We start from the raw sequence: 97,821 nt of genomic DNA, 5'->3' as shown, positions 1-97,821 counted from the left end.
AAATTGTCCCCTTCCTTGACCATCTTATATATGATGGTCTTATTTTTTTGTCTTTCTATCTTTTATTTAAAACTCCCCCTCTCTTTCACCCTATGTTCACATGAGAGTCACACCTACCTTTTATAGTATATGTATCGAAGTTGTTCCTCCCTAATTTATAAGACATTCCCCAGTGTCTTAAAGCAACTTCCATCCCTAATCAAATTGAGATAAATTGTCCCCTTCCCTTGACCATCCTATGTGATGGTCTATTTTATTTTCCAAACACAAAATCAATCTATCTGTACTTAAATAAAAACCTAAAAATTCAGAAAATATTGTCAAATTAGGTATTTTTTCGGTATAATTACTTTAGGAAGGAATTTCGCAAAAACAAAAGGGGGGATTTTATTGAAACAAACAAAAGCAATCTTAATCGCATTATTTCTAGGTCTAGTTGTTGGACTCACTCTAAATTTAGCCGCTCCATCTATCTTTGAGCCACTAAATCAATATGTGTTCAACCCAATTGGTCAATTGTTTATTCGACTTATTAAAATGCTAGTTGTTCCTGTTGTGTTCATTTCTATCGTACTTGGTGCTGCCGGCCTTGGAGATCCGAAACAACTTGGAAGAATCGGTTTAAAATCAATTTCATTCTTTCTCGTAACAACTGCGGTTGCCATCTCTATAGCGGTTACATTTGCACTTATTATAAAACCAGGAGCTGGCGGTAATTTTAAAACAGAAGGTCTTAAGTATGAAGGTGCAAAAACTGAAACATCTTTCGTCGACACATTGCTAAATATCGTACCAGATAACCCAGCAAAAGCGATGGCTGACGGAAACATGTTACAAATCATTGCCTTTGCCGTATTGATTGGACTCGGTATAGCTATTTTAGGAAAACGAGTTCAAGGTATCCATTCATTACTTGAACAGGGCAACGAATTAATGATGTATCTCGTTAATCTCGTTATGAAATTAGCCCCAATTGGAACATTCGGTTTGCTCGCTTCATCCGTTGGTAAAATGGGGCTTGCAGGCGTCGCTGCGATGTTCAAGTATATGATTGTCGTTATGTTAGTACTCATTATTCACGGGGTCTTTGTATATGGTGGCTTATTAAAGGTATTAGCAAAAGAAAGTATTGTTCGTTTCTTTAAACATTTCGGACCAGTAATGGCAATTGGATTTAGTACATCTAGCTCTAATGCATCGCTTCCATTTGCAATGAAAACAGCACAAGATAAGCTTGGCGTTCCAAAAGCGATAAGCTCATTTGTACAACCACTAGGGGCAACTATTAATATGGATGGTACTGCCATTATGCAAGGAGTAGCAACTGTATTTATCGCTCAAGTATACGGAGTTGAACTTACATTACCGCAATTAGCTATGGTCGTATTAACCGCTGTACTAGCTAGTATCGGTACTGCTGGTGTACCAGGTGTTGGACTTGTAATGCTTACAATGGTTTTAAATCAAGTAAATCTACCAGTAGAAGGTATCGCTTTAATTATCGGTATTGACCGTATTCTAGATATGTCTAGAACAGCTGTAAACATTTCTGGGGATGCAATTTGCGCAATGATTGTCGCAAAATCAGAAGAAAAATATAATACTGATCAATCGGCAGCATCGTAAATCAAAAAAGGAGTGAATATATTCACTCCTTTTTTGATTTACTCCCTTTTTTAGAACGATATTCTTTCCCTTTATTATCATTACCAGTTTCAAATTCAGTGCTAAATTCCTGATTAAACTGGCCGGACTTTGGTGATCCTTGATTACCGCTCCCTTTACTACCGTTACGATTCGTCATATTTCTCCCTCCCTTCCTTGTATTAGTAGTATGGCGCTCTATCTTTTTTCATACACATTTTATTTTTTAACATCTATTACACATGAAAGAAGACCTTCCATATATAAGGAAGATCTTCTCTTTCATCACGTAAGCGTTTTCTTGTTTATAATCACTTAAATAAGTTTTTTGGAAATCGAAATCATTACATTCATTTCATCTTCTGAAAGTGTAGAGAATCTTTCTTGTAAATATTGTTTTTTCGCATCTTCCATTTTCGCAACTAAATCTTTCCCTTGTTCTGTAATCTCTAAATACACAACTCGGCGATCTGATGTAGAACGTGAACGAGTTACAAAACCTTTATTAATTAATTTTTCTGTAACAGCTGTAATATGACTATTCGACACATTTAATTCATTTGCTACACGCGATACCATTTCTTTATTCGTACGATTTAATATTCTCAGGACGATGAATTCATTCCACGGTATGTAACCACCGAATATTTTTCCGATATCATTACGCAATGTGCGAAACATAGCAAACACATTTGTCGATAGTTCTTCCATTAATTGCTCTCGATTTTGAGACAACTTTGACAGCTCCTTTTATTTCATTTAGTTAAATAAAAACCTTATTAATAATTTTACATGAAATCTTACTTTTTGTCACCTTATTTTCCCATAATTCGTAGTTTTTTAATATGTATTTCATGATAAAATGAAGTTAACTTCCAGAAAAAGGGGGTATTTTAATGCATGAGGAGGAGAAATTCTCAAATCTCAGCCTAAAAGATAAAACGATTATCATTAGTATTATTGCTCTTTTTCTCATTATAATTTTTGCATTTATATTTTTTGTATATGTAGGAATCTTTCAAATTACAGGTATCGAGTATAGTTCACGTACTGCGTTACTTCTCTTTTTTTTATTAATCACTTTCTTAGACAGTATTACATTTTTCATCTTCAGTTTCTTCAAAGCGCTGCTATATCCACTGACACAAAACATGCCAAATTGGATTTCTATTACTCTTTTCTCATTCATTGAAATTACACTAGATTGGTTCGTCATTCATACTGCTGATGATTGGATAGAAAGCGTACAAATGTCCAACATAGCTGAATTATGTGTCGTACTATTCTTTTTCCTCTTAAATAAATTATTAAGTGACGAGAAAGAGTAAGAATACAAGCTTTTCTATATAAAAATTGGTACAATGAAAGCAAATCTTACTAAAGAGGTGTTAATTATGAACTTACAACAATGGGCTGATAAAGGTATGTCCTTTGATACATATGTGAATGAAATGCAAGTAAACCAATACGAGCTACTACACATTTACAATAACTTTTTAATTCCAAATGAATTACTTCCTGTATTAGAAGAACGTCAAAATGACGGCTGGCGTGTTATCGTATTAACTGCTGATTGGTGTGGCGATGCTCTTTTATGCGTACCTGTTATGAAACGAATTTCTGAAGTTGCAAATATTGAAATGAGTTTATTAATTCGCGACGAAAACTTAGAATTAATGGATCAATATTTAACAAATGGAACAGCACGTGCGATTCCAATCTTTATTTTCATTGATAAAGATGGAAATGAACAAGCCGTCTTTGGACCACGCGCTCCAAAAGTACAAGAATTAGTAACTTCAATGCGCGCTACATTACCTGAAAAAGAAGATCCAACATTCGAAGAAAAACAAAAAGAAATGTATGCTAATTTCCGTGCTACATTAGCTGATGATACTTCTCTTTGGGAGCATGTAATGGAAAATATGGTGGAAAAAATAGTAAAATAAAAAACCTGCCGAGCTCGGCAGGTTTTTTTATTACATAATGAAGAAATAGAATACCGCAGCTAAAATGAAACGATAATAAGCGAACGGTGTTAGTTTTACACGAGATAATAATTTCAAGAATGAAACAATTGCAAGCATCGCAACAACGAATGCAGTTACAAATCCTGTTACAAATAGCGTTATATCTGCTGAGCTTAATACATCCCAGCTTTTAATTAAATCTAATCCACTTGCAGCTACCATCATCGGTACCGCTAAAATGAACGTATATTCAGCTGCCGCTGTATGCGACACGCGAGCTAATAAACCACCACTGATTGTAGAACCAGAACGAGAAAATCCTGGCCAAAGAGCTAAACATTGAAACATTCCAATTGTAAATGCCTGTTTATATGTGATTTCATCTAACGTTCTTGCTGTACTTGGTTTTGAAAACTTCTCAGCAACAATCATTAAAATACCACCGGCTACTAAGCTAATAACAACTGGTCCTGGACCAAATAAAACCTCTTTAATAGTGCTATGGAATAATACGCCAAGTATCCCGGCAGGAATCATCCCGATAATAATATGTAATAAATTTAACGATGGTCCGTCTGTTACTTTACCTATTCCAACTAACGACCATAGACGCTTCCAAAATATAACAACAACTGCTAAAATCGATCCCAATTGGATAACAACTTCAAAAACTTTCGCTCTCTCATCGTCAAATCCAATTAAATGTCCTGTTAAAATCATATGTCCTGTTGATGATACTGGTAGAAACTCTGTTAACCCTTCAACAGCACCCATGATTAAACCAATTAACCAATCAGCCACAAGTAGTGCCTCCTTAATAACAAATAATATGTAATTTTTTCACACCTTATCATAATACCTTATCCCTTTTCAAAGTGCATCCTTTTTTTATTGGTTTCATATGTTGTAGGCGCGTATTTCTTTTCTAATCTTTGATTAAATTGTATGATAGTAAGAGTTTGTTTTTTTATATGGAAAGGGGATTTTATGAAAGAAACTACTTCATTTTCACAAAAGTTAAAGCAATTTGTATTACTATTTTTTCCGATTTTCGTAACGCAAATGTCATTATTTGCGATGAGTTTTTTTGATACAACAATGTCAGGACATGCAAGTCCAACTGATTTAGCAGGTGTTGCAATTGGAACAAGTATATGGCTTCCAGTTAGTACGGGATTAACAGGAATTTTAATGGCTACTACTCCCATTGTTGCACAACTCGTCGGATCCAAGAAAAAAAAGGACGTTCCCCACGTTGTCATACAAGCAGTTTATTTAGCAATTTGTGCTAGCTTCGTTGTTATCCTCATCGGTTTCTTCGTCGTTTCACCTATTTTAAACGGCATGCGCTTAGAAGAACCTGTGGAACGAATTGCAGCTCAATTTTTAAGTATTATCGCAATAGGAATTATACCTTTATTCACTTACACTGTTTTACGTGGATTTATTGATGCATTAGGAAAAACTCGAACAACGATGATTATTACATTACTATCATTACCAATTAACGTAATATTAAATTACCTATTAATTTTTGGTAACTTCGGTTTCCCAAAGCTTGGTGGTGTCGGAGCAGCAATTGCTTCCACTGCAACATATTGGTGCATTTTAATTATTACAGTCATTATTATTCAGACGAAAGAGCCTTTTGCCTCTTTCAACATTTTCAAACAATTATATCGCCCTTCTCTTTCTAGTTGGACAGCATTCTTAAAGCTTGGCGTTCCTATCGGATTTGCTATCTTTTTTGAAACGAGTATTTTCGCTGCGGTAACGCTCATGATGAGTAATTTTAGTACGACAACTATTGCAGCTCACCAAGCAGCTATGAACTTTGCTTCCTTGTTATATATGACTCCGCTCAGTTTAGCAATGGCAATGACTATTGCAGTCGGATTCGAAGTTGGAGCAAAACGTTACGATAATGCAAAACAATACGGACTGATTGGAATTGGATTAGCCCTTGCCTTTGCTTTATTATATTCAATTCTTCTCTACTTCTTTGATAATCAAATTGCTTCTATTTATACGACAGATGCAAAAGTTCATCATTTAGCAAAAGAATTTCTTATTTTTGCGATTTTATTTCAAATTTCAGATGCAATTGCAACCCCTGTACAAGGAGCTCTGCGTGGTTATAAAGATGTAAATGTTGCTCTAATTATGACTTTAATTGCTTATTGGATAATAGGTCTACCACTAGGTTACATATTAGCAACATATACAGAATGGGCCGCAAAAGGTTATTGGATCGGTCTTATTATCGGTCTAGCATTTGGCGCTGCCTTCCTCCTTATCCGTCTCTTTCAAGTACAACGAAAATATACAACACAAAACAGCCGCTAATAATAAAGCGGCTGTTTTCTTTATGCATATTTTTTCTTGTAACGTATAATATAATGAAAAAGAAAGGTGGGTACATATGGACGACAAAGAAAAAAAGCAATCATTCGATGAAGAATTTGCCCCTGAAATTTCACCTGGATATCGGCAAGATGTACATAAGCCACCTAAATATAAAAACACTTCGTTTTTAATGGGCATTACCATTTTCGCTGCTGTATTACTCATACTTATCATTTTCGTTTATTTTTGATGAAAGGTGGCCTATTATATGAAGAAACAAAATTCCAATCGTTCCAAAAGAACTGTTAAAACACAAAAAGGATATGCAGGCGATTCTGTTCATACACTTAAACAAGTGGAGCAAGGAAATTTATATATTGCTCAAAAAGAACTTGGTCAACAAAATGAAAATCTTTAAAGGTCCTTGATTCCTTGAGGGCCTTTTTATTCCGCATTAAGTAGTACACCCCCAAATGATCTATTGAGCAATGAATTTCCTTTATTGTACGCGCTGCTTTTGTTCTAGCACCATAAATATATTATTAACCTTTACAATTTTCACTTCATAATTCAATTTCATTTCGCTTCTCTTACCATTTTCAGTACCCGCAACGTACGCTACAGCTTGATAGAGAAAACTCTCATCTTTCTCTTCACGTATCTCCTCGTTTGTAAATTTATACTCTAACTCTTGAAAACGATTTGGATAATAATTTCCCATTAATTGTTCATACCCTCTATTTAAAAATATTTCTTCACCTTTTCGTTTCACATCTTCTTTATTATTAAACTCAAACACTGATAGTTGTTCAGTCACAAAATGCTCTCCTACCTTTTTCATTTCATTATGAGTTAAATTTTCTATACTTTTATTCTTTAACTCCTTATTTAATCCGTACTGATCAATCGGTTTAAAGGTAGCAAAAACCTCCTCTTTATATGACCAAAACAATACAAAAGCGATACATAGAGAAATGATTAACAGTCTTTTTTTCGTAATACTCCCGCCCTTCTTCATAATGATAGCTATATTTTAACATATAGAAAGAAAATTCTGATATTATAAAGTAGAATAACTTAACTCAGAAACGAGGAACAATTATGGACTCTTACAAACATTATATAAAAGAAGCTTTGCCTAATCTTTCTATACATTCATATAAACAAAATGAAGAAGGTTGGGATAATGTAGCAATTATAGTAAATGATGAGCTACTGTTTCGTTTCCCGCGAAAACAGGAATATGCAATGCGAATTCCGTTAGAAAAAGAACTATGCACACTTCTCTCTTGTTCACTACATGAAATTAAAGTTCCAAAGTATCACCTATTCTATAAAAAGGAGACTGATGCTATTCCGCTTTGTAGTTACTATACTCTCATTCATGGTGAACCTTTAAAAACAGAAATAGTTACTACACTAGAAAAACAAGAACGAAAAGCACTTATTACACAATTAGCAACTTTCCTTGCTGCTCTACATAGTATTCCTCTAAAAAGTGTTACAGCGTTAGGATTCCCTATTGAAAAAACACTTACCTACTGGAAAGAGCTACAAACTAAATTAAATCAGTATGTTACTAACAATCTTACTTCGTTCCAGAAATCAGCCTTAAATCGTTTATTCGAGAATTTCTTTGCCTGTCTAGCTACATCTAAATTTCAAAATACAATCATTCACGCTGATTTTACACATCATCACATTTTATTTAACAAGCAGAACAAACGCATTTCAGGTGTTATCGATTTTGGTGATGCGCAAATTGGCGATCCTGCTTTTGATTTTGCAGGACTATATTATGATTTCGGACATGAGTTTACTACATCTGTATATGAACAGTACAGTACACTTATTTCTCATCATGATCCATTACTCATTCACCGCATTACTACCTTTTATCAATATAGTCCTTTACTACATAATATTATTTATAACTTTGAATCAGAGAATGAACTCGAATTCATTACAAGTACAGAACAACTAAAAACGATATTACAGGGATGAGATTACATTCTCTCCCTATATACTCTCTCCTCATACATCATTAACTTTTTATCCATTTCAACAATAACTTTATACAATTGAAATGCCTGTAAAATTTGCAGTTGAATTTCAAAAGGAGCATTTTGTTCTTTTAACCATTGAAATACTTTCGTTTCATCTTTCATTGATTATTCCTCCCTTTATCCCGCTATTTGCGGGTAGCCTGATTGACCCCCACTGATTAAAGTTTCACTTTATTAAAATCTGCTACAAATATACCGTAAATGATGAAAAGCTTTTCATGTCAATAACAAAAAAGGATGCAAAGTTGCATCCTTTAATGAACTATATTTTTCTTCTGTTTCGCTTCTTTCTTTACTTCTTCCCCTTGGCATTCACTACGAAACGCACAACTTATACACTCAGAACGAAAATGACGCTCTGTATAATGCTCAGGTTGCTGTAACATTTCTTTCATTCTAGATAACTCAGCCATTCCAGTTATAATATCTTCCTGTTTCGGAATGTACTCATACTTAGTTCCTTCTATTAAATTAATAACTTCAATTTTTCCTGGAAGAACGCCGAAAGCTTTATAACTAAATACTGTCATTAGCTTCTGACAAAGAGCAAGCATTTCCTCATCCGCATCGACAACATACTTTTTAATTACAAACGACTCAGCATTCCACTCACCAACTTCAAATGTCAATGACATGTGGACACCTAACTCTTCCATATATGTTTGAAACTTCTCGTATAAAAACAATGGTGGTGTCTGACTATCATCCCTTTCAACAAACTGTAATAAGTGATCCGTTAGCTTCGCTAATACAATATAGTACTCCGTCTTCGAAGCAAACATATTAATCCTTACTTTTTTCCAATACTTTTCTATTAATATTAAAAGTACAATTTTCGTTTGTTGACCCGCAGGTAGCGTGTAATACTCGTTAATAATTTGATTCACAATCATTTGCACTATTTGTTGCCATTCAAATGAAGAAGGTTCTCTTCTTTTTATATGACGAAAATAAAATTTATGCGGACACCGCATAAAATCATACAAATGATAATCTGTCATCGTTTTGATTGAGATTTTCTCATGCACTTGCTCTTCAGCTCCCTTCTGCCATTAAGAAAGGTGTTTTACAAATTCAGCTCCAAACTGTAAACATTTTTCTACATCTTCATCTTCTGGCGTTAATTCTACTTTTAGTCCTTCTAACACAACTGCTGCCCCGCGCTCTTGTAGCTTTTCTATTAAAATGTCAACCGCCACTCCGTATTTCGGATAAGCCGAATCACATGATCCGAATACTGCCGCTTTTTTCCCAGTTAAATCAATAGAATCCATTGCATCATAAAAATCTAAGAAATCATCAGGAAGATCACCATCTCCCCATGTGTATGCACCTAAAATAATTCCATCATACTGTTCCAATATAGAAGCTTCTGGTGAATCCATAATATCAATAACTTCAATTTCATTTTCTGTTTCACGAATTACGCCGGCAATATGGTCAGCCATTTCCTCTGTATTTCCACTCATACTTGCAAAAATCATTACTAACTTACTCAACTGAACCTCTCCCTTTACTTTGTATCTCTTTTTCTGTTTGAATGCTCTTCTTCTCATCTACATATTCAGACCGAATTACATTTCGTTGCCATTCCATATGCTGATCAACATCTTTATTTTTATCTTTTAATCCCCTCCGTAGAAGGTGAAATTTTTTTCTCATTAACATGTCGCATCCACCCTATTGATAATAATTATCAATTTCAACTATATTTAGATTAATTGACATTGATTATCAATGTCAACAACTATTTTTAAAAAAATGATTAAAATGTACAAGCTTGTCCGTTAGCTATTCATATACTATAAATGAGCATAGTTCTTTCTCAGCCCTCTCTGACGGAAAGAAATAAAAGCAACTGCGATAGAGCGCAGTTGCCTTTTTTTGTTTTTCTATGATTTTAGTAATCTTATAGTCGTCTCTAAAAATAGCTCCACTCCACAAATTAATGCTGATTCATCCACGTCAAATTTCGGATGGTGATGTGGATAACAAGTATATATATTTTCATTACCTGTTCCTAATTTAATGAAACAACCGGGTGCTTTTCTTAAATATGCTGAAAAATCTTCCCCACCCATAGAAGGTTCAAGCTTCACAACACGCTCATTCCCAAACAAATGTAGTGCACTTTCTTCTACTATTTTCGTAATATATTCATCATTAATAACCGGATCATATCCATATCGATACGTATATGTATACGATCCTCCATGTGCTTCTGTAATTCCTTTCACAATTTTTTCGATTTTCCCTTCTGCTTCCACCCTCAATGCTTGATTAAATGAACGAACAGTTCCCATTAAAGTTGCTGTACTAGGAATACTATTGTCAGCCACTCCCCCATGAAACTGCGTAACTGAAACGACTCTTTGCATGAAAGCACTTGTATTTCTAGATACGATATGTTGTAGATTTGTAATAATCTGCGCTCCGATAGCGATAGGATCAATCGTTTCTTCTGGCCGCGCCGCATGCCCTCCTTTGCCTTGGATCTCAACTGTAAATACGTCTGGTGCTGCCATCATCGGTCCATATACAATTCCTACATTCCCACTTTCCAAGCCAGACATAACATGTAAACCTATTACATAATCAACACCGTCCATAACACCCGCCTCAACCATTTCTTGTCCACCACCAGGGTATACTTCTTCTGCATGCTGAAAGAATAGACGAATTTCTCCTACAAACTCTTCCTTCATATTATTAAGCACCTCTGCAGTACTTAATAATATAGCTGCGTGAGCATCGTGCCCACATGCATGCATCATTCCTTTATTCACAGATGTATAAGATTTACTTGTCTCCTCTTGAATTGGCAAAGCATCTATATCAGCTCGAATCGCAATTACTTTCCCTTGCTTCACACCCCTTTTGATTGCTAGTACACTATACTTCGTCGGTCTCGTTACTTCAAAAGAAGAAAATGAGCATAATGTATCATATATAAATTGCGAAGTTTCTTTTTCATGAAATGATAATTCCGGATACTTATGAAAATGCCTTCTCCATTTCACGATATTTTCTTCCGAAATTAGACTCTTCCACACTCTATTCATGATAATTTCCTCCTTTTCAAAAGAACTAGAAATTTAAAATTTTACTCCGTCTTAAATGATTAATAAAAACAAATACTGCATTTTTACGTATTCTTATAGTCCACTTTTATGTATTCACACAATCCACTTTCTATTTACATGTCAAACCCATTACAAATTCATGCTGAATGTAATATAATTGCTAAGTTAGGGATTTTCTTTTTTAGTATTTAGTGCTAATATCAGAAAAGAGCCTTTTGACTTATTTTTACCTAAAATGTGGGATTTTGTTTTTTTCACAATAATGTAGGACATGATACCTACAAAGAGCTATTATTTCATTAAGAGAGGGAAAGACATGGAAAGATTAAAAGAGATATGGTCTCGACCACTCACACAATGGGTTGCAAAGACGGTTTATTATCTTGCAATTTTATTTGCATTACTTTGGTTGTATGGATTCCATGATACAAACACAAGTACATTTATTTACAATGAATTCTAGGGTGGGAACGTTATGAAGTTATTAGAACAAATTGAAAAGTGGGCTGCAGAAACGCCTGATCAAACCGCTTTTGTTTGGCGAGATGCGAAAATTACGTACAAACAATTAAAGGAAGATTCTGATGCGTTAGCACATTGGATTTCTTCTGAGTATCCAGACGATCGTTCACCAATTATGGTGTATGGCCATATGCAACCTGAAATGATTATTAACTTTTTAGGATGTGTAAAAGCTGGACATGCTTACATTCCTGTAGATTTATCTATCCCAGCTGATCGTGTACAACGTATTGCTGAAAATTCTGGTGCGAAATTACTTTTATCGGCAACAGCAGTAACTGTAACTGATTTACCAGTTCGCATCGTAAGTGAAGACAACTTAAAAGATATTTTCTTTACTCATAAAGGGAACACTCCAAATCCTGAACATGCGGTAAAAGGTGATGAGAACTTCTACATTATTTACACATCAGGAAGCACAGGTAATCCGAAAGGGGTTCAGATTACTTATAACTGCCTTGTTAGCTTTACAAAATGGGCTGTAGAAGATTTCAACTTACAAACAGGGCAAGTATTCTTAAACCAAGCACCTTTCTCATTCGATTTATCTGTAATGGATATTTACCCATCATTAGTAACAGGTGGTACACTTTGGGCAATCGATAAAGATATGATTGCGCGTCCAAAAGACTTGTTTGCTTCTTTAGAGCAATCGGATATTCAAGTATGGACTTCCACACCTTCTTTCGCTGAAATGTGTTTAATGGAAGCATCTTTCTCTGAGAATATGCTACCGAACATGAAAACATTCTTATTCTGCGGTGAAGTGTTACCAAATGAAGTAGCTAGAAAATTAATTGAGCGTTTCCCGAAAGCAACAATTATGAATACGTATGGTCCAACAGAAGCTACTGTCGCTGTAACAGGTATTCACGTGACAGAAGAAGTGCTTGATCAATACAAATCACTTCCAGTTGGCTATTGTAAATCAGACTGTCGCCTTCTTATTATGAAAGAAGATGGCACGATTGCACCTGATGGTGAAAAAGGTGAAATCGTAATTGTCGGTCCAAGCGTAAGCGTTGGATATTTAGGAAGCCCTGAATTAACAGAAAAAGCATTTACTATGATTGACGGTGAGCGTGCCTATAAAACAGGCGATGCTGGCTATGTTGAAAATGGTCTTCTATTCTATAATGGTCGTCTTGATTTCCAAATTAAGCTGCATGGTTATCGAATGGAATTAGAAGAAATTGAGCATCACCTTCGTGCGTGTTCTTACGTAGAAGGAGCAGTTATCGTTCCAATTAAAAAAGGTGAGAAATACGATTATTTATTAGCGGTTGTTGTTCCTGGGGAGCATTCGTTTGAAAAAGAATTCAAATTAACATCTGCAATCAAAAAAGAACTCAATGAGCGATTACCAAACTACATGATTCCACGTAAATTCATGTATCAATCTTCTATTCCAATGACACCAAATGGAAAGGTAGATCGCAAAAAATTATTGAGTGAGGTTACAGCATGACCGCATATGGATCATTTTATTTTTTCGCTATAGTGGGCATTTTATTAATACCTACTATCATAGCTGGATTAAAAGGTAAAATGTTGCGTAAATATAATGCCGTTTTAACATTAGTCATGATTGCTATTATCTTCTCGGATAAACCGAAGCAAGCAATGATGTTAGCTGCATTTATTATTTGGCAATATGTCCTTATTAAAGGCTATTTAATTTTAAGAAAACAAAATAATAGTACATTCACATTTTGCATAGCTGTTATTTTATCGATTTTGCCTCTTATTTTGGCAAAAATCGCACCATTTGCATCGTTATTACCTGAGTTAAAACTTGTTGTTTTTCTAGGTATATCTTACGTAACATTCAGAGCAGTTCAAATGGTATTTGAAGTTCGCGATGGTTTAATTAAAGAGCTTTCTTTCTTTAACTTCTGGGAATTCGTTTTATTCTTCCCTGCGATTTCAACAGGACCTATCGATCGTTACCGAAGATTCCAAAAAGATATTCAAAAGCCACCTAGCGCTGAAGAATATCAAAATTTACTATATACAGGACTAAATCGTATTTTCCAAGGTTTCTTGTATAAATTTATTATTGCTTACTTAATAAAGCAATATTGTATGGATCCAGCATTCGCTCAACACGATACAATCTTTTCAAATATGATTTACATGTATAGCTATAGCTTATATCTATTCTTTGATTTTGCTGGTTATAGCTCTTTTGTAATTGGTGTAAGTTATATGATGGGAATTAAAACGCCAGAAAACTTTAATAAGCCATTCCTTAGTCGTAATATTAAAGACTTCTGGAACCGCTGGCACATGAGTTTATCATTCTGGTTCCGTGATTTTATTTACATGCGTTTCGTCTTTTTTGCAACGAAGAAAAAGTTAATTAAGAACCGTTACACAATTTCGTATATCGGTGCATTTTTAAACTTTTTCATTATGGGAATTTGGCATATCCAAGGAAGCGCTGTTGCGCAGTATGTTATTTATGGTCTATATCATGCCGCACTGTTTATTTTATTCGATATTTTCGAACGAAAAAACAAGAAGCATAAGTTTTGGCCAAACACTAAATTTACACGCATCCTTGCGATTGTAATTACGTTCCACGTTGTATGTTTCGGTTTCCTAATTTTCTCTGGACACCTTAACAGATACTTTTAATGCACCCTTCTTATTCCATTAAGAAGTTGCACATATAATATATTTCGGATATAAAGGAGATTTTAAAAATGGCAGAATTCAAAGAGCAAGTATTAGATATTTTAGAAGAAGTATGTGAAAACGATATTGTGAAAGAAAACTTAGATGTTCAATTATTTGAAGAAGGTATCCTTGATTCTTTCGCTGTAGTATCTTTATTAGTTGAATTCCAAGAGCGTTTAGATATTGAAGTTTCTATTTCTGATTTTGACCGTGACGAGTGGGCTACACCAAACATGGTTATTAAAAAGTTGGAAGAAATCCGATGAACAAAGCAAAATTTGGTCCGATGCTTTTAGCATTGGCCCTTTTTGCTGTATTCTTACTTATTCCAACGCGCTTCCTACTTCCACTTTTAAGTGATGAAAAAGTAGAACAAGCTGCTACTTCTTTAAAAGAAGAAAAAATTCAAAGTATGATTTTACAGCAAAAGATGTTAGCAGATCCAAAATATCTTCCGATGTACGGTTCATCGGAATTCGCACGTATGGATGCTTTCCATCCATCTAATTATTTTAAAGTAAAGCCTGAAGGATTTACGCCATTCCTTCTTGGACGCGGCGGAACACAAGACCTTGTACATGTGTTAAACTTCGCATCTACAATGGATCAATTGAAAGATAAGAAAATGGTATTCGTTCTTTCTCCGCAATGGTTTGTACCACAAGGTATTGATGAAACGCACTTTGCACCTAACTTTTCAAAGCAACAAGGTTACCATTTCATTTTCAACAATGATTTAAAACCTGAAATGAAAAAACAAATTGCAAAGCGTTTATTAAACTTTGAGATTGTAAAAAAAGAAACTTTATTAAAAATTTCGCTTGAAGGCATTGCTTATGATGATACGAAGTATAAAGTAAAAGCACTTGCTGCTAAACCTTTCGCTTATATTTATCGTAACATTTTAGATCGTAAAGATTTATTTACAGCTATGTTTAATATTAAACCGCACAAAGAAAAGCTTGATCCTTCATTAAAACAAATGAACTGGGAAGAGGCTCGTAAACATGCGGATCAAACAGGTGCAGTAGAATCTGGATCTAATGAATACGGTATTGAAGATGATTATTTCAATAGCAAAATTAAGAAAAAATTAAAGCAACGTGAAGGTTACTTAAAAAATGATGCTTATGACCAATCGCCAGAATATGAAGATTTACAAATTGTACTTGATTTATTAAAACAATCTGGTGCAAAACCACTCTTCATTTCTGTTCCTGTCAAAGGTCCTTGGTACGACTACGCTGGATTCCCGAAAGAACGCCGCGAAGCATACTATAAGAAAGTTCATGAGCAAATCGAAAAAGCTGGTTATCCAATTGCCGACTTCTCAAATCATGAATACGATAAATACTTCTTAAAAGATCATATGCACTTAGGTTGGAAAGGCTGGGTTTACATCGACGAAGCCATCCAACAATTTTATAAAGCAAACTAATGAAAAGACCGCTTGAATTACTCAAGTGGTCTTTTTGTATATATTTTGTAATTGCTCGATTGCATTCTCCGCTTCTTTCATAACTCGCTCCACTACATGCTGAGCTGATTCGATTCGTGCCAACGATGCTGCCTGTCCTGCCCAAAGTGACATATATTCTTCCTTATTTTGCTTCGCTGCCTCTTGGCGTATTTTAGAAGTTAATACGTTTTGCACTGGATACATCGGAAGCCCTTCTTCTTTTCCTTCATGTCTCTCTATAAATTCATTCCGGATACCCCGTGCATATTTCCCGGAAAACGCACGAGTTACCGTTGTGCTCGTATCTGTACTATGTAAAACCGCTTCTTTATACACATCGTGCGTAATACTCTCTTCACTTGTTAAAAAGGCCGATCCCATTTGAACACCTTCTGCTCCTAGTGCCAATGCCGCAACAAGCCCTTGTCCGTTCATTACACCACCTGCTGCGACAATTGGGATATGCGGAACAGCCCCTACTAACTGAGGTATTAACGCAAAAGTACCAATCATAGCATCTTGTTCTTTCCCGACAAATGTTCCTCTATGCCCCCCTGCCTCGCTGCCTTGACCGACAATTATATCTACCCCTAATTCTGCAAGTACTTTTGCTTCTGTCACATGGGTAGCTGTTCCGATAACCTTTATTCCACTTCTTTTTAAGTCATCTATTTCTTCTTTTTCTAACGTTTGAAATGCAAAGCTAACGACCGGTACTTTTTCTTCTAATAACACTTGTAATTGTTCCTTATAGCTTTTTGGAAGCTTTAACGTTCCTTCTACTTCTATACCTAATTCTCTATTCACTCCGCTTAGTAATATTTTCGCCTCATTTACCTTCTCTTCTTCTATTTGTATCTCTTTCGTTACAAGTAAATTAACACCGAAAGGCTTATCTGTTAGTTCTCTTATTCTATAAATCGCTTCACCAATTTGTTCTGGGCTCATATAGCCCGCCCCAAGCGTCCCTAATCCTCCGCTATTACTTACTGCTGCAACGAGTTCTGGCGTCGTAATCGCGCCTGCCATACCGGCTTGAACAACAGGATACTCAATTTTTAATATGTCTGTTACTCGACTTGTAAACATCATTTTCCCTCCTATTTCCCTTATATCTTCTTTATTTGATAAGCTTTCCCCTGCTTTTGCAAGGGTTGAACTTCATATGAAGCGAATATATTGAAAGAGAAGGAGGCTGAGCTTAATGATTTATCCAAATGCATTAAAACAAGGTGATACAGTAATGATTATTGCACCATCTGGTCCACCTACAATCGAAAATGTATTAAAAGGTGTGAATGTATTACAAGAGATGGGGTTATCCGTAATAATCGGGAAGAGTGTTTACGAGAAATATGGATTTTTAGCCGGAAGTGATCAAGTTCGGCTTGACGATATACATGAAGCATTTACAAATAATGAAGTGAAGGCAATTTTTTGTGCACGAGGTGGTTATGGAAGTGCTCGTCTTCTTCCTCACATTCAATATGAAGTTATTAGGCAGAATCCAAAAATCTTTTGGGGATATAGCGATATTACAGCTTTACATACTGCTGTTTCACGTTATGCAAAGCTTATAACATTTCATGGTCCGATGATTGAAGAACTAGGAAAAGGTATTGATTCCCTATCTTTATCCTCTTTTAATCAGCTATTCCATCCGTATTCAACCATTTTATCTGCATCAGAATGTATCGTACCTAGCTCCCACAGTACAGTTACAAGTACGTTAGTTGGAGGAAATTTAGCTGTGTTAGCAAGTATAATTGGCTCGCCCTACGAGATAAATACGGACAATACACTTTTATTACTTGAAGACATTGGTGAAGAACCGTACCGCATTGACCGTATGTTAAATCAGCTACTTTTATCTGGAAAGTTTAATGAATGCAGGGGCGTTATTTTCACAAGTTGTCACGACTGCACTCCTTCAAAGCCATCTCAATCATTGCAAACAATATTATATGAATATTTCGCGCCATATCATATACCTGTCCTATTCGATTTACCAATTGGACATATAAGTCCAAACATCGGTATTCCACTTGGAGCTACAGCGACAATAAACACGAATAATAAAACAGTCTCTATTTCTTCTGGTATAGCCACTTCATATTCAAATTAAAAAGTAAAAGGAAAAGCGATTACGCTTTTCCTTTTACTTTTACTTATAATAATTAAAAATTCGTCCAGATGCGATATCTGCAATTTCTTCTGGAATAAATGTTTTACTTATATCAGTGCCAACATTTAATACAGCTGTAGCATCTTTCTCAATGCTACCAAATAACTCTTTCCCACGTATCGTAATAAGGGGCGTTCCTTCTGGCAACACATCTTTTACAAATTCCATTTGTGTAAAGAACGGAACGATCCATCTACCTTCTCCTTGGAAATGACGCAAACGAAGTATTCCTTCTGTTGCCCCGTCCTCTGCTTCTAGTGAACCAGCAACATAAAACTCAGTAGATAAGAGCAATTCATAAAATTCCTTTTGCTTCTGTTTATCATCCCCTGCTACAACAAGTACCTCTTCTAATTTCTTTACTGAAATTTGCTCCATATGATGCCACCCCTATTTTCAAAATGATTGTACTTAGATTATACGAAATATTCTTATTTTTTTCTACATAATTCGCAATTATTTTCTTAAAATAATTTTAACACTTCTTTTGTCGTCACAATCGTAGCAAACTCTTCATGTAAATTTACAAGTGTCATATTGTGAATATCTTCTGCACTATACTCTTTACCATCTAAACCTATACGGTTAAAAGTAGCCGTTGCATCACTCACTAAATATGTTGTAAATCCTAAATTCCCTGCCATTCGTGTCGTAGTTTCCACGCAATGATTTGTCGTTAATCCTACAACCACTACTGCATTACATTTGTTCTTTCTTAATTGCTCTTCTAAATTTGTCCCAATGAACGCGCTGTTAACGAATTTCTGAATAACCACTTCACCAAGTAGTGGTTGCACTTCTTCTTTAAAGTTTACCGTTTCCGCTCTCTCATAAAACATTGACTGAGCATTTTCTTTATTTACATGTTGAATATGAAAAACTGGTCGTTCCCTTTTTCTCCATTCTTCTAACAAAATTCTCATGTTTTCTTCAGCAAAAATATTATTTCTCTCGCCCCAATCTGGTAATTGAAATGCCTTTTGTACATCGATTATGATAAGTGCTATTTGATTTGTCATCATTTCCCCCTTAATTTGGCTGTAATTGAAATAGAAAACCAAGTTGTTGTGAAGCAGTAATAAAGCAAACATAGGCGCAAAGCTCTACAATTTCTTTTTCTGTCCAATATTGTTTTAATACGTGAAACATAGTATCATCTATTGCTTTTCGGTTATGAACAAATGTATGCGCAAAAGTAACGGCTACACCAATCTCCTCTGCCTTTTGCACATCATCAGGTCTTCCCTTTGCCATACAGTACGGACATTCATTCCCATACGCTAATGTTCTTCTCACTTGCTCCTTCAACTCTGCTGAAAGAGTTCCTTTATTGTACAGTGTATCTTCTAACTTACTCCACGAGTGTAATATATCCGAATTATGCCCTAATAACTTTTGAAACTTTGTATCTCCTACATTTGATAATGAAATTCTCTCCATCATTTTCCCTCCTATTTCCTTCTGTTTTATTGTAAAATAAATAACGTTCACTTTACATTTCATATGAATCTTAATTTATATTTTTCCTTTACAAAAATCATTATTTTACTGGAGGTATATTTACAAATGCAACTAGACCGTGTTGATCGAAAAATTTTAAATGAATTATATAATGATAGTCGCCTTTCTATGCGTGAATTGGCGAAACGAGTAAACTTATCTGCTCCGTCTACTGCAGAACGTGTTCGTAAACTTGAAAGTGAAGGCGTTATTCAAAAATATACAATCGATATCGACTATAAAAAAGCAGGACTAGTTTTAGATTGTATTTTAGAAATCACTTTAAAAAATGGTGATACAACACGTATGCAACAGTTTATTCAGTCTTATCCATCTGCAAGTTTTTGTTACCGAGTGACAGGAAGCTTATGCTACATTGTAAAAATTTCTGTTCCTTCACTCGTTGAACTTGAAGAATTTATCAATGATGTTTCTTCATATGCAACGACAGTTTCTCATATCGTATTATCAGAAGTATCTCTTACTCCTGATATAGAACATATCTTCCCAGAAGATTAATTTATTTTTATTCATAAATTATAAAAAAACCCCTTACAATAAGAATAAAAATAATATATTATGTATTAAAATACATAAAATTCGAGAAAGGGGCTTTACATTGAAAATCTGGTTTTATGAAAAAACGGCACAATTAGATGACTTGCTTGGTATTTGGGACAATGTTCCGACCATCCCGCGAATTGGTGAAAAAGTGGAGATTTTAAAGACAGTCCGCACTGTTACAGATATTAAATATGTAAAGAATGGTAATAATTTTCGTGTAGAAATTATTACAAATTAAAAAGTAGCTCCTAAGAGCTACTTTTTAATTATCTATTATGTGCTTTCTTTATAACGATTTTATCTTCTTCTACAGCTACTGTTACATAATCATTTTCTTCTAACCGAAGCTTATTTACAGCCTCATCTGGTAACTCTATGGCCATCAATCTATCGGTTACAATCACTTGACTATACACTTCATTTTCTTGTGATGAATTCACTACTTTTTGCTCATTTATAAAACGTACTGGTGGCACGCCAACTTCTTTTACTGTACGCCATTGTTTCCAAACATACGGAATTAACCATAGTAATCCAACAACTGTAAGACCGATACCAATCCATAAATTACTTTGCGCTTGTAATTCAGTAATTGAGATTGTACCACTTTCTTCTCCACCGAAAAATTGCATACTTGTTGCAATCAAATTATTTAGAGCGTGCACAGCTATATTCGTCCATATATTTTTTGTCTTTATGTATAAAAGACACATAACGACACCAAACATGAACGCACCAATAACATCAAAATGTCCTAGGCCAAAAATAATTGAAGATATAATTACAGCTTTTTTAATTCCCCATTTATGAGCCATCCGCTGTAAGAAAAATCCCCTAAAAATAACCTCTTCCATAATAGGTGCTAACACACATGCTGAAATGAAAGTAAATATCGTCATATATACGTTACTCGTATTAATAACATTTCCGTCTTCTAGCATAGTAACTAAGAAATTCGGTAACGTATGTGCTAATATGTAAAATTGAATCTGAGATATGCCAACTGAAAAAATCATCCCCATTATCGTTGCTAATACAATTAATCCCCAAGATAAACGCCCTGGCTTATCAAAAAAACTGTTAAATACAATATTATTTTTATTTGTTTTTACGTATAGCCAAAGTAACGGAAATACAAAAAATACAGTTATTTGTGAAATAACCTCCATCGTATTCTCAGAAACATTTGCTAGACCTAATGGTATCATTATAAGGAACACCCCTATAATCATCCATCCAAAAAAGCTACGTAGCCTTATACGTGAAAATGCATAGTGCATATAGAACACCCCCAAAGATAGTAAAAATAAAATAAAACTTTAATCAGTACTTTATAGGCAATCCTTTCCCTATAAATAGCAGGATAACTAAATTATAATATGAATATAGTTGAAATCCTTCCTATTTTTCTCAAATCATTTCAAACAGCATAGCTCTTAAAATACCATATCGCTGTTCTTCAAGTTGCAATCCAAGTGAAATTTATGTAATAAAAATCCCCGTTTTTACAAGCGGGGATTTCTTTTATTATAATACGTCACGTTTTTGGAATAATGCGCTTGATGCTACAAGTAACACAACAAAGTATGCAGCTACAAGTAATAATGAAGTTGTAAACGTAAATTCTGTAAATGTTGGTTCCATTCCACCATTGATTAATTTATTACTATCGTAAGCTCTTAAATCCAAATGGTTGAATACTACAAACTTCGCTACACCTTTTGCAAACATTATTAATACCATGTTAATTGCACCTTGTAAGAAGAATAGGAACATCGTAATAATTAATGGTAATACAGACTTTCTAAAGACATTTGCTAGGAAAAATGCAAGTGTTGCAAAAAAGAATGGTGAAAGTAGTTGATATAAAGTGGACTTCATTACGATTCCTAACGTTAATTCTGTTTTACTACCATCCATTACAATACCGCCAATAATCATTGCAATTAGCATACCAGCTAATACGATAAATAACATTGCTAATAACACTGTAATATATTTAGAAAATAAAACTGCAAGTCTTTTTCTTGGACGGATTAACAATTGTTTAATTGTACCTTTTTGGAACTCATCAGTAAGAGTACGGGCAGCAAGTGTAATCCCAAAAATCGTTGTAAATAAAACAATTAAGCCAATCTCTGAGTTTGCATAATCTAAATATGATCCCTTAAACTCATCACCTTTTCCCCACTTCAACATTGCTAAAGTACCTAAAATTTCGAGTGCCGCAATGACACCAATTAAAATATACATACCTTTTTTCGCATGCAACTTTAAAAATTCATTTTGAATTAATTTAAACATTACGCTTTCACTCCCCCAGTAATCGCTAAGAACTCATCCTCTAACGTTTTATTTTGAACAGTAACTCCGTATACAAGCACATCAGCATGAACAAGTTTTTTTACAAGTTGCGGAATGTTGTCTTTTGTTACAGATGCTACAATTACATTCCCTTTTGCTTTACCTTTAATGATTTCATTTGCTTTCTGAACTTCATCTACTTCAAACGCTACAACGACTGCCTCATCATGTTTCACTTTTTCATGTAAGTTGTACTCTTGTACAAACTCACCTTGTTTAATAATAACAACGCGATCACACATTAATTCAATTTCACTCAATAAGTGACTTGATACGATTACAGCAATATTCTCTTCTTTCGCTAAACGTTGTAAATAATCACGAATTTGGCGAATACCAGCTGGATCTAATCCATTTGTCGGCTCATCTAAAATTAAGATTTTCGGCTGATGAAGTAATGCTTGTGCAATTCCTAAACGTTGTTTCATACCAAGTGAATATGTTTTCACCTTTTTATGAATCGCATGCTCTAATTCAACAAGCTTTACAATCTCAGCAATGCGCTCTTTACTAATTGGAGTAATGGCCATGTTCGCAAAATGCTTTAAGTTTTGCATTCCTGTCATATAATCATATAGTTCAGGATTTTCTACAATCGCTCCAATTTGCTCTAGTGCCTTTTCACGCTCCGAGCGAATACTATGTCCACAAATTGTAATATCGCCCTCTGTCATTGAAATAAGACCTGTCATCATACGGATCGTCGTCGTCTTACCGCTACCGTTCGGCCCAAGGAATCCGTATACTTCTCCTTCACGAACCTCAAATGATAAACCACGAATAATTTCCGTTCCACCAATCCTTTTTCGAACATTCTCTAACTTTACTACTACGTTTCCCAATGCTGATTCCTCCTTTAGACTTCTAGTTTTTTATCGATAATATAAGCAATTACATATATTATTAGAGCACTAACCATTACCATGAAACTTATATTAAAAATGTTAAATCCATTTTCTTGAAACATATTAATAAACAGACTCTTGCTTTCACTATGATATTCTACTCTTCGCAATACTTGGAAAGCTGGAGCTAATTTTCCTAGCAAGGTTGTCGCTAAAGTAATCGCTATATTTATTACTAGAAAAATAATAACGATTAGTATATTTTGCGCCTTTTTCTTTTTCGTAAGTAACTTAACTAGAGTAATTACTAATATGATTTGTAACACACTAAACAAAAACTCAAATAAATCGCTTATCGTATATATTAAATTATTAATTATGCCTACTTGCATAATCTCTTTTGCCTCTACATATACAGAAGCCGTAGGAAAAGCTAATATATAACTTACGTAGAAAAGAATTCCACATATCCCATACCATATAGCCATTGCGATAAATGAGAAAATAAGCATAGAAATTACATATTGTTTCCCAGATATTGCTGTAAGTCGTAACATTGGATTAGTTAGTAAGCGTGAATATGATTTCATTGTTTGTATAAACATATAAACAATATAAAAGAAAAATATAATCATAATGATTCCAAATATACCCTCTTGTCTACTGATAGCTGCATCACTTTTTCTTACAATCATTTGTGAAAATAACACAGCTTCAATTAGCACAAAGAATAAAAAAGTAACAATATATCTTTTCTTATTTACATTCCATAAATAGGAAAGTACTGACTTCACTTACTAAACACCTCCTTAAACAATTCATGAACTGCTTTTCCTCTCTGAAAACGAATTTCTTCTACATTTTCATATAGAACCATTTCTCCATCTTTTAAAAAGATCACTTCATCAAAAATATTTTCAATTTCATTTATTAAGTGAGTGGAAATTAATATCGTACAATCTTCTCTATAGAACTGTAGAATTAGATCCAATACATGTTCTCTAGAAAGAGGATCTATCCCGCCCAATGGCTCATCCAGTACGTATAGCTTCGCTTTTCGAGAAAATGTTAAAATGATTTGCAGCTTCTCTATCATACCTTTTGACAATGCTGTAATTTTTTCTTCTAACGGTATTTTAAATTCTGCAATCGTATCTACCGCTTTTTGAATATCGAAGTCTTTATAAAAATCCCGGTAGAAAAATAAAGCGTCTTTTACAGTCATCCAATCATCAAAGACTGGCTTATCGGACATGAATGAAACGATTTCTTTCGTCTGTAATCCTACCTTTTTACCGTCTATTGTGATACTACCTTCAGAAGGGTGTTGCAAGCCTGCAATCATTTTCAATAACGTCGTTTTCCCGCTCCCGTTATCTCCAACAAGCCCAACGATTTTCCCTTCCGTAATCTCTATGTTTAATTCACGGATCACTGCTTTTAATCCGTATCTCTTCCATAAGTTTTCTATTTTTAATAGCTCTGTCATTGGCTCTCCTCCCTCTTATCATGTAATGAAGAACGAAGAATTGTAAGAATTTCTTCTTCTGAAAAACCTAAATTGTCCATTCCATCTATAAAAGAATGAAGTAATTCTTTCGCCATCTCTTTTCGCAGCTCCATAATTTTCTCCCCTTCATTCGTTACATACCGTCCCATTCCTCTACGTGTTACAACAACTCCATCCCGTTCTAGCTCTTGAAATGTACGCTGAATCGTATTTGGATTCACTTGTAATTCACTCGCTAATTCACGGACAGAGGGAATTTTATCACCAGGCAATAAATGTCCTGTTACGATCTCTTTTTTTATGTATTCCATTACCTGAATGTAAATTGGTATATTTGGAGAAAACTCTATTTTCATTTCTTCCCTCCTTTTGTATTGGTGTACTAGTTAAATAATACACTGATACAAAAAGTTTGTAAATACCCATTTAATTACAAAAAGTTCTATCCGTTAACCGAATAGAACTTTCCAAACATAAATCTCTATATAGAAATAATAGTGTTATGTAAACAAAATTATAAAGAAAAGCTGTCTTATCAATGAATAAGACAGCTTTTCTTTATAATCCTATATTAAAAGTTAAACACGAAGTCATCGTCAGCTAACTTTTCAACGTTCGTTGCTTTTACGTAACCATTTCCTTTTACAGAGAAGAAATCATGGTTTTTCGTATCTGTACGTAAACCATTTAAAACGATTGGGTTAATTTCTTCTTCTTCAAACTTCGGCTCAAGTCCTAAGTTCATAAGCCCTTTATTCGCATTGTAACGAACGAAACGATTTACATCTTCTACAAGACCGATAGAAGTGTAAATTTCTTCTGTATAGGCCATTTCAATTTCATATAGTTCCATTAATAACTCTTGTGTTTCTTTTTGCACTTCTTGTTGCTCTTCTGCAGAAAGTTCTGCGAAGATTTGTTGTGCTAAAATACCGACGAATACGCCGTGAATTGACTCATCACGAATTATCAAGTTAATAATCTCACCACTTGCTGTTAGTTTTCCTTGACCAGCTAAGTAAAGCGGATAGAAGAATCCACTATAGAATAAATAACTTTCTAAGAACACACTTGCTACCATTGCCATGTATAACTCTTTTTTCGTTACTTCAGGCTTTAACAAACGACGATAGTAACCAGTAATAATACCAGCCTTTTTCTCAAGTAATGGATGAGTATCTACCCATTCAAAAATATCATCAATTTCTTCTTCAGTAGCTAACGTCGTAAAGATATGACTGTAACTCTTCGCATGTACTTCTTCCATAGCTCCCATGAAAGCTAATACACTTTTTGCTTGTAAATTTTCAAGATGAACAAGTACAAGTGGCATCCCTTCGCCGCCTTGTTTCGTATCTAACAGTGTTAAACCACCTAATACACGCTTATAAGCAACCTGCTCTTCTTTTGATAATTGTGCCCAAGTATTTTTGTCAGAAGATACCGCGATTTCTTCTTCTGTCCAAAACTGAGCGATATTTTGCTTCCAAAACATTAAACTAAAATCATCTTCTTTTTTGTTCCAGTTTACCGCACGCATTAAATCGCCCCTTCTCTAAATATGATAACTAAGCATGAGCAGGGTTCAGAAAACCCTGCTCATCATGTCTCACTTTTTATATTAAACGGTACAAGCCACACACTCTTCTACGCTTAATTTACGTGTTCTCGTATAATACAGACTCTTTAAGCCTTTTTTATGTGCATAGATGTAGTAACGTGCTAATTCACGTGTTGAAATATCACTATTAACGTAAAGAATTGTACTAATTCCTTGGTCAATATGTTCTTGAATTTCTGCGATTAAATCAATTAATTTAAACTGATTTATATCGTAAGAAGATTTATAGTACCAGAACGTATCTTTTGATAAATACGGCATTGGATAATATGTTGTCGCGTTCGCATATGTTCTTGATTCGATTTGACTTACGATCGGCATTACGCTTGAAGTTGCATTTTGAACGTAACTGATTGATTGTGTTGGAGCGATAGCAAGACGATATGAGTTGTATAAACCATTCTTCTGCACTTGCTCTTTTAAACTTGTCCAATCTTCTTTTGTTGGAATATGAATTCCTTCAAATAGTTGCTGAACTTTTTCAGTTACTGGGCTGTAATCTGTTGTTTCATACTTTTCGAAGTATGTGCCATTCGCATAATCAGATTTATCGAAGTCTTTAAATGTCTCGCCTTTTTCTGTAGCGATTTCCATACTTTTCTCAATAGAATAGTAATTTAACATCATAAAGAATGTACGAGCGAATTCTTTCGCTTCTGCACTTTCATAAGCGATTTTATTTTTTGCTAAATATCCGTGTAAGTTCATTGCTCCAAGTCCAACTGAATGAAGCTCGTCATTTGCTTTTTTCACAGTTGGTGCATTCGGAATAATCGTCATATCAGAAACAGCTGTTAAAGCTTCCATTCCCGCATGAACTGCTTCACGAATTTCTTTATTTTCCATTACGTTTACGATATTTAACGATCCTAAGTTACAGTTAATATCACGACGGATAATGTCATCTGTACCGTAATCATTTATTTCTGAAGTTTCTTGAAGCTGGAAGATTTCTGTACATAAGTTCGACATCTTCACAGTTCCAATATCCTTCAATGGATGTTGATTATTTGCATTTGATTTAAACATTAAGTATGGGTAACCAGACTCAAGCTGAATCATAGCGATTTTAATAAGCATATCACGTGCACTAATATCTAGTGGCTTCTTCTTCACTTTCGGATTGCTCATTAATTCATCGTACATTTCATCAATGTCAATATCATCTAAATGCTTGCCATATTCTTTATAAACCGTATAAGGCGCGAAAACATGGAAAGGTTCGTTTTTCTCAGCAAGCTCAAAGAACTTACTTGGAACGATAATTCCGATTGATAGAGACTGAATACGGCTCTTCTCATCGGCATTTATTTTTTTTGTATCAAGGAATTCAATAATATCCCAATGGAAAATGTTTAAATATACTGCACCGGCACCTTTTCGTTGACCAAGCTGATTCGCATATGAAAACGAATCTTCAAGCAACTTCATAACAGGTACTACGCCACTTGCAGCGTTGTCAATACCTTTAATTTGCTCACCGCGTGCGCGTAGCTTAGATAAGTTTAAAGCTACTCCCCCGCCGATTTTCGATAATTGCATCGCAGTATTAATGTTAAAGCCGATTGAATTTAAGCTATCGTCCATCTCTAACAAGAAACAAGACACCATTTCTCCTCTTCTGCTTCTTCCCGCATTTAAAAAGGTTGGTGTCGCTGGTTGGTAGTTTTGTTTTACAATCATGCTTGCGAATTGTCTTGCCTTCGAAACATCACCGCGTCCTAAGTATAATGAAACAATTGCTACACGATCTTCATAGCTTTCTAAGTATTGTTTTTGATCATTCGTTTTTAACGCATAATCTTTGTAGAACTTAGATGCTGCCATATAAGATTGGAACTCGAAGTTTTCACCATAAGCGATGTTATATACTTCCTCTACTTCCTCCAAGCTATACTCGTCCAGAACGTTGTAATAGTAATCATGTTCTTTCATATACTCCATTCGCTCTGCCACGCTATTAAAAGGAACGGTATTCTCTCTAGCTTCTTCCATAAAGACTTCTAATGCCTCTTTATCTTTATGAAGCTGATAAAAACCGTCCTGCATTTGCGTGATTTCATTATTCAGTTCAATGTGTCGCAATCTCCCGCACCCTTTCCTTAAAATATTCTACATCGTTATTTGTTCCAGATAACTCAAATTTTGATACAATAGGCACTTCATATTTAGTAGAAATCTTGTCAGCACTTGCACCGAACATGTCTCCCCAGTTACGATTGCCGCTTGCAGATACGCCTTTTAATTTTTCATTATTGCGCTCTAAAAAGTCTAAAACACGTTCTGGTACATTGCCAAAACCTGTTGTATACGTAATAAGAATAAAGTCTTCATCTATTACTAGATCTTCATCAATTTGAACGGCCGGCATATTTAATTTGTGAATGAAACGCTTCACGTTTCCTGTCATAGAATCATATGCAACTAACATTTCCGACCCTCCCTCTCAAATCTATATTCTCTATATGTTGTTCTTGATTTCTCTATATATTGTATTACGTTTCAAAATAAGACACAAGATATATGTATAAATTCTTTCTTTTTTTAACTTTTACTTTTCGACATGATAGCCGTTTTTTTTCAATACAATGACTATGAAACAACATTCTAAAACTCATGTCAATAAAGTGCTTTTCAAAAAAGTTGTCAACGAATTTAACCTTATTTTTAAAAAAGTTAACAATATATTTTGTCATAAAACGGTAGATGCTGAAGAAATATATTTCTCCAGCATCACGCAAAAAAGAACAGATATAAAACGATAATCTGCTCTAAAAAACGATTACATTTATCAAATTTACCTTATTAAATATATTATACATATACTTTCGGCTCTCGTTACATACTAAAAGATAACTATTATAGAAAAAGATTATTATTATGGAACTTCAATTTATTTATGAAAAGTTTATTCAGAGTGCTCAATACGCAAAATATCTTTTACAAATATGTGATGTGGATTTTCATCTTTATCAAGCATTGTACATACAGGAGCCTCTTCATCAAAGTATACAATCATTCCTTCTACATACTGATATGTATGTTGAACTTGTACAGTTACTTTAATTTCTATCGCTTCTTCATATGCTCTTTTTATTTTCTGAAGCATTTTTGCTGAACATTTTCGTTTCTCTGGATACATAACCATTCCCATAAATCTATTGCCGGCTCTATCTTTCCACATATAATCCCAATGTGGTAAAATGCCTTGTTTAAAATCGCCCATAATTCCCCTCTCCTTTATCTTTTATTTATCCCACATTAAACGTCCAGTTGGTGAAGGTTACTAATCAGTGAGGGATGCCCTGCTGATCAAAATTCCCCTTTATGAACGTGGCGTTTCTGAATATGTATAAATCACTTGCCCGCCTCGCTGTGCGTTACCAATGAAATGCTTAAAGTCTTCTCTATTTACAACAACTTCTCTGAACGTATAAAATACATCTTTCGTAACAACATACTCCGTTATTTCACCATTTTTCAGCTGATCTAAAATTGTATTTGCTAATTCTTTATCCATGTATTTCACCTCTCTGCAATATTTTATTCTATCGTATATTCTATAGGTCAACAACTGTAAAATTATCCCGCTATTTGCGGGTAGTCCGATTGGTGTTGACTACTAATCAGTCGTGGAATGAACAAAAAATCTTACTGATTAACATTTCACTTTATCTTGTTGTTATGCCATGATTTTATTTTCGTTATTTCGCAAACAATATCGTTTTACTATATGTCCACTAAATATCATATACTAACATAGCTACTTCTCTATATCAAACATTTCGGCATTCAATTATGCAAAGTTCCATACCACTATGCTACAATATACAAATAGAACTAGGAGGGATACTATGATTCGGAAAGCAAAAAAGACAGATGCAATGGCAATAGCTCCTTTATTGTATAATGCTCTGCATGAAATTGCTGAAAAAATCACAGGTAGCACAGTTGAAGCAGAAGTATTACTAGGACTTGAGACATGGTTCTCAAAAGAAAATAACCGTCTGAGCTACGAAAACTGTTTTATTTATGAACAAGACGAGAGTGCAGTTGGAATTATTGTCGCTTATCACGGTAGTGAAGCAACACAGCTTGACGCACCAATTGTACATCACTTAAGAGAATTACATAAAGATGAATCGATTACGTTAGAAAAAGAAGCTGAGCTTGATGAGTATTACATTGATACATTATCAGTTTCAAGTGCACACGGTGGAAAAGGTATTGGTTCTAAATTAATTGAAGCTGCCGAAATCTATGCAACTGAAAAAGGGCATGAAAAAATCGCTTTACTTGTTAATTTAGAAAACACACGCGCCTATTCACTATACGAAAAGTTAGGTTATAAAAAAGATGAAATTGTTATGCTAGTAGGCGAACCTTATGCTCATCTCGTAAAACCATTAAACGTCAAAATTTCTATATCTTAAAAAGAAAGCACACGATTTATATAAATCGTGTGCTTTTATGTTAAATTCGTATTTAATATATTTCCATCCATCGCCTCGTGAAACGTATATGTTGTACATCCCCATGGCTTTCTATGCAAAATAGGAGAACCAGACCATCCCATTGCCCTCAGCTCCGTTCCAATCATCGAATTAAAATAATTATGACCTACAAGAGCAATACTTCCATGTACGAGAGCATAACGATGTAACAGGTAAGCCGCTTGCCTTGCCCTCTCTCTTACTTCCTTATAAGACTCAACATCTTTATGGTAGCCAAGTATCCATAATGTGCGCCCAATGAACATCCATACCTTAATTGTGCATTTCAACCACTTCGGAGCAAAAAAGTATGAAGGAACTTCAGCTTCTCTAAAAAGAGAGTTTTGCATAAAAGATAAAGAATCCGTTAATTCAGCTGCTGATTGTACAGCACGCCTTTGATCACTTGTTAAGACAAATTTTGCTGCTTCAATTGCCTCTATTGTTTCTATCGGCATTTTAGCTTTTTGTATCATTGACTCGGAATCATACTGTTTCATCCATTCGTGAAATGAATTAATTGTCATCGGTTCTCTTATACGACCTAAACAACCATGACGAATAAAAGAAATCTTCATTCTTTTCACTTTTCACTCTCCATTCATCACTTACGAACTCTATTATGCACTAGTTCTAAACATCATACCACGCAAGAAAAGAAAGTCATATACCTTTACATCTCCCCACCACTATCATGCGTTATCGAAGCATGGATACCATCCATCCCATCAAAATATGTACTCGTATCATATTGACGAATCTTTTTTAAATGCATATAAGAAAATAAAAATAAAATTAAAGCTATAACACTCCCCACAAATTCAAACATCATTTTACCGCCTCTAATTTCTCCCACTTCAGCAGGTTATTCTACTTTTTCATTATACCTCGATATAAAGATTCCCGCATTTTTGCTATTTTTTTCAAATAACATGGATTTTCTACATATTTTCTTACAAAAAGTGAATATTTTTCGAATTTTTACTTTGGAAACATTTACAAAGTAGGAAATATGGTTCAAAATAGGAGGAAATAAAAAAAACCCAAATTTATTCTTTTTTTGGGAAAACTGTAACAAGGAGAGTTGCTTATGCAGATCGCAGAAACTGGAGATATCATCGAATTTAAAGGTGGAATGCAAGGCCGTGTTCAAAAAGTAAATCAAAACTCTGTTATTGTTGATATAACAATTATGAAGAATTTTAGAGAACTAGATATGGAACCTCTTACAGTTGTAAGTCATAAAAACTATACTGTCATTAATCAAAATGCATAATATAATAGAAAGAAAGGGCCTGTATAGTATACAGGCCCTTTCTTTCTATTAACGATTATCAATTGTTTCCGGATATAGATCGTGGTTCATCATGCGGTAGTCAGCCATTTGTTCATACTTCGTCCCTGGGCGACCGTAGTTGCAGTATGGATCAATTGAAATGCCACCACGTGGTGTGAATTTCCCCCATACCTCAATGTAACGTGGATCCATTAATTTAATTAAATCGTTCATAATAACGTTCATGCAATCTTCGTGGAAATCACCATGATTGCGGAAACTAAATAAATACAACTTTAAAGATTTACTCTCTACCATTTTTTGCTCTGGAATATAGCTAATATAAATTGTTGCAAAATCTGGTTGTCCTGTTTTCGGACATAAACTTGTAAATTCAGGACAATTGAATTTTACAAAATAATCACGGTTTGGATGATTATTATCAAATACCTCTAATATTTCTGGGCTATATTCAAATAAATATTTTGTATTTTGATTTCCTAATAATGTTACATCTTTTAAATCTTCATCTAATCTTCCAGTCATTTTAAACATCCCTTCTCGTTATACGCCGCGTTTATTTCCCCATACTAACGCATGAAGCTGAGGCAATACTTTTGCATCATTCATCTCTTTACAATTTACAGCTTTATCAATCAGCCACTCATACTTATCTAATAATTTTTTAATAAGCATCGCATCATCCACTGTTTTTGTATCATCGTTTCCTACTTGCAGGAAAAATGGTACACCTGGATAACGTTCGTGCATCTTAACTGCATATTCAAAATCATGATCATCGAATACTACTACTTTTAAACTAATATCTTTTCCTGCTAGTTTCTGAATAATAGCATCTAACTTCTGAAAATCTGTTTTCATCGTCGAACTTGGTGGTTTTGGAGAAATTGTTACCTCATCAATTTGAAGTAACCAATCTTGCCATTTACTCCCTTGCGTTTCAATTGCCGTTCGCATTCCATTTTCTTTTAATATTGAAAGAAGAAACTCAATATTTTTCAGTAATGCCGGATTTCCACCTGAAATCGTAACATGAGAAAAATTTTCTCCTCCAATTGCAACAAGCTCATCCCAAATATCTTCTGGTGTCATCTGTCTAATTTGATCTTTAGCTGATCCATCCCACGTAAAAGCAGAATCACACCAAGCACAGCTATAATCACAACCAGCTGTACGGATAAACATTGTCTTTTGCCCTACAACCATTCCTTCACCTTGAATAGTCGGACCGAATATTTCTAAGACAGGGATTTTACTCATCAAGCATCCACTCCCGTCTTACTTCCGCATAACTAGTCGGCGTCTCAAATAGACGAACAAATTCAACGCGAGCTCCTTTATATTCGTTCACTCGATTCTCTTTTGTTAGTGCTTCTGCCATCTTTTCATAAATCCAAACGACCATATTTTCAGCAGTCGTATTCATTGCAGGTAACGTTTCGTTTAAATAACGATGATCTAAATAAATTTCGATTTCATTCTTCCAAATTTCTTTTATATCTCCAAAGTCAATTGCAAGACCTATTTCATTTACATATCCACTAATTCCAAATACAACTTTATATGTGTGACCATGTAAGTTTTTACATTTCCCTTCATAACAGTGTAAATGGTGTGCTGCATCAAATGTAAATTCCTTGCTGACCATTACTCTTTTATTATGGTATTTGAGTTGTTTACGCTGAATATCCTTGTCCATTTTTTGCAAATTCTCTACGATGCGAAATCCAAAAAAGTTATCCATTAGTTGTTCGCTCCTTCGCGTTCCTGTAGGTACGTATCTAATCCTGCTTTACGAAGTTGACATGCTGGACATTCACCGCAACCATCACCAATGATTCCGTTATAACATGTTAATGTTTTTTCCCGAACAAACTCAAATGCTCCAAGTTCATCTGATAATTTCCATGTTTCAGCTTTATCAATCCACATAAGTGGCGTGTGAATGACAAACGGGTAATCCATAGATAAATTTAAAGTAACGTTTAACGATTTCACAAACACGTCACGGCAGTCTGGATAACCACTGAAATCAGTTTCACATACACCTGTTACAATATGACGTGCTCCAACTTGTTTTGCTAATACAGCAGCAAATGATAGGAAGAGTAAATTTCGTCCATCTACAAATGTCGATGGCAATTCACCTTCTTCATGTGTAATCTCCATATCCGTTCTCGTTAACGCATTTGGAGCAAGTTGATTTAATAGACTCATATCTAGTACCGTATGCTTTATTCCTAGCTCTTTTGCAATTTCCGCTGCACAATCAATTTCTAGCTTATGACGTTGATTGTAATTAAATGTTACAGCTTCTACCTCTGCAAACTGCTCTATTGCCCAAAATAAACATGTCGTACTATCTTGTCCTCCACTAAAAACAACAACTGCTTTTTCTTTTTTCATTTCACTCATTCTCCTTCTCTACTATAAATAAGAAGAAAGAACGTTCTTGAACTGTCACAATAAAAAAACAAAACAATACCTAAGGATATTGTTGTTTCCATAGTTTTTTATAGAGGGAGTTCGCGAACCTCTCCCGCGCGGTGCACGGAATTTCTTCTTTCATTGACACAGCTTATTGTAACATATTGTATACTAGCGTAAAAATTTCTGATTTTTCCGCTATTTATCATTTCATTTCTTTCATTTTATAGTATGATTAATTTAATATAAGAAGAGAGGAGGCATCCCACTGAAATCCTTTATTATTTATCTCTTTTTAAATATATTATTCATCCTGATTACAATGCTCGTATATCATTTATTTTGGAATCAAAAAGGGAAACGCTCTCCTAAATTAAATTCAGCTATATTCATTGTACTCTGTTGCCTCGCTACCGTACTCTGTATTACATTTGCAGCAAAAACAAATAATGGTTTTCAATTTGATATGCGCCATATTGTATTAATTGTCGGTACATTAACGGGAGGGCCTATTGCTGGTGGTTCTATCTTAGTTGTATTAAACATATATCGCTTATTATTAGGTGGGATCGGTGTTTTCCCATCTCTTATCGGTTCTGTTCTTCTATTTATTGTTCTACTATTAACATATAAATTTTTCAATCGAACTTCTAATCGTATAAAAATAACACTTGCTATTATCTACAGTCTCACATACGGATTTAGTTGGATACCCTTCTTCCTTTCAAAGGTTACAAATAAGACTGATTATATACCGCATATTATTGTGTATGAGTTATGTTCAATGCTTGGTACGATTCTAATTTTATATTTACTACACATATTACAAACTCAAGTTCGTCTCCAAAACGAACTTATAAATGCTGAAAAATTTCATTTAATTGGTGAAATGGCAGCGTCTATCTCTCATGAAATTCGCAATCCATTAACTTCAACAAAAGGGTTTTTACAACTGTTACAATCAGATACATGCACTGAGCAGGAACGAAAATTATATATCGACATTGCCATTAACGGCATTGAACAAGCAAATCATGTTCTTACAGATTATTTAACCTTTGCTAAACCAAGCATTGAAAAAGAACAAACATTACAGTTAGAAGAAGAATTACTACATGCATTGTCGTTAATTACACCGCTTGCTAATTTAACAAATGTACGTACTCATTATATAAAGCAAAGCACTTCTTTTTTTATCGCTGGAGAAAAGCAAAAACTAAATCAATGTTTATTAAATATTTTAAAAAATTGCATTGAGGCTATGCCAAAAGGCGGTGATCTTTATTTCACATTAGTTCCTGATCATAAGCATATTCAGTTATATATAAAAGATACAGGAGTCGGTATGGATTCAGAACAAGTAAAACGTCTTGGCTCGCCTTTCTATTCAACGAAAGAAAAAGGCACTGGACTTGGAATGATGGTCGTATTCAGTGTTGTTCAAGCTATGAATGGAAAAATTGATATTATAAGTGAAAAAGGAATCGGTACAACCTTTTTATTAACTTTTCCACTCATACAAAAAACGTGATGAAATAATCATCACGTTTTTTCTGTTCCTTCAACTAATTCAGCAAAAGCTTTCACTTTTCCGTGCGGTTGTTGATTTTCTTTACGCGCTTTCCAGGCGCGCTCTTCTTCTCGCTTCTTCTTAGACATATTTTTTCAACTCCTTCTTTTCTTTCTCCATGTAGTATTCCAAAATAAGAAAGAAAACTATGCACGTATCAAAAAAAGAAGTGGTTTCCCACTTCTTCCACTTTAGCGCTGCAAAATTGCATGTTTCGCCTCTTTTAATTGCGTAAGATGTCTTTGTTCATGCAAATCAAGAAATTGAACCCATTGATACAAATTCAGATCATTAAAAACAGGATGCTTTAATCCATTTTCAAATAGATCTTTTTCATCTATAACACTATGAAGCGCATGTAATAGTTCTTGTCGTGAATGTTCTAGTAATTGAATTCCTTGCTGTTTTTTCATTAAAGTTTCTGTTGGTTGCATTTGCTGAGGAGCTTCTCGTTTATGTGTGCGATCAAGCGTAAGTTGGAGGTCTTTAAATGGAGTCATGTTTCTTTCATTTTTTTGTAAAGCATATACAAGGGCAGACGTGACAGATTGTTCAACTAAATGCAAGTGGTGTAAAATTTGAATAATACTCCATTTATCACGGCGTGGCTTTACATTCACTTCTGTATCATTTAACATTTCAATTTCTGATAATAGCGTGCTTCGAGTAGACTGTAATGAGCTTACTAAACTTTCTAAACTCACATCCATATTAGATTGAAGCATACTTCTTTCCCCCCTTTTTGTTGGTGAAAAGAGGTGCTCCTTATTAGAAACACCTCTTTAGTATTCTGAATTTTCTTTTATTATCTCATCATTTTCCCATTATGTCGATGTTAAACATGTGAAAAAAAGCGCATGTTTTTTACAATTTTGTGTCGTCAATCGCATGTAACCATGCTTCAATTTCTGTAATAACACTTTTCACACAGCCTTCAGCAAATGGTGATGTTAAATTTGCAATTTCTACTAATTCTAAGAACGATTTACTTCCACCTTGTTGGCACAGATTCACATAATCTTCCCATGCCTCTTGTCTATTATCTCTTGCACGTTTCCAAAATTGTAGCGCACAAATTTGAGCAAGCGTGTAATCAATATAATAGAAAGGTGAGCTATAAATATGCCCTTGACGTTGCCAAAAACCACCGCGCTCTAAATAATCATTATCCTCATAATCACGATGCGGTAAATATTTCTTCTCTATGTTACGCCATGCTGTCTTACGCTCTTCAGGTGATGCTTCAGGATTTTCATATACATAATGTTGATATTCATCAACAGATACACCATAAGGTAAAAACAGAAGTGCTGAACTTAAGTGAGAGAAGTAGTATTTATCTGCATCTTCTTCAAAGAATAGCTTCATCCATGGCCATGTAAAGAATTCCATACTCATAGAGTGGATTTCACATGCCTCATATGTTGGCCAATTATATTCTGGAATTTCAAATTTACGACTTTCATATACTTGGAAAGCATGACCTGCTTCATGTGTTAATACATCAATGTCACCAGATGTTCCATTGAAGTTTGAGAAAATAAATGGCGCTTTATAATTCTCAATATATGTACAATATCCGCCACCAGCTTTTCCTTTTTTCGCAACTAAATCTAATAAATCGTTATCTAGCATGAAATTGAAAAATTCATCTGTTTCAGCCGATAACTCTTTATACATGGTCTTTCCATGATCAACAATCCAATCCGCATCTCCTTTTGGAGTTGGGTTACCTGTAGCAAACTCAAAGTTTTCGTCGTAATAAGCTAACTTCTCTACACCGATACGTGCTTGTTGTCGCTTTCTTAATTCCGTTGTAACGGGAACGATATAATCCAGCACTTGCTGACGGTAATTAGCCACCATCTCCGCATTATAATCTGTACGGTACATTCTTGCATATCCAAGTTCAACAAAGGTTTTAAAACCTAAAGATTTTGCGATTTTCGTTCTCACTTTAACAAGCTCATCATAAATACGATCTAGTTCTTCCTCATTTCCAGCTAAAAATCCGTAGTATGCTTCACTTGCTGCTTTACGTTCGCTTCTTTCTTTTCCTTGCATAAACGGAATCAATTGCGATAACGTTCTTTCTTCTCCAGCAAAGTCAATTTTTGCGGATGCTAATAACTGTGTATATTGCGACGATAATTTATTTTCTAATTGTAAATCTTTCACGACTTCATCTGAATATGTTTTTAAATCACATTCTGCTAGAGCAAATAATTGTTTTCCATAATACGCCTCTAATTCTTCACGAAATGGAGAATTAATAAGTGCCTTATAATATTTTGTACCATATCCTTGTACAACTGGAGAGAATTCATCAAAGAAATCCTGCTCCTCCTTATAAAAAGTATCCGTCGTATCAACAGAATGGCGAATGTAACAAAGGTTTCCCATTGTACCAAAATCGTTGCGAATTTCATTAATTGAATGAATGACTTGTTTTTGTTCTTCTACAGTTTTTGCGTTATCAAACTTCTCTAAAGCAACAGTAAATTTCTCTTTTAACTCTTCAATATTTGGGCGTTTATATTCATAGTCTTTAAATGACATGAACGAGCCTCCTCTCCATTACATACCTTTATTATAATTCAATACGTATTCTCGAATTCCCTCTTAATTTTCAACAAAATTCGGCAGTGACTACTCTAAGTTCATTGCAAATAAAAAAGCCCTGGATTTATTTATCCAAAGCTCCTTTGGAACATATTATTATTTTTCATACTTCCCAATTTTTTTTAATAGATCAAGTAATTCATCTTTTTCATCTTTCGTTAACATTTCAAAAGACTGATGTATAACTTTCTCATGCCCCGGAAAAATAGAAGCAATAAAGTTCTCGCCAGACTCAGTTAATTGCGCGTAAATAACACGTCTGTCATTCGGACATGGGATTCTCTTTACTAATCCCTTTTTCTCCAGCTTATCTACAACATATGTAATGCTGCCACTGGCTATTAAAATGCGCTCACCAATTTGCTGGAGTGGTTGACCGCCTTTATGATATAGCAGTTCTAATACAGCAAATTCAGTTGGATTTAACCCGTTACTTTGTATAGATTTATTTGTAGTATCCATAACAGAACGATGTACACGAGATAATGCAATAAATACTTTTAAAGATTGAGAAATATCTTCTCGTTCATTATTTGATGTCATACAACTTTCAACCCTTCACTTAAATTCTCACCAATAAAAAGAAAATGCCACTTCATACTTCATGTGAATTCCGAATGAGCATTCACTCATCCATTTCCTCTCCCCTAATATATTAAGAATCATTCTTGAATAAAAACATGACAATTTTAACATAGTTTATATATAATGATAATAAAAAAAGAAGGAGTACCACATTTGAAAGTCAAATTCCAAAGCATAATTATATATATATTGCTTGTTATCCTACCGACAATAGGGATTGGTGCTACATTTTATTCGTATCATACATATAAAATGAAACAGGAAAATAAATTATCCGCTCATACAGTTCTCTTTTTATATAGAGATTATTTAGATCATCATCTTGGTGAAGCAATTTCTGCTTTAGACATGCTTGCAAAAGTTGTAGGCACCGAGACTGGTAATATAAACGGCATTAAACAAATTGTACATGATACAGATGGGAACGATGCACGCTTTTCTGGTTTATATTACGCTACACCAGAAGGGGTCATTACAATCGCATCTGAAGATGAATCAAAGCCTATAGATGTTTCAGACCGTAAATATATTCAAGACGTGCTACAAACTAAAAAAACCACTGTATCATCAGTCATTACTGATCGCGTTCTTGGACATAAAGCTATTATGATTGCTACCCCCATATTCAATAAACAGAAAGAGCTCTCAGGATTATTATTAGCTAGTTTACGCTTTGATTACATTTCATCTTCTTTAAATGCCATTAAACCACAATACCATTTTGAGGTAACTGATAAACATGATGTAGTTTTTCTAACCGATGATAATAACGACACAAGTGATACGCATTCTAATATGCTTACTACCCCACTCCAAAGATTAAATTGGAAGGTCTCTGTTTCTCCATTACCTATTCATCAGAAAACCTTATACCAGTGGGTTGCAATAGAGTGTATCGCTACTTTATTTTTAATGTCTGTTTTATTTTTACTTGCTCAATATATGTTGTTAAAACGTCAAACAAAACTTGAAAGACAACAAAACGAACTACAGAAAATAGAATTAGTTGGAACTTTTGCAGCAAGTACAGCACACGAAATCCGTAATCCTCTTACTGGAATTAAAGGACTCGTCGCTCTATTAAAAGAGAAATATAAAGATGAACAAGATCAGTTCTACTTTTCCGTAATTGAACAAGAAATAGAGCGAATCAATGAAATTGTAAGTGAATTTCTTATTCTCGGAAAGCCAACCGCCATCATCGAACAAACATATGATGTAAGAACAATTCTAAATGAGGTAGCATTAATTATTCAATCTGAGGCGAATTTACATAACATTGTATTCCATTTACATTTGCCAGACCATCCTGTTCATATCCGTTGTTCGAAAGACCATATGAAACAAGTGGTTTTAAACATTACAAAAAATGCAATTGAGGCTATGACTTCTAGTGATACACTAACCATTGTAGTAAAAAACAATGAAACACACGCACAATTGCAGATTATAGATACTGGGAAAGGGATTCCACAACATATTCAAAAACACCTCTTTCATCCGTTCTTTACTAATAAAGATACTGGAACAGGTCTTGGACTTGTCATATGTAAACGAATTGTAGAGATGTATAATGGGCATATTTTTATTGACAGTACAGAAAACGAAGGAACGACAGTTCATATCGAAATTCCGTTACACATAGTATAATTATCCTTATCCTATAAGGGTAATTATACTTATTTCATAAAACCAGCGACAAGCATTCGCCAAAAATTATTTGATTTTCCTTCATACCCGATTTGGAAAATAGGTATTTTTATAATTGAAAACCATTTCGGTGTTTGTTTTTCTTTATAACACTGATATTGTAAAATAAGCTTGTCCAATTCTTGACTAACTTGAATTGTCTCCTTACTATTTAGCCCACTTGTTAATCCTAGTTGAATCATTTCTTCACGTTTCATATGAATATCACGTGAAAGCTTTTCTAATGTGTACTTCCTTTTTACAGTAAACATCCATATCCCCCTTATTATACTTCCATGCTCTCAAGTTCACTTCTCCATTGACTTTTTTAACTACTTAATCATATGCAAATTTGAAGAATCAGAAAATTTAACATTTTCTCCCTGTAATTTACAAATCTTTACCCTCACTTTGAGAATTATTACAAATTATTCTATCTTTGTAAATACATTCGCAATAATAGACATTTTTTTCATCTTCTTTTTTTACAAATTCTACGTAAACCGGGGATTCTTAATTTTCCACCTACTTTTCTTCGACATTTTTTGTTTAATTTATATAAAAAAGCAAAACATAATGATGATTGATAAAGTGAAACTTTCATCAGTGTTTTTTGTTCAGCCCCACTGATTATTAGCATTCACCAATCGGGCGTTTATTGGCAGTGAATCTCCCACCTATCCAGCCCAATGTTGAGGTGGGAGTCTTACTACCCACAAATAGCGGGATAACAAGAGAAAGGAAATATTTATATGCGAAAATATACGATTGCATTATTCATCATTGTTTTGTTTTTACCGTCCTTCTTATTTCCTATTCAAGCAACTGCTCATACGAATAAAGTTGCTATTGTCATTGATGATTTCGGCAATAATATGAAGGGGACTAATCAAATGTTGTCACTTCCAATTCCACTAACTGTTGCTGTTATGCCTTTTCTTCCTTCCACAAAAGAAGATGCAATAGCTGCCCATAAGAAAGGCCATGAAGTTATTATACATATGCCAATGGAACCTATTAAAGGTAAAAAAGAATGGCTTGGGCCGAAAGCCATTACAACCGATTTAAGCGATGAAGAAATAAACAACCGACTTGAACAAGCGATTCAAGAAGTTCCGCATGCAATTGGAATGAACAATCATATGGGGTCAAAAGTAACAGCGGATGAAAGAATTGTTCGCCTTATACTTGCTGCTTGTAAAAAACACGGTTTATTTTACTTAGATAGTAAAACGAATCCTAAGAGTGTCGTCCCAAAAATCGGAAAAGAATTAGGAGTTCCTATTATTGAAAACCAACTATTTTTTGATGATGTGTATACAGCAGGACATATTTCAAAACAAGCCCAATTACTCATCAAAAAAATTCAAGAAAAACCCATTATGGTAGCTATCGGGCATGTGGGCCCCCCAGGTGAAATTACATCACGCGTTATTGAAACTTCTATCCCTAAAATTCGTGAGCATGCAGACTTTATTTTTTTATCTGATCTAGCATTATCCCCGCCTCCTGTTTCAAAATAAAGTTCATTACTCACATATAACCAGCCCTCACCAATCGGGCTTTTACGGGAAGCCCCCATTGCTTTCACTGAATTTTGAGGTGGGGATCTTACCGCCCACAAATAACGGGACAAAAAAGTACCTATCTGTATATAACAGATAGGTACTTTTCTTTTTAACTTAAATATAATCTACATGACTCACTCTGAATCCTTTTTTCTCTATTTTTCCGATTAATTGCTTTAATCTTGTTTCATCTAACTCATCTGATATATTTACAATAACCCGACGGATATATTGATCACCGTTATCGAGTGTAAACAAACCACCGATATTATATGCTTTTAACAATGTCCCAAGCTCTTTAATCGTCCCCTTACAATCTTGTGTTGCAATTGTTAATATATAACCACCTGTTCGCATACCAAATGAATCTTCAATAACATCAAATATATTCGAATGCGTTAACATACCGACAAATTCATTATAATCATTTAGCACGGCTAAAAACGGAAGCCGACGAATTACATAAAAGGCTCTGAAGAAGGAATCCTTTTCAAAAATAAATGCATTGGAATTGTCAAGCATATCTCCTGCACTTACATGATCTAATCCGCTATTGCATTTTTTTTCTAATAAATCTACTTTATAAATAATCCCCATGAATTTCTTCTCATCTTCTGCTAATACCGGGATGGCTCGAAATCCCGTTTCGTTCATCATTTGCAGTGCCTCTTCACCAGAATCATTTATTTTGCAAAATGTTACTTGCTGCTTTGGCAGAAAATGATATTTAACTCGCAAAATATGTTCCTCCTTACATGTCAACATGTAATCTATATATAATAAGGAGACCTATATTTTATGAGTGAAATTATTTTTAAAACGCTTTCATTTATTTATTAACTTGTATCCATATCACATACATTTTTATATAACAGAGCTCCTTGCGCCCTTAATCATTAATAACTTTACATGATAGTTCATTAAATATTCTATACCCTCTAGCCATTTTTTCGATTCTTCTGGCGTTTTCCCCCACACAATCATGCCGTAATTATGAACAAGAACTACTCCTCCACCTTCAATGAAATTCGGAACATTACTTTCTAATAAATCAGCGAATTTTTTTTCATCTTCTACAATTGGAATTGTCATTTCTGTTATACCTTCTTTTCCGAAAACACGCTCCACACTGCGTTTATCGAACGTTACTTCTCCTTCTTCTCCATATAACTCTGATATTAAATGACTATCTACAGTCTGCACTTGTAAAATACATCCTGCACTACTTTTTTTATAAATATCTGCATGCATAAATGACTCTGCAGCTGGTTTTTCTTCATTTTCAAATACTGACTCGCACATGCAATTTACGACAATAAAATCTTCTTCCGAAAATAGCCCTTTATCTCTTCCCTCAACATTTACTAAGAATGTTAACGGCTCTTTTGACGTACATAGCGATAAACTAATTTTGGTGCCATAAAACCAATCACGAAGTGCCAATTCAGATTTCACATCTTTTAATTCATTCCATCTCTTCAGAAAAAATAACATTTCGTCACCCCCGGCATAATATTCATATAAGGTTCGAATCCTTTCTATGTAAAAGGAATTTTTTTGATTATTCTAAAAATTTAATTGAATTATCACATGAGAACGCTTTTTTGTCAATATAGTTTCGTGGTTCTTCTTTAAAATAGGCTATTCATATGTCTATACTCCTATCTATTTCCTATTTCATTTTGCACATAAAAAAATACGCTATTCTTTAATTAAAGAATAGCGTATTTTCCTCATTTTTTATCCCGCTATTTACCGGGCAGTAAGACCCCCACTGATTAAAGTTTCACTTTATTTCTTTATTGCATTATATAAAAACTGTGCGTATTGTTCACGTGTTACGAAATTATCTCCTAAAAAGTTCCCTTCCCCGTCACCTTTTGATATTTTATTATCTACTAAAGCTTTCACATATCCTTTCGCCCAATGGCCATTTGGTATATCTTTAAAGTTCTCTGCACTATTTTCATTTTCTTTTAACTGAAATACTCTTTGTAGTACTACTGACATTTCATATCGAGTTAATACTCCATCTGGACGGAATGTATCATTTCCATACCCTGTCATAATCCCAGCTTGAACTACTGCATCAATAGCCGTTTCATACATATTTCCTTTCGTATCTGTAAAGGTCGTTTTTGGTTTTAGATTATTTTCTAATTTTAAGTACCTTTGTATTAGAAGTGCTACTTGTCCACGAGTAATGTTATCCCCAAATCCAAATTCACCATTTCCATAGCCTATAAATAACTTTTCTTTCGCTAAGTAATTAATTGCTTCTTCTGACCAATGTCCTTTTGGCACATCTTTAAACTCTACCACTTCTGTTTTCTCATCTTCTTTAGATGTATTACCGTCTTTACTTTCTACTACATTTTGAATAACAGATCCTGTAAAGAAGATTCCTGTATCCGCGAATGGATCTTTCACACCAAATTCATATACTTTCTCACCTGGTGTACTCCATTTCACTACACCATTACTATACGTACCGTTATCGCTCTTCAGACGGATTTTCGTAGAAACCTCACCATCTTTTTCATATATAGGTACTTTTACTTCTTTATTTACTTCTGTTTCCTCTAAAAATACTTTTTGATTTTGGACATTAATATAAGCCGTCTTACTTAGTTCTATAACTGGTCGGACATCACGGATTTCATTTGCAACAAAACTTAGAAATACTAATTTTTTCAAATTGCTCACTGGTGATAAGTCTGAAATATAATTCGCTTCTAAATCAAGCTTTTGTAAGTTTACTAGACTTGATAATGGCGTAATATCCTTTAACTCATTGTTAGGTAAGTGTAATTGTTTTAACTGTGTCATCTTACTTAGAGGAGTAACATCTTTTATTTCATTTTTCCCGATCCACAATTCTTCTAATTGCTTCATTTGCTCAATGCCGGATAAATCTTTAACTTTATTACGTGTTAATACTAAATCTGTTAAAGGTAATGAATATAACGCTTTAATATCTTCAATTTGATTACCTGCTAAAGTTAAGTATGTTACATTTTTCAAAGCGCTTAATGGAGCAACGTTCGTAATTTTATTATTTGCTAAATTCAAGTAATCTAGTTGTTCCATTTTCGCTAATGCTGTTACATCTTCTATTTGGTTGCCTGATAGATATAAACTTTTTACATTTTTCATTTCAGTTAGTGGTGCAACGTTTGTAATTTTATTATTACTTAAATCAAGAGATTCTAAATTATCCATCTTAACAAGTGGCGTTACATCTGCAAATTCATTACCACGCAAAGCTAAATGATTTAATTGCTTTAAGTTCGCAAAGAACGACGGGTCTTTTATCTTCGCATTCGCAACTGTTAAAGATTTTAAATTTGGCATATATTTTAATGCACTATAATCAAGTATCTCATTTGTATTTAAAAATAAATCCTTTACTTGTAATAACTCTTCTTTCGTAATTGGTGTATTTAAATCTTTTCTATTAAATACTTTTTTATTCACAAGTTCTCTTAATTTGTTATCTGTTATCATATTTTGATTATCAACTGGAGTATCCGTTTCCGTATTGCCTGAATTAGAGTTATCATCTGGTTTCTCTGTTTCTTTGTTACCTACAGTTGGATCTTTAATTTCAAATTGAACTTGATATTTGTGATCATATCCAATAGCTGGAATAAGTATATGCATTTGCATATTGTGCTTCTTCTCAAACTCGCCAATTTCAAATTGGACTACTTTCGTTCCGTTCTTCCTCTTATCTTCTGATAAAACCTTCACATCATGAAATACACCAGGCTGGTTTCTATCTTCTATTCTAAGATATTGAAAATAATCGCTATCTTGCATTGTTACAGTGACAATTTTTTTGCCAGTTGCAATCGTTACTTTAGGATCTTTTATATATTGAGAAACCATAGATGGCTCGTCTTTTTGGTCCTTATATATTTTAATTTCAGTATCATACGTGCGATCACTCGCTGCTGCTACCGATTGATTTGCTTCAACTTTTAATGCCGCTAATGCTGGAGTAGAATACGTAGCAAATGGAATCGCTAATGTTGTCGCTACTACTAGCGCCTTCATATAATTTTTTTTCAAAATAATATCCCCTATCATATATAATTTTTATAATTGATAACCCTTATCAATTACCCACAAATAAATGATAATGAATCTCATTATCATTGTCAATGAGAATATTACATTAAATTTATATTTTTAAAGATAAAAAATAAAAAGCCCTTTATTCAAAGGGCTTTTTTACCTATCGTATGAAGAATTTCACTTTTTTCCTTCTCATTGATGATACCAATTTTTTGCAAAATATTCGCGTACAATACAAGTTTATTATATATTCGTTCTGACATGTTCTCCCTTCTTTCCTTCGACCAACTTTTTTTGTATTGGTAAATTATATGAAAGAGATGAGAAAATGTGTCCACTTTTTGCATAAATGCAAATCTTTTATTTTACGATTTGCAGACAATAAAACTCCCTCCTAAAAATTAGGCGGGAGTTTAGGTACTTTCACATTATTTAACAAACTGTCCACTGAATATTATGCTTCATAAATTCTTCTTCAAAACTATATGGCATTTTTTTATCACAAATTACATGTTGAATACGTGAAAATGCTGCTATACGATAATTCCCTTTCACGCCTACCTTCGTATGATCACATAAAATATATGTCTTCTCAGCTAATTTCATCATCGCCTCTGACAATTTCGCTTTCTCTAATTCAAAGCTGGAAACTCCAAAACTAGGTAATAACCCATCAATCGAAACGAACGCTTTATGAAAATGGAATTGCTGTATTACTTGCTGAGAAATAGACCCTGATACACGCGAATGCTTTGGAGATACTTTTCCACCTATAAATAAAACTTCACCGTGAAACATCTTTTTATTAATAGAAGAAATTAATTGTGTTGCGACTGGAAATGAACTTGTTACAATCGTTAAGTTTTTACGATGAACAAGGTATGGAACCATTTGAAGCGGTGTACTTCCATCATCAATTGCAATGACATCACCATCTTCTACAAATGTCGCTGCTTTATAACCAATTCTTTTCTTCTCTTCTATATGTAACATTTCTCTTTCTAACATCGGTGCCTCTACCCCAGCGCCTGGAAGTTGAACAGCTCCACCATACACTTTTTTCAGCTTCTTTTCACGATCTAATTCTTCTAAATAACGACGAATCGTTTCTGTTGATACAGCAAATTCTCTCGCTAATTCTGAAACCTTTACTTTCCCTTTAAATTCTACCTTTTCAAGAATGGTTCGCTTTCTTTCTTCTCCTACTACAGACATAGCTTCACCTCATTTATATCTCCCTCATAAACTTCCTTACTTATACAAAGTTATAATTTTCTTTGTAAGTAGAAACTTCTTCATGAATATGAATACCGCGCTTTGCTAGCTCATCAAAAATTAATTGTGGATTTTCAAAAGCTTCTTCAGGCGTAACAACACCCACCCTATTTACATTTCCATTTGCAATTAACTCTGCGGCAATCCCAAATGGAATACCGACGTTTCTCGTATACGCTCTTAATTTTTCCCATCCTACAACAGAACCATCAGATAACGGATGTGTATGATATAACACATGTCTTTGCTTCTCATTATTTTTCATACCTATTACTTCTACATGAAGTGCATAACCATAAAGCTCTGTTTCTTGTCCTTCTTTCGATTGCAATAAATACTGCGAAATACAATCCATAATGCCTATTTCTTTCCCGTTTATTTCAATCTGATCATTACGCAATATGCCGTAATCATATAAAGCACGTACAAGTTGCATATTTTGCTTTGGCCAAGTTCCTCTCGTCTCTATCAGTTTGACACCTTTATTTTCTAGTGCCTTTGCTAACGTAATCGTTTCAGAATGCGGAATGATATACTGCGTTTCCTTACCATAAGGCGCTGGCAATTCTATTTCTCTCGGACGCGCAAACGGAAGTACTTGTTTAAATTCACCATCTTCATACACTGTACGCGATGGTAAATGTGGATCATATTCATATGTCGTTGTCTCTGTAATTGAAGCAGAAAAAGCAATCGGACGATACGAACCGTGACTTACGCGGACAGACTCTACAGTATCCAGTTGATTTGCTGCATGCATTGCCATCATTTGCGTTACACCTGGCGTCATGCCAAACCCAGGCAAACATGTTTTTTCATTTTGAACAAATATAGCATGCGATTCATTTTCTTCACCAAATCCATTTAAGTTCACACCGTGGCAGCCTGCTTCTGCAATACAGCGAGTCGACAATCCGTTTAGCTTTATCGTCGTACCGTCCAATACAATGTCATAACCTTTCATTTTTGCAACCGTATCCTCGTGATTCGTTACATCTACTTTTACAAAATCAACACGAGAATCGTTGAGCCATTCTACTACTTTACGGCCTTCTTCCTCGTTAAAATCGGCTACAGTAATCGTCTCAAAAGATGAAAATTGAACTAAATCCAAAATAGCTTCACGACAAATTTTACCTGCTCCCCCTAAACAAAATACTTTCACCCAATAACAGCTCCTTTAGCAATACTATCAACTAAGCGATTAATATCTTCTTCATGTACATCACCTATATTTCCAATCCGGAACGTATCTACTTTCGAAATTTTCCCAGGGTAAATAACAAATCCATAGCATTTTAATTCGTTATATAACTGTTGAAACTCGAACTCCCCTTTTGGATAAATGAAAGATGTAATAATAGGAGATTGATATTTCTCATCTACTAGTGGCTTAAATCCGATTTCTCCCATTCTATTCACTAGTAGTTTTTGATTGTTGTAATATCGATTGTAACGCGCTCTTACTCCACCCTCTTTTTCTAGTTCAAGTAGTGCTTGATAAAAAGCATGTACAACATGTGTAGGTGAAGTAAAACGCCATTTCCCATTTTGTTTTTCCATCGTTTCCCATTGATCATATAAATCAAGAGATAAAGATCGTCCTTGCCCTTTACACTTCAATAATTCATCACGTTTTGCGATTACAAATCCGAATCCAGGAACCCCTTGAATACACTTATTCGCACTACTAATTAAAAAATCAATTTGTAAATCAGCAATGTCTATTTCAATCCCGCCGAAACTACTCATCGCATCAACAATTGTAACCTTTCCATACTGCTTTCCTAATCTACATACATCTACAATTGGATTTATAATGCCTGTCGTTGTTTCACAATGAACAACTGCAATATGCGTAATCTCTTTATCTTCTTGCAATAACTTTTCTACTTCTACAATATTAGTAGGTTCCCACTCTTCTGTTTGGCTGACCACTACATCAATCTGTAACATCTCTGCCATTTGTACAATGCGCTTACCGTACGCACCATTTGTACAAACGAGAAGCTTCCCATTTCCCGGAATAACAGAACCAATTACTGCTTCAACTGAAAACGTACCGCTTCCTTGCATTAACACTGTTGTATATTTCTCTTCTTCCTTCGTCGCTAACGATACAAGTTTAGCTCTTACTTCTTGCACCATCGTATTATATTCAACATCCCACGTACACCAATCGTATAGCATAACTTCTTTTACGGATTTTGTTGTCGTTAATGGTCCTGGTGTTAATAATAAGTAGTGATTTTCATTCATGATCCCGTACCCCTTTTATGAAATAATAAGTTCTTGTTTCTCGATATGTTCCATTACGTTTTCGAGCTCCTGCATCGTTTCAATCGTAAAATGAGCCCCATTTTCAACAAACCGATTACGAACTATTTCTATTTTTTCACGAAGCTCTACCGAATCCATACTCTCCACTTCCGCTTCCGTTAAACCGAGCTCACTACTTCCAAGAATTACACCAACTGTCCACATTCCAGCATTTCTACCTTCTTTCATATCTGATACTGTGTCCCCTACTTTTATCATATGGTTCATCGGATACACACCAAGTTCCATAGCATTTTTATAGCACATCCATGGGTATGGGCGGCCTGCTGGAACATCATCTGGCGTAACAAGAAAATCAGGTTTATATCCTTGTAACGCTGCTTCCTTTGCTACAATATCCATCATTTCTCTCGTATAACCAGTTGTTGAACCGATTTTAATGCCCCTCTCACGTAAAGAAGCGATTACTTCTTTTACCCCATCAATCGGCTTAGCATAACTTGGCAAAATAGAAAAGAGAATTTCTTCAAACTCTTCATACATCTCATGAATGTCTGCTTCTGTTGGTAAGTGACCAAAGACACGCTTCCACTCATCCGCAATACGAGGCATTTCTGTTAGTGCCCTTACATGATCTATTTTTAATAATCCCATTGGCTTACGTGCTTCTTCTGCTGTAATTTCAACGCCGCGTTTATGAAAAATCTTCATGAATACTTCTAGTGGTGCAAAACATCCGTAATCAACCGTCGTGCCTGCCCAATCAAAAATAACTGCTTCAATTTTCATTCTGTCCATCACCCTTCTTACTTATCTTTTTTGCCATTGTGAAGTTCGGTTACGAAGTGCTTTCGTTCCCCATTCATATACAACTCTCACTACAATATTTGTAACAACAATAAGTACACTCATTGCAGCTGCTGGCGCTACATTTCCTGCATCATCCATATTTACGATTGATACGGCAGCTAGTTTAAAATCAGCTGCATATAGGAACACAACTGCCGATACAGTTACCATTGAATTTACGAAGTAGTACATTACCATTTCTAAAATTGCTGGTAAACACATTGGTACTGTTACTCGGAAGAATGTTTTATAAAACGGAATACCCATCGACTGCGAAACAAGCTCAAACTCTCGGTCTAATTTCTTTAAGGCAGTCGTTGCCGTGACAAATGTTACAGAATAAAAATGAATGATATTTACTAGTACTAATACAGCGATTGTTCCGTATAAAGAATGAAACGGATTCGTTACTGATAGTCCAAGAATTTGAATCGTTGGTTGACTAAAGAAAAAGACATATCCTAATCCGAGTACTAAACCTGGTATCGCTAACGGCACTATAGAGAAAAAGTAACCTGTTTTTCTAAAAAATTGTAGCTGGTCTATTTTCTCAATTGCATATGCGAATACAAATGTTAAGATCGCCCCAATAACTGCTGTAACTGCTGAAACAATTACGCTATTTTTAAATGCTTCAAGTCCATCTCCTGTTAAACTTGAAAAATTAAAATGCTCAAATGTAAAACTCATATTATATGGCCATACTTTCACACTTGCAGCAATACCAACTGCAACAAATAATAGAATGATCATAAGGGTAATCACACTACAATATATGAATGAGATTACATCTCTTTTCTTATTAGCTATTATTCTGTATGGTACTGCTTTTGAAGATAAGAAATTCGCCTGCTTTCTTTGCGTAATACGATCAACTACAAATGCGAATATAGCTGGGATTAATAAAATCATTCCGACAGTTGCACCCATCGGCATATTTTGCTGTCCAATTACTTGTTTGTATACGTCAGTAGCAAGCACATTATATTGCCCACCAACAATTTTTGGTGCCCCAAAATCAGTAAAACTAAGTGTAAACACAACAAACATTGCACTAATTAATCCGTACTTTACACTAGGTAAAGTAACCGTGAAAAATTGCTTTGTTTTACTGGCTCCTAACATATTAGAAGCTTCATATAAACGATAATCAGATCCTTGAAAGGCAATTAGCAATATGAGAAAGGCTTGCGGAAATGTATACATAACTTCAGCTATTACAATTCCTACTGGTCCATATAAAGGGATTTGTATACCTTCAAATAAACCAAACATTCCTTTCGTTACTAGCCCTTGATTACCAAATAAATATGTAAGTGCTATACCGTGCATCATCGTTGGTGCAAACAATGGTAATAACGCTACATACTGAAATACGCGCTTTCCAAAAACATTCGTACGGGCAATTGCATATGCGTAAACGAATGCGATTGCAACTGAAATAATTGTTGTTGCGCCCGAAATCCATACTGTATTTTGTAAAGACTGAACTAAAGTTGGTGTTGTGAAATATTTACTGAAATTCGCTAAACCAATGAAAACTCCATCTTTATTATAAAAAGCTTGTGTAAATAGTTGTAATAGCGGTAATACAAGTATGATAAGGAAGGAAAGAATCATACCGATAATTACGAGCCTTTGGATCCATTCCTCTTTCCCTATACTTCTCTTAATCTTTTTTTTCGTACTTTCTACCTTATAGTTTTCTAACATCTCCATCTATACAATGACCTTCTTTCCATATGACAACATATGATTTTCTGAGAAAGAGATTTGAATCGGCTTTCCTTTTCTAATAGCCGTTGCTTCTACTTCTGATGCTAATATATCCACTACAATTTTCTCATTATAAAGGTGTGTGTTTTCTTCTACGACTCGCACTTCCGTCCGATATACAGATCCGCGAAATTCCATACTTTCCACAACTGTTTTAATACCGTCCTTTTGTACAATTGTTACATGTTCAGGACGAATTGCATGTTCTTCGTTATTTTTCGAAAAGAAATTAATAGAACCAATAAAATCTGCCACAAACGGATTGGCTGGTCTTTGATAAATCTCCTCTGGTGTTCCAATCTGCATAATTTCCGCATGATTCATTACAACAATTTTATCAGCCATCGTTAATGCCTCTTCTTGATCATGCGTTACCATAATCGTCGTTATTCCTATTTTCTCTTGCAAATCACGCATTTCCCTACGTAATTTTTCACGCACTTTTGCATCTAAAGCTGATAACGGCTCATCGAGTAACAAAATATCTGGAGACAGAGCGAGCGCACGTGCAAGTGCTACTCGCTGCTGTTGTCCACCAGACATTTGAGCAGGATATTTATCTTTTACATTCAGCAAATCTACAAGTTTTAACGCATCTAGCGCTTTCTCTTTCACTTCTGCTTTCCCATATTTTTTTGTCTTTAAGCCGTATTCAATATTTTCAAGTGCTGTTAAATTCGGAAATAAAGCATACGATTGGAAAACCATTCCGAAGTTTCTCTTCCCAGGAGGCAATGCTGTAATATCTTTTCCATTCACAGCTATACTGCCAGTCGTTGGTTCCTCTAGTCCCGCTAAAATGCGAAGCAACGTCGTTTTCCCACAGCCACTCGGGCCTAATAAACAAACAAACTCATTTTTGTTCACAGTAAAAGAAATATCTTTTAACGCTGTAAATGCATCAAACTGTTTTTGAATGTGTTGAATTGATAAATATTCGCTCATTTTTCTCTCTCCCACTCACTTACTTTTTCGGTTCTGCTTTTTGGCCAAACTCTTTTTCCCATTTTTCTAAAATTTTGTCACGATTTTCTGCTGCCCATTTAAAGTCATTCTTTTTATATAATTTTTCAGTAACATCTTTCGGGAATCCCTCTGGAAGTTTATAATCATTTTTAATTGTCGCAAATCCATTTTTCTCAAAGTATAACTTCATTACATCATCAGTAATTGCCCAATCTAAAAATGCTTGTGCTAATTTATCATTTTTCGCATTATCTTTCTTAATAAGTGCGTTCGCTTCTACTTCCCACCCTAATCCTTCTTTCGGCAGTACAACTTCAACTGGTGCACCTTTTTGTTTCTCTTTTAAAGCACTATAAACCATTGATACACCGACTGGATATTCACCTGCTCCTGCTAATTTCGCTGGTTTTGATCCTGAATGCGTATAACTTGCCATATTATCATGAAGTTTCTTCATGTAATCCCAGCCTTTATCTTCACCCATGATTTGTAGCCATGCAGAAACTGTTAAAAATCCTGTTCCAGATGATGCTGGATGTGGCATAACAAGTGTTCCTTTATACTCTGGTTTCGTTAAATCTTCATATGATTCTGGCATCGGTAAATTTTTCTTCTTTAACTCTTCTTTATTTACAGCAATCCCCGTCATAAATGCAGTATTTCCTACCCATTTTTCAGGTTGCTTATCATCTTTAAATTGTGGAAGAACACGATCTGCTCCTTTTGGAGAGTATCCTTTTAACATATCTTTTTTATCTAAAGCTAATAGACTTGATGCCGCAGTTCCCCATACAACATCTGCTTGTGTATTTTTCCCTTCAGCTAGCAATTTCGCAGTAATAACTCCTGTTGAATCACGTACAATGTTCAATTTCACATCAGGATATTTCTTTTTAAAGGAATCAAGATAAATTGGTACAAGCTCTTCTTCAATTGCTGTGTAAACAGTTAATGATCCAGATAATTTGTCATCTTTCACTTTCGCTCCAGCACTTTCTTCCTTCTTTGCACCACACCCCATTAATAACGAAAATACCATTCCAGTCGCTACAGCTTTAAAGATTGTTTTTTTCACTGTTTCTCTCTCCTTTTACAAATCTTATGTACAACTCAAATATAAACAACTAGTGTAAAAGCAGTATTAAACCAACATTAATCTTTTGTTTGTTGTTTGTTTTTGTGTAATACGTTGCTACTTCTATGTTTTTTCGCATTTTTCTGCTAATAGAAAACACTAAATTTACAAACAATTAAACAAACCTTTATAATCCCACAAAAAAATGAGGCGTTTGTAAAAAACGCCTCATTTTTGTTTCCCTTTTTTTGAATTACGATTAGCATACTTTGCGCTATTTTCTCCTTCATACTCTAATGCAAATTCTGCATCTGGTAAGCTTTCTTTCGGAGTTTTATTATTATTGATTGCCGCATTTTGTTTCACTTTTCTTTTTACCAATACATTCACCTGCTCTCAAGAAATCACTTTCTACTCTAGTTTGAAACAACTTAAAATAATTATTACTGGCAAGTGTTAACAAGTACATAAGGGGCGTTAGATGGAAATACTACATATGAAGAAATCATTATAAAAAGGAGCGATAATTTTGAAGAAAAAAGAAAAGATTCAATCACCAATTTTAGACGAAACGCTCCCGCATCAAATGAATTTTCCATCTTTTAAAGGAACAGGAAAAACGATGCAACAACCTTTTGTGAATCAATATAATGTTGTAATTGGAGACAGTAAATATAATTCCGAGAACAGTCCGCTTAACAATTGGAGTGATGAAGTAAATCCTGCCATTATGGCTGGCGATGAGTGGATCCATCCGACAAATGATATTGGGTGGATTTCAGAAGAAAATCAAGAGTTACTAAAAAACGAAGTGGATAATAAAAATGAAGCTTTTATGCATCCACAATTTGGCATTAACGACTAAAAAACCATTCTACCTAACGTAGGTAGAATGGTTTCATACTATCCAATAATAATCCGCTCTTTCGGGTATTTATAGCGAGGTGGTTGTTCCCTTCCACCACTAGCTAAAATAAATGTTAAAATACCAACGCGTCCGATAAACATAAGCACAATGAGTACAAGTTTCCCAACAGTTGTTAAATCAGGCGTAACACCTGTTGATAGTCCCGTCGTTCCGAAAGCAGAACAAACTTCAACAATTAAGCTCATAAGCGGTACATTTTCCGTAATAGATAAAATGAATAGCGCAGTAGCACATAACAAAATCCCCATCGTCATAACGACAGATGCTTTTAGTACATCCTCTTCATGTAGCTGACGTTTGAAGACTCTAACTGTTCTACCGCCCCTTGCAAAGGTGTATAGTGACAATATACTAACAGCAAATGTAGTTGTACGTATTCCGCCCCCAACCGAACTGGGAGATGCCCCTATAAACATTAATATACTCATAAATAAAAGCGTCGGTTGTGACAATTCACGTATATCCATCGTAGCAAGTCCACCACTTCGCGTCGTCACAGATTGGAATAATGTATAAAATACCGTTTCATGCCATGACTTTCCTACTAAAAAGTGATTTCTCTCCAGTAAAAAAATCATAATTGTACCAACAACAACGAGTGCAAAAAATGTTGTTGTCGTCAATTTTGTAAATAATGAAAAACGAAATAATTGTTGTCCTCTTTTACTAAGGAATTGTTTCACTTCCATTAGCACAGGGAAACCAATCGCTCCTAAAATAATTAGTAACATATGAATCATTTGAACAATATAATCTTTTTTATACGGAATTAACGATTGTCCTGTTAAATCAAATCCACCGTTCGTAGTCGCACTAACTGCTGCAAAGAAACCGTGAAAATAAGCTTCTTGCCAAGTCGGAAAGTAAAGTAAAAATCTTGTACCTAATAGGATTGCTCCAATAAGTTCTATCGAAATAATTACAATTAAAATAGAACGCATCAATTCTACAAGACCCGATAAATTTCCTTGATTATGGTCTGCCATAATTAATCTTCTTCTTTGCAAACCAATCTTTTTCCCCGTAATGATCCAAACAAATGTACCAAGCGCCATAATTCCTAAGCCGCCTAATTGTAAAATAAGGGCTAAAACAATAATTCCTGCTGTAGTAAACGTATCTGAAATCGTAATAACAGACAGCCCCGTAACACTTACCGCACTAACCGATGTAAAAAGGGCATCTATAAATGTCCATTTCACACCAGGTTTCGTAACAAACGGTAAACTAAGCAAGATTACCGATACAACTACTGCTAATAAATAAAATAAAACAATGAGTTGTACTGGACGTAATTTTTGTAAAAACTTTTTTATATCTCTCATTCCATCACTTCGCTACCTTTTTTCTATCGATTAAATAAAGAAAAATCTTCCCTTTCTTTATTTGTAAATAACTGTTCAAATAATTTGGCAAAGACCATTCCATATACAGTTCCATTACCTCCATACGGCAATGCGTAAAATAAATTATGTATCTTTTCGTCTTCTTTTAAAATGGGGAGACCATCATGAGTACCACCAAATGCGGCTGCCCAATAGTAGTCTGCCTGTATATTTTTATACTGCGGGAACATCTCTTTTACAATATTAATAAGGATATCACGCTTATGCAATAATTTCGTATCACCGATTGTTTGAATTTGCATCGCTTCATCTAATCCGCCTACAATAATGCGGTTTCGATACGTTCGAAAATATAAGTAAGGCCGTTCCGTTTCCCAAATTAACGATCGCTCATGCCAGCCTTCAAACTGATCTATTTCATTTGTTACAATTGCATAAGAAGTTTCTACTGTTGTATTTTTTTCTTTCTTTCCAAAAAGCGCTTCATAACCTGTCGCCATAATAATATTCTTTGCTACAATTTGATTTCCTGTTTTCGTGTAACAAATTAAATCATTTTGGCGTTTTTTTATATGTATTGCCTCTGTATGTTCATATATATTAGCTCCTATTTGGTTTGCTTTATGCAAAAAACTATGCGCTAATAAATACGGATTCACCTCAGCATCACCTTGCGTATATAACGCTGCTTGTTTTGCAAAAGAATAACGTTTCTTAATATCAGCTTCTGTAAAATATTCAACTGGAAATCCATAATTCTGTAACGTATTATATTCCTCTTGTAAAAATGAGACATCCTCACTTTTACTTGCATAATATAAACTATTTCGCGGAATAAAATGGGGATCAATATCAAGAGTCGGTATAACCTCTTCCATTGTTCTTAGCGCTTCATAACAAAGCTTATATGCTCGTACCCCTTTTTCTTTACCAAATGTATGGATAAGGGAGGTTAACGATTTATCATGAAGGAATTGTAGTAAACCTGTATTAGCAGCTGTGCTACCACACCCAATTGCTCTTTTTTCAATAAGCGTAACACTCATGCCAATTTTCGCTAACGAATGCGCTATATGAGCACCAGCTTCGCCGCTTCCGACTACGAGCACATCACATATCATATCATTTTCTAACAGTGGATAACAAGGTACAGAAACTCCTGTATTCCAAAACAACTTACCGTTCATAAGTTTCATAATTATACTCCTAAAATATAAGTTTCTCCTTTCTATGTTTTGTTATTTTCCATAAAAAAATCCAACTAACATAGGCTAGTTGGATTTTTTATTTTTAATTAGAACGCTCTTCAAGCCAATTTCCAATCGTCGGATATGTTTGTTTTACAGCTGTTCCACCGTAAACGATAGACATATGCCCTGTCGGTAAACATACATATTGTTTATCTGTGCTAGAAATATGGTCTAGTAATGCTTCTACTTGACATGGCAAAGCGATATGATCACGTTTCCCGGAAATATTTAAGACATTCGCCTTAATATTTGCAAGGTCTACCTTTTGTCCGCGAATAACGAGTTCACCCTTAACCAGTTTATTATTTTGATAAAAATCACGAATCCACTGTCTGTATGATTCACCTGGGAACGGAATACCATCACCAACCCACTTTTGAACCAATCTCCAGCTTTCGACGAAGCGCTCATTCTCTGAACGATCTACTAAAGCAACATATGGACCGACAAAGTTCGTAATTGGTTTTAACATTTTGTTTCCGAAATCAATCATTTCTGGCGGAATATTTCCAAATGTATCAACCGCTTTATCTAAATTGAAGTATTTCTCATCTAACAAAGGACCATACAATCCTGTTTCAGAGAAATCAAAAGGACTTGTCATGAAAATTAAATTACGAATTGGCATGTGCGGATGAAGTGCTGCATAAATAGAAGTTAGCGTTCCACCCATGCAATAACCAAGTAAAGAAATCTCGTCCGATTTTGCAGTTCGCATTACTTTTTTTACTGCTTTTGCAATATAATCAAACACGAAATCATCAAATTTCAAATGACTATCTTCTAAACCAAATGTGCCCCAATCAAGCATATACACATCAAAACCACGATCCACTAGATATTCCACTAAACTATTTCCAGGAGTTAAATCCATAATATATGGTTTATTAATAAGAGCATATATTAACAGAATTGGAACTCTTTGTGTTTTTTCTTGTTTTGGAATGTAGCGATAAAGCTTCGTCTTATTCTTCGTCCAAATAACCTCTTTCGGCGTTAATCCTACTTGCGGCTCTGGTTCACGTAATAAAATTTCACTCGCCCTTTTCACTCGGCGGTATGCTTTTCGGTACTCTTCTGGGTATAGCTCTAATTGCTTTTCCCATTCTGTTGCGAATGTAGTCATTTTTTTATCTCCTTTTTGGTCGATTTCCTTCTTAAAAAAAGAAGTGCATTCCTGCTATGGATATGCACTTTTTTCTTACTTCATTACATATATAATCCGCCGTTAATGTTTAATTGCTGACCTGTGATATACGCACCGTCACGGCATAGGTATACTACACCTTTTGCAATTTCATCAGCTTGACCAAAACGTTTTTTCGGGATTTTTGCAACGATTTTTTGACGTACTTCTTCTGGCACTTCTGCTACCATTTCAGTATCAATAAATCCTGGGCAAATTGCATTTACAGTGACATTTGTTTTTGCAAGTTCTAACGCTAATGATTTTGTAAATCCTAACATACCCGCTTTTGCTGCTGAGTAGTTTGTTTGGCCAAATCCACCTGCTTGACCAATAATAGAAGAAATGCTAATAATTCTTCCTTCTTCCGCTTCCGTTATGTATGGAAGAACCGCGCTTGTCGTATTAAATACGCTACTTAAATTCACGTCAATTACGCGCTCCCAATCTTCACGATTTAACTTTTTGAATGTACGATCTCTTGTAATACCAGCATTATTAACAAGAATATCAACTTTACCAAAATGATTCACAGCTTCTTCTACAAGTCGGTTTGCATCTTCTACTTTTGAAACATCCGCTTGCACTGCATAAACGTCATGTCCGTCTTTTCCTAGTTCATTTACTAAGTTTTCAGCTGCTTCTTTACTGCTATTATAGTTAATAACAACTTTAGCGCCCTCTTGTGCTAAAGCTACTGTAATTGCTTTTCCAATCCCTTTTGCTCCACCTGTTACGATTGCTACTTTGCCATTTAATTGAACCATTTCTTTTCCCCCTTAAATGAATTTGTGAACGATTGTTATGAATCATTTTGGTACTCATACTGTAGAGTCCCTATATAATTATGTTTCGCCGTTTACATGTGAAAAGAGATTCTCCCTCTCTCTTTTTCCTGTTATAAACAAGCGCTTTTATCATTTTTTATTTTCCGGCTTATTCGCAGGCTTTATCTCTTCTTTTACAGGTACTTGTAGTTTAGCTAGTACTGCATTTTGCTTTTCTAGCAATTCTAAAATTTGATCTACTTTTGTTTCAAGCGTACGAATATCTTGTTTCACTTTTGTCACATCACGCTTTAATGTAGGAGCTTGTCCTAAAGAATCTACTTTCTCCTCTAGAAACTCCTCAATGTTATCTACTTTATTTTCTAAGTTAATAACAAGCGTAGCCACTCTTGCGATATCCTCTTTCGTCGGCACATTTACTTGTTCTAAATAGTTTTTTGTCGTATCATTTAATGCTTTTTGATAAAACAAATTCAAATCTAGAACGCTGCCCATCCAAGCAGAATATTCTTCTGTTTTAATTGTTTCATTGAGCGCTTTTCCCCAAAATGTTTCGGTTTGTTCATAAGCATTTTTCCATGCTTGTAGTGGATCGAATTTTTGATCAATCACTTTACCTACACTCCCTTTTTCTTTTTTGAAACAATTCAACCTATTCACTATTTTCTAATATTCTGAATAAAACTTCAAGTCTATATTTTATTTTTTTCTATTTTCTAACAAATGTGTTGACTTTAAAAACAGATAGGTGTAAATTGCACTTATAAGCAAAAAATTCCATCTAACTGATTCATGAGGTGATGCACAATCATGCTACAAAATGAACCAGAACAACGCGAAAGTTTGGAGAACAACCAAGCGAAACAACCAAACTCCATGCCAAAAAACTTCTTAGTTCCCTTCTTACTTCTCTGTCTAAAAGACTGGAGTCTTCATGGTTACAAACTTATTCAAATGCTAATGGATATCGGCTTTTCTTCTGTTGACCAAGGTAATGTTTATAGAACACTACGCAAATTAGAAAAAGAAAACCTTATTTCTTCTACTTGGGATACAAGCGATGGAGGGCCGGCAAAAAGAATTTATTCTTTAACTGAATATGGAGAGCAATATTTAACAACATGTGCGACTTCTTTTGAACATTATCAAAATATGTTGCGGACGTTTTTCACGTTATACACCAATGCATTCTTTCCATTTTCTACTTCTCCAGAAAAGGATGAAAAGGATTCTTCATCTTCACCTGGTGGTACAGCAGAGTAATCTGCGTTCACAATATGCAAAAAAACATTTGGGGGTCAAACAATGGAAACTAAACCATACGAATTAGTCGATGCATTTTGGAAAAACTGGTCTCAATCACTTTCCCTTTTTTCTTCAGCTGGGAAACAATTAGAGCAACTTACTTTAGAAACATTAAAACAACAACAAGACGCTTTGCATAAATTAACATCAGGAGTAGATGAACTAGAAAAAGAACTACAACAAATCACTGCTCAGTTCAATAACCAATATACAGATTACGTGAAACAATTAACTGGTAACTCCTTAAATGATCAAATTAACGAGTGGCAAGACAAGTGGAAAGAACTTTCTGCTCATATGCAGCAGCTGACTGTTTCTCCTACAAAAACATCTTTGTCAATTCTTACACAAACAAGCGGTCAATTTGAAGAAACAACAAAACAATTTATTGAGCAACAACAATTACAACGTGAAGAGGCTCAAAAACAGTTAGAGGGTTTTTTGGAAGAGTTCAAGTCAAAACAGTTGGAACTCGCAAAAAAGTTCGAGGAAAACTCAAAAAATCTATTTACTTCCATCAAGTAAGAAAAATGTGGGAGCTAACTGCAGCACAAACAAAACTCTTTCTTCCTCCTACTACATCAAGATGGCTAACATTTTTCGATATGGAAAAGAAGGAGGACAAAATGAATCCATTTCAAGAAGCACAAACTGTTCCGGAGCTTCGTTATGATGAGATTCAAGTCGGTGATCAAGCATCCCTTACAAAAACAATTACAGATGAAGATGTTATTAATTTTGCAAAATTGACTGGAGATGTGAATCCTATTCACATTTTAGATTCTTTTGCAAAAACGACAATGTTTAAAGAACGTATTGCTCACGGTATGCTCGTTTCGAGTTTTATTTCTACTATCCTTGGAACGAAACTCCCAGGCAAAAATACGATTTATTTATCCCAAAATGTTTCATTCCGTGCCCCTGTCAAAATCGGTGATACACTTCGCGTTGTGGCAGAGGTTATTAAGAAGCGTGACGATAAAAAAATCATTACGTTGCAAACAAACATATATAATCAATCAGATGATATTGTCGTGGAAGGAACAGCGACAATACTAAAAAAAGAGTAGCAAAGTTGCTACTCTTTTTTTCTATCCAAGAACTTCTAATCGCACCGATTACTTCCGCGTATGAGTATGTCATTTCCACATAAAATAACGTTACCAGTTTAGATAAGAACTTAGCTGAACTGGACTACTCATAAGGATGTGTATCAACATGGTAAAAACAAACAAATTATTAGTTCCAGGTGCAGAACAAGCGCTTGAACAATTTAAATATGAAATTGCACAAGAATTTGGTGTAAGCTTAGGTTCTAATACAGCATCTCGTTCTAACGGTTCAGTTGGCGGTGAAGTAACAAAACGTCTTGTTGCTTTAGCTCAACAACAATTACGTGGATAATTATATAACATATGGCTTAGAGGCAGATATTATCTGCCTCTTTCTATTTTCAACATACATAATAGTGCTTTTTCACATACTAATCAAAGCAAAACGAAAGGAGCAATATGTGACATGAAACGGATTAATATTAGCATGAGCCCTCCCCGCGTTCTTACTTTATCTTTTATTGTATTATCAGTTGTCGGCACATGCTTATTAAAACTGCCAATTGCTACGACAACGTCCATTTCATGGCTCGATGCCTTATTTACAACCGTTTCCGCTTGTACTGTTACTGGGCTTGGTGTTGTGGATACTGGAAAAGTGTTTACTTTATTTGGACAATGTGTCATTTTAACGCTTATACAAGTTGGCGGGCTTGGCATTATGAGCTTTGCGGTCTTAATTGCTATTATGCTCGGAAGAAAAATCGGTCTTCAAAACCGTATTTTATTACAACAAGCATTAAATCAAACGAATATCGGCGGCGTTATCCGTCTTGCCAAAGCATTATTTTTATTCTCTTTTACAGTCGAATGTATCGCTACTTTAATTCTTTCTTTTGAATGGGTACCCAAATATGGGGTTGCCAAAGGGATCTATTATAGTTTTTTCCATTCAATCTCAGCCTTTAACAATGCTGGTTTTTCTGTGTGGAGCGATAATTTAATGTCCCATTCTCATAGCATTCTTGTCAATTTCGTCATTTCCTCTCTCATCATTTTAGGTGGAATTGGTTTTACAGTAATTGTAGACATAAAAAGAAAGAAAAACTTTAAAAACCTTACACTACATTCAAAACTTATGCTCACTTCTACTCTAATCGTCAACATTATTGCTACCCTTTTTATTTTTATATTCGAGTTCCATAACTCCCTTTCTATGAGAGGTTTTACCCCATTTGAAGAAGGAATGGCCTCTTATTTTCAAGCAATTTCAACACGAACTGCCGGGTTTAATACTGTTGATATTTCTACATTGTCAAAACCTTCCCTCCTATTAATGATGCTCCTTATGTTTATTGGTGCTGGTAGTGCTTCAACGGGTGGTGGGATTAAGTTAACAACATTTTTAATCATATTTTTTGGCGTATTTAAATTTTTACAAGAACAAGAGGATATTGTCGTATTTAAAAAATCCATTAAAGATACTCTCATTGTCAAATCATTAACCATTACTATTATTTCCATTTCATTTATCTTTTTTGCTATTTTAATTTTGAGTATTACTGAGCGAGTTCCTCTATTGATGAGTGCTTTCGAAGTATTTTCAGCATTCGGGACTGTTGGCCTCAGTATGAACTTAACGCCCCACTTAACTATAATCGGAAAAGCTATTATTATCTTTATGATGTTTTTTGGGAAAACGGGGCCTTTAACATTGGCTTTTTCATTTGCTCGTAAAAAGAACCGGAAAATAAAATATCCTAATGAAGATATTTTAACAGGTTGACAACCGTATCAATTATCCATATAATGAGAATACAATAACATATCTCCAAAGGGGAGTAGCGTCCAAGAATATTTCTTGGAAACAAAGTCGTCATTACGTAGAACTTAGTTCTTCCGGCTTTGTTGGCATTTTTATTACATATGTCTAGCAAGACCTTTGCCTATTAACGGCAGAGGTCTTTTTTGTATTCATTTCCAAATTCTTCCAAAGTTAATAGGCAGGAGTATGGGGAATCTAAATAGTGGGGAAATTCTTCACTTATTTAGAACTTATAGAGATGAGAGGAGAATGTACATGGATGTATCATTATTATTGGAGTATGGTTGGGTATTACTCATCCTAATTGCACTTGAAGGGATTTTAGCGGCTGATAACGCTCTTGTTCTTGCAATTATGGTAAAACATTTACCAGAAGAAAAACGAAAGAAAGCACTATTTTACGGATTAGCGGGGGCATTTGTTTTCCGATTTGGATCGTTATTTATGATTTCGTTCTTAGTCGATGTATGGCAAGTGCAAGCAATCGGTGCCATCTACCTTATGTTTATCGCTGGTAATCACTTATTTAAAACATATGTTAAAAAGAATACAGATGAAGAAACAGAAGAAAAAGAAGCAAAGAAAAAACAAGAGAACTTCTGGTGGACTGTATTTAAAGTTGAAGTTGCTGATATCGCCTTCGCAGTTGATTCAATTTTAGCTGCGGTTGCACTAGCAATGACTTTACCAAAAACAGGATTAGGTACAATTGGTAGTCTAGATACTGGGCAATTCGTTGTTATCTTTGTAGGTGGACTTATCGGATTAATCATTATGCGATTTGCAGCAACTGCATTCGTGCAAATCTTAAAACGTAAACCAGGACTTGAAACTGCAGCATTCTTAATTGTAGGTTGGGTTGGTGTGAAGCTAGCAGTTTATACATTAGCACACCCTGCATTAAATGTAATTCCACATTCATTCCCAGAATCCACTCCGTGGAAGCTTACATTCTGGATTGTATTAGTCGGAATCGCAGTTGGTGGTTGGTTCTTCTCAAAAGAAGTAGAAGTAAAAGTAGAAAAGAATTTAGACGAAAAAGCGCTGTAATTACAGCGCTTTTTCTTTTTCCTTTCTTCCTCTCAATGTCCAGAAAAAATTCCATTATACTACCTTTTGTAAACGTTTTCTTAACGTATGTATGTCCTTTTTGTGAAACATTGCACAAACTTATTGAAAGTGAGAACAATTCCATGTACTTTATTCATATAAGGAGTATTTATAGAAGATTTACTAAAGGAGCGTATTACTCATGCTAGAACAAGGACTAGATTATGTTGTCAAACTGGCTAAAAGCAAAATGAAAATGCTAGATACAAACCCAATGCAATATTTCATTCGTGCTGCACTTGCGGGTATTTATATCGGTTTTATTATTGTACTATGTTTTAAATTAGGTAACTTTTTTCACATTGCAGATTCACCAGCAACTTATTTAGCTGCTTCTATGTTTTTCGGGATTGCTCTCGTACTTATTATATATGGCGGTGCTGAATTGTTTACTGGAAACACAATGTACTTTACTGTAGCAACTTTAAGAAAAGAAACAACGATTTCTGATACACTTCGTAACTGGGTTGCTTGTTATGCAGGTAACTTAGCCGGCGCGTTATTCTTTGCCTTACTATTTTACGCAACTGGAATTTTTGAAGCAATTGATCACGGTCACCTAATGAATAAAGTCGTTGAAGGAAAGATGAACACACCTACAATGCAGTTATTCTTTAAAGGCATTTTATGTAACTGGCTCGTATGTCTTGCTTGCTTCTTACCATCTCAGGTTAAAGGCGACACGGCAAAAATAATGGTCATGATGCTACTTGTTTTCACATTCTTCTTATCTGGTTACGAACATAGTATTGCAAACTTGTCACTCTTTGCTTTATCTTTAGTTTCACCACATCCTGAGACAATTTCTTTTTCAGGTGCTATTCATAACTTAATTCCTGTTACAATCGGTAACATTATTGGCGGATCAGTATTTGTCGGTATGGTATACCACTACTTAACAAAAAAAACACCTGAAGTTCAACAGGAAGAAACTGAAATCGCAGCAGCTCAACAAGAAGAGATTATTCCTTTACAAGCACATATGAAACATTAAAAACTCCAAAGTTTTACTTTGGAGTTTTTAGCTTCCCACGTATTTAACAACAAGGTGAGGATTAATTTCTCCTTCTTCCTTTCCCTTATCCATTCTCTGTTTCATCTTGTGCATACCGATGACATCATTCGTATGAAGGTGAATTTCATTTACATATAACCCATCTGTACAAAAAGCTTCTACAAAATCCAGTCCATTTTTTGCTCCCCACCCCATATTAAAATCAAGGGAAAGAATATTCACATCATAATCCCGAACCATTTGCAAAGCACATTCTACTGTAGTTGCGGGCACATACCCGAACGGGCAACTTCTTTGATCATCCATATATACGTTCATTTTCTATTCCCTCTCTAATTTGAATATGCGGCCAATACATAACATATTGCCCCAAGACTAATAAAAGGACCAAATGGAATTGGTTTTCGTACTTCTATACGTTTTAATACGATACCCACCCCAAAGAAACAAAGACTGAAACAAGATGCTAAAAATAAAATGATAAAAACGCCTTTCACTCCTACTATAAACCCAAGTAATGAAAGTAGTTTTATATCACCTCCGCCAAGCCCTTCTGGATATATCTTTTGCATGCAATATAACAAAATGAATATAACACCACTACCAACTATACTATCTGTCCAAGTAACTAATTGTACAAAAACACTTTCAAGAATGAGTAAAACGGCAAACGAAATTAAAATACAATCAGGAATTAACATATATAAGTAATCTGTAACTGAAATAATAAGAAGTAGCGAAAAAAGGGATAAAATGATAATAAGCTCTCGTTCTATTCCAATCATATACACGGTAAGAAGAAATATACTTCCTGTTATACATTCAAATGCTACATACATAATTGGAATTTTCCTCTTACAATTCGTACAACAGCCTCTTTGTATATAAAATGAAATGATGGGGATTAGTTCTTTTGGCCTTAGCACATATTTGCAATAATAACAATGTGAACGCGGGGTAATAATAGACGCACCTAATGGAACCCTCATCGCAACTAGCATAAAAAAAGAACCAAACACCATCCCTGCTAACAGTGCATATAAATAAGTGAACATCCCTTCCTCTCCTTTCCCAAAAAACATAGCAAAAAAAGGAGAGAACTTCTACTTCATATTATCCTTTATTCTACTAAAAAGCAGGCCATTTTCTGGCCTGCTTTCCCCTCTTTTATACGATAAAATATACTGCTTTTAATGGTCCATGTACTCCGACAACAAGATTCATCTCAATGTCAGCCGAGTTACTTGGCCCTGTAATAAAGTTAATACAAGATGCCGCTGTCTCCCCATTTTCTACGCGTAAGTTCATATCCTGAACTGCTTGTGTAATACGAGGCACAAGTGTTTCACGTGGAATAATAGCAAAATATACAGTCGGTAAAAAGTGTAAAGAACGTCCTTGCCCTTTATGACTTTGTACAACAATTGTACCAGATTCAGCTAATGTATAATCACTAAATGCAATACCAATATTCGCTTTTTCAGCTAAACGCATATTTTCGTCTTTTCTCTCTGGATCCCATACGTTTACTTCAACGTCTCGCTTTGGAAGTTCTTCTTTAAATAAAGATGTTAAACCATATGCATCAAAACGCTCATCTGCTGATAATAAAATAGGTCCACCGCCGTTTTCCATGATTACTTTTTGAAGGTCTTCACCTAATCGGTCATTTGTCGTTTCTACTACAGTTGTATGAATGTTTGTACATTGCTTTTTAAACACTTCTAGTAATTCTTCTTGTGAACAATCTTTTAACGTTTCTATATTCACATTACTTTTCCATACTGGTCGCTCTACACCTTCTGTTTTACGCGCGCGCCCAAGTTCTTTTGCAATGTTATCTAGAAAGGCATCACGGTTTTGAATTAATCCTGTCATTATTTATCCCCGCCTTTCTTATGATCTTTATACCAATCACGGAATCGCTCTTTACTTGGAGCTGGGAATTCCCGAATATCCGTCCAGTTTTTAAGTGGTCCAACACCTTTTGATACACGATTACCAGATGTAAATGGACTCATTGCCGCTGGTGCCATTTTTGATCCCATTTTATATAAAGCAGCTGAAGAAGCACCCATACTAAACATTTTCATCGCTAGTTTTTCTGCAAGTGGTGCACGACCTTCTTGCTCAACAATAACTTGACGATGTTTTAATAATAAATCATGCAATGGAATTTTTACTGGACAAGCTTCTGTACATGCTCCGCATAAACTAGATGCATAAGGAAGCTCTTTGTAATCATCATATCCACCTAGAAGCGGTGTTAATACCGCACCGATTGGTCCTGAGTAAATCGATCCATATGAATGTCCACCAACGTGACGATATACAGGACATACATTAACACAAGCAGCGCAACGAATACATTGTAATACTGAACGGAATTCAGATCCCAGAATTTGAGAGCGACCATTATCAACAACAACTAAATGGAATTCTTCAGGTCCATCAACTTCCTCTTCTTGAATTGGTCCTGCTACTGTTACATAACTTGTTAATTTTTGACCTACTGCACTACGACATAGTAAACCAACTAAAACATCTAATTCTTCCATTGTCGGAACCATACGTTCCATACCCATTACCGCAATTTGTGTTTTCGGAATTGACATAACAAGATCTGCATTACCTTCATTCGTTACTAAACAAAGAGAGCCAGTATTTGCAACAGCAAAATTACAACCAGTTACACCAATTTCTGCATCCATAAATTTCTCACGAAGTTGTTTACGAACAAACTTTGTCATTTCATACGGGTCATCAGAATTTTCATAGCCTAGCTTTTCTTTAAATACATCGCGAATTTGCGTTCTATTTTTATGAAGTGCAGGTGCAATAATATGTGAAGGTGGATCGTTATCTACTTGCAAGATATACTCTCCTAAGTCACTCTCTAACACTTCACAGCCAATCTCTTCAAGCGCATGATTCATACTGATTTCTTCTGTTACCATCGACTTTGATTTTACTACTTTTTTCGCTTGTTTCTTTTTGGCAACGTCTTGAATATACTTTGCTGCTTCCTCTTTCGTCTTCGCAAAGTACACGTGTCCGCCTCTTTTTGATACATTTTCACTTAACTGCATTAAATAATAATCAAGATTTTCTAACGTATGTTGACGAATTTGTTCACCTAGTTCTCGCCACTCTTCCCAGTTTCCTAATTCATCTGCGGCTTTTAAGCGATTCGTATATAAACGCGTTTGTGCAGAAGAAACTGCTCCGCGCATAAACGAATCTTGAATTCCATCACCAACGCGATCATTAAATTTTTTCTCACTGATTTTCATAGACATAGCTTATGTTCCCCCTTCATGAGCGACTATTCAGTACCTCAGCAATATGCATTACTTTTACTTCTTTTCCTAAACGCTCAATACGTCCGCCAATGTTTAACAAACACCCACAATCTGCACCGATTAAATAATCTGCACCTGTTTCCATTACACTATCTACTTTTTCGTCTACCATTTGCTCAGAAATTGGAGTCATCTTAACTGAAAACGTTCCCCCAAACCCGCAACAATTTTGCACGTTTGGTAAATCTCTCACAGTTAATCCTTTTACATTTGATAATAAAATTCCTGGTGCTTCTTTTATTCCGAGCATACGTGTCATATGACATGATTTATGAATAGTAGCTATCCCTGGTAAACTTGCACCAACATCTGTAACTTTTAAAACATCTACAATAAACTGTGTAAATTCATAGGTTTTATCAGCAACTTTTTGTGCACGTTTAGCCCACTTTGGATCATCTTTGAAAACATGCGGATACTCATGAAACATTGTCGCACACGAACCAGATGGCGTAACGATATATTCTGCATCTTCGAAAGTTTCAATCATATGTTTCATCGCTTCTTTTGCTGCTTCTACATGGCCACTATTATAAGCAGGCTGGCCACAACAAACTTGTGCTTCTGGAAATTCAATTTCACAACCTAAACGCTCCAACACTTCAACTGTTGCTTTGCCGACATTTGTTTCGAACATATCGACTAAACAAGTAACAAATAAAGTAACTTTCATAACTATTACTCCCCCTTTTTACAACTTCGCCAACAAACATATGGTCATCAGATGACTGAGTAGAGAAGAAATAGGCTCAACCATGGCCTATCCTCTCCCTCTTCTAAAGAAAACGCTTACTTAATCTTTCTCTATTTTATCAGAAAATTAAATTTTTAAAAGATTAAATTACGAATTTATATCGTTTTTACCTGTGACAATATGTTCTACATTTGTTAAATGATCTAGCATTGCTTGCTGCGCTAATTCTACATCTTGTTTTAACACCGCATCATATATAACTTGATGCTCTTCTATAAGTCGTTCTGATGTCGTTTGTTCACCATATAAAATAATGCGTCTTGATTCACCAATCGTTTCAGCAATCATCTCTGAAACATGATTCATGAGTTCAAGCAAAATGTTATTATGCGAAGACTCTGCAATTCCCATATGGAATTGAAAATCGGCTTTTTCGCCAGCCTTTTCATCTCCAATGCTCTTTGCCATTTCATCTAACCAATGTTTCATATTTTGTAAATTATCTTCCGTACGTTTTGCCGCCGCTACTCGAACTGCCCCCACTTCAAGCACCTTTCGTACTTCTAATAAATTCAAAATATCTTCTTTCTTCATTAATAATCTATTGTTTAATGATTTCGTTAATGAAGAAGAATCGAAGTTCTTCACATATGTACCTTCTCCTTGTTTCATCTCAATTAAGCCCATCGCTCTTAGCGCACTTAGCGCTTCACGAACAGCAGATCTACCAACTTGAAACTGCTCAGCTAATTGATGCACAGGGAGTAGTTTGTCACCAGGTTTTAACGTACCATTTTTAATCATTGTTAAAATAGCTTCAGATACTTCTTCGTAAATTTTTTTCGGTTTAATAGATTTGTACTCCAGTTAAATCACCTCAGTATCTTCCAAACAACAATTGAAACGATTTATAAGAACTTTGCATCATAACTATTTTAGACCGAATTGATAAGAAGTACAAATGTTTTGTTCATAAAATAGTCAAATTTTCGATATTTATTACATATTAATTTATATTTTTACGTATAAAGTGAAACTTTAATCAGTAGGGGTTTTGTTCATCCCCCACTGATTATTAGCCCTCACCAATCGGGCTTTTACGGACAGCAGGGCCTCCACCTAACTTCTTTGCTTCCGTTGAATTTTGAGGTGAGGGTCTTACTGTCCGGCAAATAGCGGGATAAATATTTTCTTCAATATAAAGAACATGTCCTAAAAATTAGAACATGCCCCCCTCATCCTGTACATTCAGTTTAATAATAACCGTTGTTCCCTTATCTTTTTCACTTTCAATTTTCCAATGTCCACCATGTATATGAACAATTTGTTTCACAATAGCAAGGCCTAAACCTGTTCCACCGTGTTGACGACTTCTCGCTTTATCAACTCGGTAAAAGCGTTCCCCAAGATTCTCCAAATGCTCTATATCAATGCCAATTCCTGTATCTTTTATTTTCAATTCACAGTAATCATCGATTTGCTCTAAAGTTATAACGATATTTCCGTTTTGATTTGTATACCGTATCGCATTATCTAACACATTATGAAGCACTTGTTGCATACGATCCTCATCAATCATGACAATGATCTCTGGATTTAAATTGGTTGAAATATGAAGTTCCTTTTCTATAAACTTAATCTCATACGTATCTAATACGTCTTCAATCAGCTGTGAAAAAACGATAGGTTGCTTCTTTAACGGAAAGTGCTCACCTTCTAATTGTGCTAAGTCTAACAAGTCATGAACGAGACGCTGCATACGACCTGCTTCTTTATGAATTAGCTGCGTTACTTTTTCCTGCTGCGGTCCCTTGGCAACGCCATCTAAAATAGCCTCGCTATACCCTTTTATATAACTAAGTGGTGTTCTAAGTTCATGCGAAACATTTGCTAAAAATTCCTTACGCTTTACATCTTCTGTTTCTAATGAATTGGCCATTTTATTAAATGCTTTTCCTAGTCGTCCAATCTCATCCTCTGAAGAAACTGTAATCCGCTCCGAGAAATCTCCCGTAGCCAAATGATTTGCAACCCGTTCCATTTGCGAAAGTGGCTTCGTAATTGCAATTATAATTTTTCTTCCAACCCATATAGTAATTAAAATCATAGCAATTGCTAACGGTGCTAAAATAAGACCCATATCATAGATTAAATCTTTTATACTTTTTAAAGGAATATACGAATAGACAATTCCGACTAATTTTTTATTTTCCAATACAGGGATGACAACCCCCATAATATTACGGTCAAAATGTTCTTCATATCCTATTTTTGTCACAGTTTTCCCATCTAATAGCGTTTGCCTATCTCCTTCACTTATAAGGGAATGATGATGCACATCAAAAGGCAAACATGCACTTAAATCACGCGGATTAGACACGAAAATAACGTCTGAACTAGATATTTGATCAAACGATCTTACTTTCTCTTCAAAAGTTGATATTCCTTCGTTCTTATCATATTGGGCAGCAAGATTTTTTCCTTCCATTACTAATGAACCTTTTAAATTATCAACGTATAGTTTTTCATACGAGTATAAAGATACGAAATAAAGAAAGGACACTGTTACACATACTGCACATACTACTGTAAGCCAAAGTTTTTGTACCATTGTAAACATACGTTACACCTCGAATTTATAGCCTACACCCCAAACAGTTTGAATGTAGTTTCCACTTTCTCCAAGCTTCAAGCGCATCGTTTTCACGTGCGTATCTACTGTTCTTGTACTTCCGGCATAATCATATCCCCATACCTTTTCAAGTAATTGCTCCCGGCTAAATACTTGTCCTGTATGCTGGCAAAGAAAATATAGTAAATCAAACTCTTTTACAGTAAGAGAAATCGACTCACCATCCGCCTCGATTCTTCTACTTTTTTCATTGATAAGAATTGGTCCAAATTGAATCTCTTCTTGCTGTTCTTGTTTTGTATATCTTCTTAACACAGCTTCCATACGGGCAACTAATTCACCAGGACTAAACGGTTTTACAATATAGTCATCTGCTCCCATACGTAAACCGTTCACCCTATTCCACTCTTCACCTTTTGCGGTTAAAAATATAATCGGTACATCTGACGTTTTTCTAATTTCTTTACAAACTGAAAGTCCATCCATTTCTGGCATCATAATATCTAATACAACGAAATCATAATGATCCGTTTCTAGTTTTTTAAGAGCCTCTTTTCCATTCTCAGCTTCTCCCCACTCATATCCAAAGTTATCCAAATACATTCCAACAAGCTGCCTCATATCACTTTCATCATCTACAACTAGTACTCTATATTTATTCATTGTCCTTCCCTTCCCTCTCTATGAGTTGAAACGGTCCTTTTCCGACTTTAATTGTTTGTTTTATTTTCAAATTCTTCATATCCATAACGCACACTTCATCACTATCATAACTGGCTACATATCCTTCTGCTCCGCTCTCCAAAAATGCAAATGGATTTGATCCTACTTCTACAGAAGCTATTTCTTTATATGTGCTAATATCAAACTTTCTAAGTGTATTCGACCCATGACTTAATGCATATACGTACTTACTATCCTTCGTTATATTCACAGGCATAAATGGAGCATGTAAAGAACGTACCATTTCTCCATCCTGCAAAGAATATACTAACACTTTCTCATTTACTTGATTTCCATCACCATGTCCGCCAATCCATATTTCTTTCCCATCAGGACTAATCGTTGCTCCTGTTGATGCTGGTGGAATCATAAAGGATTGAACAACTTCTTTTTTCTTCGTATCAATTGTCGTTAGTTTCGTATCATAAAAGTTTAATACAGATAACCGATTATGATACTCTACCATCGTTATAGGTCCTTTGCCTGTTGAAACATTTCCTGTCTCTTTCCCATTTATCGTAAAGAACCTTACCTTTTGAACATTTTGATCGGCAGCAAATAATTGTTTTTTATCTTCTGATACGACCACATTTACAATGCCCTTTCCAGTTTTATATTTTCCCACTTGCCTTCCTTCCGTTAGTGAATATACATACATATATTCTAATTGCTTACCGTATACAAGTATTTCCTCACCATTTGGAAGCAGTGTGATTCCGGCCATTGGCTCATTTAGTTCCCATGTCGTGATTAACTTTTTATCTTTTTTATCAATAAAACTAATACTGCCTTCTTTTATATTCGTTGTTATAATAACATTTTTATCTTTAGCAATTGGTGTATACGAACTTCCTTGACACCCTACTAATAGAAATAAAAAACAGAGAAGAAAAACATACTTTCTCAAAAGATTCCCTCCATCTTCGGATGATTTCGTTATAATTGTAAAATAACAAATAAATGTGTGGAAAGTGTGAAATTTTCCTTTCTTACTCAATTTACATATATAATGTACAACAAATAGAATTTGAGGTGTGTCAATTATGCTATTTCCTGATTTAGCGAATAAAATTGTACGAGAAGTACGCAGACTAATTACAGAAAATATTATTATCATTAATATAGAAGGCGTTATTATCGCAAGTACAGATACAGAAAGAATTGGTCAATTTCATGAAGGTGCACTCCGCTGCGCCAAACAAAAGAAAACCGTCATCATTACAAAAGAAGATGAAAGGCGATTGCAAGGTGTAAAGGCTGGGATGAATCTTCCTTTATTATTTCATGATGAAGTAATTGGTGTCATTGGAATTACAGGAGAACCTGAAAATATTTCACGCTACGGCGAAATATTGCGTAAGATGACCGAATTATTAATTCATGAAAACTACTTTTTAGAGCAACTAGAACTTGAGCACCGTTCTTATGAAGCTTTTGTCTTTGATTGGCTTCAAAATACAGAGTGGTCCCCGAGTTTTCTTGATCGCGCCAAAACACTTGGCATTGATTTATATAAGAAAAAACAACTTATTTTGTTTTCTATTGGCAAAAATGACACGATGCTCCAGCGTAAAATATGGCAACACATACGTAATATTTTAACAAAAGAGCATCTATTTGTTCGTTGGGGAAATGATCGTTTTATTTTATTTACAGCAACGAGCTCCAAAGAGCAAACTTATCAATTTTTAAAACGGTTAAAACAAGACTGCGAAACTTTATTTTCTATTCCTTTATATATCGGGATTGGACAAACAGTTACCTCAAACAATATGAACATATGTTACGAACAAGCATTACGCGCTCTTTCTGTATCATTGGAAACGAAAAAAATTGTATTTAATGAAGATTTACGTTTAGAAATGTGTTTACAAGATATTTCTGCCGAAACGCGTGAACAATTTCTAGAGCGTACCATCGAAAACTTATTATCATTTCCTGAGCTTATGCATACTTTGCGCTTATTTATCGATTATAACCAATCTTATAAACAGACGGCTAAACAATTACATATACACATTAACACATTACATTACAGGCTAAAAAAGATTGAAGAACATACAGGACTTGATCCAAAACAATTCAAAGACTTAAACGTTTTATACTTCGCACTCCTCCTATTAGATGATCATACAAAAAAGAACGATAAAACAGATTAATCTTCAGATGATTACACATAGAAAGAATCCCTCGACTTTTTTATCATTATAATGAAAGCACTGTTACCACGTTGTTTATTATAACTAAACACGTTAACAGTTTGAGGGGGATTTCCAATGTTAGAAAAACAAATTATTCATTCATTCGTATCTATTGTTGGCGAAGATAATGTAGATACATCCAATATGGGGCGTTTAACTTATAGTTATGATGCCACTCCAAACTTCCAAGCAATGCCTGATGCAGTCATTGCTCCTCGTAATACAAATGAAGTAGCTGAAGTGTTAAAAGTATGTAACACTCACAAAATTCCTGTGTATGTGCGCGGGTCTGGAACAAATCTTTGCGCAGGAACATGTCCACTTGAAGGCGGTATCGTCCTTATTTTCCGCCATATGAACAATATTTTAGAAATTGATGAAGAAAACTTAACAATTACTGTACAAGCTGGTGTCATTACACTTGATATTATTAAAGCGGTAGAAGAAAAAGGTTTATTTTATCCACCAGATCCAAGCTCGATGAAAATTTCTACAATCGGCGGTAATATTAATGAAAACTCAGGTGGATTACGCGGTTTGAAATACGGCGTAACACGTGATTATGTAATGGGGCTTGAACTTGTCTTACCAAATGGCGATATTATTCGCACTGGTGGTAAATTAGCAAAAGATGTAGCTGGTTACGATTTAACTCGTTTATTTATCGGTTCTGAAGGAACACTTGGCGTGGTAACAGAAGCTATATTAAAACTTGTTCCTATGCCTGAAACAAAGAAAACAATGCTTGCATTATATGAAGATATTAATGAAGCTGCACGTGCTGTTTCTTCTATTATTGCAAATAAAATTATTCCAGCAACCCTTGAGTTTTTAGACCAACCGACAATTGAAGTTGTAGAAGAGTTTGCACAAATCGGTTTACCAACTGACGTAAAAGCAATTTTATTAATCGAACAAGACGGCCCGCCTGAAGTAGTCAATCGAGATATTGAAAACATGGCTAACGTTTGCCGCACTATGAATGCAGTTGATGTTCGCATTGCAAAAGATGAAACAGAAGCAGATGCGCTTCGTACTGCTCGCCGTAGTGCTCTATCAGCGCTCGCACGATTAAAACCTACTACAATATTAGAAGATGCGACTGTACCACGTTCACAAATCGCTCCAATGGTTGAAGCTATTAATGCCATTGCAAAAAAATATAATATTCCTATTTGTACGTTTGGACACGCTGGTGATGGTAACTTACATCCAACTTGTATGACAGATGCTCGTAATGCAGAAGAAATGCACCGAGCTGAACAAGCTTTTGCTGAAATATTTGCGAAAGCAATTGAACTTGGTGGCACAATTACTGGTGAACATGGTGTTGGTGCAATGAAAGCTCCATATTTAGAAATGAAATTAGGTAAAGAAGGTATTGCAGCTATGCAAGGAATAAAGCAGGCTTTCGATCCAAACAACATTATGAACCCTGGAAAAATGTTCGCGAAAGACACTCGAAAAAGAGTGGTGGTTGAGCGATGACCACATTAAATAAAGAAAATATTCAAAAAGAATTTAAAGAACGATTAAGTGAAGATGAATTACTAAACTGTATGCGATGCGGTTTTTGTTTACCTACTTGTCCTACCTACATTCAATCCGGATATAAAGAGTCACATTCACCGCGCGGACGTATCGCATTAATGAAAGCAGTCGTTGATGGTTTAATCGAACCAGATGAAGATGTTGAAAATACATTAAACGTTTGTCTTGGTTGCCGTGCTTGTGAGCCTGTTTGTCCATCTGGTGTAAATTATGGACATTTATTAGAAGAGGCTCGAGATATTATTAATCAAAATAAAAAATTCTCAATGCCAGTGAAAGCTGTTCGAAAAGTCGTTTTTGAAGGATTATTCCCCCATCAAAATCGAATGCGAACATTAACCGGACTAATCGGATTTTATCAACGTTCTGGTTTACAAACGCTAACACATAAAACAGGTATTATGAAGTTATTCCCTGAAACACTTGCAACGATGGATCTCGTTTTACCAAAAGTCCCTAAAATGAAAGCAATGAAAGATCGTCCTTCATTTTTACCTGCAGAAAGTACAAAGAAAAAACAAGTTGCATTCTTCGCAGGCTGTTTAATGGATACGATGTTTTTAGAAACAAATAACGCAACGATGAAACTTCTTCAATTAGCTGGTTGTGATATTGTTATTCCGAAAACACAAAGTTGTTGCGGTGCATTGCATGGACATGCTGGTGAAAAGAGTGGAGCAAAAGAATTAGCAAAGCGAAATATAAAAGCATTCGAAGATTTAAACATCGACTATATTATTACGAATGCAGGAGGTTGCGGAGCTTACCTCGTAGACTATGATTATCTTTTAAAGGATGATCCGGATTGGGCTGAACGTGCTAAGCAGTTTGTTTCTAAGATTAAAGATATTACTGCTATACTAGTAGAACTAGACTTCCATAAGCGAACTGACATACGACTCACGCCGCAGGTTATTACGTATCAAGACTCTTGTCATTTACGCAATGTTATGCGCACATCTTCTGAACCTCGTATGTTACTAGAGGCTATCCAAGGTGCAACATATCGAGAAATGAAAGATGCGGACCGCTGCTGTGGCTCTGCTGGTATTTACAATATTGTTCATTCAGAGTTATCAATGGAATTTCTAGATTACAAAATGGACCGTGTGCATGAAACAGACGCAGCAACCATTGTTACTGCAAATCCAGGTTGTTTATTACAAATGAAATTGGGCATTGAGCGAGAAGGGCTTTCTCATAAAATGAGAGGAATTCACATTGTGGATTTATTATTAGAAGCAATTGAAACTAACTCGTAATAACTCGTAACATACGTAATAATAGGAAAACGGCTATCTCCTTCGTCTATGTAAAGAGATAGCCGCTTTTTTGTCTGCTACAACATTAAAAATATGTTACTTTATTATAAAAAAGAACAACAGAAACATTACAGTTTTGTAAAAATCAATCCATTATATTCCTCAAAAAATCGCTCAAACCATTGATACAATAGGATTCTTCATTTTCTATTTAGGTAACTTTATCCAAAAACCCCCTCTTAAAACCAAGTATAAAAACACTATAAATTCCTTTTATACTCTATATTTCTCTTATTTTTGCTCCCTTCTTCTCTTAGGATAAATTAGGTAATTTTAAAGTCTATGAATTTTTTTCCATCTTTTTTCTCGCAAATTATATGCTACGATGAATTTGTCAGTCAGACAGGCTGTCAAAAACAAATCGTGTGAAAACAAATTAAAACTTTATATAGGGGGACACACATCATGAAAAAGCGTGTTTTATTATCTGTAGCTGCTGCAACAGCTCTTACTTTAGGAGTATCTTCTCTAGATGCACAAGCTGCAACAGTACAACCATCTAACATAAAGGTTCAAAATATTCAGCATTCAAAAGTGATGATGAAGCAAATGAGCCAACAAGAACTACAAGCATTCTTACAATCTATGGGAGTTGAATCATTAGCACAATGGCAACAAGGAAACTTCCAACCAAACTGCTTCATTCCTGGTCAACAACCTACTGAAAATGTTGTAACTGAGCAACCAACAGCTAAGCCAGAAACTCAAAAGCCTGCTGAGCAAAAACCTGCCGAGCAAAAGCCTGCTGAAGAAGTTCAAAAACCAGAAGCTCAAAAGCCTGCTGAAAACAACAATACGCAAAAACCTGCTGAACAAAAACCAGCTGAGCAAAAGCCTGCTGAAGAAGCAAAATCTTTAAGCGAATTCGAACAACGTGTTGTTGAATTAACAAACGCTGAGCGTGCAAAACAAGGTTTACCAGCACTAAAAATCGATACTGAATTAAGCAAAGTAGCACGTATTAAGTCTGAAGACATGCAAAAAAACAACTACTTTGATCATAACAGCCCTACATACGGGTCTCCGTTTGACATGATGAAGAAATTTGGTATTTCTTATACATCTGCAGGTGAAAACATCGCTCAAGGCCAACGTACACCTGAAGAAGTGGTACAAGCTTGGATGAACAGCGCTGGACACCGTGCAAACATCTTAAATAACGGCTTCACTCACATCGGTGTTGGTTATGTAGAAAGCGGCAACTACTGGACACAACAATTTATTACAAAGTAAATAGATTAAAAGAGTCTTCTCATAATGAGAAGACTCTTTTTTAAGTTTCATAACTTTCTATTATGTATGAATAGAAAATATATAACATAAATAGCATAGATCCACAGCTTATTACACTAAGCAATACATAAAATCCCCACTCTAAGTTCAAAAACAATGAAAACAATATGCCACATGCCATCACTTGAAAAATCCGTCTACTTACTAAACGAATTTTTTGTAATTTAATTGGGTCTTTTTCTTTGCCTTTTATTTTCTTAAATTCTTTACTCAGCATAAAAAGAAACATACTAATCCCAATCGTTAATCCTGTTTGAAAGGATATCAAATCCTCAAAATTAATAAAGAGGATAAGCATATGAATAAACAACATAAATAACGTAATTTTCTTTATAAATCCGTCTATAATACCATGCTCTCTTTCATTAAACTTAAATATATTATGTGAAATAATATACAAAAATCCATATGAAAAAATAATAAAACAAGGAATAAATGCTACAACAACTTGTTTACTCATAAACTCGTTTGGCTCACCATTTACATTCCAATGTACTGCCATACGAGTTGGTAAATAGGGATAGAGACATAGAGTAACTAAAAGACAAGCGAAAAATATTCCAAGTACATACTTATATTTGATCAAGTGATTCTCACCTCTCTTTTCTCTTAACGGCTTCGCTCCTTTTAGAGAAATCCCTGCAAAAATCTACTTTTTTCAAATTAAAACTTATACTTTACGCATTTTCTTTTTGAAATTCTCTTATTTTATTATCTAACTTTGTAGGAAACGGCACATCAACTTCAATCGCTTCTTTCGTAATTGGATGCAAGAAATTTATCTTCATCGCATGCAATGCTTGACTGGACATATATTTTGTTTGTCCACCATATAATACATCCCCAACTAGTGGATTACCATTATGGCTCATATGAACACGAATTTGATGCGTTCTACCCGTTTCTAATTGTAACGTTACGAAAGTCGTGTTTTGCTTCTTAAAATACTTTTCTACTTTATAATATGTGATAGCTTGGTCACCTTTTGGAGAAATACGACGCCTTGTAGCATGATGGCGATCCCTTCCAATAGCAGCATCAATCGTTCCTTGTTTCCCCTTTACTTTCCCTTCAACGAGCGCTGCGTACGTCCTTTTAATTTTTCGTTCCATTAATAAACGATCCATAATTGCACCAGCAATTCTATGCTTAGCAAATACGACACCACCTGTCGTATCTTTATCTAAACGATGAATATGACGCACCTTCGCCTCTAAACCTTGCATTTGAAAATGAAAAGCAACAAGATTTGCAAGCGTCCCGGTTCCACCTTTTTCAGAAGGATGTGTGTCCATTTTCTCTGGTTTATTTACGATGAGTACGTGATCATCTTCGTATACTACATGCAATTCACCATATTCTGGATCCACACCGTACTCTTCCTCCGCAAACATATGAACTTGTAACTTATCGTTCTCTTTTAAAAGCTCATTCCATCTTCTTTGTTCTCCGTTAACCGTAACACCTTTTTCCATACGAAGCTGATGTAATAGCTTTTTCGGTATTTCCCATTCTACTTTTAATACCGATTCAATACTTATACCATTCCATTTAGCTGGAACGGTAATTTCACACCATTCGCCCTTTTTCTTTGTTTCCATACTGTTTATCACCTTATTTCTATTGATTCTCTCATTGTAACGGAAAACACACTTTGTTGCACCGTCAAAAATAGAGGACAGTCTTATAATAGACTGCCCCTCAAGCTCTAAGTCTTTTCATTTCTAACAATACTTCTTCAGCTTTTTGTTCATACGATAAATCTTTAAAGAAATCCGCCAACCTTTTATAGTCATTGTAAGCATCTAATAAATCGTCCATCCTTTCTATTTTCATCACTTGTTGTTTTTGTTTCATTTTTACTGGATAACGATAACCTGATACTTCTTGTATTTTGTAATACTCATCCTCTACTTGAACGACCTTTACAAGTTCTTCCTCCTCTGCATCCATCGTATACCCGTCAAATTCTCTAAGTAGTTCATAAATGATATGAGTCCATTCATCTTTTGGATAAAATCCCTTTTCTAACCGATAACCGACAATGCGATACATATGCCCATCGTTTTCTGCAAACTGTACTGTATCATTTAACTTAAACTTAAAATAACGAAACATTGCCTTCACCTACTTGTATGTAATGTTCTTATCACATACTATTTGCAAAATGTAGGTCTTGCTATTCATAAAAAAATGCTCATCAATATGATGAGCATTTTTTTACGATGATTTTTCTCGTTTTTTTCGAAATGGTAACCACCAATTCCAGTCTCCAAATAACTTCATTAAGCTTGGAACGAGCATAAGACGAATAATTGTTGCATCAAGAAATATTGCTAATGCCACGCCAAGCCCCATCTGCTTTACTGGTAAAATATCAGTAAATGCGAATGCACCCGTTACAACAATCATAATTAATGCAGCTGATGTAATGATTCTACTTGTTGAAACGAGCCCTTCTAACGTTGCTTGATCGTTATCTCCTGTTTCTTCATAGAGCTCGTGAATACGTGAAATAAGAAATACTTCATAATCCATACTAAGCCCAAATACGAGGCCAAAAATGAAGATTGGTAAGACAAACAGAACCGGACTCGCTTCTAAACCGAAATGACCACCTTCAAATAACCAAACAACAATTCCAATGGTTGCACTCAAACTAAGTATATTCATAATAATTGCCTTAATTGGAATGAGTATAGATCGGAATGCAAATAATAATATAACAAAGGTCGATCCAAATATAACAGACATACCAATTACAACTTTATCTTTAATTTCATCTTCTAATTCTTGTTGAAACGTCGTCATTCCGCCTAGATAATACGTAACATTCGTTTCTTTATAGTTCTTTTTAAAGTCACGCACCCACTGTTTTGCAGTCTCTGTACGTGGTTTTGTTTTCAAAAAAACTTCTATCGTCGTCTTATTCCCTTTTGTGTATGCTTCAAATACAGGAGTTAGTTTTGCTGCTTCTGGCGACTGCAATATTCCAGCAACTTGATCTGCTTTCATTCCAGTTAACCCGTCGTATAAACTTCTTACTTCATGTACTTTTTTATCATCTTTTAACGTTTGAACGACTTCTTCTATCTTTTGTAGACTTTCTTTTTCTTTCATATCTTTTTTCGTCTCTACAACTAACGTAACATCAGCGTGTGTTTTGACAGTTTTATTAAATGCTTCTTCATACTTTTCATATGCAATCCTTGTATCACTCTTTTCAGGTAAAGCTTCAACACTAGGGAACTGCAAATTAGCTGTACGTAACGGTAATAAGCAAATAACAATAAATGTTGTAACAACAACAATCATTGCAATTGGATGTTTCATCACAAATTGTGCAAATTTACGCCATGCTTTTGCCGGCGTATGTGCTACTTGATTCTTTTTTAATATTTTTTTACCGATTAACGATAATAACGCTGGAAGAAGTGTGAGTGAGAATAAAATACTCATAATCACAACAATCATTCCGCTAATTGCGACAGATTGAATATAATCTATCTTAAAGAAAAACAAACCGGATAACCCAACAAATACGCATAATCCTGAAAATACAATTGCACGTCCTGCCGTCTGATATGTAATTGCTATCGCTTCTTTTACCGTTCGTTTAGCAACTTCCTCTCGAAAACGGTTCACAAATAATAGCGCAAAATCAATAGATAGTGCAAGTCCAATCATCGGTGCAACGTTTAACACGAAAATAGATAGTTCTTTATCCACACCGATGAAATACAATATACCCATCGTGCTAATAACACTAAGCGCTCCATTCAAAATCGGTAAAATTGATGCCAAAAGGCTACCAAACGAAAATAGTAATACAAGAAACGCAATTGGTAATCCAATCATTTCTGCTACTTTTAAATCATTTTGCGTTCTTTCATTAATCTCTTGATTAATTTTCGGAAATCCTGTAGGTGTTACTTTTAATACTACATTACTTTCTTTCTCAATCTCATTAGCAAATTGTAATGTCTTTTCCATTCTTTCTTTATTTGTTTTCCCGGAAAATAAAATTGTTGCATAACCGATGTCATCTTGTAGCATTTCTTTATTTTGGATTGGGTGATGGAAAGATTCATAGTTCTCTTTCTCTTGAACATTCTTTACAATTTCATCTATTCGCTTTTTAAATTCCTCATGCGAAGCATCTTTATTTTTCTCAAAAACGAGCAGAAGCGTATCTTGAGACTTCTTAAAATCTTTATCTAAAATTTCTTTTGTTTTTTGATAGTCTCCTTCCGTTTGGAAACCGTCACCACCTAATACTCCCGGTAGCTTTGGAGCAAAAATCCCAAGTGCGATTGCAAGCAACAGTAACGCTACAATTACTGTATAACGAAATTGATACAAAAAAGCTCCTAACTTCCCCCACTTATCAACTTTATGAACATTTGTCTTCACACATTTTCACCTACTTTAAATAATTCAATTGTCACTTATACTGTATCATATCTTTATACAAACAAAAAACGCCTAGGAACACTATAATGATAGTTTTTCCAGGCGTTTTTTCTATCTCTCTTTATTAATCCCCAATCTCTCAGTAAGTAAACGATGATAGTAAATAGCGATAACTAACAAAATACCACCTACGCAGTAACCAGCTAAAATATCAGTTGGGTAATGTACATCTAAAATGACTCTACTTAATCCAATCGATAGGATTACTATACCCATCAAAATCGTTATGACACATTTCCCAGCTATGCTTTTCAAATTAGCAGCAATGATATAAGCAAGAAATCCAAATGTCATAATCGATAGCATTGCATGTCCACTAGGAAAACTATATCCAAGTGCATCTAACGCTTCATTTAATGACGGACGTTCTCTCTTTACAATCTCTTTTATCCCTTTATTCACAAGATGTGTTATTAAAATTCCCATTGGATACACAATCATCGCAGCATAATAACGCTTCTTCCAAAAAACAAGCAAACTTATAACGAGCGTAGCAGCTATCCCAATTGCTGACCCCAATTTTGTAAAGTACGAGAAAAATGTAAGGGAACTTTCCGTTTGTAGCCCTTTTACTAATCCGCGGACATATGTATCCATTACTGTAACGCCACCTGCATGTACGCGCCAAGCAACAATACTAAATACAGCAAATAATAAACCGATACATATTACCTCATACTGATGTAACTTCTTCTTCAAACGATTTCCTCCTACTATGAAAAAATGCGATTTCTACTTTAGAAACCGCATTTTCTTACTTATTTACCTTTTGTTTTTAGCTCTGTCCAGTAACGATCATAGTCTTTTAACTTATCGTCTACATCAACAAGCCATTCTGTACGATCTAACTCTTCTTTCGTTAAGAAAATCATGTGATTATCACGGTATTCTTTACTATGAAGAGGATGAGCTTTTTCATTTGGATTACTGTAACCAATTGACTCGTAGTTTTTCACACTTACTTTTTCATCAAGTAAGTAGTTCATAAACTTCTCAGCAAGCTCTTTATGTTTTGCACCCTTTGGAATTGCTAACGTATCAGCCCAAATTGTGCCGCCTTCTTTTGGTACAACGTATTCTACATCTTTATTATCTTTTGCGATAAATGCTGCATCTCCAGACCAAACTGTTCCGATCCAAGCATCTTCTGTAATGAATTTTTGTTTAATGTTATCTGTATCAAATGCTAATAAGTTTGGAAGCAGCTTCTTTAAATCATCTGCTGCTGTCTTTAACTCTGCATCTTCTTTTGTACTGTTTGAGAACCCGTGCTTCTTAAGACCCACTCCTAATACTTCACGAGAATCGTTTAATAACGTTACATGTCCTTTATATTTCTCATTCCATAAGTCAGCCCAGCTTGTAGGTGCTTCTTTCACATACTTTTTATTGTATGCAATCCCTGTTACACCCCAAGTGTACACTAAAGAATATTTATTCTCTGGATCAAACGCAGGTGTTTTGAAATTAGAAACCATGTTTTCGATATTTGGGATATTCTTTTTATCTAACGGCGCTAATAAATCCATTTTTGCCATTGTTTTAACCATGTAATCAGATGGTTGAATTAAATCATACTTTGCGCCACCAGCTTGTAATTTCGCAAGCATTTCTTCGTTACTTGCGTACTTATCATAGTTAATTTTCACATTATACTTCTTTTCAAAATCTCTTAGCACTTGCTCATCAAAATTGTCAGCCCAGCTATAAATATTTAATTCTTCTTTCTTTTCACCACAACCAGCAAGCACACCAGCAACAAGGCTAAAGCTAATTGCTGCGCCAGCTATTCTTTTCATTAATTTCATCGGTTTATTACCCCCTCGTACTTTCTATCTCGTTCGTATTATAAAGGAAGGTGTCCTCCAGAGTTTTCTTCACCATCTGCACCTTTGTTACGGAAGATTTCAGATAGAACCATTAATCCTACGATAGCAACAATTAAAATTGTAGAAAGAGCATTAATTTCTGGTGATACTCCGCGCTTAACCATACTGTAAATGTATAATGGCAATGTTGTTGATCCTGGTCCTGATACGAAGAAACTAATTACAAAATCATCAATTGATAATGTGAATGTTAATAATGCTGCTGAAATAACTCCCGGTGCAATTGCTGGGAACGTTACAAAACGAAACGTTTGCCAAGGCGTTGCTCCTAAATCATTTGCAGCTTCTTCTAAGTCACGTCCCATACTTGAAAGACGCGCAGCTAAAATAACAACAACAAACGAAATACTAAATGTAATATGTGCAATAATAATCGTTGTTTGTCCAAGTTCCATTCCTAGCTGACTGAAAAGAATTAGTAAAGATAATCCCATTAAAATATCAGGAATTAAAATTGGTAAATACACAAGGCCATTAATAGCCCCTTCGAAACGATATTTATAACGATGTAAAGCAATCGCAAAGAATACACCAAGTACCGTTGTCACAATCGTTGTTATAACTGCAATCGTAATACTATTTACAAATGCATCAATAACATCTTGTTTTTGAAATAAATCTGTATACCAATGGAATGTAAAACCTTCCCACTCCGCATTAATGCGAGAGTCGTTGAAAGAATAGACCATTAAAACCATCATTGGAAAATACAAGAATAACAAAATTAACCAAGAATAAGAAACTAAAAACTTCTTCATCTTTGCCTATTCCCCTCCGTTCTCATTATATTTATATACTTTCGTTGCACGATAATATAAGTAAATTAACAGAACAGAGAATAGAACAACGATAATCGATAACGCAGATCCAAACGGCCAGTCACGTGCACCTAAGAATTGGTTTTGAATAACGTTTCCGATTAATGCTACTTTCGATCCGCCCATCACGTCTGATACAACAAACATTCCGATAGAAGAAACGAATACTAAAATAGAACCAGTCGCAATTCCTGACATTGTCATCGGCACTGTTATATTCCAAAATGCCTTTATTGGTGTTGCTCCTAAATCATAAGCCGCTTCTAGCTTACGCTTATCCAGCTGCTCAATTGCTGCATACACTGGTAAAATCATAAATGGTAATAAAGAATAGACCATTCCGAGTATTACAGAAGGCGTATTATATAATAAATTTAACGGTTCACTAATAATGCCGAGTTTTAATAACAACGTATTCACAAGACCTTGTGAACGTAAAATAACAATCCATGCGTATGAACGAACAAGAAAGTTAATCCAAAACGGGATCGTTGCCAATAATAAAAGAATAGAACGATATTTGCGGTCAACAATTGTAATTGTATACGCAAATGGATAACCAATTAATAAACATATTACTGTAGTAATAACTGCAATCTTAACAGTTTCCCATAACGTTCCTAAGTACAATGGATCAAACACACGGGATATATTCTCCAGCGTAAATTGCATTTCTACTGTCCCGTAAGCTCCGCGCTGCATGAAGGCGAATCCTAATACGAATACGAGCGGGATTAGGAAGAAAATTAACAGCCACGCGACTGTAGGTAGTGCGAGTAATTTCCCTTTTTTCAATTTAAGGTCACCTCGTCCTCTTGCTCCCAGCCTACATATACATTATCTCCAATGCTCCACTGCGCTGCCTCTTCAGCAGTTTGATATGTCATTAGTAATTCTGATGTTTTCTCATCACGTACATAAAGCTTCTCCATATTTCCGACAAACTCGATATCTTCAATATGTCCAAGATGGTATTCTTTTAAAATTGGTTCTTCAACCGAACGTACTTTCACATTTTCAGGGCGAATTGCTACATAGCCTTCCCCATTTTTCACAATATTATTTTCACCGATGAATGTCGCAACGAACAATGTTTTCGGCTTATTATAAATTTCTTTCGGCGTTCCAATTTGTTCGATATGTCCTTTATTCATAACGACGATACGATCGCTCATGCTCATTGCTTCTTCTTGATCGTGCGTTACGTATATAAACGTAATTCCTAAATTACGTTGTAAGTTTTTCAATTCACGTTGCAAGTCTTTTCGTAACTTAAAGTCAAGCGCTCCAAGTGGCTCATCTAATAGTAATACACGCGGATTATTTACAATCGCTCTTGCAATTGCAACACGCTGCTGTTGTCCACCAGAAAGCTTAGCAGGTTTACGATTACGGAACTCAAGTAACTGCGTTAAACGCATTGCCTCTTCAGCACGCTCTTTCTGCTCTGCTGCTGATACTTTCTGCATTTTCATACCAAAACAAATATTCTTCTCTACTGTCATATGTGGGAATAGTGCGTAATGTTGGAACACTAGGTTCATATGACGCTTATATGGCGGCAAATCGTTAATTCTTTCATCATCTAATAAAAGATTCCCTTTAGTTGGAGTTTCAAATCCTGCGATCATACGAAGTAAAGTCGTTTTCCCGCAGCCACTCGGCCCTAAAATTGTTAAAAACTCTCCCTCTTTAATATCTAAAGAAAGAGGTGGGATAATCACTTGATTTCCAAAATGTTTTTCAACTGCTTCAACTTTAATAATCTTTTTCATTTTCCCGTCCTATCTACCTTAAATTTTAAATTTTTATATTCATGAATAAATATTTATGTTCTATAGACTATTTTTTGTTTCGATCCAAACAAAAATGGTTATTTAGCAAGCGTTCGTTTCTATTCTTTATGTAGTATGTTTGATTCATTTTCGCATGATACATAACGTCGAACAGAAAAACCCCTTCCATCGCGAAGGGGCTATTATCATACGGCTACGCCTACTGATAAACACCATCATCATTTTAACAACTTTCGTATGAATTTTAAAGCACTTTTTGTAGAAGAGTAACGAATTTTCATGTCGAATGCTGTAGATTGGGCTAAAATGCTTTTATAATGTGAAAAAGTCCGAAAACTTTCTTCCCCATGATAACCCCCTAATCCACTACTTCCAACACCCCCAAAAGGTAAATATGGCGTGGCAAGATGATAGACAACATCATTAATACAGCCTCCACCATATGAAATATTACTCGTCACTTTCTTTTGTACTTCTTTATCTTCCGAAAATACATATAACGCTAACGGCTTCGGATGTTGCTGAATTGTGCCAATTACATCTTCTATATTGTCGTACTCTATGATTGGTAAAATCGGACCAAAAATTTCATCTTCCATAACAGCATCTTGCCATGTAATATCCGCTAGCACTGTCGGTTCAATATGTAATGTATCTTTCTTATAGTTTCCACCAATTACGACTTGACCATCTTGTAAAAATCCACATAATCGTTCAAAATGGCGCTCACTTACAATACGCACGTAATTTTCATTTTGCAAAGGTTCTTTACTATACTGCTCTGTGATTTCATGTCGCAGTGCCTCAACTAGCTGTTCTTTCACGGAAGAATGCACGTACATATAATCAGGCGCTACACATGTCTGCCCTGCATTTAAAAACTTACCCCAAACAATTCTTCTTGCTGTCATCTCTATCTTTGCATCTTTATGTACAATACAAGGACTTTTCCCGCCAAGTTCTAACGTAAGCGGCGTCAACTGTTTCGCTGCTGCTTCCATTACAACTTTTCCAACGCCAACACTACCAGTAAAGAAAATATAATCAATTGGTTCCCTCAGCAAAGATGTACTCTCTTCAACGCCACCTTCTACTACCGCTACAAGCTCTTCTGGGAATAATTCACCTAACATTCTCTTAAGCACTTTTGAAACGCTTGGCGTTAACTCTGACGGCTTTAAAACGATTGTATTTCCAGCTGCAAGTGCTCCTACAAGTGGTGCAATTGCTAATTGAAAAGGATAGTTCCACGGTGCAATAATAAGCGTCACACCATACGGCTCTGGCACTACTTTTCCTTTTGATCCAAAATGAGTGAGTGCTGTTCGAACTCGCTTCGGTTTACTCCACGATGACATATGTTTCAATTGAAAGGAAATTTCTTTTAATACATATCCAACTTCCGTTGTAAACGACTCGTGAACTGACTTATTTAAATCTAATTTCAATGCCTGAAATATTTCTTCTTCAAAACGCTGAATGCCTTCATAAAGCTTCTTCAAATTATTCTTTCTCATTTCGATGCTTCTCGTACACCCTTTTAAAAAATATTCCTTTTGCCTACTTACAATAGAGGTAATACTCATTCACTCACCTTCTCCCACTATTTTTATCCAATTCTTTCATTATTTATATAGACTTCATATATAACAAATTTCTATTCTTAAAGTTACATTATATATGACTTTTTCAGCTATATAAAATTCATTGCTCACAAAAAAACTACCGAAAGAAAATCTCTCGGTAGTTTTACTGTATTAACGATATAAACGAACAGCACCTGCAGAATTATCATCAGCTTGTCCTACTACTTCAAATTTCAAACCAAGCTTCGGTAAAATACGTCCTGCATCTGGAATCTGTTGATTAATATACGTTTTCGAATCATCAAACTTCGGTACGCCTGCTAAGCCATCATACGTAAATGTTCCACGCGTTGGAGATACAACTTTCCAAGCTGGCGTTTTGTCGAATGAGAACGCAGCATCAGCGATTTGGAATCGTGTACTGCTCTTAACTGTTGGTTTACCATTTAAAGTACCAACAATTGCTTCTGGATGAGAATCAACAACACCAAGGAAACCGTGTCCTGGATGTACACCAACCCAGTTATCTGTATAAGCTGAATCTGCATACCATACAACCATACCAGTGTTAAATACTGGACCGCGAGCAAATTTCAACGCGTTATCTGCCCCAGCATAGTTTCTCCACTCAACATAGTAGTTATGTTTTTTCTTTTCTGTTCCGTTAGATACAACGAAACCATCTAATTTTAATTGTGGTGTACCTTCTGCATCATCAGAGAATACTACTTTACCATCTACTGTTAATGAAGCATTATCAAGAGCGAATCCATTTAATGCTAAACCACCATCAGTAATGTAATCAAATGTTAATTTTACTTTCTTGCCTTTGAATTGACTTAAATCATATGATTTGTCAATCCATTTTCCATTTGTCGAATCTGCATTTCCACTAGTTGCTTTCTCGCCAAGTCTTTCAATTAACGTTTGTTTACCATCTTCTGTTACAGCGTGTACTTCAAGGAAATCATAACCTGCTTCAATCTCATATAATGACTTGAAATCAAATTTTGCATTCGTTGCATTCGTTAAATCAAACAACGGTGTTTCCATCTTCGTATGAAGATCGTCACCTTTTGTGCTGTAATAATATTGTTTACCAAATGCTGGCTCAATTGTTTTAACATCTTTATCTGGTAAGTTAACACGGATCATACCTGGTCGATCTGATTTCGTAACACTTTGATCCAAATATGTCGCTAGACCGATACCTTTATTTAATTTCTCGTAATCTACTTCTACGATATTTGCCCAGTTACCACCAATTGTTTTTTGGAAAAACTCTTTATTTTGTGGTGAGAAACTCGTTGGCGTCGTTCCAGCGATTTTACCAGCCCAGCTTCCGCCACTCATAATAGACCAAGCTTCAATCGGCTCACCTTGACCACTATATTGTGTATCGTACTCATCTGGAAGACCTAAATCGTGACCATATTCATGTGCGAATACACCAACCGCTCCATCTTCTGGTTCAATTGTGTAGTCAAATGCTGCCATCTTTCCGCCCCAATATGGAACTTTCGCTTGTGTACCTTCAATTGGGAATGGCTTTGGTCCAACTGTCCAACGGTGCGACCAAATTGCATCATCGCCTAATTTACCACCGCCTGCTTCTTGTCCAACACCCGCATGAATAATCATTAAGTGATCGATTAAACCATCTGGTTGATTTTTATTTCCATCACCATTTACATCGTATTGATCAAATTGATCGAACTCTGATAAATCAATACCACTATCTACAGCTGCTTTTAATGCATCTTTTACTAAATCACGTGGCCCTTTTGGTCCTTTATTATCATGACCGCCGCTAGCAGCATCTGCACCGTAATCAGCAGCTTTACCAGGAACTGTTAACCATTTTGTAACTGTTCCGTCCACTGTGTAACTACCACCAGATTGCTCTTCGTAATATTGTTTAAATGTTTCGATTTTGCTTCCATCATCTAATGTGAATGGCTCGTTGCCGAATAACATTTTTTCATAATGTTCTTTATTAAAATCGTTAGAATACATATATCCAGGCTCTTTGTCGATATTATTATGTTTAAAGTCAGCGTACTCTACAAGTAAAACGAGTACTTTGTCTTTACGAACTTCACCGTTATAGTCTTTTTGTTTTGCTGGAGAAGTTGGCACTTTACCATTTAGTCCGCCTTTAACTGGGCCTGTCGCTGCAGGTGTCCCTGTTGCTGGTTCATTTAATTTTTCTTTCGTGTCTGCTTTCGCATCTTTTACTTTCTTTAAAAAGTCGGATGCATCTTTCGTAAGCTGGTCCCCATTTGCTGCTTCTTTTCCAGGATTTTCACCCTTTTTGTTCTCTACATACTTTTCGACTGCTTTCTTTGTTTCTGTCTCTGAAGCCTTCGAATCAATTACCCCACGTTTTTTTAGCGCATCTGCTAAACGTTCTTCCGGAATTAAATGATCATCAACTGGGCTCGTAGCTGTTTTATTCACAGGCGTTTCAGCATATGCAGATTGAGTGCCAGCTCCGAATGAAAGGCCTAATACAGCTGTTAAAGCGATTGATGACAAAACTTTGAACGGTTTCTTGTTCATCCCATATTTCCTCCCCTAATAAATAATATGTATTACAAATTGAATTTTATTAAAAATTCAATATTTTTTCAATATTTAGTCATATCATGTAATATTTTTAATATATTTGTAAAAATTTCATAGTTAGCATACGAATATATCACAATTCAACAATGTTTTCTGAAAATATTGAAAGTTTTTATCGAACAATTTATAATTTCCATAGAGGGAGTTTAATGGGGATTTTATCTTTGTTTCATCTACACAATATTTGATAATTCACTATATAAAACACAAAATCGGATTGCATTATCATGTATTCTGTAGCAGCAATTATGACCGATAATTAGGGAGGAATTACATTTGTACAAAGATAAGACAGACGCACTGGATCAAGAATGGATTGATTTAATACTTGAAGCTCTAGATGCTGGTATCGCCATGCAAGACATCGAGCAATTTTTCCAACGTATGAAGCCATCCAGTCAGGCTCAATAGGTTTGTTCTTTTTAACGAAGTTTATGTTATAATAATGACATCATAAGACAACTACATATTGATAGAAAGGTGCGCAAATATGATTGGAGAACGTATAAAACGCCTTCGTTTACAAAAAGGGATTTCATTAACTGAACTTGCCGAAAAAGCTGGCGTTGCTAAATCTTACATTAGTTCTATAGAACGAAATTTACAAAAAAACCCTTCCATTCAGTTTCTTGAAAAGATCGCAGCAGTTCTACAAATTCCAGTTGATACTTTACTTCATGATGAAACAACAAAGGAAACTAACCTAGACTCCGAATGGACACAACTCGTTAAAGATGCAATGAACTCTGGTGTCTCCAAAGAACAATTTCGTGAATTTCTTGAATTTACAAAGTGGAAGCAAAATAATAAATAGAAAGAAGTGCTTACAAGTAGCACTTCTTTTTCTTTATAAAAAAGCGGGGGATACCCGCTTTTTTATTATTTTTCTTCCCCAGCTTCTTGGTTAGCATTGAATGTCCATTCTAAATTCAATGTATCACCTTGGAAGATATTTTGATCTTTTCCATTATCTACAAATTCAAATTGTACCCATAGATAATCCTCTGTACCAGCTGCTAATCCACCCTTTTCTCCCCACTCAGGAGCAAAGATGTCTTTAGCTAAAAGATCTGGATCAACTTTTTGTAAGTCTGCTAAAGTTGTTTCGTATACAGGCTCACTTTGTTTATCCCAGTTCCAAAGGAATTTTACTTTAACGTGCTTACCAAAGTCTTCACCAGCATTATCACCTTTTGCATCTTTAACAGTATACTTTGTTGCTAATTTAACGTCTTTAATAGTTAACGAACCGCTGTTTTGTAATAAGAACTCTTTCTTAACAGAATCCCCTGGTTTTAAATCTTTAATATCTACAAGCGTTTTAGGGTTTAATGTAAGGTCTAACGTCCCAGCTGCAAATGTATTGTTTGATACTTCTTTATCGCTAAAGAATGCAAATGTTCCTCCACCAATTAAAGCTAACCCCAATGCTGCTGATGCAACTCCCATACCTAATTTCTTTTTCAGACTCACAATCAATTCCCCCTAGCTTTTTTTTATATTTTTATCACTTATTTTTCAATAAGAGATGTAAAGAAAACTATATTAGCTTAGCTAATATGTGTTCTTTTTTAAAAACCTTATGTTCATTATAACGAACAAACCTATATAAACACAACACATATTTATTAATATTTTCAGTTATTTTTATTTCTCAATATTATTTAGACTTTTCAGAAAAACGAGTGATAATTTATATCTTTTTTCACACTCAAATCATTTAATACTATAAGAAAAAGCAAAACAAAGAGGTGAGGGCTAACTTTCCCTCACACTCGTATAAATATTACTAGTCTTGCTTATTCGTTCACACTCTCTTACACCACATTCTTGTTTTCCGGCTGTTTCACTAAAGCAGTTACTCCGCTTTCTTCTGCTCTTCTACTTTCTTTTGTTCTTCTACTTTCTTCTGTTCTTCTACTTTCTTTTGTTCTTCTGCTTTCTTCTGTTCTTCTGCTTTCTTCTGTTCTTCTACTTTCTTCTGTTCTTCTGCTTTCTTCTGCTCTTCTACTTTCTTTTGTTCTTCTACTTTCTTCTGTTCTTCTACTTTCTTTTGTCCTTCCGCTTCAATTGCAACGTTTAATTGTTGCTGAAGAGCCTGAATTTGCTCATCAATAGCTTTCAAGCTAATTTCTTTCTCAATATAGTCACGTTTCTCTTTGATACTGCGAAAGCCTTCATTTACATATACGGACACTTGCTGCATCGACTCATCTTTATTTACCTTTAATTCTTCTTGTATTTGATTATAAGGAGCTTCTATTTCAGTATATACATTTTGCAGAGCTTCCTTCTCAGCAACAATTTTCTCACGCCCTTGTTGCCATACAGAAATCGCCTGTTTTATTTCTTCAATAGAAGTTGCTTTCGATTTTCCCTTCATCGTTCCATACTCACGCTCAATAAACTGTTTATGTTTCTCAGATTGCTCTTTTAACGTATTAACTGTTTTCGGAAATATAATTGCTGTAGAAAGCGTCGCTTCTACTTTCGTTTCATGAATGAACGCCGCTTCTGTATGAGTCATAATTTGAGATCCTAAATAAAACGTAATAGAACACATACACGGCAATATAAGCATCTTTTTAAAATTACGCGGTCTTTTCAGCATCTTAATCTCTCCCATCGAACATTACGTTCTTTATACAGAACATTATCTATATTATAGTAAAGAACTATTAAAATTGATAGACAAATACTAGAAAAATAGAAAAAGGGCTATCCATGTGATAGCCCTTTTTGTTATTATCTTTCTTCACCTGCTGTTTGTTGTGCATCAAACGTCCAATTTAATTGTAACTTATCGCCTTGGAATTGATTTTGATCTTTTCCATTATCAACGAACTCAAATTTCACTTTGAATTTATCAGATTTACCTGCTGAAATACCTTTTTCATCCCAGAACCAAGCCGATAAATCATTATCTACAGCTGTAAGTGTGTCACCTTTTAATTTATCTAAAGTAGTTTGTTTCACAATTGTCTCATGCTTATCTACATTTTTTAAGAATGTTACTTTAATATGTTTACCAAAATCATCTTTATTATCTTTCTTTACATCTTCTACATTATAATCTGTTTTCAGTAGAACCTTTTTAATATCTAAAGAGCCTTTATTTTCTAGTTTAAATTCTTTTTCAATTGTATCCCCAGGTTTTAAATTCGAAACGTTAACAACTGTTGATGGATTTAATGCTAAATCCAGTGTTCCAGCCGCAAATGTATTGTTTGACACTTCTTTATCACTGAAAAATGCAAATGTTCCTCCACCAACTAAAGCTGCTCCTAATACTGCTGATGTAATACCCATTCCTAATTTTTTCTTTAAAGTCATGTCCATATCCCCTTAATATATATTTGTTAACTTCCTAAACGGAAAGTATAACCAAACGAACTAGACGGATTGTTCTACTTTTTTATCTTTCTTTTCTCCGTCAATGCTACGAATAGCCCCCAAAATAGAAATCGCGGAATATCCAAGTAAAAAGACTCCTGGAATAATAAGAAGTAATGCTGCTCCCGCTTTTGAATTCGCATAATTCAGTAAATAACCAACGTACGGAACTGTAATATCTGCATACTTTCCAACTACATTTTCTGCAAGTACTGGCTCTAAATCTGGTCCGTTGTTGTTATCCCCTTTTGTTTCATACATTACTTTTCCATTTGTATCTTTCACACCGATAATACGGTGAGTGATAATTTTTTGATCTTTCTCTTTAAAGGTAATAACATCACCTTTTTGATATTTAGAACCATCTTTGTTTGGTTCTATTGCAATGATTGATCCTGTTAAAAACGTCGGCTCCATTGATCCTGAAAGAACGCTCTTAAATTGATATCCCATCACTGTCGGATCACCACCGCTTGCTTTTGAAGAAATAACTACAAAAGCTAAAAAAACCATCAATGCAAATAAAACAAATGAGATCGCGTTGCTAATTATCTTCCATATTAATTTCATCGTCTCTCTCCCTCTCCGTTGTTTTATATTATTTGAAGTATGCAATATCCATTACGTTCTTTAACAAGAACACAAGTAAATGATATAACGAACTTTAAGTTATTGCAATAAGAAAATTTACAATTATTAGTTATTTAAGGTATATAAAAAAGACTGTGCCAAAATTTTACAC

Annotated in this window: 109 protein-coding genes and 2 riboswitches; of the genes, 34 read left to right on the top strand and 75 right to left on the bottom strand. The window is 35.0% G+C overall.

The window, feature by feature from the left end; translation table 11 throughout:
• Positions 1-390 precede the first annotated feature (390 nt).
• Positions 391-1,626 (top strand): dicarboxylate/amino acid:cation symporter, encoded by a 1,236-nt coding sequence (locus tag ACQRBL_RS06710; RefSeq protein ID WP_000814809.1) that lies wholly within the window; start codon positions 391-393, stop codon positions 1,624-1,626.
• 22 nt (positions 1,627-1,648) lie between these two features.
• Here ACQRBL_RS06710 and ACQRBL_RS06705 read toward each other — a convergent pair whose 3' ends face one another.
• Both ACQRBL_RS06705 and ACQRBL_RS06700 read right to left on the bottom strand, forming a co-directional pair.
• On the bottom strand, positions 1,649-1,804 hold the full coding sequence (locus ACQRBL_RS06705; RefSeq protein ID WP_000184928.1) for a hypothetical protein: 156 nt from the start codon (positions 1,802-1,804) through the stop codon (positions 1,649-1,651).
• 155 nt (positions 1,805-1,959) lie between these two features.
• Entirely contained in the window at positions 1,960-2,379 is a 420-nt protein-coding gene (locus ACQRBL_RS06700) for a MarR family winged helix-turn-helix transcriptional regulator (protein ID WP_000081434.1), read from the bottom strand.
• A 161-nt stretch (positions 2,380-2,540) separates the two neighbouring features.
• Here ACQRBL_RS06700 and ACQRBL_RS06695 point away from each other — a divergent pair, with 161 nt between their 5' ends.
• Both ACQRBL_RS06695 and ACQRBL_RS06690 read left to right on the top strand, forming a co-directional pair.
• A complete protein-coding gene (locus ACQRBL_RS06695) occupies positions 2,541-2,972 on the top strand; it encodes a YrvL family regulatory protein (protein ID WP_000544072.1) in 432 nt (143 codons plus the stop codon).
• Positions 2,973-3,005: 33 nt separating this feature from the next.
• Positions 3,006-3,593, top strand: a complete 588-nt coding sequence (locus tag ACQRBL_RS06690; RefSeq protein ID WP_002040836.1) for a thioredoxin family protein — start codon at positions 3,006-3,008, stop codon at positions 3,591-3,593.
• 30 nt (positions 3,594-3,623) lie between these two features.
• Here the strand turns inward: ACQRBL_RS06690 and uppP are convergent, their stop codons facing one another.
• Positions 3,624-4,415 carry a bacitracin resistance undecaprenyl-diphosphatase gene (gene uppP, locus ACQRBL_RS06685; RefSeq protein ID WP_000796253.1) on the bottom strand — a complete coding sequence of 264 codons (792 nt, stop codon included), beginning with the start codon at positions 4,413-4,415 and terminating at the stop codon, positions 3,624-3,626.
• Between the two features lie 186 nt (positions 4,416-4,601).
• On the opposite strand from uppP, the gene ACQRBL_RS06680 reads away from it, so the two are divergent.
• The 3 genes from ACQRBL_RS06680 (at position 4,602) to ACQRBL_RS06670 (ending at position 6,378) form a co-directional block, all read left to right on the top strand.
• Positions 4,602-5,960, top strand: a complete 1,359-nt coding sequence (locus ACQRBL_RS06680; RefSeq protein ID WP_000665559.1) for an MATE family efflux transporter — start codon at positions 4,602-4,604, stop codon at positions 5,958-5,960.
• Positions 5,961-6,036: 76 nt separating this feature from the next.
• Complete coding sequence (locus tag ACQRBL_RS06675) at positions 6,037-6,210, top strand: hypothetical protein (protein ID WP_000341062.1); 174 nt, start codon at positions 6,037-6,039, stop codon at positions 6,208-6,210.
• Positions 6,211-6,228: 18 nt separating this feature from the next.
• Positions 6,229-6,378, top strand: a complete 150-nt coding sequence (locus ACQRBL_RS06670) for a hypothetical protein (RefSeq protein WP_000744623.1) — start codon at positions 6,229-6,231, stop codon at positions 6,376-6,378.
• 81 nt (positions 6,379-6,459) lie between these two features.
• Here the strand turns inward: ACQRBL_RS06670 and ACQRBL_RS06665 are convergent, their stop codons facing one another.
• Complete coding sequence (locus tag ACQRBL_RS06665) at positions 6,460-6,978, bottom strand: hypothetical protein (protein WP_000715258.1); 519 nt, start codon at positions 6,976-6,978, stop codon at positions 6,460-6,462.
• Between the two features lie 83 nt (positions 6,979-7,061).
• Between ACQRBL_RS06665 and ACQRBL_RS06660 the strand changes: the two genes are divergently transcribed.
• Positions 7,062-7,964 carry an aminoglycoside phosphotransferase family protein gene (locus tag ACQRBL_RS06660; RefSeq protein WP_053564926.1) on the top strand — a complete coding sequence of 301 codons (903 nt, stop codon included), beginning with the start codon at positions 7,062-7,064 and terminating at the stop codon, positions 7,962-7,964.
• Positions 7,965-7,966: 2 nt separating this feature from the next.
• On the opposite strand, the gene ACQRBL_RS06655 is transcribed toward ACQRBL_RS06660, so the two are convergent.
• The 5 genes from ACQRBL_RS06655 to ACQRBL_RS06635 all read right to left on the bottom strand — a co-directional run bounded on the left by ACQRBL_RS06655 (position 7,967) and on the right by ACQRBL_RS06635 (position 11,088).
• Entirely contained in the window at positions 7,967-8,128 is a 162-nt protein-coding gene (locus ACQRBL_RS06655; protein ID WP_000651086.1) for a hypothetical protein, read from the bottom strand.
• Between the two features lie 152 nt (positions 8,129-8,280).
• On the bottom strand, positions 8,281-9,054 hold the full coding sequence (locus tag ACQRBL_RS06650; protein WP_000544586.1) for a hypothetical protein: 774 nt from the start codon (positions 9,052-9,054) through the stop codon (positions 8,281-8,283).
• 24 nt (positions 9,055-9,078) lie between these two features.
• Complete coding sequence (locus ACQRBL_RS06645; protein ID WP_000041153.1) at positions 9,079-9,525, bottom strand: flavodoxin; 447 nt, start codon at positions 9,523-9,525, stop codon at positions 9,079-9,081.
• Positions 9,518-9,694: a hypothetical protein gene (locus tag ACQRBL_RS06640; protein ID WP_000929009.1), complete on the bottom strand. Its 177-nt coding sequence runs from the start codon at positions 9,692-9,694 to the stop codon at positions 9,518-9,520. Before ACQRBL_RS06640 ends, ACQRBL_RS06645 begins: the two co-directional genes overlap by 8 nt.
• A 224-nt stretch (positions 9,695-9,918) precedes the next feature.
• Positions 9,919-11,088, bottom strand: a complete 1,170-nt coding sequence (locus ACQRBL_RS06635) for an amidohydrolase (RefSeq protein ID WP_411995798.1) — start codon at positions 11,086-11,088, stop codon at positions 9,919-9,921.
• 337 nt (positions 11,089-11,425) lie between these two features.
• Here ACQRBL_RS06635 and ACQRBL_RS06630 point away from each other — a divergent pair, with 337 nt between their 5' ends.
• The 5 genes from ACQRBL_RS06630 (at position 11,426) to dltD (ending at position 15,751) form a co-directional block, all read left to right on the top strand.
• Positions 11,426-11,572 (top strand): teichoic acid D-Ala incorporation-associated protein DltX, encoded by a 147-nt coding sequence (locus ACQRBL_RS06630; protein WP_000440293.1) that lies wholly within the window; start codon positions 11,426-11,428, stop codon positions 11,570-11,572.
• A gap of 12 nt (positions 11,573-11,584) precedes the next feature.
• On the top strand, positions 11,585-13,099 hold the full coding sequence (dltA, locus tag ACQRBL_RS06625) for a D-alanine--poly(phosphoribitol) ligase subunit DltA (protein ID WP_000770502.1): 1,515 nt from the start codon (positions 11,585-11,587) through the stop codon (positions 13,097-13,099).
• Positions 13,096-14,271 (top strand): D-alanyl-lipoteichoic acid biosynthesis protein DltB, encoded by a 1,176-nt coding sequence (gene dltB / locus ACQRBL_RS06620; RefSeq protein WP_411995799.1) that lies wholly within the window; start codon positions 13,096-13,098, stop codon positions 14,269-14,271. The genes dltA and dltB overlap by 4 nt, the downstream gene beginning before the upstream one ends.
• Positions 14,272-14,339: 68 nt before the next feature.
• Complete coding sequence (gene dltC / locus ACQRBL_RS06615) at positions 14,340-14,579, top strand: D-alanine--poly(phosphoribitol) ligase subunit DltC (RefSeq protein WP_000807310.1); 240 nt, start codon at positions 14,340-14,342, stop codon at positions 14,577-14,579.
• The gene (gene dltD / locus ACQRBL_RS06610; RefSeq protein ID WP_001030272.1) at positions 14,576-15,751 is read left to right on the top strand and encodes a D-alanyl-lipoteichoic acid biosynthesis protein DltD; all 1,176 of its coding nucleotides are present in this window, start codon (positions 14,576-14,578) and stop codon (positions 15,749-15,751) included. Before dltC ends, dltD begins: the two co-directional genes overlap by 4 nt.
• A 21-nt stretch (positions 15,752-15,772) precedes the next feature.
• On the opposite strand, the gene ACQRBL_RS06605 is transcribed toward dltD, so the two are convergent.
• Positions 15,773-16,861 (bottom strand): NAD(P)H-dependent flavin oxidoreductase, encoded by a 1,089-nt coding sequence (locus tag ACQRBL_RS06605; RefSeq protein ID WP_000495274.1) that lies wholly within the window; start codon positions 16,859-16,861, stop codon positions 15,773-15,775.
• A gap of 115 nt (positions 16,862-16,976) precedes the next feature.
• On the opposite strand from ACQRBL_RS06605, the gene ACQRBL_RS06600 reads away from it, so the two are divergent.
• Positions 16,977-17,897: a S66 peptidase family protein gene (locus tag ACQRBL_RS06600; RefSeq protein WP_000640064.1), complete on the top strand. Its 921-nt coding sequence runs from the start codon at positions 16,977-16,979 to the stop codon at positions 17,895-17,897.
• 39 nt (positions 17,898-17,936) lie between these two features.
• Here ACQRBL_RS06600 and ACQRBL_RS06595 read toward each other — a convergent pair whose 3' ends face one another.
• The 3 genes from ACQRBL_RS06595 to ACQRBL_RS06585 all read right to left on the bottom strand — a co-directional run bounded on the left by ACQRBL_RS06595 (position 17,937) and on the right by ACQRBL_RS06585 (position 19,400).
• Positions 17,937-18,335: an SseB family protein gene (locus ACQRBL_RS06595; protein ID WP_000435265.1), complete on the bottom strand. Its 399-nt coding sequence runs from the start codon at positions 18,333-18,335 to the stop codon at positions 17,937-17,939.
• An 86-nt stretch (positions 18,336-18,421) separates the two neighbouring features.
• Positions 18,422-18,976, bottom strand: coding sequence for a cysteine hydrolase family protein (locus tag ACQRBL_RS06590; RefSeq protein ID WP_000184429.1), 555 nt, complete (start codon positions 18,974-18,976; stop codon positions 18,422-18,424).
• A gap of 10 nt (positions 18,977-18,986) precedes the next feature.
• Positions 18,987-19,400 (bottom strand): carboxymuconolactone decarboxylase family protein, encoded by a 414-nt coding sequence (locus tag ACQRBL_RS06585; protein ID WP_012593181.1) that lies wholly within the window; start codon positions 19,398-19,400, stop codon positions 18,987-18,989.
• A gap of 123 nt (positions 19,401-19,523) precedes the next feature.
• Here ACQRBL_RS06585 and ACQRBL_RS06580 point away from each other — a divergent pair, with 123 nt between their 5' ends.
• Entirely contained in the window at positions 19,524-19,976 is a 453-nt protein-coding gene (locus tag ACQRBL_RS06580) for an Lrp/AsnC family transcriptional regulator (protein WP_001175498.1), read from the top strand.
• Positions 19,977-20,076: 100 nt separating this feature from the next.
• Positions 20,077-20,259 (top strand): DUF3913 family protein, encoded by a 183-nt coding sequence (locus ACQRBL_RS06575; protein WP_000707107.1) that lies wholly within the window; start codon positions 20,077-20,079, stop codon positions 20,257-20,259.
• A gap of 28 nt (positions 20,260-20,287) precedes the next feature.
• Here the strand turns inward: ACQRBL_RS06575 and ACQRBL_RS06570 are convergent, their stop codons facing one another.
• The 11 genes from ACQRBL_RS06570 to ACQRBL_RS06520 all read right to left on the bottom strand — a co-directional run bounded on the left by ACQRBL_RS06570 (position 20,288) and on the right by ACQRBL_RS06520 (position 29,881).
• On the bottom strand, positions 20,288-21,301 hold the full coding sequence (locus ACQRBL_RS06570) for a CPBP family intramembrane glutamic endopeptidase (RefSeq protein WP_000558808.1): 1,014 nt from the start codon (positions 21,299-21,301) through the stop codon (positions 20,288-20,290).
• A gap of 247 nt (positions 21,302-21,548) precedes the next feature.
• Positions 21,549-22,325: an ABC transporter permease gene (locus ACQRBL_RS06565; RefSeq protein WP_000475427.1), complete on the bottom strand. Its 777-nt coding sequence runs from the start codon at positions 22,323-22,325 to the stop codon at positions 21,549-21,551.
• Complete coding sequence (locus ACQRBL_RS06560; protein WP_000528820.1) at positions 22,325-23,227, bottom strand: ABC transporter ATP-binding protein; 903 nt, start codon at positions 23,225-23,227, stop codon at positions 22,325-22,327. Before ACQRBL_RS06560 ends, ACQRBL_RS06565 begins: the two co-directional genes overlap by 1 nt.
• Before the next feature lie 14 nt (positions 23,228-23,241).
• A complete protein-coding gene (locus tag ACQRBL_RS06555) occupies positions 23,242-24,024 on the bottom strand; it encodes an ABC transporter permease (protein ID WP_411995800.1) in 783 nt (260 codons plus the stop codon).
• Positions 24,021-24,719, bottom strand: a complete 699-nt coding sequence (locus tag ACQRBL_RS06550; RefSeq protein ID WP_000137747.1) for an ABC transporter ATP-binding protein — start codon at positions 24,717-24,719, stop codon at positions 24,021-24,023. Before ACQRBL_RS06550 ends, ACQRBL_RS06555 begins: the two co-directional genes overlap by 4 nt.
• Positions 24,716-25,096 carry a GntR family transcriptional regulator gene (locus tag ACQRBL_RS06545; RefSeq protein ID WP_000687503.1) on the bottom strand — a complete coding sequence of 127 codons (381 nt, stop codon included), beginning with the start codon at positions 25,094-25,096 and terminating at the stop codon, positions 24,716-24,718. The genes ACQRBL_RS06550 and ACQRBL_RS06545 overlap by 4 nt, the downstream gene beginning before the upstream one ends.
• A gap of 215 nt (positions 25,097-25,311) precedes the next feature.
• Entirely contained in the window at positions 25,312-26,280 is a 969-nt protein-coding gene (gene nrdF / locus ACQRBL_RS06540; protein WP_001203020.1) for a class 1b ribonucleoside-diphosphate reductase subunit beta, read from the bottom strand.
• 81 nt (positions 26,281-26,361) lie between these two features.
• Entirely contained in the window at positions 26,362-28,446 is a 2,085-nt protein-coding gene (gene nrdE, locus ACQRBL_RS06535; protein WP_001215838.1) for a class 1b ribonucleoside-diphosphate reductase subunit alpha, read from the bottom strand.
• On the bottom strand, positions 28,433-28,792 hold the full coding sequence (nrdI, locus tag ACQRBL_RS06530) for a class Ib ribonucleoside-diphosphate reductase assembly flavoprotein NrdI (RefSeq protein WP_000959447.1): 360 nt from the start codon (positions 28,790-28,792) through the stop codon (positions 28,433-28,435). Before nrdI ends, nrdE begins: the two co-directional genes overlap by 14 nt.
• A gap of 477 nt (positions 28,793-29,269) precedes the next feature.
• Positions 29,270-29,587, bottom strand: a complete 318-nt coding sequence (locus tag ACQRBL_RS06525) for a hypothetical protein (RefSeq protein ID WP_000502199.1) — start codon at positions 29,585-29,587, stop codon at positions 29,270-29,272.
• A 99-nt stretch (positions 29,588-29,686) separates the two neighbouring features.
• Complete coding sequence (locus ACQRBL_RS06520) at positions 29,687-29,881, bottom strand: hypothetical protein (protein WP_000356686.1); 195 nt, start codon at positions 29,879-29,881, stop codon at positions 29,687-29,689.
• A gap of 334 nt (positions 29,882-30,215) precedes the next feature.
• Between ACQRBL_RS06520 and ACQRBL_RS06515 the strand changes: the two genes are divergently transcribed.
• Positions 30,216-30,794, top strand: a complete 579-nt coding sequence (locus tag ACQRBL_RS06515; protein ID WP_000619547.1) for a GNAT family N-acetyltransferase — start codon at positions 30,216-30,218, stop codon at positions 30,792-30,794.
• 35 nt (positions 30,795-30,829) lie between these two features.
• Here ACQRBL_RS06515 and ACQRBL_RS06510 read toward each other — a convergent pair whose 3' ends face one another.
• Positions 30,830-31,432, bottom strand: coding sequence for a hypothetical protein (locus tag ACQRBL_RS06510; RefSeq protein ID WP_000703093.1), 603 nt, complete (start codon positions 31,430-31,432; stop codon positions 30,830-30,832).
• Positions 31,433-31,527: 95 nt separating this feature from the next.
• Positions 31,528-31,683 carry a hypothetical protein gene (locus tag ACQRBL_RS06505; protein ID WP_000461432.1) on the bottom strand — a complete coding sequence of 52 codons (156 nt, stop codon included), beginning with the start codon at positions 31,681-31,683 and terminating at the stop codon, positions 31,528-31,530.
• 261 nt (positions 31,684-31,944) lie between these two features.
• Here ACQRBL_RS06505 and ACQRBL_RS06500 point away from each other — a divergent pair, with 261 nt between their 5' ends.
• Complete coding sequence (locus tag ACQRBL_RS06500) at positions 31,945-32,130, top strand: YkvS family protein (protein WP_001165082.1); 186 nt, start codon at positions 31,945-31,947, stop codon at positions 32,128-32,130.
• Positions 32,131-32,178: 48 nt separating this feature from the next.
• Here the strand turns inward: ACQRBL_RS06500 and queF are convergent, their stop codons facing one another.
• Genes queF through queC form a run of 4 tightly spaced genes read right to left on the bottom strand, consistent with a single transcriptional unit; the run spans position 32,179 to position 34,557 of the window.
• On the bottom strand, positions 32,179-32,676 hold the full coding sequence (gene queF, locus ACQRBL_RS06495; RefSeq protein WP_001986050.1) for a preQ(1) synthase: 498 nt from the start codon (positions 32,674-32,676) through the stop codon (positions 32,179-32,181).
• An 18-nt stretch (positions 32,677-32,694) separates the two neighbouring features.
• A complete protein-coding gene (gene queE, locus ACQRBL_RS06490) occupies positions 32,695-33,411 on the bottom strand; it encodes a 7-carboxy-7-deazaguanine synthase QueE (RefSeq protein WP_000036299.1) in 717 nt (238 codons plus the stop codon).
• Positions 33,404-33,895 carry a 6-carboxytetrahydropterin synthase QueD gene (gene queD / locus ACQRBL_RS06485; protein WP_000368414.1) on the bottom strand — a complete coding sequence of 164 codons (492 nt, stop codon included), beginning with the start codon at positions 33,893-33,895 and terminating at the stop codon, positions 33,404-33,406. Before queD ends, queE begins: the two co-directional genes overlap by 8 nt.
• Complete coding sequence (queC, locus tag ACQRBL_RS06480; protein WP_000711595.1) at positions 33,895-34,557, bottom strand: 7-cyano-7-deazaguanine synthase QueC; 663 nt, start codon at positions 34,555-34,557, stop codon at positions 33,895-33,897. The genes queD and queC overlap by 1 nt, the downstream gene beginning before the upstream one ends.
• A 93-nt stretch (positions 34,558-34,650) precedes the next feature.
• Positions 34,651-34,694: riboswitch (PreQ1 riboswitch) on the bottom strand.
• A gap of 206 nt (positions 34,695-34,900) precedes the next feature.
• Between queC and kinB the strand changes: the two genes are divergently transcribed.
• A complete protein-coding gene (gene kinB, locus ACQRBL_RS06475; RefSeq protein ID WP_000964151.1) occupies positions 34,901-36,109 on the top strand; it encodes a sporulation sensor histidine kinase KinB in 1,209 nt (402 codons plus the stop codon).
• An 11-nt stretch (positions 36,110-36,120) separates the two neighbouring features.
• Here the strand turns inward: kinB and ACQRBL_RS06470 are convergent, their stop codons facing one another.
• The 4 genes from ACQRBL_RS06470 to ACQRBL_RS06455 form a co-directional block, all read right to left on the bottom strand.
• On the bottom strand, positions 36,121-36,237 hold the full coding sequence (locus ACQRBL_RS06470; RefSeq protein ID WP_000038355.1) for a DUF6254 family protein: 117 nt from the start codon (positions 36,235-36,237) through the stop codon (positions 36,121-36,123).
• 102 nt (positions 36,238-36,339) lie between these two features.
• On the bottom strand, positions 36,340-36,873 hold the full coding sequence (locus ACQRBL_RS06465) for a DinB family protein (protein ID WP_000941977.1): 534 nt from the start codon (positions 36,871-36,873) through the stop codon (positions 36,340-36,342).
• A gap of 139 nt (positions 36,874-37,012) precedes the next feature.
• Positions 37,013-38,707: a M3 family oligoendopeptidase gene (locus ACQRBL_RS06460; RefSeq protein WP_000008581.1), complete on the bottom strand. Its 1,695-nt coding sequence runs from the start codon at positions 38,705-38,707 to the stop codon at positions 37,013-37,015.
• A gap of 159 nt (positions 38,708-38,866) precedes the next feature.
• Positions 38,867-39,313, bottom strand: a complete 447-nt coding sequence (locus tag ACQRBL_RS06455; protein WP_000203336.1) for a MarR family winged helix-turn-helix transcriptional regulator — start codon at positions 39,311-39,313, stop codon at positions 38,867-38,869.
• Positions 39,314-39,508: 195 nt separating this feature from the next.
• Here ACQRBL_RS06455 and ACQRBL_RS06450 point away from each other — a divergent pair, with 195 nt between their 5' ends.
• The gene (locus ACQRBL_RS06450) at positions 39,509-41,005 is read left to right on the top strand and encodes a DUF3149 domain-containing protein (protein WP_000865057.1); all 1,497 of its coding nucleotides are present in this window, start codon (positions 39,509-39,511) and stop codon (positions 41,003-41,005) included.
• Between the two features lie 29 nt (positions 41,006-41,034).
• Here ACQRBL_RS06450 and ACQRBL_RS06445 read toward each other — a convergent pair whose 3' ends face one another.
• Entirely contained in the window at positions 41,035-41,316 is a 282-nt protein-coding gene (locus ACQRBL_RS06445) for an aspartyl-phosphate phosphatase Spo0E family protein (protein WP_000495527.1), read from the bottom strand.
• Between the two features lie 480 nt (positions 41,317-41,796).
• On the opposite strand from ACQRBL_RS06445, the gene ACQRBL_RS06440 reads away from it, so the two are divergent.
• Complete coding sequence (locus tag ACQRBL_RS06440; protein ID WP_001234111.1) at positions 41,797-42,567, top strand: divergent polysaccharide deacetylase family protein; 771 nt, start codon at positions 41,797-41,799, stop codon at positions 42,565-42,567.
• A 159-nt stretch (positions 42,568-42,726) separates the two neighbouring features.
• Here ACQRBL_RS06440 and cbpA read toward each other — a convergent pair whose 3' ends face one another.
• From cbpA to ACQRBL_RS06385, 11 genes are all read right to left on the bottom strand, one after another.
• Positions 42,727-43,350 (bottom strand): cyclic di-AMP binding protein CbpA, encoded by a 624-nt coding sequence (gene cbpA / locus ACQRBL_RS06435; protein ID WP_001264203.1) that lies wholly within the window; start codon positions 43,348-43,350, stop codon positions 42,727-42,729.
• A gap of 126 nt (positions 43,351-43,476) precedes the next feature.
• On the bottom strand, positions 43,477-44,106 hold the full coding sequence (locus ACQRBL_RS06430; protein WP_000896010.1) for a class II aldolase/adducin family protein: 630 nt from the start codon (positions 44,104-44,106) through the stop codon (positions 43,477-43,479).
• Positions 44,107-44,403: 297 nt separating this feature from the next.
• Complete coding sequence (locus ACQRBL_RS06425; protein ID WP_097920407.1) at positions 44,404-46,704, bottom strand: NEAT domain-containing leucine-rich repeat protein; 2,301 nt, start codon at positions 46,702-46,704, stop codon at positions 44,404-44,406.
• A 420-nt stretch (positions 46,705-47,124) separates the two neighbouring features.
• A complete protein-coding gene (locus tag ACQRBL_RS06420; RefSeq protein ID WP_411995801.1) occupies positions 47,125-47,907 on the bottom strand; it encodes a DeoR/GlpR family DNA-binding transcription regulator in 783 nt (260 codons plus the stop codon).
• A 40-nt stretch (positions 47,908-47,947) separates the two neighbouring features.
• Positions 47,948-49,132 (bottom strand): saccharopine dehydrogenase family protein, encoded by a 1,185-nt coding sequence (locus ACQRBL_RS06415; RefSeq protein ID WP_000862169.1) that lies wholly within the window; start codon positions 49,130-49,132, stop codon positions 47,948-47,950.
• The gene (gene phnW / locus ACQRBL_RS06410; protein ID WP_001004785.1) at positions 49,129-50,226 is read right to left on the bottom strand and encodes a 2-aminoethylphosphonate--pyruvate transaminase; all 1,098 of its coding nucleotides are present in this window, start codon (positions 50,224-50,226) and stop codon (positions 49,129-49,131) included. The genes ACQRBL_RS06415 and phnW overlap by 4 nt, the downstream gene beginning before the upstream one ends.
• Before the next feature lie 15 nt (positions 50,227-50,241).
• Positions 50,242-51,036, bottom strand: coding sequence for a phosphonoacetaldehyde hydrolase (gene phnX / locus ACQRBL_RS06405; protein ID WP_000687382.1), 795 nt, complete (start codon positions 51,034-51,036; stop codon positions 50,242-50,244).
• A gap of 21 nt (positions 51,037-51,057) precedes the next feature.
• On the bottom strand, positions 51,058-52,815 hold the full coding sequence (locus tag ACQRBL_RS06400; RefSeq protein ID WP_000425530.1) for a putative 2-aminoethylphosphonate ABC transporter permease subunit: 1,758 nt from the start codon (positions 52,813-52,815) through the stop codon (positions 51,058-51,060).
• Positions 52,816-53,817: a putative 2-aminoethylphosphonate ABC transporter ATP-binding protein gene (locus ACQRBL_RS06395; protein ID WP_000006196.1), complete on the bottom strand. Its 1,002-nt coding sequence runs from the start codon at positions 53,815-53,817 to the stop codon at positions 52,816-52,818.
• A 19-nt stretch (positions 53,818-53,836) separates the two neighbouring features.
• On the bottom strand, positions 53,837-54,913 hold the full coding sequence (locus tag ACQRBL_RS06390) for a putative 2-aminoethylphosphonate ABC transporter substrate-binding protein (RefSeq protein ID WP_000750893.1): 1,077 nt from the start codon (positions 54,911-54,913) through the stop codon (positions 53,837-53,839).
• A gap of 228 nt (positions 54,914-55,141) precedes the next feature.
• Entirely contained in the window at positions 55,142-55,294 is a 153-nt protein-coding gene (locus ACQRBL_RS06385; RefSeq protein ID WP_000240799.1) for a hypothetical protein, read from the bottom strand.
• Positions 55,295-55,442: 148 nt separating this feature from the next.
• On the opposite strand from ACQRBL_RS06385, the gene ACQRBL_RS06380 reads away from it, so the two are divergent.
• Positions 55,443-55,778 carry a DUF3905 domain-containing protein gene (locus tag ACQRBL_RS06380; RefSeq protein WP_142306875.1) on the top strand — a complete coding sequence of 112 codons (336 nt, stop codon included), beginning with the start codon at positions 55,443-55,445 and terminating at the stop codon, positions 55,776-55,778.
• Between the two features lie 38 nt (positions 55,779-55,816).
• Here ACQRBL_RS06380 and ACQRBL_RS06375 read toward each other — a convergent pair whose 3' ends face one another.
• The 5 genes from ACQRBL_RS06375 to phaR form a co-directional block, all read right to left on the bottom strand.
• Complete coding sequence (locus ACQRBL_RS06375) at positions 55,817-57,166, bottom strand: TrkH family potassium uptake protein (protein ID WP_001204706.1); 1,350 nt, start codon at positions 57,164-57,166, stop codon at positions 55,817-55,819.
• Positions 57,167-57,189: 23 nt separating this feature from the next.
• Positions 57,190-58,383: an NAD(P)/FAD-dependent oxidoreductase gene (locus ACQRBL_RS06370; protein ID WP_000772526.1), complete on the bottom strand. Its 1,194-nt coding sequence runs from the start codon at positions 58,381-58,383 to the stop codon at positions 57,190-57,192.
• A gap of 94 nt (positions 58,384-58,477) precedes the next feature.
• Positions 58,478-59,563 carry a class III poly(R)-hydroxyalkanoic acid synthase subunit PhaC gene (phaC, locus tag ACQRBL_RS06365; protein ID WP_000206336.1) on the bottom strand — a complete coding sequence of 362 codons (1,086 nt, stop codon included), beginning with the start codon at positions 59,561-59,563 and terminating at the stop codon, positions 58,478-58,480.
• An 83-nt stretch (positions 59,564-59,646) separates the two neighbouring features.
• Positions 59,647-60,390, bottom strand: a complete 744-nt coding sequence (locus ACQRBL_RS06360) for an acetoacetyl-CoA reductase (protein WP_000250407.1) — start codon at positions 60,388-60,390, stop codon at positions 59,647-59,649.
• Positions 60,391-60,540: 150 nt separating this feature from the next.
• Complete coding sequence (gene phaR, locus ACQRBL_RS06355; protein ID WP_000566941.1) at positions 60,541-61,023, bottom strand: polyhydroxyalkanoic acid synthase subunit PhaR; 483 nt, start codon at positions 61,021-61,023, stop codon at positions 60,541-60,543.
• Positions 61,024-61,221: 198 nt separating this feature from the next.
• Between phaR and phaQ the strand changes: the two genes are divergently transcribed.
• The 7 genes from phaQ to ACQRBL_RS06320 all read left to right on the top strand — a co-directional run bounded on the left by phaQ (position 61,222) and on the right by ACQRBL_RS06320 (position 66,697).
• Positions 61,222-61,674: a poly-beta-hydroxybutyrate-responsive repressor gene (gene phaQ, locus ACQRBL_RS06350; RefSeq protein ID WP_000939954.1), complete on the top strand. Its 453-nt coding sequence runs from the start codon at positions 61,222-61,224 to the stop codon at positions 61,672-61,674.
• Positions 61,675-61,716: 42 nt separating this feature from the next.
• Positions 61,717-62,241, top strand: coding sequence for a polyhydroxyalkanoic acid inclusion protein PhaP (phaP, locus tag ACQRBL_RS06345; protein ID WP_000448592.1), 525 nt, complete (start codon positions 61,717-61,719; stop codon positions 62,239-62,241).
• Between the two features lie 101 nt (positions 62,242-62,342).
• The gene (locus ACQRBL_RS06340) at positions 62,343-62,786 is read left to right on the top strand and encodes a MaoC family dehydratase (protein WP_001067916.1); all 444 of its coding nucleotides are present in this window, start codon (positions 62,343-62,345) and stop codon (positions 62,784-62,786) included.
• A 148-nt stretch (positions 62,787-62,934) separates the two neighbouring features.
• Positions 62,935-63,120: an alpha/beta-type small acid-soluble spore protein gene (locus ACQRBL_RS06335; RefSeq protein WP_000241212.1), complete on the top strand. Its 186-nt coding sequence runs from the start codon at positions 62,935-62,937 to the stop codon at positions 63,118-63,120.
• A gap of 114 nt (positions 63,121-63,234) precedes the next feature.
• A complete protein-coding gene (locus ACQRBL_RS06330) occupies positions 63,235-64,554 on the top strand; it encodes a TrkH family potassium uptake protein (protein WP_411995802.1) in 1,320 nt (439 codons plus the stop codon).
• Positions 64,555-64,592: 38 nt separating this feature from the next.
• Positions 64,593-64,758, top strand: a riboswitch (yybP-ykoY riboswitch).
• A gap of 90 nt (positions 64,759-64,848) precedes the next feature.
• Complete coding sequence (locus ACQRBL_RS06325; protein WP_000383326.1) at positions 64,849-65,643, top strand: TerC family protein; 795 nt, start codon at positions 64,849-64,851, stop codon at positions 65,641-65,643.
• Positions 65,644-65,845: 202 nt separating this feature from the next.
• Positions 65,846-66,697, top strand: coding sequence for a formate/nitrite transporter family protein (locus tag ACQRBL_RS06320; protein WP_411995803.1), 852 nt, complete (start codon positions 65,846-65,848; stop codon positions 66,695-66,697).
• A gap of 27 nt (positions 66,698-66,724) precedes the next feature.
• Here ACQRBL_RS06320 and ACQRBL_RS06315 read toward each other — a convergent pair whose 3' ends face one another.
• From ACQRBL_RS06315 to ACQRBL_RS06275, 9 genes are all read right to left on the bottom strand, one after another.
• The gene (locus ACQRBL_RS06315; RefSeq protein WP_023521462.1) at positions 66,725-67,036 is read right to left on the bottom strand and encodes a cyclic-phosphate processing receiver domain-containing protein; all 312 of its coding nucleotides are present in this window, start codon (positions 67,034-67,036) and stop codon (positions 66,725-66,727) included.
• A gap of 14 nt (positions 67,037-67,050) precedes the next feature.
• Complete coding sequence (locus tag ACQRBL_RS06310) at positions 67,051-67,773, bottom strand: prepilin peptidase (RefSeq protein ID WP_000495719.1); 723 nt, start codon at positions 67,771-67,773, stop codon at positions 67,051-67,053.
• A gap of 112 nt (positions 67,774-67,885) precedes the next feature.
• Positions 67,886-68,596, bottom strand: coding sequence for a LutC/YkgG family protein (locus ACQRBL_RS06305; RefSeq protein ID WP_000147182.1), 711 nt, complete (start codon positions 68,594-68,596; stop codon positions 67,886-67,888).
• Positions 68,596-70,017 (bottom strand): LutB/LldF family L-lactate oxidation iron-sulfur protein, encoded by a 1,422-nt coding sequence (locus tag ACQRBL_RS06300; RefSeq protein ID WP_000061930.1) that lies wholly within the window; start codon positions 70,015-70,017, stop codon positions 68,596-68,598. Before ACQRBL_RS06300 ends, ACQRBL_RS06305 begins: the two co-directional genes overlap by 1 nt.
• A 16-nt stretch (positions 70,018-70,033) precedes the next feature.
• On the bottom strand, positions 70,034-70,753 hold the full coding sequence (locus ACQRBL_RS06295) for a (Fe-S)-binding protein (protein ID WP_000869147.1): 720 nt from the start codon (positions 70,751-70,753) through the stop codon (positions 70,034-70,036).
• A 168-nt stretch (positions 70,754-70,921) separates the two neighbouring features.
• Positions 70,922-71,611, bottom strand: a complete 690-nt coding sequence (locus ACQRBL_RS06290; protein WP_254904515.1) for a FadR/GntR family transcriptional regulator — start codon at positions 71,609-71,611, stop codon at positions 70,922-70,924.
• A 382-nt stretch (positions 71,612-71,993) separates the two neighbouring features.
• Entirely contained in the window at positions 71,994-73,394 is a 1,401-nt protein-coding gene (locus ACQRBL_RS06285) for a sensor histidine kinase (protein WP_411995804.1), read from the bottom strand.
• A gap of 3 nt (positions 73,395-73,397) precedes the next feature.
• Positions 73,398-74,069 carry a response regulator transcription factor gene (locus ACQRBL_RS06280; RefSeq protein WP_001046397.1) on the bottom strand — a complete coding sequence of 224 codons (672 nt, stop codon included), beginning with the start codon at positions 74,067-74,069 and terminating at the stop codon, positions 73,398-73,400.
• Entirely contained in the window at positions 74,062-75,036 is a 975-nt protein-coding gene (locus ACQRBL_RS06275) for a YncE family protein (protein WP_001234156.1), read from the bottom strand. The genes ACQRBL_RS06280 and ACQRBL_RS06275 overlap by 8 nt, the downstream gene beginning before the upstream one ends.
• Before the next feature lie 136 nt (positions 75,037-75,172).
• On the opposite strand from ACQRBL_RS06275, the gene ACQRBL_RS06270 reads away from it, so the two are divergent.
• The 4 genes from ACQRBL_RS06270 (at position 75,173) to ACQRBL_RS06255 (ending at position 80,436) form a co-directional block, all read left to right on the top strand.
• The gene (locus tag ACQRBL_RS06270) at positions 75,173-76,288 is read left to right on the top strand and encodes a CdaR family transcriptional regulator (RefSeq protein WP_000898640.1); all 1,116 of its coding nucleotides are present in this window, start codon (positions 75,173-75,175) and stop codon (positions 76,286-76,288) included.
• Between the two features lie 117 nt (positions 76,289-76,405).
• Positions 76,406-77,818 carry a glycolate oxidase subunit GlcD gene (glcD, locus tag ACQRBL_RS06265; protein WP_411995805.1) on the top strand — a complete coding sequence of 471 codons (1,413 nt, stop codon included), beginning with the start codon at positions 76,406-76,408 and terminating at the stop codon, positions 77,816-77,818.
• The gene (locus tag ACQRBL_RS06260) at positions 77,815-79,143 is read left to right on the top strand and encodes a (Fe-S)-binding protein (protein ID WP_411995806.1); all 1,329 of its coding nucleotides are present in this window, start codon (positions 77,815-77,817) and stop codon (positions 79,141-79,143) included. The genes glcD and ACQRBL_RS06260 overlap by 4 nt, the downstream gene beginning before the upstream one ends.
• A gap of 465 nt (positions 79,144-79,608) precedes the next feature.
• A complete protein-coding gene (locus ACQRBL_RS06255; RefSeq protein ID WP_016513122.1) occupies positions 79,609-80,436 on the top strand; it encodes a CAP domain-containing protein in 828 nt (275 codons plus the stop codon).
• Between the two features lie 40 nt (positions 80,437-80,476).
• On the opposite strand, the gene ACQRBL_RS06250 is transcribed toward ACQRBL_RS06255, so the two are convergent.
• From ACQRBL_RS06250 to inhA1, 11 genes are all read right to left on the bottom strand, one after another.
• Entirely contained in the window at positions 80,477-81,082 is a 606-nt protein-coding gene (locus ACQRBL_RS06250) for a DUF1648 domain-containing protein (RefSeq protein WP_000599010.1), read from the bottom strand.
• A 91-nt stretch (positions 81,083-81,173) separates the two neighbouring features.
• The gene (locus ACQRBL_RS06245) at positions 81,174-82,097 is read right to left on the bottom strand and encodes an RluA family pseudouridine synthase (RefSeq protein WP_327977810.1); all 924 of its coding nucleotides are present in this window, start codon (positions 82,095-82,097) and stop codon (positions 81,174-81,176) included.
• 100 nt (positions 82,098-82,197) lie between these two features.
• Positions 82,198-82,614: a hypothetical protein gene (locus tag ACQRBL_RS06240; RefSeq protein WP_000490302.1), complete on the bottom strand. Its 417-nt coding sequence runs from the start codon at positions 82,612-82,614 to the stop codon at positions 82,198-82,200.
• 102 nt (positions 82,615-82,716) lie between these two features.
• Entirely contained in the window at positions 82,717-84,909 is a 2,193-nt protein-coding gene (locus tag ACQRBL_RS06235; RefSeq protein WP_411995807.1) for an MMPL family transporter, read from the bottom strand.
• A 111-nt stretch (positions 84,910-85,020) separates the two neighbouring features.
• The gene (locus ACQRBL_RS06230; RefSeq protein ID WP_411995808.1) at positions 85,021-85,668 is read right to left on the bottom strand and encodes a phosphatase PAP2 family protein; all 648 of its coding nucleotides are present in this window, start codon (positions 85,666-85,668) and stop codon (positions 85,021-85,023) included.
• Between the two features lie 59 nt (positions 85,669-85,727).
• A complete protein-coding gene (gene potD, locus ACQRBL_RS06225) occupies positions 85,728-86,777 on the bottom strand; it encodes a spermidine/putrescine ABC transporter substrate-binding protein PotD (RefSeq protein ID WP_000772490.1) in 1,050 nt (349 codons plus the stop codon).
• Between the two features lie 38 nt (positions 86,778-86,815).
• Entirely contained in the window at positions 86,816-87,616 is an 801-nt protein-coding gene (potC, locus tag ACQRBL_RS06220) for a spermidine/putrescine ABC transporter permease PotC (RefSeq protein ID WP_000714190.1), read from the bottom strand.
• A 6-nt stretch (positions 87,617-87,622) separates the two neighbouring features.
• Positions 87,623-88,471 (bottom strand): spermidine/putrescine ABC transporter permease PotB, encoded by an 849-nt coding sequence (potB, locus tag ACQRBL_RS06215; RefSeq protein WP_000715500.1) that lies wholly within the window; start codon positions 88,469-88,471, stop codon positions 87,623-87,625.
• Positions 88,468-89,451 carry a spermidine/putrescine ABC transporter ATP-binding protein PotA gene (potA, locus tag ACQRBL_RS06210; RefSeq protein WP_000720335.1) on the bottom strand — a complete coding sequence of 328 codons (984 nt, stop codon included), beginning with the start codon at positions 89,449-89,451 and terminating at the stop codon, positions 88,468-88,470. The genes potB and potA overlap by 4 nt, the downstream gene beginning before the upstream one ends.
• Before the next feature lie 239 nt (positions 89,452-89,690).
• Positions 89,691-91,058 (bottom strand): aldehyde dehydrogenase, encoded by a 1,368-nt coding sequence (locus tag ACQRBL_RS06205; protein WP_000029061.1) that lies wholly within the window; start codon positions 91,056-91,058, stop codon positions 89,691-89,693.
• Between the two features lie 171 nt (positions 91,059-91,229).
• Complete coding sequence (inhA1, locus tag ACQRBL_RS06200) at positions 91,230-93,620, bottom strand: M6 family metalloprotease immune inhibitor InhA1 (protein WP_097920404.1); 2,391 nt, start codon at positions 93,618-93,620, stop codon at positions 91,230-91,232.
• A 342-nt stretch (positions 93,621-93,962) separates the two neighbouring features.
• Here inhA1 and ACQRBL_RS06195 point away from each other — a divergent pair, with 342 nt between their 5' ends.
• A complete protein-coding gene (locus ACQRBL_RS06195) occupies positions 93,963-94,097 on the top strand; it encodes an anti-repressor SinI family protein (protein WP_000276219.1) in 135 nt (44 codons plus the stop codon).
• Positions 94,098-94,176: 79 nt separating this feature from the next.
• The gene (locus tag ACQRBL_RS06190; RefSeq protein ID WP_000578884.1) at positions 94,177-94,500 is read left to right on the top strand and encodes a helix-turn-helix domain-containing protein; all 324 of its coding nucleotides are present in this window, start codon (positions 94,177-94,179) and stop codon (positions 94,498-94,500) included.
• Between the two features lie 65 nt (positions 94,501-94,565).
• On the opposite strand, the gene calY is transcribed toward ACQRBL_RS06190, so the two are convergent.
• From calY to sipW, 4 genes are all read right to left on the bottom strand, one after another.
• On the bottom strand, positions 94,566-95,159 hold the full coding sequence (gene calY, locus ACQRBL_RS06185) for a biofilm matrix protein CalY (protein WP_000053714.1): 594 nt from the start codon (positions 95,157-95,159) through the stop codon (positions 94,566-94,568).
• A gap of 385 nt (positions 95,160-95,544) precedes the next feature.
• Positions 95,545-96,312 (bottom strand): DUF4047 domain-containing protein, encoded by a 768-nt coding sequence (locus tag ACQRBL_RS06180; RefSeq protein ID WP_427734130.1) that lies wholly within the window; start codon positions 96,310-96,312, stop codon positions 95,545-95,547.
• Positions 96,313-96,431: 119 nt separating this feature from the next.
• On the bottom strand, positions 96,432-97,019 hold the full coding sequence (locus ACQRBL_RS06175; protein WP_000172852.1) for a CalY family protein: 588 nt from the start codon (positions 97,017-97,019) through the stop codon (positions 96,432-96,434).
• Positions 97,020-97,079: 60 nt separating this feature from the next.
• Positions 97,080-97,649, bottom strand: a complete 570-nt coding sequence (gene sipW, locus ACQRBL_RS06170; protein ID WP_065482769.1) for a signal peptidase I SipW — start codon at positions 97,647-97,649, stop codon at positions 97,080-97,082.
• Positions 97,650-97,821: the final 172 nt, after the last annotated feature.

Source organism: Bacillus sp. AF62, from assembly GCF_050312695.1.
Lineage (GTDB): Bacteria > Bacillota > Bacilli > Bacillales > Bacillaceae_G > Bacillus_A > Bacillus_A cereus.
This window is presented reverse-complemented; position numbering and strand designations above follow the sequence as displayed.

Excerpts from the sequence above, each read along its gene's own strand:
- ACQRBL_RS06500 (WP_001165082.1), top strand. The coding sequence starts at position 31,945 with ATGCAGATCGCAGAAACTGGAGATATCATCGAATTTAAAGGTGGAATG.
- queD (WP_000368414.1), bottom strand. The coding sequence starts at position 33,895 with ATGGATAACTTTTTTGGATTTCGCATCGTAGAGAATTTGCAAAAAATG.
- ACQRBL_RS06360 (WP_000250407.1), bottom strand. The coding sequence starts at position 60,390 with ATGGTTCAATTAAATGGCAAAGTAGCAATCGTAACAGGTGGAGCAAAA.
- ACQRBL_RS06670 (WP_000744623.1), top strand. The coding sequence starts at position 6,229 with ATGAAGAAACAAAATTCCAATCGTTCCAAAAGAACTGTTAAAACACAA.
- ACQRBL_RS06455 (WP_000203336.1), bottom strand. The coding sequence starts at position 39,313 with ATGACATCAAATAATGAACGAGAAGATATTTCTCAATCTTTAAAAGTA.
- inhA1 (WP_097920404.1), bottom strand. The coding sequence starts at position 93,620 with ATGAACAAGAAACCGTTCAAAGTTTTGTCATCAATCGCTTTAACAGCT.
- ACQRBL_RS06510 (WP_000703093.1), bottom strand. The coding sequence starts at position 31,432 with ATGAAGATTTCTTTTATTCGTCATGGTTGTTTAGGTCGTATAAGAGAA.
- potC (WP_000714190.1), bottom strand. The coding sequence starts at position 87,616 with ATGAAGAAGTTTTTAGTTTCTTATTCTTGGTTAATTTTGTTATTCTTG.
- queC (WP_000711595.1), bottom strand. The coding sequence starts at position 34,557 with ATGAAAAAAGAAAAAGCAGTTGTTGTTTTTAGTGGAGGACAAGATAGT.
- ACQRBL_RS06585 (WP_012593181.1), bottom strand. The coding sequence starts at position 19,400 with ATGATGGAGAGAATTTCATTATCAAATGTAGGAGATACAAAGTTTCAA.
- ACQRBL_RS06240 (WP_000490302.1), bottom strand. The coding sequence starts at position 82,614 with ATGTTTCGTTATTTTAAGTTTAAGTTAAATGATACAGTACAGTTTGCA.
- ACQRBL_RS06305 (WP_000147182.1), bottom strand. The coding sequence starts at position 68,596 with ATGACAGGATTAATTCAAAACCGTGATGCCTTTCTAGATAACATTGCA.
- glcD (WP_411995805.1), top strand. The coding sequence starts at position 76,406 with ATGTTAGAAAAACAAATTATTCATTCATTCGTATCTATTGTTGGCGAA.
- ACQRBL_RS06630 (WP_000440293.1), top strand. The coding sequence starts at position 11,426 with ATGGAAAGATTAAAAGAGATATGGTCTCGACCACTCACACAATGGGTT.
- ACQRBL_RS06330 (WP_411995802.1), top strand. The coding sequence starts at position 63,235 with ATGAAACGGATTAATATTAGCATGAGCCCTCCCCGCGTTCTTACTTTA.
- ACQRBL_RS06325 (WP_000383326.1), top strand. The coding sequence starts at position 64,849 with ATGGATGTATCATTATTATTGGAGTATGGTTGGGTATTACTCATCCTA.
- nrdF (WP_001203020.1), bottom strand. The coding sequence starts at position 26,280 with ATGCGTGCGGTAAACTGGAACAAAAAAGAAGATGATTTTAGTTTAATG.
- ACQRBL_RS06545 (WP_000687503.1), bottom strand. The coding sequence starts at position 25,096 with ATGAAAATAGAGTTTTCTCCAAATATACCAATTTACATTCAGGTAATG.
- ACQRBL_RS06300 (WP_000061930.1), bottom strand. The coding sequence starts at position 70,017 with ATGTCTATGAAAATCAGTGAGAAAAAATTTAATGATCGCGTTGGTGAT.
- ACQRBL_RS06655 (WP_000651086.1), bottom strand. The coding sequence starts at position 8,128 with ATGAAAGATGAAACGAAAGTATTTCAATGGTTAAAAGAACAAAATGCT.
- ACQRBL_RS06260 (WP_411995806.1), top strand. The coding sequence starts at position 77,815 with ATGACCACATTAAATAAAGAAAATATTCAAAAAGAATTTAAAGAACGA.
- ACQRBL_RS06310 (WP_000495719.1), bottom strand. The coding sequence starts at position 67,773 with ATGTTCACTTATTTATATGCACTGTTAGCAGGGATGGTGTTTGGTTCT.
- ACQRBL_RS06680 (WP_000665559.1), top strand. The coding sequence starts at position 4,602 with ATGAAAGAAACTACTTCATTTTCACAAAAGTTAAAGCAATTTGTATTA.
- ACQRBL_RS06635 (WP_411995798.1), bottom strand. The coding sequence starts at position 11,088 with ATGAATAGAGTGTGGAAGAGTCTAATTTCGGAAGAAAATATCGTGAAA.
- dltD (WP_001030272.1), top strand. The coding sequence starts at position 14,576 with ATGAACAAAGCAAAATTTGGTCCGATGCTTTTAGCATTGGCCCTTTTT.
- ACQRBL_RS06580 (WP_001175498.1), top strand. The coding sequence starts at position 19,524 with ATGCAACTAGACCGTGTTGATCGAAAAATTTTAAATGAATTATATAAT.
- queF (WP_001986050.1), bottom strand. The coding sequence starts at position 32,676 with ATGACTGGAAGATTAGATGAAGATTTAAAAGATGTAACATTATTAGGA.
- nrdI (WP_000959447.1), bottom strand. The coding sequence starts at position 28,792 with ATGTTAGTTGCATATGATTCTATGACAGGAAACGTGAAGCGTTTCATT.
- ACQRBL_RS06430 (WP_000896010.1), bottom strand. The coding sequence starts at position 44,106 with ATGTTATTTTTTCTGAAGAGATGGAATGAATTAAAAGATGTGAAATCT.
- ACQRBL_RS06255 (WP_016513122.1), top strand. The coding sequence starts at position 79,609 with ATGAAAAAGCGTGTTTTATTATCTGTAGCTGCTGCAACAGCTCTTACT.
- ACQRBL_RS06340 (WP_001067916.1), top strand. The coding sequence starts at position 62,343 with ATGAATCCATTTCAAGAAGCACAAACTGTTCCGGAGCTTCGTTATGAT.
- ACQRBL_RS06395 (WP_000006196.1), bottom strand. The coding sequence starts at position 53,817 with ATGAGCGAATATTTATCAATTCAACACATTCAAAAACAGTTTGATGCA.
- ACQRBL_RS06375 (WP_001204706.1), bottom strand. The coding sequence starts at position 57,166 with ATGAGAGATATAAAAAAGTTTTTACAAAAATTACGTCCAGTACAACTC.
- ACQRBL_RS06320 (WP_411995803.1), top strand. The coding sequence starts at position 65,846 with ATGCTAGAACAAGGACTAGATTATGTTGTCAAACTGGCTAAAAGCAAA.
- kinB (WP_000964151.1), top strand. The coding sequence starts at position 34,901 with ATGCTCGTATATCATTTATTTTGGAATCAAAAAGGGAAACGCTCTCCT.
- ACQRBL_RS06695 (WP_000544072.1), top strand. The coding sequence starts at position 2,541 with ATGCATGAGGAGGAGAAATTCTCAAATCTCAGCCTAAAAGATAAAACG.
- dltA (WP_000770502.1), top strand. The coding sequence starts at position 11,585 with ATGAAGTTATTAGAACAAATTGAAAAGTGGGCTGCAGAAACGCCTGAT.
- ACQRBL_RS06675 (WP_000341062.1), top strand. The coding sequence starts at position 6,037 with ATGGACGACAAAGAAAAAAAGCAATCATTCGATGAAGAATTTGCCCCT.
- ACQRBL_RS06550 (WP_000137747.1), bottom strand. The coding sequence starts at position 24,719 with ATGACAGAGCTATTAAAAATAGAAAACTTATGGAAGAGATACGGATTA.
- ACQRBL_RS06590 (WP_000184429.1), bottom strand. The coding sequence starts at position 18,976 with ATGACAAATCAAATAGCACTTATCATAATCGATGTACAAAAGGCATTT.
- ACQRBL_RS06690 (WP_002040836.1), top strand. The coding sequence starts at position 3,006 with ATGAAAGCAAATCTTACTAAAGAGGTGTTAATTATGAACTTACAACAA.
- ACQRBL_RS06175 (WP_000172852.1), bottom strand. The coding sequence starts at position 97,019 with ATGACTTTAAAGAAAAAATTAGGAATGGGTATTACATCAGCAGTATTA.
- ACQRBL_RS06295 (WP_000869147.1), bottom strand. The coding sequence starts at position 70,753 with ATGAAAGTTACTTTATTTGTTACTTGTTTAGTCGATATGTTCGAAACA.
- phaC (WP_000206336.1), bottom strand. The coding sequence starts at position 59,563 with ATGACTACATTCGCAACAGAATGGGAAAAGCAATTAGAGCTATACCCA.
- ACQRBL_RS06605 (WP_000495274.1), bottom strand. The coding sequence starts at position 16,861 with ATGTTTACAAGTCGAGTAACAGACATATTAAAAATTGAGTATCCTGTT.
- ACQRBL_RS06190 (WP_000578884.1), top strand. The coding sequence starts at position 94,177 with ATGATTGGAGAACGTATAAAACGCCTTCGTTTACAAAAAGGGATTTCA.
- ACQRBL_RS06705 (WP_000184928.1), bottom strand. The coding sequence starts at position 1,804 with ATGACGAATCGTAACGGTAGTAAAGGGAGCGGTAATCAAGGATCACCA.
- ACQRBL_RS06665 (WP_000715258.1), bottom strand. The coding sequence starts at position 6,978 with ATGAAGAAGGGCGGGAGTATTACGAAAAAAAGACTGTTAATCATTTCT.
- sipW (WP_065482769.1), bottom strand. The coding sequence starts at position 97,649 with ATGAAATTAATATGGAAGATAATTAGCAACGCGATCTCATTTGTTTTA.
- ACQRBL_RS06425 (WP_097920407.1), bottom strand. The coding sequence starts at position 46,704 with ATGATAGGGGATATTATTTTGAAAAAAAATTATATGAAGGCGCTAGTA.
- ACQRBL_RS06600 (WP_000640064.1), top strand. The coding sequence starts at position 16,977 with ATGATTTATCCAAATGCATTAAAACAAGGTGATACAGTAATGATTATT.
- queE (WP_000036299.1), bottom strand. The coding sequence starts at position 33,411 with ATGAGTAAAATCCCTGTCTTAGAAATATTCGGTCCGACTATTCAAGGT.
- ACQRBL_RS06520 (WP_000356686.1), bottom strand. The coding sequence starts at position 29,881 with ATGGATAAAGAATTAGCAAATACAATTTTAGATCAGCTGAAAAATGGT.
- ACQRBL_RS06180 (WP_427734130.1), bottom strand. The coding sequence starts at position 96,312 with ATGGGAGAGATTAAGATGCTGAAAAGACCGCGTAATTTTAAAAAGATG.
- phaQ (WP_000939954.1), top strand. The coding sequence starts at position 61,222 with ATGCTACAAAATGAACCAGAACAACGCGAAAGTTTGGAGAACAACCAA.
- ACQRBL_RS06595 (WP_000435265.1), bottom strand. The coding sequence starts at position 18,335 with ATGGAGCAAATTTCAGTAAAGAAATTAGAAGAGGTACTTGTTGTAGCA.
- phnX (WP_000687382.1), bottom strand. The coding sequence starts at position 51,036 with ATGAAAATTGAAGCAGTTATTTTTGATTGGGCAGGCACGACGGTTGAT.
- potD (WP_000772490.1), bottom strand. The coding sequence starts at position 86,777 with ATGAAATTAATGAAAAGAATAGCTGGCGCAGCAATTAGCTTTAGCCTT.
- ACQRBL_RS06285 (WP_411995804.1), bottom strand. The coding sequence starts at position 73,394 with ATGTTTACAATGGTACAAAAACTTTGGCTTACAGTAGTATGTGCAGTA.
- dltB (WP_411995799.1), top strand. The coding sequence starts at position 13,096 with ATGACCGCATATGGATCATTTTATTTTTTCGCTATAGTGGGCATTTTA.
- phaP (WP_000448592.1), top strand. The coding sequence starts at position 61,717 with ATGGAAACTAAACCATACGAATTAGTCGATGCATTTTGGAAAAACTGG.
- ACQRBL_RS06525 (WP_000502199.1), bottom strand. The coding sequence starts at position 29,587 with ATGGGCGATTTTAAACAAGGCATTTTACCACATTGGGATTATATGTGG.
- ACQRBL_RS06445 (WP_000495527.1), bottom strand. The coding sequence starts at position 41,316 with ATGTTTACTGTAAAAAGGAAGTACACATTAGAAAAGCTTTCACGTGAT.
- ACQRBL_RS06470 (WP_000038355.1), bottom strand. The coding sequence starts at position 36,237 with ATGTCTAAGAAGAAGCGAGAAGAAGAGCGCGCCTGGAAAGCGCGTAAA.
- phnW (WP_001004785.1), bottom strand. The coding sequence starts at position 50,226 with ATGAATGAAAATCACTACTTATTATTAACACCAGGACCATTAACGACA.
- potA (WP_000720335.1), bottom strand. The coding sequence starts at position 89,451 with ATGAAAAAGATTATTAAAGTTGAAGCAGTTGAAAAACATTTTGGAAAT.
- ACQRBL_RS06505 (WP_000461432.1), bottom strand. The coding sequence starts at position 31,683 with ATGTTTGAATTTGTGGGGAGTGTTATAGCTTTAATTTTATTTTTATTT.
- ACQRBL_RS06565 (WP_000475427.1), bottom strand. The coding sequence starts at position 22,325 with ATGTTTAAATTAATTCAAAATGAATTTTTAAAGTTGCATGCGAAAAAA.
- ACQRBL_RS06465 (WP_000941977.1), bottom strand. The coding sequence starts at position 36,873 with ATGCTTCAATCTAATATGGATGTGAGTTTAGAAAGTTTAGTAAGCTCA.
- ACQRBL_RS06400 (WP_000425530.1), bottom strand. The coding sequence starts at position 52,815 with ATGGAGATGTTAGAAAACTATAAGGTAGAAAGTACGAAAAAAAAGATT.
- ACQRBL_RS06440 (WP_001234111.1), top strand. The coding sequence starts at position 41,797 with ATGCGAAAATATACGATTGCATTATTCATCATTGTTTTGTTTTTACCG.
- ACQRBL_RS06640 (WP_000929009.1), bottom strand. The coding sequence starts at position 9,694 with ATGTTAATGAGAAAAAAATTTCACCTTCTACGGAGGGGATTAAAAGAT.
- ACQRBL_RS06420 (WP_411995801.1), bottom strand. The coding sequence starts at position 47,907 with ATGTCTGTAGTAGGAGAAGAAAGAAAGCGAACCATTCTTGAAAAGGTA.
- ACQRBL_RS06370 (WP_000772526.1), bottom strand. The coding sequence starts at position 58,383 with ATGAAACTTATGAACGGTAAGTTGTTTTGGAATACAGGAGTTTCTGTA.
- dltC (WP_000807310.1), top strand. The coding sequence starts at position 14,340 with ATGGCAGAATTCAAAGAGCAAGTATTAGATATTTTAGAAGAAGTATGT.
- ACQRBL_RS06270 (WP_000898640.1), top strand. The coding sequence starts at position 75,173 with ATGCTATTTCCTGATTTAGCGAATAAAATTGTACGAGAAGTACGCAGA.
- ACQRBL_RS06335 (WP_000241212.1), top strand. The coding sequence starts at position 62,935 with ATGGTAAAAACAAACAAATTATTAGTTCCAGGTGCAGAACAAGCGCTT.
- ACQRBL_RS06570 (WP_000558808.1), bottom strand. The coding sequence starts at position 21,301 with ATGCACTATGCATTTTCACGTATAAGGCTACGTAGCTTTTTTGGATGG.
- ACQRBL_RS06280 (WP_001046397.1), bottom strand. The coding sequence starts at position 74,069 with ATGAATAAATATAGAGTACTAGTTGTAGATGATGAAAGTGATATGAGG.
- ACQRBL_RS06515 (WP_000619547.1), top strand. The coding sequence starts at position 30,216 with ATGATTCGGAAAGCAAAAAAGACAGATGCAATGGCAATAGCTCCTTTA.
- ACQRBL_RS06460 (WP_000008581.1), bottom strand. The coding sequence starts at position 38,707 with ATGTCATTTAAAGACTATGAATATAAACGCCCAAATATTGAAGAGTTA.
- ACQRBL_RS06660 (WP_053564926.1), top strand. The coding sequence starts at position 7,062 with ATGGACTCTTACAAACATTATATAAAAGAAGCTTTGCCTAATCTTTCT.
- ACQRBL_RS06315 (WP_023521462.1), bottom strand. The coding sequence starts at position 67,036 with ATGAACGTATATATGGATGATCAAAGAAGTTGCCCGTTCGGGTATGTG.
- ACQRBL_RS06245 (WP_327977810.1), bottom strand. The coding sequence starts at position 82,097 with ATGGAAACAAAGAAAAAGGGCGAATGGTGTGAAATTACCGTTCCAGCT.
- ACQRBL_RS06205 (WP_000029061.1), bottom strand. The coding sequence starts at position 91,058 with ATGAGTATTACCTCTATTGTAAGTAGGCAAAAGGAATATTTTTTAAAA.